86 protein-coding genes and 2 tRNA genes (2 of these 88 only partly in view) are annotated in these 115,343 nt (G+C 35.2%); 45 read left to right on the top strand and 43 right to left on the bottom strand.

The genetic code is table 11. The annotated features are described in order from the left end of the window. From mnmG to ACFO5O_RS10970, 3 genes are all read right to left on the bottom strand, one after another. A protein-coding gene (mnmG, locus tag ACFO5O_RS10980) for a tRNA uridine-5-carboxymethylaminomethyl(34) synthesis enzyme MnmG (RefSeq protein ID WP_387963712.1) crosses the window boundary here: on the bottom strand, positions 1-962 show its 5' portion. 910 nt of this gene lie to the left of the window's left edge; only the first 962 of its 1,872 coding nucleotides appear in the window; its start codon is at positions 960-962; its stop codon lies off the left edge, out of view. A gap of 106 nt (positions 963-1,068) precedes the next feature. Further along, positions 1,069-1,485: an rRNA maturation RNase YbeY gene (ybeY, locus tag ACFO5O_RS10975; RefSeq protein WP_387963710.1), complete on the bottom strand. Its 417-nt coding sequence runs from the start codon at positions 1,483-1,485 to the stop codon at positions 1,069-1,071. Further along, positions 1,472-4,828 (bottom strand): hypothetical protein, encoded by a 3,357-nt coding sequence (locus ACFO5O_RS10970; RefSeq protein WP_387963709.1) that lies wholly within the window; start codon positions 4,826-4,828, stop codon positions 1,472-1,474. The genes ybeY and ACFO5O_RS10970 overlap by 14 nt, the downstream gene beginning before the upstream one ends. A 146-nt stretch (positions 4,829-4,974) precedes the next feature. Here ACFO5O_RS10970 and ACFO5O_RS10965 point away from each other — a divergent pair, with 146 nt between their 5' ends. Together ACFO5O_RS10965 and gltX are read left to right on the top strand one after the other, a co-directional pair. Beyond that, complete coding sequence (locus ACFO5O_RS10965; RefSeq protein ID WP_387963708.1) at positions 4,975-6,027, top strand: alkane 1-monooxygenase; 1,053 nt, start codon at positions 4,975-4,977, stop codon at positions 6,025-6,027. 101 nt (positions 6,028-6,128) lie between these two features. Continuing rightward, entirely contained in the window at positions 6,129-7,652 is a 1,524-nt protein-coding gene (gltX, locus tag ACFO5O_RS10960) for a glutamate--tRNA ligase (RefSeq protein ID WP_387963706.1), read from the top strand. On the opposite strand, the gene ACFO5O_RS10955 is transcribed toward gltX, so the two are convergent. Continuing rightward, positions 7,649-8,335 carry a hypothetical protein gene (locus tag ACFO5O_RS10955; protein WP_387963703.1) on the bottom strand — a complete coding sequence of 229 codons (687 nt, stop codon included), beginning with the start codon at positions 8,333-8,335 and terminating at the stop codon, positions 7,649-7,651. The two genes, gltX and ACFO5O_RS10955, sit on opposite strands and share 4 nt — an antisense overlap. A gap of 161 nt (positions 8,336-8,496) precedes the next feature. Here ACFO5O_RS10955 and ACFO5O_RS10950 point away from each other — a divergent pair, with 161 nt between their 5' ends. Next, complete coding sequence (locus tag ACFO5O_RS10950; RefSeq protein ID WP_387963702.1) at positions 8,497-9,423, top strand: SPFH domain-containing protein; 927 nt, start codon at positions 8,497-8,499, stop codon at positions 9,421-9,423. Positions 9,424-9,466: 43 nt separating this feature from the next. Here ACFO5O_RS10950 and ACFO5O_RS10945 read toward each other — a convergent pair whose 3' ends face one another. From ACFO5O_RS10945 to ACFO5O_RS10930, 4 genes are all read right to left on the bottom strand, one after another. Continuing rightward, on the bottom strand, positions 9,467-9,676 hold the full coding sequence (locus ACFO5O_RS10945; protein WP_387963700.1) for a hypothetical protein: 210 nt from the start codon (positions 9,674-9,676) through the stop codon (positions 9,467-9,469). A 68-nt stretch (positions 9,677-9,744) separates the two neighbouring features. Next, positions 9,745-10,899: a GNAT family N-acetyltransferase gene (locus ACFO5O_RS10940; RefSeq protein WP_387963699.1), complete on the bottom strand. Its 1,155-nt coding sequence runs from the start codon at positions 10,897-10,899 to the stop codon at positions 9,745-9,747. Positions 10,900-10,963: 64 nt separating this feature from the next. Further along, positions 10,964-11,446: a DUF1761 domain-containing protein gene (locus tag ACFO5O_RS10935; RefSeq protein WP_387963697.1), complete on the bottom strand. Its 483-nt coding sequence runs from the start codon at positions 11,444-11,446 to the stop codon at positions 10,964-10,966. Positions 11,447-11,530: 84 nt separating this feature from the next. Next, the gene (locus ACFO5O_RS10930; RefSeq protein ID WP_387963695.1) at positions 11,531-13,528 is read right to left on the bottom strand and encodes a glutamine--tRNA ligase/YqeY domain fusion protein; all 1,998 of its coding nucleotides are present in this window, start codon (positions 13,526-13,528) and stop codon (positions 11,531-11,533) included. Positions 13,529-13,780: 252 nt separating this feature from the next. Here ACFO5O_RS10930 and ACFO5O_RS10925 point away from each other — a divergent pair, with 252 nt between their 5' ends. From ACFO5O_RS10925 to ACFO5O_RS10900, 6 genes are all read left to right on the top strand, one after another. Continuing rightward, on the top strand, positions 13,781-15,976 hold the full coding sequence (locus tag ACFO5O_RS10925; protein ID WP_387963693.1) for a T9SS type B sorting domain-containing protein: 2,196 nt from the start codon (positions 13,781-13,783) through the stop codon (positions 15,974-15,976). A 3-nt stretch (positions 15,977-15,979) separates the two neighbouring features. Further along, entirely contained in the window at positions 15,980-18,691 is a 2,712-nt protein-coding gene (locus tag ACFO5O_RS10920) for a PorP/SprF family type IX secretion system membrane protein (protein WP_387963691.1), read from the top strand. 5 nt (positions 18,692-18,696) lie between these two features. Then, positions 18,697-28,458, top strand: coding sequence for a T9SS type B sorting domain-containing protein (locus ACFO5O_RS10915; RefSeq protein WP_387963689.1), 9,762 nt, complete (start codon positions 18,697-18,699; stop codon positions 28,456-28,458). Positions 28,459-28,470: 12 nt separating this feature from the next. Continuing rightward, positions 28,471-29,418 carry a PorP/SprF family type IX secretion system membrane protein gene (locus ACFO5O_RS10910; protein WP_387963687.1) on the top strand — a complete coding sequence of 316 codons (948 nt, stop codon included), beginning with the start codon at positions 28,471-28,473 and terminating at the stop codon, positions 29,416-29,418. 41 nt (positions 29,419-29,459) lie between these two features. Further along, positions 29,460-29,828 carry a dihydroneopterin aldolase gene (folB, locus tag ACFO5O_RS10905; RefSeq protein WP_387963685.1) on the top strand — a complete coding sequence of 123 codons (369 nt, stop codon included), beginning with the start codon at positions 29,460-29,462 and terminating at the stop codon, positions 29,826-29,828. Between the two features lie 45 nt (positions 29,829-29,873). Further along, positions 29,874-29,944 (top strand) — tRNA-Cys (locus tag ACFO5O_RS10900). Positions 29,945-30,006: 62 nt separating this feature from the next. Here ACFO5O_RS10900 and ACFO5O_RS10895 read toward each other — a convergent pair. The 4 genes from ACFO5O_RS10895 to ACFO5O_RS10880 form a co-directional block, all read right to left on the bottom strand. After that, positions 30,007-30,684 (bottom strand): LysE family translocator, encoded by a 678-nt coding sequence (locus ACFO5O_RS10895; RefSeq protein ID WP_387963683.1) that lies wholly within the window; start codon positions 30,682-30,684, stop codon positions 30,007-30,009. 41 nt (positions 30,685-30,725) lie between these two features. Continuing rightward, entirely contained in the window at positions 30,726-31,397 is a 672-nt protein-coding gene (locus ACFO5O_RS10890) for a head GIN domain-containing protein (protein ID WP_387963681.1), read from the bottom strand. Positions 31,398-31,427: 30 nt separating this feature from the next. Beyond that, positions 31,428-33,617 (bottom strand): ribonuclease R, encoded by a 2,190-nt coding sequence (gene rnr, locus ACFO5O_RS10885; RefSeq protein ID WP_387963679.1) that lies wholly within the window; start codon positions 33,615-33,617, stop codon positions 31,428-31,430. A gap of 226 nt (positions 33,618-33,843) precedes the next feature. Next, positions 33,844-35,310 carry a T9SS type A sorting domain-containing protein gene (locus ACFO5O_RS10880; protein WP_387963677.1) on the bottom strand — a complete coding sequence of 489 codons (1,467 nt, stop codon included), beginning with the start codon at positions 35,308-35,310 and terminating at the stop codon, positions 33,844-33,846. Between the two features lie 593 nt (positions 35,311-35,903). Here ACFO5O_RS10880 and rpiB point away from each other — a divergent pair. From rpiB to ACFO5O_RS10865, 3 genes are read left to right on the top strand one after another with little or no spacing between them, the layout of a single operon-like run. Next, positions 35,904-36,338: a ribose 5-phosphate isomerase B gene (gene rpiB / locus ACFO5O_RS10875; RefSeq protein ID WP_387963675.1), complete on the top strand. Its 435-nt coding sequence runs from the start codon at positions 35,904-35,906 to the stop codon at positions 36,336-36,338. Further along, positions 36,339-37,250, top strand: coding sequence for a cation diffusion facilitator family transporter (locus ACFO5O_RS10870; RefSeq protein ID WP_387963673.1), 912 nt, complete (start codon positions 36,339-36,341; stop codon positions 37,248-37,250). It begins immediately after the preceding gene. Next, the gene (locus ACFO5O_RS10865) at positions 37,250-37,693 is read left to right on the top strand and encodes a GNAT family N-acetyltransferase (RefSeq protein WP_387963671.1); all 444 of its coding nucleotides are present in this window, start codon (positions 37,250-37,252) and stop codon (positions 37,691-37,693) included. The genes ACFO5O_RS10870 and ACFO5O_RS10865 overlap by 1 nt, the downstream gene beginning before the upstream one ends. Here ACFO5O_RS10865 and ACFO5O_RS10860 read toward each other — a convergent pair whose 3' ends face one another. The 7 genes from ACFO5O_RS10860 to ACFO5O_RS10830 form a co-directional block, all read right to left on the bottom strand. Next, positions 37,694-38,530: an OmpA family protein gene (locus ACFO5O_RS10860; RefSeq protein ID WP_387963669.1), complete on the bottom strand. Its 837-nt coding sequence runs from the start codon at positions 38,528-38,530 to the stop codon at positions 37,694-37,696. It abuts the gene before it with no gap. Positions 38,531-38,587: 57 nt separating this feature from the next. Further along, the gene (locus tag ACFO5O_RS10855) at positions 38,588-40,222 is read right to left on the bottom strand and encodes a S41 family peptidase (protein WP_387963667.1); all 1,635 of its coding nucleotides are present in this window, start codon (positions 40,220-40,222) and stop codon (positions 38,588-38,590) included. Between the two features lie 23 nt (positions 40,223-40,245). After that, the gene (locus tag ACFO5O_RS10850; RefSeq protein ID WP_387963665.1) at positions 40,246-41,073 is read right to left on the bottom strand and encodes a DUF4349 domain-containing protein; all 828 of its coding nucleotides are present in this window, start codon (positions 41,071-41,073) and stop codon (positions 40,246-40,248) included. A 4-nt stretch (positions 41,074-41,077) separates the two neighbouring features. After that, positions 41,078-41,455: a ribonuclease P protein component gene (gene rnpA, locus ACFO5O_RS10845; protein WP_387963663.1), complete on the bottom strand. Its 378-nt coding sequence runs from the start codon at positions 41,453-41,455 to the stop codon at positions 41,078-41,080. 96 nt (positions 41,456-41,551) lie between these two features. Continuing rightward, complete coding sequence (locus ACFO5O_RS10840) at positions 41,552-43,444, bottom strand: M1 family metallopeptidase (RefSeq protein WP_387963661.1); 1,893 nt, start codon at positions 43,442-43,444, stop codon at positions 41,552-41,554. A 32-nt stretch (positions 43,445-43,476) separates the two neighbouring features. Continuing rightward, positions 43,477-45,081, bottom strand: coding sequence for a S8 family peptidase (locus tag ACFO5O_RS10835; protein WP_387963659.1), 1,605 nt, complete (start codon positions 45,079-45,081; stop codon positions 43,477-43,479). Between the two features lie 14 nt (positions 45,082-45,095). Continuing rightward, the gene (locus ACFO5O_RS10830) at positions 45,096-45,959 is read right to left on the bottom strand and encodes an MBL fold metallo-hydrolase (protein ID WP_387963657.1); all 864 of its coding nucleotides are present in this window, start codon (positions 45,957-45,959) and stop codon (positions 45,096-45,098) included. A 167-nt stretch (positions 45,960-46,126) separates the two neighbouring features. Between ACFO5O_RS10830 and ACFO5O_RS10825 the strand changes: the two genes are divergently transcribed. The 4 genes from ACFO5O_RS10825 to ACFO5O_RS10810 all read left to right on the top strand — a co-directional run bounded on the left by ACFO5O_RS10825 (position 46,127) and on the right by ACFO5O_RS10810 (position 50,430). After that, positions 46,127-46,477, top strand: coding sequence for a DUF202 domain-containing protein (locus ACFO5O_RS10825; protein WP_387963655.1), 351 nt, complete (start codon positions 46,127-46,129; stop codon positions 46,475-46,477). 35 nt (positions 46,478-46,512) lie between these two features. Beyond that, on the top strand, positions 46,513-48,285 hold the full coding sequence (locus ACFO5O_RS10820; RefSeq protein ID WP_387963653.1) for a sodium:proton antiporter: 1,773 nt from the start codon (positions 46,513-46,515) through the stop codon (positions 48,283-48,285). A gap of 90 nt (positions 48,286-48,375) precedes the next feature. Next, the gene (locus tag ACFO5O_RS10815; RefSeq protein ID WP_387963651.1) at positions 48,376-50,211 is read left to right on the top strand and encodes a cation:proton antiporter; all 1,836 of its coding nucleotides are present in this window, start codon (positions 48,376-48,378) and stop codon (positions 50,209-50,211) included. Positions 50,212-50,280: 69 nt separating this feature from the next. Beyond that, positions 50,281-50,430 (top strand): hypothetical protein, encoded by a 150-nt coding sequence (locus ACFO5O_RS10810; RefSeq protein ID WP_387963649.1) that lies wholly within the window; start codon positions 50,281-50,283, stop codon positions 50,428-50,430. On the opposite strand, the gene lepA is transcribed toward ACFO5O_RS10810, so the two are convergent. Further along, positions 50,427-52,223: a translation elongation factor 4 gene (lepA, locus tag ACFO5O_RS10805; protein ID WP_387963647.1), complete on the bottom strand. Its 1,797-nt coding sequence runs from the start codon at positions 52,221-52,223 to the stop codon at positions 50,427-50,429. The genes ACFO5O_RS10810 and lepA overlap by 4 nt on opposite strands. A 158-nt stretch (positions 52,224-52,381) precedes the next feature. On the opposite strand from lepA, the gene ACFO5O_RS10800 reads away from it, so the two are divergent. Continuing rightward, entirely contained in the window at positions 52,382-54,790 is a 2,409-nt protein-coding gene (locus ACFO5O_RS10800) for a TonB-dependent receptor domain-containing protein (protein ID WP_387963645.1), read from the top strand. Between the two features lies 1 nt (position 54,791). Here ACFO5O_RS10800 and ACFO5O_RS10795 read toward each other — a convergent pair whose 3' ends face one another. Next, complete coding sequence (locus tag ACFO5O_RS10795) at positions 54,792-55,907, bottom strand: TolB family protein (RefSeq protein ID WP_387963643.1); 1,116 nt, start codon at positions 55,905-55,907, stop codon at positions 54,792-54,794. 69 nt (positions 55,908-55,976) lie between these two features. On the opposite strand from ACFO5O_RS10795, the gene ACFO5O_RS10790 reads away from it, so the two are divergent. Both ACFO5O_RS10790 and dusB read left to right on the top strand, forming a co-directional pair. Then, positions 55,977-57,203 (top strand): M20/M25/M40 family metallo-hydrolase, encoded by a 1,227-nt coding sequence (locus ACFO5O_RS10790; RefSeq protein ID WP_387963641.1) that lies wholly within the window; start codon positions 55,977-55,979, stop codon positions 57,201-57,203. 113 nt (positions 57,204-57,316) lie between these two features. Continuing rightward, positions 57,317-58,309, top strand: coding sequence for a tRNA dihydrouridine synthase DusB (dusB, locus tag ACFO5O_RS10785; protein ID WP_387963639.1), 993 nt, complete (start codon positions 57,317-57,319; stop codon positions 58,307-58,309). Between the two features lies 1 nt (position 58,310). Here the strand turns inward: dusB and ACFO5O_RS10780 are convergent, their stop codons facing one another. Continuing rightward, entirely contained in the window at positions 58,311-59,513 is a 1,203-nt protein-coding gene (locus tag ACFO5O_RS10780) for an ABC transporter permease (RefSeq protein ID WP_387963637.1), read from the bottom strand. An 82-nt stretch (positions 59,514-59,595) separates the two neighbouring features. Then, entirely contained in the window at positions 59,596-59,997 is a 402-nt protein-coding gene (rbfA, locus tag ACFO5O_RS10775) for a 30S ribosome-binding factor RbfA (protein WP_387963635.1), read from the bottom strand. 166 nt (positions 59,998-60,163) lie between these two features. On the opposite strand from rbfA, the gene mce reads away from it, so the two are divergent. After that, positions 60,164-60,568, top strand: coding sequence for a methylmalonyl-CoA epimerase (gene mce, locus ACFO5O_RS10770; RefSeq protein ID WP_387963633.1), 405 nt, complete (start codon positions 60,164-60,166; stop codon positions 60,566-60,568). Between the two features lie 47 nt (positions 60,569-60,615). Next, positions 60,616-60,689, top strand: a tRNA-Ile gene (locus ACFO5O_RS10765). A 310-nt stretch (positions 60,690-60,999) separates the two neighbouring features. On the opposite strand, the gene ACFO5O_RS10760 is transcribed toward ACFO5O_RS10765, so the two are convergent. The 4 genes from ACFO5O_RS10760 to ACFO5O_RS10745 all read right to left on the bottom strand — a co-directional run bounded on the left by ACFO5O_RS10760 (position 61,000) and on the right by ACFO5O_RS10745 (position 66,555). Then, positions 61,000-62,271: a glycosyltransferase family 4 protein gene (locus tag ACFO5O_RS10760; protein WP_387963631.1), complete on the bottom strand. Its 1,272-nt coding sequence runs from the start codon at positions 62,269-62,271 to the stop codon at positions 61,000-61,002. Between the two features lie 8 nt (positions 62,272-62,279). Further along, positions 62,280-64,121: an ABC transporter ATP-binding protein gene (locus ACFO5O_RS10755; RefSeq protein ID WP_387963629.1), complete on the bottom strand. Its 1,842-nt coding sequence runs from the start codon at positions 64,119-64,121 to the stop codon at positions 62,280-62,282. A gap of 31 nt (positions 64,122-64,152) precedes the next feature. Beyond that, positions 64,153-65,253 (bottom strand): glycosyltransferase family 4 protein, encoded by a 1,101-nt coding sequence (locus ACFO5O_RS10750; RefSeq protein ID WP_387963627.1) that lies wholly within the window; start codon positions 65,251-65,253, stop codon positions 64,153-64,155. Between the two features lie 147 nt (positions 65,254-65,400). After that, positions 65,401-66,555, bottom strand: coding sequence for a glycosyltransferase family 9 protein (locus ACFO5O_RS10745; RefSeq protein ID WP_387963625.1), 1,155 nt, complete (start codon positions 66,553-66,555; stop codon positions 65,401-65,403). 620 nt (positions 66,556-67,175) lie between these two features. On the opposite strand from ACFO5O_RS10745, the gene ACFO5O_RS10740 reads away from it, so the two are divergent. Then, on the top strand, positions 67,176-68,741 hold the full coding sequence (locus ACFO5O_RS10740; RefSeq protein WP_387963623.1) for an FG-GAP repeat domain-containing protein: 1,566 nt from the start codon (positions 67,176-67,178) through the stop codon (positions 68,739-68,741). A gap of 37 nt (positions 68,742-68,778) precedes the next feature. On the opposite strand, the gene ACFO5O_RS10735 is transcribed toward ACFO5O_RS10740, so the two are convergent. The 5 genes from ACFO5O_RS10735 to ACFO5O_RS10715 form a co-directional block, all read right to left on the bottom strand. Further along, positions 68,779-70,194: a DUF2231 domain-containing protein gene (locus tag ACFO5O_RS10735; protein ID WP_387963621.1), complete on the bottom strand. Its 1,416-nt coding sequence runs from the start codon at positions 70,192-70,194 to the stop codon at positions 68,779-68,781. Further along, positions 70,194-71,621, bottom strand: coding sequence for a DUF1501 domain-containing protein (locus ACFO5O_RS10730; protein WP_387963619.1), 1,428 nt, complete (start codon positions 71,619-71,621; stop codon positions 70,194-70,196). The genes ACFO5O_RS10735 and ACFO5O_RS10730 overlap by 1 nt, the downstream gene beginning before the upstream one ends. Before the next feature lies 1 nt (position 71,622). Then, positions 71,623-74,886 carry a DUF1553 domain-containing protein gene (locus tag ACFO5O_RS10725; protein ID WP_387963617.1) on the bottom strand — a complete coding sequence of 1,088 codons (3,264 nt, stop codon included), beginning with the start codon at positions 74,884-74,886 and terminating at the stop codon, positions 71,623-71,625. A 208-nt stretch (positions 74,887-75,094) separates the two neighbouring features. After that, the gene (locus ACFO5O_RS10720) at positions 75,095-76,432 is read right to left on the bottom strand and encodes a sensor histidine kinase (protein WP_387963615.1); all 1,338 of its coding nucleotides are present in this window, start codon (positions 76,430-76,432) and stop codon (positions 75,095-75,097) included. After that, positions 76,422-77,765, bottom strand: coding sequence for a sigma-54-dependent transcriptional regulator (locus ACFO5O_RS10715; protein ID WP_387963613.1), 1,344 nt, complete (start codon positions 77,763-77,765; stop codon positions 76,422-76,424). Before ACFO5O_RS10715 ends, ACFO5O_RS10720 begins: the two co-directional genes overlap by 11 nt. A 198-nt stretch (positions 77,766-77,963) precedes the next feature. Here ACFO5O_RS10715 and ACFO5O_RS10710 point away from each other — a divergent pair, with 198 nt between their 5' ends. The 9 genes from ACFO5O_RS10710 to ACFO5O_RS10670 are packed head-to-tail and all read left to right on the top strand — an operon-like array spanning position 77,964 to position 94,296. Further along, the gene (locus ACFO5O_RS10710; protein ID WP_387963611.1) at positions 77,964-79,217 is read left to right on the top strand and encodes an efflux RND transporter periplasmic adaptor subunit; all 1,254 of its coding nucleotides are present in this window, start codon (positions 77,964-77,966) and stop codon (positions 79,215-79,217) included. A 49-nt stretch (positions 79,218-79,266) separates the two neighbouring features. Beyond that, positions 79,267-79,944 (top strand): ABC transporter ATP-binding protein, encoded by a 678-nt coding sequence (locus tag ACFO5O_RS10705; RefSeq protein WP_387963609.1) that lies wholly within the window; start codon positions 79,267-79,269, stop codon positions 79,942-79,944. A gap of 27 nt (positions 79,945-79,971) precedes the next feature. Continuing rightward, the gene (locus tag ACFO5O_RS10700; protein WP_387963607.1) at positions 79,972-82,371 is read left to right on the top strand and encodes an ABC transporter permease; all 2,400 of its coding nucleotides are present in this window, start codon (positions 79,972-79,974) and stop codon (positions 82,369-82,371) included. A 28-nt stretch (positions 82,372-82,399) separates the two neighbouring features. Further along, positions 82,400-84,814, top strand: coding sequence for an ABC transporter permease (locus ACFO5O_RS10695; protein ID WP_387963605.1), 2,415 nt, complete (start codon positions 82,400-82,402; stop codon positions 84,812-84,814). 12 nt (positions 84,815-84,826) lie between these two features. After that, positions 84,827-87,277, top strand: a complete 2,451-nt coding sequence (locus ACFO5O_RS10690; protein ID WP_387963603.1) for an ABC transporter permease — start codon at positions 84,827-84,829, stop codon at positions 87,275-87,277. Between the two features lie 28 nt (positions 87,278-87,305). Continuing rightward, positions 87,306-89,705 (top strand): ABC transporter permease, encoded by a 2,400-nt coding sequence (locus tag ACFO5O_RS10685; RefSeq protein WP_387963601.1) that lies wholly within the window; start codon positions 87,306-87,308, stop codon positions 89,703-89,705. Between the two features lie 30 nt (positions 89,706-89,735). Then, positions 89,736-92,171, top strand: coding sequence for an ABC transporter permease (locus ACFO5O_RS10680; RefSeq protein WP_387963599.1), 2,436 nt, complete (start codon positions 89,736-89,738; stop codon positions 92,169-92,171). 24 nt (positions 92,172-92,195) lie between these two features. Then, entirely contained in the window at positions 92,196-92,867 is a 672-nt protein-coding gene (locus ACFO5O_RS10675) for an ABC transporter ATP-binding protein (RefSeq protein WP_387963597.1), read from the top strand. Between the two features lie 10 nt (positions 92,868-92,877). Then, a complete protein-coding gene (locus ACFO5O_RS10670; protein WP_387963595.1) occupies positions 92,878-94,296 on the top strand; it encodes a TolC family protein in 1,419 nt (472 codons plus the stop codon). A gap of 86 nt (positions 94,297-94,382) precedes the next feature. Here ACFO5O_RS10670 and ACFO5O_RS10665 read toward each other — a convergent pair whose 3' ends face one another. From ACFO5O_RS10665 to glgA, 4 genes are all read right to left on the bottom strand, one after another. After that, on the bottom strand, positions 94,383-94,742 hold the full coding sequence (locus tag ACFO5O_RS10665; protein WP_387963593.1) for a hypothetical protein: 360 nt from the start codon (positions 94,740-94,742) through the stop codon (positions 94,383-94,385). Positions 94,743-94,825: 83 nt separating this feature from the next. Continuing rightward, entirely contained in the window at positions 94,826-95,257 is a 432-nt protein-coding gene (locus ACFO5O_RS10660) for a hypothetical protein (RefSeq protein ID WP_387963591.1), read from the bottom strand. Positions 95,258-95,334: 77 nt separating this feature from the next. Continuing rightward, positions 95,335-96,603, bottom strand: a complete 1,269-nt coding sequence (locus ACFO5O_RS10655; protein WP_387963589.1) for a glucose-1-phosphate adenylyltransferase — start codon at positions 96,601-96,603, stop codon at positions 95,335-95,337. Between the two features lie 5 nt (positions 96,604-96,608). Beyond that, a complete protein-coding gene (gene glgA, locus ACFO5O_RS10650; protein WP_387963587.1) occupies positions 96,609-97,811 on the bottom strand; it encodes a glycogen synthase in 1,203 nt (400 codons plus the stop codon). A 698-nt stretch (positions 97,812-98,509) separates the two neighbouring features. Between glgA and ACFO5O_RS10645 the strand changes: the two genes are divergently transcribed. Next, positions 98,510-98,647, top strand: a complete 138-nt coding sequence (locus ACFO5O_RS10645) for a hypothetical protein (RefSeq protein ID WP_387963585.1) — start codon at positions 98,510-98,512, stop codon at positions 98,645-98,647. Here ACFO5O_RS10645 and ACFO5O_RS10640 read toward each other — a convergent pair. Continuing rightward, complete coding sequence (locus tag ACFO5O_RS10640; protein ID WP_387963583.1) at positions 98,644-99,234, bottom strand: riboflavin synthase; 591 nt, start codon at positions 99,232-99,234, stop codon at positions 98,644-98,646. The genes ACFO5O_RS10645 and ACFO5O_RS10640 overlap by 4 nt on opposite strands. A 117-nt stretch (positions 99,235-99,351) precedes the next feature. Between ACFO5O_RS10640 and pdxA the strand changes: the two genes are divergently transcribed. The 9 genes from pdxA to ACFO5O_RS10595 all read left to right on the top strand — a co-directional run bounded on the left by pdxA (position 99,352) and on the right by ACFO5O_RS10595 (position 106,728). Then, entirely contained in the window at positions 99,352-100,398 is a 1,047-nt protein-coding gene (gene pdxA / locus ACFO5O_RS10635; RefSeq protein WP_387963581.1) for a 4-hydroxythreonine-4-phosphate dehydrogenase PdxA, read from the top strand. 74 nt (positions 100,399-100,472) lie between these two features. After that, positions 100,473-101,015, top strand: coding sequence for a YceD family protein (locus ACFO5O_RS10630; protein WP_387963579.1), 543 nt, complete (start codon positions 100,473-100,475; stop codon positions 101,013-101,015). 9 nt (positions 101,016-101,024) lie between these two features. Next, on the top strand, positions 101,025-101,228 hold the full coding sequence (gene rpmF, locus ACFO5O_RS10625) for a 50S ribosomal protein L32 (protein ID WP_119030348.1): 204 nt from the start codon (positions 101,025-101,027) through the stop codon (positions 101,226-101,228). A gap of 177 nt (positions 101,229-101,405) precedes the next feature. Next, positions 101,406-102,401, top strand: a complete 996-nt coding sequence (locus ACFO5O_RS10620; protein WP_387963577.1) for a beta-ketoacyl-ACP synthase III — start codon at positions 101,406-101,408, stop codon at positions 102,399-102,401. Positions 102,402-102,430: 29 nt separating this feature from the next. Further along, positions 102,431-102,913: an acetyl-CoA carboxylase biotin carboxyl carrier protein gene (gene accB, locus ACFO5O_RS10615; protein ID WP_387963575.1), complete on the top strand. Its 483-nt coding sequence runs from the start codon at positions 102,431-102,433 to the stop codon at positions 102,911-102,913. A gap of 86 nt (positions 102,914-102,999) precedes the next feature. Then, complete coding sequence (gene accC, locus ACFO5O_RS10610; protein ID WP_387963573.1) at positions 103,000-104,352, top strand: acetyl-CoA carboxylase biotin carboxylase subunit; 1,353 nt, start codon at positions 103,000-103,002, stop codon at positions 104,350-104,352. 115 nt (positions 104,353-104,467) lie between these two features. After that, the gene (locus ACFO5O_RS10605) at positions 104,468-105,583 is read left to right on the top strand and encodes an NAD(P)/FAD-dependent oxidoreductase (RefSeq protein ID WP_387963571.1); all 1,116 of its coding nucleotides are present in this window, start codon (positions 104,468-104,470) and stop codon (positions 105,581-105,583) included. 1 nt (position 105,584) lies between these two features. Beyond that, the gene (gene mtgA / locus ACFO5O_RS10600; RefSeq protein WP_387963569.1) at positions 105,585-106,283 is read left to right on the top strand and encodes a monofunctional biosynthetic peptidoglycan transglycosylase; all 699 of its coding nucleotides are present in this window, start codon (positions 105,585-105,587) and stop codon (positions 106,281-106,283) included. After that, entirely contained in the window at positions 106,273-106,728 is a 456-nt protein-coding gene (locus tag ACFO5O_RS10595) for a GreA/GreB family elongation factor (RefSeq protein ID WP_387963567.1), read from the top strand. Before mtgA ends, ACFO5O_RS10595 begins: the two co-directional genes overlap by 11 nt. Here the strand turns inward: ACFO5O_RS10595 and ACFO5O_RS10590 are convergent. The 5 genes from ACFO5O_RS10590 to ACFO5O_RS10570 all read right to left on the bottom strand — a co-directional run bounded on the left by ACFO5O_RS10590 (position 106,721) and on the right by ACFO5O_RS10570 (position 111,094). Then, positions 106,721-107,632: an ABC transporter ATP-binding protein gene (locus ACFO5O_RS10590; RefSeq protein WP_387963566.1), complete on the bottom strand. Its 912-nt coding sequence runs from the start codon at positions 107,630-107,632 to the stop codon at positions 106,721-106,723. The two genes, ACFO5O_RS10595 and ACFO5O_RS10590, sit on opposite strands and share 8 nt — an antisense overlap. A gap of 73 nt (positions 107,633-107,705) precedes the next feature. Next, the gene (locus ACFO5O_RS10585) at positions 107,706-108,695 is read right to left on the bottom strand and encodes an aspartate-semialdehyde dehydrogenase (protein WP_387963564.1); all 990 of its coding nucleotides are present in this window, start codon (positions 108,693-108,695) and stop codon (positions 107,706-107,708) included. A gap of 173 nt (positions 108,696-108,868) precedes the next feature. After that, positions 108,869-109,273 (bottom strand): large conductance mechanosensitive channel protein MscL, encoded by a 405-nt coding sequence (mscL, locus tag ACFO5O_RS10580; protein WP_387963562.1) that lies wholly within the window; start codon positions 109,271-109,273, stop codon positions 108,869-108,871. A 77-nt stretch (positions 109,274-109,350) separates the two neighbouring features. Continuing rightward, positions 109,351-110,454, bottom strand: a complete 1,104-nt coding sequence (gene alr, locus ACFO5O_RS10575) for an alanine racemase (RefSeq protein WP_387963560.1) — start codon at positions 110,452-110,454, stop codon at positions 109,351-109,353. Beyond that, positions 110,447-111,094, bottom strand: coding sequence for a thymidine kinase (locus ACFO5O_RS10570; protein WP_119030331.1), 648 nt, complete (start codon positions 111,092-111,094; stop codon positions 110,447-110,449). Before ACFO5O_RS10570 ends, alr begins: the two co-directional genes overlap by 8 nt. Before the next feature lie 102 nt (positions 111,095-111,196). On the opposite strand from ACFO5O_RS10570, the gene ACFO5O_RS10565 reads away from it, so the two are divergent. The 4 genes from ACFO5O_RS10565 (at position 111,197) to ACFO5O_RS10550 (ending at position 115,008) form a co-directional block, all read left to right on the top strand. Continuing rightward, entirely contained in the window at positions 111,197-111,937 is a 741-nt protein-coding gene (locus ACFO5O_RS10565) for a hypothetical protein (RefSeq protein ID WP_387963558.1), read from the top strand. 102 nt (positions 111,938-112,039) lie between these two features. Continuing rightward, the gene (rsmI, locus tag ACFO5O_RS10560) at positions 112,040-112,711 is read left to right on the top strand and encodes a 16S rRNA (cytidine(1402)-2'-O)-methyltransferase (RefSeq protein ID WP_387963556.1); all 672 of its coding nucleotides are present in this window, start codon (positions 112,040-112,042) and stop codon (positions 112,709-112,711) included. Next, positions 112,711-113,283, top strand: coding sequence for a uracil-DNA glycosylase family protein (locus tag ACFO5O_RS10555; RefSeq protein WP_387963554.1), 573 nt, complete (start codon positions 112,711-112,713; stop codon positions 113,281-113,283). Before rsmI ends, ACFO5O_RS10555 begins: the two co-directional genes overlap by 1 nt. A gap of 6 nt (positions 113,284-113,289) precedes the next feature. Continuing rightward, positions 113,290-115,008 carry a M28 family peptidase gene (locus ACFO5O_RS10550; protein ID WP_387963552.1) on the top strand — a complete coding sequence of 573 codons (1,719 nt, stop codon included), beginning with the start codon at positions 113,290-113,292 and terminating at the stop codon, positions 115,006-115,008. Here ACFO5O_RS10550 and ACFO5O_RS10545 read toward each other — a convergent pair. Continuing rightward, positions 115,005-115,343 carry the 3' portion of a carboxymuconolactone decarboxylase family protein gene (locus tag ACFO5O_RS10545; protein ID WP_387963550.1) on the bottom strand. The gene runs 252 nt beyond the window's last position, so 339 of the gene's 591 nt are visible here — the last part of the coding sequence; its start codon lies beyond the right edge, outside the window — the gene reads right to left on this strand; it ends in the stop codon at positions 115,005-115,007. The two genes, ACFO5O_RS10550 and ACFO5O_RS10545, sit on opposite strands and share 4 nt — an antisense overlap.

Raw genomic sequence — 115,343 nt, 5'->3', positions numbered from 1 at the left:
AATTGCACATCTTCTGGAAGTGAGGTAGAAAACCCGTTTACATAAACCTCGACTGTATTCCAGCCTTCAGGCTCTACAAATAATTGATGTCTATCCTTATCTGCAAAACGATTAATCTTATCCTCAATTGAAGGACAATATCTTGGTCCAGTACTCTTAATTCGCCCATTAAACATTGGCGATCTATCAAACCCTTCTCGTAGCAAATCATGAACTTCTGGACTAGTATAACTCATGTGACAATCGCGTTGCTTTTGAAGTGGTTTCGTAACATCAGAATACGAAAACTTTTCAGGTATTTCATCACCTGGCTGAACAGTCATTTTGGTATAATCCAATGAACGCCCATCTACCCTTGGTGGTGTTCCAGTTTTCATTCTACCAGAATCAAACCCTAATTGAACTAATTGTTCGGTTATACCAGTAGCGGCCTTTTCACCCGCTCTTCCACCACCAAAATTCTTGTCACCAATATGTATGAGGCCATTTAAAAACGTGCCATTGGTTAATACAACTGTTCTAGCCTTGACTTTAACACCCAGTGAAGTTTTTACACCCACAACCTTGTGATTTTCTATAACAAGACCTGAAACCATTTCTTGATAAAAATCAAGGTTTGGTGTGTTTTCAAGCATCATCCTCCAATCTTCGGCAAACCTCATTCTGTCACTTTGAACCCTTGGGCTCCACATTGCCGGACCTTTAGATTTGTTAAGCATTTTAAATTGAATCGCTGAAGTATCACTCACAATTCCGCTATAACCTCCAAGAGCATCAATTTCTCTAACAATTTGTCCTTTCGCGATGCCACCCATTGCTGGGTTGCAGGACATTTGAGCGATGTTTTGCAAATTCATGGTAATAAGAAGTGTTTTACAACCCATATTTGCGCTGGCTGCAGCCGCTTCACTTCCAGCATGCCCAGCACCAACTACAACAACATCATAAATTTCATTAAACATATAAAACGAGTGTTATTACCTTTAATTTTTTCTCAAAAACAAATAAAATGTTTCACGTGGAACAATTTAATTGTACTTTTTGAATTTGCAAATATACGATGAAATCTTAAATGTTTGACAAGCTATCAATGTAGTAGTTTTCCTTCAATCGCATCTGTGATTCATCTTCTTTGGATTTGTCTTTATAACCACAATAATGAAGAACACCATGAACCATTACCCGACTTAATTCACTGTCAAAGTCAACTTTAAAGTCTTTAGCGTTATCCTCAACCCTTTCTACAGAAATATAGATGTCTCCACTTATTTCTTTACCCATGGTATAATCAAAACTGATGATATCAGTTAAAGTATCGTGGCTTAAAAATTCAAGATTTAATTTTAGCAAATAATCATCATCACAAAAGATATAATTAATCTCACCAAGCTTAAATCCTTCAGCAGAGATTACATCAATTATCCAATTTGAAATCTTGGTTTCATTGGTTAGTTTAAAATCTGTTTCGTAGTTAAAACTGATCATCCTCCTTTTTAAAATAATCTTGTACCTTCTTTTTGTAAATTAGTTGCAAAGGTAATGCTTGTCGATTTAAAATTTCGGTGGTATTAAAATATTCTTTGGCTTTAGGAATTTGATTGTTTGTTGTGTTTTTAAAATTATTAAAGTAAGATTCAGACTGACGTTTATTGTCCTGCCCTTGCATAAACGTTGCGTTTTCTAATTTAAGCAATTGGTATTGCAGGTCCATCATTTTTTGAAGTGTTTGATTTGTGAATCCTTTATTAATAAGATCCAATTCGATTTCCTCCATTTTCTTAATGGTCTCTTGCCCTATTCCACTCTCACCATCCTTTCCTAACTTATCTTGTAACGCCTGCCTTAACTGTTGTTGTTGTTGAAATATTCGGTACAGTTCACCATTTATTTCTTCACTATTACCTTCTCCATCACCCTGATTTTCTCCCTTCTCTTTACCGTCTTGTTTTTCATTATCGCCATCTTTTGGCTTGCCTTTCTCTCCTTTACTCAAACCCTCATTCATCTGCTTGTTAAGCTCTTCTTGACTCATAATAATATCTGGCAATTGCATTTCTTGAGACCCCTTTCCTCCCTGGCCGGGTGCATTATTCATTTGCGACTCCATATTATCTAAAACATCACTTAAAAAGCTAGCTAGCGTATTAGTTGCTGTTACGGTATATTGTTGTGCGGCGACACCTTGATATAACAAATTTTCAGAAAGCTGCTCTAAAGATTTATCTATATTAAAAAACACATTGGTAATTTGTTTATTTACCTGTTCCGATATCATAGGTTGCCTCAAAGACAGAGCAAACAAGCTATCGTCAATATGCTCAAAATGTTCACGTAAAGCACTTTGTTTGCGCAGCAACCTACCATATTGATTATTATTGATCTCAATATCCTTAAAAACGTCCATTAGAGCTTCTTGATCAAATGAAAATAATACTAGATTATCAAGAATCTGCCTCAATATTTCGGCATCTTCAACTATCTGATCACCACTACCTGCACTCATGGCCTGTTCCATGCTGGAGCTCATTTGTTTCATTTTTTTTGCGGCACTTTTTTGCTTCTGTTTTGCTTTTTCTTGGTTCTGTTTAGATTGTTCTTTGTTGCCATTCTCCTCGTTTTCTTCCTTCTTCTCTAGTTCATCGGAAGCCTCCTGTTGTTCTTCCTTAATCTCTTCTTCTGTAAGCTTGTCTTCAGGTAAGTTTAATGGATCTTTAAGTGCTTTATTTTCTTTTTGAAGTTCATTGAGTTCTTTTTGAAATTCTTCAAATTTTTTATTGAGTTTGTCTTGCTCTTCCTTTGTGTTTTTATCATCAGACTCATTTGAAAGTTTTTCTTGATCTTCTGCTGTGTTTTCAAGCTCATCTTTCAACTTTTCGGTCTTTTTAGCGACATAATAGCGTTTTGTTAGTTCGAGTAATTGCTCTAAACTTCGTTGTTTATTTTTGTTTTGTTTGGCAAGTTCTTCTAGCTTTTGGGTAAACTCTTCCTTTTGAATTTTCTCCTGTAGTTTTTCAAGTTCTTCGAGAAGTTTTTCGTCTTCTTTAAGTTGTTCTTCGTTCTCTTCAAGCCGTTGTTTTAATGCCTCTTTAAAGTCGTCTCTTTCTTCCTTGTCATCTTGAAACTGTTCAATATTCTCTTTGAGTTTTTTATTAAAATTCTGCATCAACTGTTCTTGTTCCTTTTGACGTTTCAAGAAATTCTCAAACTTTTTCTTGTCGTTGAAATTAAGCTCGCTTTTCTCCTTTTGAAGTTTAGAAAGCTCTTCTAATTGCTTATCTTGCTCTTTAAGTTTATCGACCGTTTTGCTAATATCCTTAATGGTTTCATTTTGCTCTTGCAATTGCTTTCGTTGTTCTTCTTCCTTTGTAAGCTTTCTATAGCTGTATATGGCACTTTTTACACTTTTAAAATTGTGAATGGCGTCATTATCAAATACCTGAAAAAAGAATTCATAGGTTTCGCCTTCGGTTAAATCTAATTGATTAGGAAATGCTCCCACAAACTCATCAAAATTGGTTTTTGATATGGGTATAAATTCAATTTTTTTAGCTTCTTCGTTGTTAATAGGGTAATAAACCAATTGTAATTTACTTAAACCATAATCATCACTTACTTGACCGAAATAATACAGCGTTTGGTTGTCGATACTGTCCCTTTCTACCTTTAAATTCAATTCTGGATATTCGTCTTTTACCACTTTTATAGTATACGCCAGATTTTCGTAATCCGTTAATTTACTGTTACTTGTGCTAATAGTGTAGTCAAAATTGTTAAATAAGCGCTTTTTGGCTTGAAATAAATTAGCACTACTTTTTTCAAATGGAATCGTATCTTTTGTGTAAATGGAAACCATATCGGTCGATTTCGTGTTAATTTCCCATGCCACAGTTGTCCCCTCCGGTACCACAGTACTTCCAGTGCTTTTTAAAATCTCCTCTTTTTTATTTGTATGACGAGGGAATGTTAAGGTCATTTCAAAATTTACTAAAGTAGGCACCTTGACAACCTCTAATGTGTAGGGTTTAGAATTAACATTATTCGCAGAAAGACTAAACTCAATGTCTTTAGTAGTTTGAGTAAATACATATTCAAATTGACCAGGAGCAGTTTGCTGAAGAAAATACGATTCACCATTAAAATGAATTTGAGCATTCTGTGGAATAACGTCCCCCGCTGTTGAAACTTGTATTTTAAAATCCTTGTTTTCAATAGCTTGAAGCTTTTCATTTATAACAAAAAACTGAAATGGTGCAGGTGGTTCAAATGCCGTTTTATAATTCACAACACGCTTATAACTATCACTAAACCAGTCTATTTGTCCCGTTGCATACGAAACTAAAACCACAATGACTGGAATTGCTGCATACTTTAAATATTTAAGATTTTTTTTAAAATTTACAGCTAACTTAAAAGGTATGGGATTGAGCTCGGTAGATTTTTGATCTATACTCGCTAAAAGCAGTTCAGACTCTTTTGTGTTGTTTTTTAACTGTATGATATTAAGTAACTTATCATTGACTTCAGGAAAATGATTTCCTATAATTCTGGAAGCTTCCTCATAACCAATTCCCTTTTGTAGTTTGAAAAGTTTAGCTAATGGAATTATCAAAAACTTCCAAAACAACGCCAGCTCCACTGCGACAAAACACCAAAACAGAATAGTTCTTGCTAGGGGTTTTAGCCACAGTATATATTCAATAAATAGAGTGACCAAAAAATAAAGCAATCCAATAGTAAAAAACAGTATTACCCCTTTGAGTAATTCATTGGTGTAGTAGCGCTTTATAAACTGCTCTAACTTGTTTTGTATGATAGAAAAGTTGCCCATAATAATATAACATACTAATCTACAATTTTATTTTAAGTCGTAAATATCTAAATTTGATAAGATTCTGTTAATTTCGAGTATTCGATTAATATTCAGGGTTAACGTACTACATAATTGTATTTAACAGTTTTTAGTGTTGTAATAACATGAAAGATTTAAAATATTTAGCAGCTTTCTCAATTCCCATGAGTGCCATTTTAGGCTTATGGATGAAAGACTTATGGTTATTTGCGACACCAATTTTTGCTTTTGCAGTTATTCCTTTTTTGGAAATGATGTTGCCAATTGACAACAAAAACCTAAAGCCAGGTGTTGTTGAAAGCAAGTTAAAAAACAAATTATTTGACTGGCTTCTATATTTAAACCTTCCATTAGTTTATGGAATTCTATATTATGGATTAACTCTTTCTATTTCTGAAAATTTCACGACTGTTGAATTTTTGGGTCTTATATTTTCAGTTGGTATTGTAATCGGTGTTAATGGCATTAATGTGGCCCATGAATTGGGTCATCGGCAAGGTACAAAAGAACGGTTTTGTGGTAAAGCTCTTCTACTGCCTGCCCTATATATGCATTTTTATATCGAACATAATTTTGGACATCACTTACATGCCGCAACCAAAGAGGATCCCGCAACAGCAAGATACAATCAAACGGTATATTCATTCTGGATTACTTCGGTTTTTAGGCAATATGTTAATGCTTGGAGAATTCAAAACAAATTGTTACGTATTAAGCAAAATTCATTTTTCTCTGTTAAGAATGATATGTTTTGGTATTTGGTAATTCAAACATTATTTCTATTATCCGTCCTTAATGTTTTTGGAATGATGGGTCTTTTGTTCACAATAGCATCGGCTGTTATAGGGTTTTTGCTTTTAGAAACCGTCAATTATATTGAACATTATGGCCTGTTACGTCTCAAAACTTCTTCAGGGCGTTATGAACGTGTTGGAGAAAAACATTCATGGAACTCTAATCATATAATAGGAAGAATAGTGCTCTATGAGCTCACCAGGCATAGCGACCATCACTATAAATCATCAAAAAAATATCAGGTATTGAACTGTCATGAAGAAAGTCCACAAATGCCGTTTGGCTATCCAACATCCATGGTATTGGCCTTTATACCTCCACTTTGGTTTGCTATAATGAATAAACGTATACCTACTGAAATGATAATGAATCATCACGTTTAAGCGTTGCAAGAAATTAAAGCAACCACTCAATTAGGTTCTATCCATTTTTTCTTTGTTCTCTTATCTTATCAATCTATCTTTGCGGCATCAAAAATGAAACTATGAGCGATCAAGTTCGTGTGCGTTTTGCACCTAGTCCAACAGGGCCTTTACATATTGGCGGTGTTCGTACTGCTTTATTCAATTATTTATTTGCAAAGCAACACAGCGGAACGTTTGTTTTAAGAATAGAAGATACCGATCAAACCCGTTATGTCGAAGGGGCTGAAGACTATATTGTTTCAGCTTTGAATTGGTGTAACATACCATTTGATGAAGGTCCTGGGAAAAATGAAACTTATGGACCCTATCGTCAAAGTGAACGCAAGCACTTGTATAAAGCTTTTGCCGAACAATTGATTAATTCTGGACATGCATACTATGCCTTTGACTCTTCTGAAGAGTTGGAGTTACACAGAAATGATTATGAGCAAAAAGGAAAGACATTTATTTATAACTGGCATAACCGGGGAAAACTCAAGAACTCGATTTCGTTACCAAATGATGAAGTTCAACACAAAATTGCCAATGGTGATGATTACGTAATTCGTTTTAAATCACCGCAGGGACAAACACTTCATTTAACAGATAGTATTCGCGGAAATATTACCATAGACACTAATATTTTAGATGATAAAGTGCTCTTTAAAAGTGATGGCATGCCTACCTATCATTTAGCCAATATTGTGGATGATCATTTAATGAAGATTACGCATGTTATAAGAGGTGAAGAATGGTTGCCGTCATTGGCTTTACACCAACAACTTTATGATGCCTTTGGTTGGAAAGCCCCTCAATTTGCACATTTGCCTTTAATTTTGAAGCCATCGGGGAAAGGAAAGTTAAGTAAGCGCGATGGGGACAAATTAGGGTTTCCAGTATTTCCACTACAATGGAAAGACCCAAAAACTGATGAAATTTCAAGAGGCTATAAAGAGGACGGTTATTTTCCAGAAACCATGGTGAATTTTTTAGCTTTTCTCGGCTGGAATCCTGGTACTGAACAAGAAATTTTCGATTTGGAACAACTCGTCAAAGAATTTGACTTGACAAGGGTTCATAAATCGGGCGCTCGCTTTGATCCTGAAAAAGCCAAATGGTATAATCACCATTATATGCAAGAACAAAACAACGCCGATTTAGCAGCGGATTTTAAAGCATCAAAAGCGGAACTTAAAGACATAGATGTAAATTATATCGCTCTTGTGGTTGAACTCATTAAAGAGCGTGCGACATTTTTAGATGATTTTTGGGGCTTAAGTCATTTTTTCTTCACCACACCCGCAGTTTATGAAGAAAAGGCTTTTAAAAAGGCTATAAAAGAGGATACGGCAGTTATTTTAACTGAAGTTGACAAAATTATTACTGATATTAATGATTTCTCTAAAGAAGCTATAGAAAAAACCTTAAAAACTTGGATTACCGAAAATGCTATAGGTTTTGGAAAGGTAATGATGCCTTTACGTCTTGCGCTCGTAGGTGATTTACAAGGTCCTGATGTATTTGATATCATGTTTTTAATTGGAAAGGCAGAAACTAAAAAGCGGATTGCTCTCCTATTAAACACGATAGCATCTTCAAATTAAAAGGTAAACATTACCGTGAACGCCATCATGGATTGATTTCCTTTGAATTTCGTAGTACTGCTACCTGAAGTGTCTAGGCCTTTATCATTTAGCTTATTTAGCGTGTTTGTTAGGCCGTGTATGTATTGTCCTTTAATCTTAAAACTATCAAATCCTGCTGTTATACCTACGGCGGCATTGATATTAAACTTTGAAATGTCCTGAATTTCCTCGGCTCTTAAATTGTCATAGTTCGTTAAGATATAGTTGGATTGATCCTCATTTGTTAATTCCATCTCGCTGTTGTATTGAATCATAGGTCCAGCATCAAGTGTTACATTGCTACCCACCAACTTAATATGGGCTAATAAAGCAACTTGGGCGGTAAAAATTTTATATTCTATAGGTTGATCCGACAAACTTATGCCTTCAGGTCGACCAAAAATATCTACATTGTTTTCTGATAGTTGAATGCTATAACTCACATTATACCACCGATGTGGTATATCTACAGTAGCCGACATACCTCCCATCCAGCCATCACTTCTTTGTGTTTCAAAATTGTCGGTTATGATATCGTATTTTGTGATACCGCCATAAACTCCAAACCCATTGACAATATCAAAGGTTTTATGTTGCGCATAATGCGTTGTAACAAAACCCATACAAAGGGCTACTAATACTATAAGCTGTTTGTTATTCATGAGATTTTTTGCGTGATTTAAAACAAACCTAGGCAAATTTTTACAAAAACCGATTGCTTACTTAAAATTTTGCCTACAGATTTTCTTCTTCAAGGTTATTACAATGGAGAAAATATAGCTTAAATTAGTTGTCACTATTTTTAACCATTAAAACACTTGTTATGGGTCAATTTATTTTATTACCTGTTATTTTCTTCGGAATAATTATTCTAATCTCTGCGTTTTTCATTGTAAAACAACAAACAGCCGTAATTATCGAGCGTTTTGGGCGCTTTAACAGTATACGTCATTCTGGTCTTCAGATGAAAATACCTTTAGTAGACCGAGTTGCGGGTCGCTTAAGCCTTAAAATTCAACAATTGGATGTAATTATTGAAACAAAAACGTTGGATGATGTGTTTGTTCGTCTTAAAGTTTCTGTTCAATACAAAGTAATTAGAGAGAAAGTATATGATGCATTTTATAAGTTAGATTATCCGCATGATCAGATTACATCTTACGTGTTTGATGTGGTTCGTGCTGAAGTTCCAAAGATGAAATTAGACGATGTTTTTGTAAAGAAAGATGACATAGCCATTGCAGTAAAGGCCGAGCTGAATGACGCTATGTTAGATTATGGATTTGATATAATTAAAACTTTAGTTACAGATATCGACCCTGACTCACAAGTTAAAGCGGCTATGAACAGAATTAACGCTTCTGAACGTGAAAAAATTGCTGCACAATACGAAGGTGATGCAGCTCGTATACTTATTGTAGAAAAGGCAAAAGCAGAAGCTGAGAGCAAGCGTCTACAAGGCCAGGGAATTGCAGATCAAAGGCGTGAGATTGCAAGAGGATTGGAAGAATCGGTTGAAGTATTGAATAAAGTTGGAATCAATTCACAAGAGGCTTCGGCATTAATTGTAGTGACGCAACATTATGATACGCTTCAATCTATCGGCGAACATGTAAATAGTAATCTCATCTTATTACCTAATTCTCCTCAAGCTGGAAGTGATATGCTCAACAATATGGTTGCAAGTTTTACGGCCAGCAATCAAATTGGAGAAGCAATGAAACAGGCCAAAAACAAGAAGAAAGAATAAAAATTTCAAAACAAAAAAGCCTTAGTATAAATGCTAAGGCTTTTTAATGTTGTTTTTTATAAGTTTCTACAAGCGACTTTAAACTATTCAAATAATCGCTTAAGGCTTTGTCATCCAAATTGCCTTGGCTACTTGAGTTTCCCGAAATGGTTAACGGGTTTTCCTCTAAATATTTTGTCAGTTCGGGGTAGTTTTCCTCAATGTAAATCGTTAATCTGGAAATTTCGGCTAATATGTTGTTTGATGCTTCCATATCACGCCTTAAAATACGAAAATAGCAGGTTTTTTCAAAATCAAACTATTAAAGACTAATCATTTGTTTTATGAAAACGGGTGTCGTTCTTCCCAATCATTATTTGGTTTCATAAAATTAAATATTGTTCTCAACAATTTATTTGCTAGTGTGTTAGTGTGCTTTACAAACATTACCATCGGCAGAGCTTTTGCACCGACGGAACTCTTAATTTCCATTGCTGTGCGCGCATATACTATTAATTTAAACTTATGTATTATTCCGAAATCAAGCATATCGTAGAGCATATTTAAATACAATTGATTACTATATTGATGTTCAGAATCATAACCTAAAAAATAAGTTTCAAGCGTATTGTGATTTAAAATAAGTGAGTAAAACCCTATTAATTGGCCTTCTAAATAATAGCCATATATCTTGAAATTATCTTGAAGCTCTTGCTTATATTGGTAAAAGTGTTGTTGGGGTAGATAAAACGTATTGAATTTGGCATTGTTAGACACATTGCTGTAGAGTGAGTGTAGTTGTTTTGAGTTGTTCTGTACATCATCAAGTGTTAATTCTTTGCGTTCTATCCCGTTAAATTTTTTTCTAGCACGTTTGTATCGTGTTCTATACTTCTTGTTTAAATTGGCAATATAATCCTCCATTTTCAACCAATTTGGTCTAATTTCTAAAATCATATTGGGTTGAACTGTGACTTTATAATAGCCATTGTGGTCAAAAAGATGTGCAGCCTTGTGAATTGGATCGTTCAAAAAATAGTCTTTAAACATTATTAACCGAATTTTCTTTTTCTTTTCAACCTTGATTTGTTTTTTAAGGGTATCAATAGCATCAAAAATTCCATTCAAAACTTCATTAATTTTTACAGTTGAAGAAATATAATACATCCCATGTTGGCCAGTATGAGTTAAATTACCAACCACCAGTATATTCCCTTTTAAAAAAATAGATAGTAAGTCCCTTAAAAGCGTTTTTAGCCTAGAAGTAGACGAATTCCTAAACATATCCTTTAGGTACAAACGCACATGCTGAACAAGGACCATAGCAACCAAGGAGTCTTTTTTGAAAACAGCAACATAATATAATTTAATGTTGTTGGGAGTTGCATTTTCTAAAGCCTTAAAATAGCTTCTTGAAAGCATTATATCCTTGCTTTCAATTTCGTCCCAACTTCTTGGAAGTTCCTTATACGAATTATATAGTTTGTATTGTATCAAATTAAAAAGAAAAGACTGTACAATTAAATTGACAGTCTTTATTAAATTTTAAAACTAAAGGTTTTTATCTCCAGCCACAAATAATAGCGCCCATTATTCCTAAAGTCACTATCCAATAGCCACTATTAATAAAAATGTATTTGGCGCTCTTGCGCTCAAAAAGCGCATTAGTGCCTATTATTGGTAGCGCAATAAAAATTCCCGCAAGAACCCCGTGCAAGGCGCCATGTTTAAAAGTTCTAAATGCATTTCCATAATCGTCCATAAATGCTTGATAAGATGGCAAGGCTGTGCTAGGATCGCCACCAATTAGACTAAAAGCGCCTGTTTGATGATTTGTTAAGAATTGCAATTGAAAGGCCAATAAAAAAGCAAAAAACAAGGCTAGAGCAAATATTTTACCCATGTTTCCACCTTTAACCTTTTCTTCAGTCATTTCAGCAGCTTTCATCCAAGCATTGCCAAAAACTTTTGGGTTATACCAAAAAAAACCTACCACAAGTGCTGAAACCGCGGCGGCAATAAGCGCTAAAAAATTAAATTCCATATGTTTAAAGTATTAGTTAGTGATCTAAATATAGTTGAAAATATTTATTCTATTAATTATTTTAACGTTTTTTAGAGCCCTAAACTAAATTTCTGAAGCCTCATTTCTTAATACAGCATTATCATCTTCAATGGCTTTTTCAATAAAATCTTTAATCGCTTCATTGTGCTGTAGCCCATTGTTTAAAAGCACTTTTAATGCAATAACCGTGGCTATTCTAGTGCCTGTTTTTTTAACTGCCGTACCAAAGAGCGGGCTTAACTCATCATAAGTCACTTGTTTAGCCAACTCTGCAATTTCGGCTTTTACCTTAAGCTGTTTGGCTTCTGGCAGATTAGTGTATTTCTTACCTAATTGTTGTATAACATCAATAGCTTTTCGCTGTGGTTGATTTTGTTTTTGTTGCGGTTTATTTTGATTCTTGTTAACTGGTTTTTGTTTTTCCCAAGAGTCTCTTAAACCAACCGTTTTATTGAAAACTAAATGTTCAATACTTGAATCGTCATCAACATTAAAATATCCAATACGCTGAAATTGATAACGGTCTCCTATCTTGGCGTCTTGTAAACTTGGTTCAACAAAAGCTTTTAATATTTTCAACGAATTAGGATTTATAAAATCCATAAAATCTTTATCTGGATGACTATCAGGTGCTTCGTCCATAAATAAGCGATCGTACTCTCTAACTTCAGCTTCAATTGCATGTTTTATAGAAACCCAATGTAATGTTCCTTTTACCTTTTTTGAAGTGTCTTCTGAATATGTACAATGCATTTCAATAATATCACCGTTGGCATTTTTTACAACTTTTTCTCCTTTAATGATATAAGCATTTTTGAGTCTGACTTCTTTTCCTAAAGTTAATCGGAAATATTTATTACTTGCTGATTCTTTAAAGTCTTCCTTTTCAATAAAGATCTCTTTGGAAAAAGGAACTTTTCTATATCCTGCGTTTTCATCCTCTTGATTATTTTCAGCCTCTAACCACTCTTCTTTTCCATCGGGGTAATTTGTAATTACAACTTTTAAAGGATTTAAAACCGCCATTACTCTGGGAGCTGTTTTGTTCAAATCTTCTCGAACACAAAACTCCAAAAGAGACACGTCTATAATATTATCGCGTTTTGCTACTCCTACTCGTTCAATAAAATGCCGGATTGCCATTGGTGTGTAGCCTCGACGTCGCAACCCCGAAATTGTTGGCATTCTAGGATCATCCCATCCTTTTACGATGCCCTCCTCAACTAATGTGAGAAGCTTTCGCTTGCTCATTATGGTGTAGCTTAAGTTTAATCTGGCAAATTCCCGTTGCTTTGGAAGAAGCGGGTAATCATCTTTACTGTAAGAATATACTTGCTCTTTAAACCAGTCGTATAATTCTCTGTGGGGCTTAAATTCTAACGAACATAATGAATGCGATATTTGTTCAATGTAATCACTTTCACCGTGAGTCCAATCATACATTGGATAAATACACCAATCATTGCCAGTTCTGTGATGGTGTTTTTTTAAAATTCGATACATTATTGGGTCCCGCATTAACATATTGGGATGTTGCATATCAATTTTTGCGCGTAGTATGTGTGTACCCTCCTCAAATTCTCCAAGCTTCATGCGCTCAAATAAATCTAGGTTTTCTTCAATACTTCTATTCCTAAATGGTCCGTCCACTCCTGGTTCTGTTGGAGTTCCTTTTTGTTCGGCCATGGCCTCACTAGATTGTGAATCAACATAAGCTTTACCATCCTTGATAAGCAAAATTGCCCAATCATAAAGTTGTTGAAAATAGTCTGAAGAATACAACTCATTGGCCCATTGGTAGCCTAGCCATGAAACATCCTTTTTAATAGCATCAACGTATTCTTGTTCTTCTTTGGCGGGATTTGTATCATCAAACCGTAGGTTCACAGGCGCGTTATATTTTTCGCCTAAACCAAAGCTAATCCCTATGGCTTTTGTATGGCCTATATGAAGATATCCGTTGGGTTCCGGAGGAAAACGAAAACGTAGATTATTCCTAGAGAATCCATTAGCTAAATCCTCTTCAATTATATGTTCAATAAAATTTAACGGTTTGCTCACTCTTTTATATGTTGTCAAAATTAAAAAGCAAACTTACGCAAAATTGGAGATATAAAATTGACTTCCATGCAGATATGGATTAAATTTTATTCTGTTAATAACTAACAAAAAGCTTGGAAAATTGAAAAAAAAAATTAACTTTACATCGTTAAACGGTTGATTTTATCGATAAAGCGCCTTTTTAACAATCGAGATCCCCAAATCTTGATTGTTAATAATTAACAAAAAATTAAAAACTTAACCTCAAATGTTATGGGTAGTATTGTATCATATACTGTTCAATTGACTATGTGCATTGGCCTGCTATTGTTAAGCAGCACAATGTTGGGTCAATCCCTTAAGCAACCAGAACTTCAATTTTCTGCACCTTGTGTGTCAGCATCATTTAATGAATTTCATGTCAACTTTGCTTGGGATCCACCAATGGTATATTCTGACAATAAATTTATATTAGAATTATCTGACAAAGATGGAAGTTTTGCTAATCCTAGAGAATTAGTTGCTTATGGTGATAAAAATACAATCTTTAAGTTTGAATTTGTTTTCGCATTTCCAACAGATTTACGTGGTACCAACTACAAAGTTCGCGTGAGAAGTACTAATCCACAAAAAATCAGTCCCGAATCCAATGCTTTTCCTGCCTACTACCTTGCAGTAAATCAACCTTTGGTCATAAATAATTTTGTGGGTACAATTGCTTCATGTGATGGGTCTCCAGTAACTATAAACGTAACTAATTATCCTAATCAACCGGCATACAGATGGTACAGGAATGGCACTTACCTTTCTTCACAAAATCAATCTTCAATTACAACGTCACAAGCAGGTATTTATTATGTAGAATTAGATTATGGCACTTATTGTTCAAGCGCAACACTTTCTAATGCTGTTGAGCTAGTTAACGGACAATCAACTGGAGTTAGTATTAATGGATCAAATTCAATTGAAGTGTGTGAAGGCCAATCTCATTTTTTAGTCGCCAGTTTAGATAACACCAACACATCCTATAAATGGTTTAGAAATAACCAAGCTGTATCGACTTCGGGATATCACCCTCGATTTGATATAAACACAGTAGACAATGCAGAGGGTACTTGGCACGTAGAGATTCAAAGAAACGGTGGATGTATGGAGCGTTCTGGAAATGTAACTGTTCAATATAAAAGTATTAACGCTTCGCTACAAAGTCAATCTGGCACTCTATTATTACCTGGAGATGAAATTACTCTAGAGGCTAGCACTAATGCTACTCAACCTAGTTATAGTTGGTATAGAAATGACGTTTTAATTTCTAATGCCACTGAAAAAACCTACGCAACATCGCAACCAGGTAGCTATTTTGCGAAAATAAAAGAATCAGCAGGTTGTATTTTAGAAATTGCAACCGCTAGAATAAACATAGAAATCCCTACATCAATTAGTGTTTCAATTGGAAAAAGGTCTGATTATTTAAGTTGTGAAAGCGCATCAACTGAAATTAGTTTAAGCACTATAACAGCAACTTTAAGCGATGGTAGTGAAATTGATGCTTATAATAGTTTGGTGAATCGATTTTCTTATCAATGGTATAGAAATACTGTCCTTTTAGCTAACGCAACAACAACTAGTTTGATGTTAGATGGTCCTGAAGACAATGGAATTTATAAAATTAAAGCAGCCTTAAACGATTTAAATCTTGTGTCAAACGAAGAAGATATTAAATTAGGTTTGTCAAACGATTTAACCATAACTAGTGTTGGGTCCTTATCATGTGATGGTTCAACAAGTGTAAAACTTTCTGCCAATGTTACAGATCCTAACTTTACATATCAGTGGTATAAGGATGGGCAAGTCATGGATTCAGAAAATTCCCCTTATGTTGAGACCAATGAAAGTGGTACCTTCAAGCTAGAAGTAAACGGTTTTGGATGCTCGCTAATTTCAGAGAATTTAACGATTAGCCCTTTAAACACTGATGTTGTTCAGGTAGATTCAGGAGATTTCGTAACCATAAATGAAGGAATTTCCCGAACGATTAATGCTACAGGTGCCGATAGTTATGCTTGGTACCGTGCAGAAACATTAGATTTAATTTCAAATGATTCCTATTTAACAATTTCAGAAGAAGGTCAGTATATTTTAAAGGCTTCCGTAAATGGTTGTGAAATTACAAAAACCATTACTGTTGAATATTTGGAAAGCTTTGCAATTCCAAATGTTATAACACCAAATGCAGACGGTTACAACGATAAATGGATATTACCTAATTCATATGCTAATAACAGCAATGTAGAGGTTTCCATATTTACCTTAACTGGGGAGCGTGTAATTCAAACTTATAATTATCAAAATGATTGGCCTCAAAACAACATTCCTGTAGCCAGTTCTAGTAAAAAGCCTATTTATTTTTATAAAATTACAAAGGACAATAATGTGTTGCGTAAAGGAACCATAACAGTAATAGATTAACGTATGAAAAAAATTACTTTCTTTTTTCTTCTAGTTTTTTCTGTTGGGCACCTCAGCGCTCAAGATGACCCTTATGTTTCGCTTGAAATTCCAGCTCAAAATATGCTGAAATTTAATAGGTTTATGATCAACCCAACGTTTTCAACGGTGAGAGAAAACAAATCTTATATAAATGTATACCACAGAAATCAATGGATACAATATGAAGATGCTTTCAATACTTATTTATTGAGTTATTCAGGCCGAATAGGTGACCGAACTGGATTAGGCTTAAGTTTATATCACCAGAGTTTTGGTACAATCTCAAACTTTGGGGTTCTTGCAAATTATGCTTATGGTATTCGGTTTTCTGATAACACAGTGTTTACAATGGGTTTCAACTTATCCTATTATAAAAGTGGTTTCGATCAAAATCAATCGGTGACAACTACTCCTGATCCAAGATTAGCTGAACTTGAGGGAAATTCGTTGTTGGGAGTACAGCCTGGGTTTAATCTGGCTATTGGTAATTTTGATATTGGGTTTTATGCCGAAAACCTATTTGATTACAACCTAAAAACAAGTAAATCATTGACTAGTTTTTCTGAAAAAACATTCTCTGGCCATTTGCAATACACTAAACAACTTAAAGATAGTGATGGTTTATTACAAGATGGGCGATTAATGCTTTTGGCAAGAGCTAGAAAACAGCCCGAAATAGATGTTAATTTAAGTGGAAGTTTAATTTTAGATCTTCCTAAATTAGGTTGGGTTCAAGGTGGCTTTGATGATTACTATGGTGTATCAATTGGTGTAGGGTTTAACCTTAACAGAAGAATATCTCTAGGATATACCTATGAGAGAGGTTTAAATAGTGCCACAGAAAATCTAGGGCCAACGCACGAAATCTCATTTGCTTATTCGTTTGAACCAAACTTAACCGATCAAATGGTTATAATGGATGACGGCTTTGATTCTATTGACACAATTGAAAATTCATTGGTAGATCAAAATTCTGAAGAAAAATCAAATAAAAATGATACAACCCTAACCAATGAAAAAGAAAATGCTGAAAATAAAACAACAAGCAATATTTCTATAAACCCTAATGAATACAAGGCGTTCAATAAAAAACAAAAGCCCATTTTATTGGCTAAAGATGCAGAAATTGAACAACTTAAAAAAGATCTTGAAGAGGCTAATATGCTCATTGATGAGCTATTGTTTACCCAAGATTCAATAGAAAAAGCTAGAGTTGCTGATTTAGAGCGTCGTTTTCTTCATTTAATGCAGTTGGTAAAGCGCACTTCTGAAGAGAATCCTTCACAAAACAATGCAACGTCACAGGATAATACTAATTTGAAAGGCTCATCTAAACAAATAAATGAGGAAAAATTAGCCTTAAGTACCACACCTCAACCGGTTTCACCGAAAAAAGAGATAGTAACAGAGGCTAACATTTCAAATACAACATCTGTAAGTAGCACGAAAGTTAAAGCTAGTCATGACCTGATTAAAAAGGAAATACAAAAAAACAATATTAAAAGCGAGTCATTATTTAACATTAAGGGAGTTGAAAGTGGTTATTATCTAATTGTGAACGTTTTTGGAACTGAAGCATACTTCAATAAGTTTATGAAGAGACTTTCAAATGATGGTATTGATCCAAATTCTTTTGTAAATCCGAACAACAAATGGAATTACGTTTATTTACAGCGCTACGACACTTGGCAAGATGCAGTTGCAGCACATAAATCTAAATTTAATGGTGCTTATGCTGATGATATGTGGATCATGAACGTCGATAATGGTGATGGTAATTCAGAATACGCTTACAATCAGAACAAACCAACAAGAAAGGTCGCTCAAACTTTAGTTGAGCAAAAAGGCATTCAAGAACAGAACAAAAACACCTCAAAAGAAGCAGCGTTTAATCAACCCATTGAAAAAGATGACGCAAACACAGTTATTTCTAAAAACTTAAAAACCAACATTTTAAGCAAAGAAACGATTACTACTTCTGCAAAAAAAGAAAGCGATGAGCTTTATAAAAAAGAGCTTAAGAAAAATAATATTAAAAGCGCTTCAATTAGTAATGTAAGTGGTGTAAGAAGCGGCTATTATTTAATTACCAATGTTTTCGGAACAGAACGATTCTTTAACAAGTTTGTAAAGGATTTAACTAAAAAAGGTGTGCCTGCAAATCACTTCCTAAACCCAAAAAACAACTGGAAATATGTGTATTTACAACGTTTCGATACATGGCAAGAAGCCATAAGTGCCCATAAATCCAAATTTAATGGTGTTTATCATGATGATATGTGGATTATGAATGTAGATAACGGAGACACAAGTGAGAACCAAAATAAGTCGATATCCCAATTAAATAACATTGGTTCTACCTCTGGTTTAAGTTCCGAAAACAGCACCTATGTAACTTTATCAAATAAAGGTGCAAGAGCGCCAAAAGTAGTTACTGACAAAATACATTCAATAGAACCAGGTTATTATATTATTGCTAATGTATTTTCTGAATCTGAAAACGCAGACTCTTTTATTAGCCATTTGAAAAATAAAGGTTTAGATCCTAAATCCTTTTTAAACCCAAAAAACAATTATCGTTATGTGTATCTAAAAAAAACTGAAACGTGGAATGCAGCTTTGCAGTTATACCATTCCAACCTCGAGCGTCAATATTATGAAGATATGTGGATAATGAACATTCTAGAGCCCTGATCATCATGACATCAACCTACCTACATACAGCCCAAAAACATTTACTTGTACTGCTTATTTTAATTTGTGGATCGTTTTCAGTAACAGCTCAAATAAAAGAAGCATTTGAAGTAAGATACCAAAACAATATTAGAGGGGATCTTCTTTTTATTGCAAATAATATTGTAAATAGAAATACTGTTGATCACGGGTTAAATACTCATAGTTATTGCGATCCTAATTTAAGTGATAGTGAATTACCAAATACTGAATACAATACTTTAGGAAGTACATCATTGTACAACGACTGTTTATATATGCAGTATATAGATATCGATGGAGACGCCTCAACTTTTAGTTCAAGTAGCGCATCATTAACGATACCTGATATTTCCTGTTCTAGAGTGCGATATGCCGGACTATACTGGGCTGCAAACTACCAATATAATGTTGGGGATGACAGCTCAAGTGGAAGAAATTCAGATTTTAATCAAATTAAATTTAGAGTGCCAGGTGGTAATTATGTTGATATTACTGCTGACGACCTTATCTATGATGGTTTTGGAGACGTAGATTTTGGCGCAACAAGTCCATATGCTTGTTATGCAGACGTCACAGATTTGGTTACTGCCTTGGCTAATCCTGAAGGTAATTATTTTGTAGGGAATATAAGAGCGAGTGAAGGTTATGTAGATAGCGGTGTTTCTGGCGGTTGGACTATGGTAGTCGTGTTTGAAAACCCTTCCTATCCCGGAAAATATATCACATCATTTGATGGTTTTGCAGGTGTTGCCGCAGGCAATACAACCGACATTGATTACAACGGATTTATTACACTCCCTGCTCCTTTTCCTGTAAGAGCAAAATTCTTGAGTGCAACATTAGAGGGAGATAATCGAATTACTGGTGACCAATTATCTATTAGAGCAAATAGCAATGCAGTTTTTACAACATTGGGTACAAATACGGCCACACAACCAAATTTTAGAAATAATTTTTTTGATAGCAATATCACATTTAACCATACCGTACAAACCAATCGTAACCCAAATAGTGTGAACACTCTTGGTTTTGATGTTGATCAATTTGATATACAAAACCCCTTCAATTCGGTAATTCCTAATGATGAAACAGGAGCTACTCTACGCGCAAGTAGTACAGGAGATCAATATTTTGTGTTTCTAAATGCACTTGATGTAGAAATTATTGAACCAAAAATCATTCTATATAAAAACGTAGAGGATTTGGCTGGAAATGATATTGCCAATCAAAATGTAACTTTAGGACAGCAGATTGAATATGTTTTGAATTTTGAAAACATCGGTAACGATGACGCTACTAACTATACCATTAGAGACGTTTTTCCTAACAATACTATTTTTATTGAAAGTTTATTACAGCTACCACCAGGTGTAACATATGTTTATGATCCTGTTCTGCATCAAATCACACTATCAATTCCTGATGAATTGGTTGAAGCAGGTGATCCTCTAGCCGAAATACGTATAAGGATGCAGATTGTTGAAACCTGTAGCGATTTACGAGATGCCTGTTCTAATATAATTCAAAATTTAGCGTATTCAACCTATCGTGGAGTATTAAATTCAAATCAAATTACAGATGACCCAAGTTTATCTGATTTTGATATTTGCGGATTTGGAGTGCCAGGTTCAACCAACTTTTTGATTGGTTTAGATGAATGTGACTTTGTACAAACTGTAGCTTTATGCGGAAGTGGTGCACAAATTACTGCTGGTAGCGGCTATGATACCTATGAGTGGCGAGACAGTAGCGGTAATGTTATAGGAAACACCCAAACTATTACTGTCGCTACGGCCGGAACTTATATTGTAACTAAAAGCGGCTCTGCGCCTTGTCAAAGTTTTGATGAAACTGTAGTAGTAACCAACTTTACCGATACGACTTCAAATCCTGTTATTCCATATGCCGATGAAGTTGTTATTTGTCCAAATGACGGTGACGAGCTTCCAAAAATATTCCTATGCGGTGTTAATGATAGCAGATTTATAGATACTGATATTACAAATGCCCAAAGCATTGAATGGCAAGTGCTCGATGAAAACAGCTGTGCTGCAATTGGAAATGATGATTGTGCAAATAAAGATAGTAGTTGCAGTTGGACAACACTTTCTACTTTAGATAGTTTTGATGCTACAACAGCCGGACAATATCGTATTGTGGTTTATTATCAAAATGGCTGCTTTAGTCGTTTTTATTTTAATGTTTACGAAAACTTATTAAATCCGGGTTACCAAAAAAAGGATATAGTTTGTAACTCTCCTGGAGAAATTTTAATAACAAACGTACCAACCGGTTACGAATTCCAATTGGTAAATCAAGTGACTGGGGCTATTTTGATAGACTATCAAACAAGTTCGTTCTTTACTATTCCAAATGCTGGAATTTATACTGTAAACATCAGACAAATCAATGTAGGTGCTGGGGCTTGTCAATTTTCAATTCCTGATATTGGTATTCGTGAACGAAATTTCCAAATGAATACCATTGTTACCAATCAATCGTGTAATGTATTGGGAAGCATACGTGTACAAGGTATAGATGTTCTGCCCCAATACTATTACGAAATAAGTAGAAATGGAACAACCATAGACACTTATGGCCCAACTAACAATAACGACTACACCTTTACAAATCTAACAGCAGGGATATATGATGTGACTTTAAGAACAGATGATGGTTGTATCCTTACGCGTCAAGTTGAAATTTTAAATGATTCAAACCTAGCCTTAACAGCAAGGGTTTCACAGCATATTACTTGTAGAGAGGGTAATATTTTAGTAAACCCATCGGGAGGCAAGCCTCCTTACCAATTCGCTATTTGGACTTATAATGGCGCAATTTTTCATCCAGGAGTTACTAATGTTAGTGATTTACCTGCTTCTGCTTTTCAAACGAGTTCAATTTTTGATATTTGGGATCCGGGAGATTATGTGTTTGTTGTTGTAGATCGATTTAACTGTTTTGCCTTTTCAAATGAAGTCACCATAATTTTAGAGCCTGCAGTTGAATACTCTATTTCTTCAACAGACGAAAGTTGTTTTGGTGCAAACGATGGGTCAATTACTATTAATGTTACCGATGGAAAGGGTTATAATGTTGATTTTAGTATTGATGGTGGTAATACTTATAGAAATCCAAATACATTTACTAATTTACCTCCTGGTACTTACACGGTTCTTATTAGGGCCACAAAAGCAGGTTATTCCTGTCCTTATCCAGAGACCATAACAATCGCTCCGGCACCCGAATTGTTTGGAGATGCCGAAATAACACAGCCCTATACTTGTCTTAACGATGGTGAAATACAAGTCATATCTGGATCTGTTTCTGGAGGAACACCACCTTATGAATACAGTATCGATGGTATAAACTTTTCAACAAATACCGTATTTAGCGGATTAACAAACGGTACATACACAGTAACTGTTCGCGATGCCAATGGATGCACAATTGTAACAGACCCAATGACACTGGATGCTCTTAATCCGCCAACGGATTTAACATTCAGCGCAACTCCTTTAACCTGTCCAGCATTAACCTCTGACATTACTGTTAACGTGGTTGGTGGAAACACGCCTTTCGTTTATGAGATTATTGCCCCTGCTGCCAATGCTATTAACAATGGCAATAATAATGTATTTACTAACTTGGGGCCAGGTACTTATACGTTTTTAGTCACTGACGATAAAGGTTGTAATATCACTGAAAATTACACCATAAATACGATTCCTCAAATTCGGGTAAATGGTCAATTAATAAGCAATATCACCTGTTTTGGAGATAATAATGGATCGATAAATTTTGCGGTTTCCGGCTTTGTGTCAACATACACTTATACAGTACAAAACTCGTCTAGCGCCATTGTAAATAATGGTACTATTGTTAGTGCTGCTACAATTTCATTAAACAACTTAAGCGCTGATACTTATACTATAAACGTAACAGATGATACTACCAATTGTACTGATACGGCTATAATTAGTGTTAGTGAGCCGCCAAGTGTCTTGGATTTTACCTTTACAGCTACGCTTATTGACTGTAACAGTCTTGCCAGAATAGTTGTAAATGCAACTGGAGGATGGGGTGGTTATACTTATCAATTAGAAAATGCTACAACCTCAACCATTGTTCGCCCATATCAAGGAAGCAATGTTTTTGATAATTTAAATGCTGGAGACTACATTATTTATGTTCAAGACGCCAATGGTTGTGTCGTTACAAAACCGCATACAATTGATCCCGCTATTAATCCATCAGTAACAATTGCTGCAAATTCTGTTTGTATTGATGGATCAATTATCACAATCACCGCTACAGGAAGTGGTGTGGCGCCATTGCAATATAGTTTAAACGGAAGTGCCTATCAAAACTCTAATATATTCAATATAACCGCTTCAGGAAGTTACATAGTAACCGTTTTAGATGCTAATGGATGTACAGCTACATCTAACACTATTACTATTGCAGATCAAATTAGTGCAACTGCTCAATTAGTTAAAGATTTAGACTGTTCTGCATCACCAGACGCAGAAATGAACGTAACTGTTAATGGTGGAACTGCACCTTATACATATCAAGTGTCATTTAATGGAGGCGCATTTTCGACTGTGACTTTACCATACTTTACATCAACACCCGGAAACTATCAGTTTCTGGTAACAGATGTTGAAGGATGTCAAGCTTTAACAAATGTTATTACCATCAACCCTATTACTAATCCTTCTGCTGCCGCAACTGCGACAAACGTACAGTGTAATGGTGATGCAAACGGCGTTGTAAGTATAACTATAGATCCGAATTTTGGAACACCTCCTTATCAAGTGAGTTTCAATGGAGGGTCTTATAGCTCTCAAACCACCTACGGAAACCTTACTGCTGGATCTTATAATTACACCATCAGAGATAGTAAGCTTTGTGTGTTTTCAGATACTGTAACCATTACCGAACCTAACGCCTTAACAGCTTCATTAACTGCAAACCCAACTACTTGTGGTCCTGGTGGCACAGTTGGTGGATCTATAGATGTTACCTTAACAGGTACAGGTACTGCGCCTTACAATTATTATTTATATGATAGCAGTAACATTTTAATTGATAGTTTTGGTGTGACTACAGCAACCTCACATTCATTTCTTAATCTAGGATATGGCTACTACTACGTAGTTATTATTGATAGTAATAATTGTGATTTCCGTTCTCCAAGAACACAGGTTGAGTCGCCTCCATTTTTAAATTTAACAGGGCAAGTCATAGCTTCAGATTGTATTTCAGGAGGAACCATGGAAATAACAGTAACTGGAGGAACAGCACCTTACACTTTTAGTATTTATGGTTCAGGAACCCCTCCTACTACCGTAGTTGGAAATGTAGCTACATTTACAGGGTTAACTCCCGGAATCACATATATTTTTGAAGTAATAGATGCTTCTGGATGTTCTGCCTATTTAGATAACCAATTTGTTGCTAGTCCATCTGCTATTGCAGTAACCCTAGATAGCACAACCAATGTAGATTGTAATGGCGCAAGTAACGGAAGTATTGACTTTACGGTTAGTGGTTATGATGCAACTGTAACTGATATAAATTATGATGTGCTATATGCCTCAAACAATACCATAGTTCCTGGTTTTAGCGGAACACTAACTGGTCCTTTAGGTGGTCCCGTTTCAGGTACGATAAATGGATTGCCTCCTGGTGATTATGTGCTCTTAGTTGAAGAAAATTCTGGAACAACATGTTCTGCAACAATTTCTTTTAGTATTACAGAGCCTTTACAGGTTTTAGGATTGATAGAGGTTTCAAATACCAATGCAAACTGTAATTCTGGAGCCCAAGTTGTTGTGAATGCTTTTGGTGGAACGCCGCCTTATACATTTGCTTTTGTTGAAGATAGCGTTATCCCTGTTATTGGCGATTACTCTAACAACAATTTTGCTTCGTTGGATCCGTCAATTAATACCAACTGGGACGTGTACGCTCAAGACGCTAACGGTTGTGAAACTTTTATTGATGTTACAATTGCCGCCGACACTCCGCCATCCTTAACCCTGCCTCCTTTTGCAGATGATCAGTGTAGTTCAAATGGCACATCATATACTTTTACTGTAACACCCGGCGCCGGCATGATTGCTCCTGTAAGCTATAGTATTGGCAATGGTTATCAGTCAAGCCCAACATTTACGGTTTCGGCTCCTGGTACTTATACAGTTACTATTCGTGATGGCAATGGTTGTACGGCTCAAGATACTCTGGTTATTTATCCACTATTAACTGTGCTTGCAACTGTTGCAGCGCAACCTTCATGTACCGACAATGATGGAACAATTACCGTTAATCCTTCTGGAGGAAGCGGAAGCTATACTTTTTCTCTGCTTGATAGTTCTATGAACCCTACACCTTATGTGATTTCGGGAAGTGACTTTACCGGTCTTCCTTCAGGTGATTATTTTGTTGAAATTACCGATGCTGTAAGTTCATGTACATCACTAGCCCCTATTTCATTGGAATTAGCAACACCAGTCGTGTTTACGTTAAATACTCAAGATGTTTCTTGTAATGGAGGTGGAGATGGTTATATAGAGGTTCTTTTAGATGCTTCAAATGACAATCCCCCATATACCTATATGTTAGACGATGGTTCAACAATCATAACTCAAAATAACCCATTATTCAACAACCTATCTGCTGGAAATTATACGATAACTGTCACATCTGGCAGAAACTGCATGAACTCGCAATTTATCACTATTGTGGATCCTGCTGCTGTGAACGCCACAGCAACAGTAACTCCATTTGCTTGTGCTGCTGATAATAGCGTAAACACAGCAACATTAACCATTATTGCTACTGACGGCACTCCTGGGTATTTATACAGTATAGACGGTGTTAGTTTTTTTACATCAAACACTTTTGACATTATAGATACTGGAGTTAACCAAACAATTACCTATACGGTTAGAGATTCAAACAGTTGTGAGTTTAGTGATGTAGTTACCATCAATACTTTAATTCCAATAACGACTAATATTACGGTTGATAACCCTGTAAGTTGTACAAGCGGAGAGGTTATTACTATTACTGCTAGTGGTGGTACTGGTGATTTCACTTTTGAGATTTTACCTGCAGGAAGTCAAGCCACCCAAACTGGAACTTCTGCGACATTCACATTACCACTTATTAGCGATTATACCATTAGAGTTACCGATAATACTACAGGTTGTTATGTTGATGCTAATCACACTGTAAACCCATACCCATTGATTGATGTTGTTGCAAGTGTAGCTACTCCAGTAAATTGTTTTGGTGACACAACAGGGGAAATTGCCGTAAATATCACGAACTATTCCGGACCATATACTTATGATCTAATTGATTCAAGCGGTGCAACATCAAGTTCTGGCTCAGGAGACACTTCTACGGCTCTTATAATCACAAACGTTCCGGCAGGAATTTATACCGTGAATATTACACAAACAAATTCACCTTTCTGTACAGAAAGTTCAAATGCTGTAACCGTAACTTCACCTGATAGTGCAGTGGCTGTGGCATTAAATACAGCTGCTGAAGTTACTTGTAATAATGATGGAGGCGCTTTAACGGCTATTGGTTCAGGTGGTACACTACCTTACGAATACGAATTGGTAAATACAACAACATCACAAACAATTCAATCATTTGGTAGCAATAATAGTTTTGAAAATCTTCCTTCAGGAGACTATTTAGTAACTATTCGCGATGCTAATGGATGTACATCGACGGCTAGCGCAACCTTAACTCAGCCTGTCCCTATTTCGGCATCAATTAGCGCAACACCAACAAGTCTTCTATGTTACGGAGATACCAATGCAAGTGTTTCTGCTATAAATGTTACAGGAGGACAAGGTGTTTATCTTTATATTTTAAATTATGCTGACGGAGCAACGGCTGGACCTCAACAAAGTAATGTATTCAATAACTTGGGTGCCGGAACCTATAGTATTACCATATCGGACGGATTGAATTGTGATTTCACCACTCCTACGGTAACAATTACAGAACCAACTCAAATAGTTCCTACATTAATTCAATTAAGCGGATTGACATGTACTAGTGATGGTTCATTGCAATTGTCTGCTATTGGAGGAACGCCTCCTTACCAATATAGTTCTGATGGTATTAATTATATAGGAAGTTTTAATCCTTCAATTACAATATCGCCAGTAAGTCAAGGTGCGTATCAATATTATGTTAGGGATGCTAATGGGTGTGAGGCAAGTATCTCCAATCAAGTAACAATTGATCCTGTTGATCCATTAACAATCAATATAGACCTTACAAATGCGGTTATCAACTGTACTGGAGATGCAACTGCAGTAATTGTGGCTTCTGCATCTGGTGGACTAGGCAACTACACCTATGAATTGCTAGATAGCCCAACGGCCATTACGCCTTTACAGGGGCCTCAAACTACAGGTACATTTACAGATTACCCAGCAGGAACGTATTACGTTCGAGTGGTAAGTGGCGACTGTTTAGAAGTATCAGCTCCAATAACAATAATCGACCCACAGCCATTAGTAATCGATACACAATCGGTTACAAATGTAAATTGTTTGGGGCAAGATGATGGAACAATTACGGTAGAAGCAAGTGGAGGAAATGGCATCATCAAATATGCTATTTCGCCAAACTTAGATCAATTTGATACTGTAAACACGTTTACAGATTTGGCTCCAGGTAGCTATGAGGTAATTGTTCAAGATGAGAACGGATGTTACATTGATTTAATATTTGATATAGTTGAACCGTCACCATTGAATGCTTCGGCTATCACTATCGTATCTGAAACTTGTGCAGGCGATAACGACGCCTTCATAGAGGTTGAGGTTACAGGTGGTACAGCTCCATATTTTACAAGCTTAAATACTCAAGACGACACTAATTTTGTTCAGGATCAATTTGCATTTAGCAACTTACCAGGAGGACAAACCCATGTGATTTTTGTACGTGATAGTGGTGGTTGTGATGCTTATGTAATTGTAGATGTGCCTGCCACAGCCAATGTTGATGCTGCTCTGGAAATAGAGAACCTTTGTGTTAATAACTCATCTACAAACTCTGTAACTGTAGTTTTAGATGATCCAAATTTAACTGGCGTTACCTACGCTTTAGACAACGGAACACCACAATCTCAAAATGTGTTTAACGATCTTATTTCAGGTGATCACTTTATAGAGGTTATTCATACTAGTGGTTGTAGTAAAATTTACGATTTCAACATTCAGGCCTATGAACCTCTCGTGCTTACTTTAGCTGAAACTAATATTAATGAAATTACAGCAGTAGCAACTGGTGGAGCTGGAGATTATGAATTCTTTTTCAATAATATTTCAACAGGAAGTGACAATGTTTACCGTATAGGTCAAACAGGGACTTATAATGTGCGTGTTGTTGATGCCTTAGGTTGTGAAGCAGTAGCTAGTATTTACGTTGAATTTGTTGATATTTGTATTCCTAATTTCTTTACGCCTGACGGAGATGGTAATAATGATACTTGGGCGCCTTGTAATGCGTATGGTTTCCCAAATATAATTACTAAAATTTATGATAGATACGGCAGGGTTGTAGCGCGATTAAATAGAGTTGAATCGTGGGATGGTCGCTATAACGGTAATGAGCTCCCTACAGGTGATTACTGGTATGTAATAACCTTAAACCAAAGTAACGATCGTAGAGAGTTTGTAGGACACTTTACGCTATACAGATAAACTTAACCCGACATGAAGAAGTATTTAATTATTTTATTTATAGTTTTTGGTTTCGGGGCTTCTGCTCAAGAAGTTTATCTGCCTACCCATACCCAATATTTGGCCGACAATCCTTTTGTGATTGCGCCAACTTATGCTGGTATTGGAGACTACATTAAAATTAGGTTAAATGGTCTCACCCAGTGGGTAGATATTAAAGATGCGCCAGACACACAATCGTTAGTTGCCGACACTCGATTAGGTCAGCGATCAGGTGTGGGGGTTTTGTTTTACAATGATAAAAACGGTAATACTAGACAGCAAGGTGCCCGACTATCGTTTGCTCATCACTTAATGCTTAATAAGCGAAATGACAAATTTCTTTCATTTGGAATTTCTTATAATTACAACTATTTCAGAATTGATATTGAAAACTTTGATCCCACAATTCCTGATCCTTCAATTGTTGATGACAGGGCTTTAGGGAATCATAATTTCGATGTTGGGGTATTATATAGAAAAGATGCTTTTTATTTTAGTTTTACCGCTGCCAACATTCTAAACAAAGATGCTAAAAACTTTAGTATTGAAGAGCCGAATCGCTTAAGACAATATATGTTCTACACAGGATATGTGTATAAAAACCCACGAAATAAGAATATTGAAATTGAACCCTCCATGCATTTTCAACTATTTGAAAGTGATGGCCGCTCGGTCACCGATTTAAGTATAAAATATAGAAAGCTACTTAGAAACGATGATTATTTTTGGTTTGGACTCTCATATCGTTTTTTAAACGATCAGTTCTTAAAACCGCTAAATGTGGGACCTATGTTCGGCATCTTAAAGTCTAAAGTATATTTTGCCTATTCGTATCAGGTTATTGCCAACGATCTTATCAATTACAATTCAGGGACACACATGATTACTGTTGGATTTGATTTATTCCAAGGCATTAGTAATTGCCCTTGTACAAAATAATCTAAAACTATTAATATATTTGAGGCCTAAATTTAATGGCTTTGGGAATAATAAAGGTTGAAAATATAAGAGTTTTTGCTCATCACGGTTGTTTAAAAGAAGAAACAAAAATTGGTAGTGACTATAGGGTTGATCTAGAAGTAAAAGCAAATTTACAACAATCGGCAAAGTCTGATTTGTTAAGAGATACAGTTGATTATGTACTTTTAAATAAAATTGTACGAGAAGAAATGCTTAAACCAACCCATTTGCTAGAAACCGTAGCAAAGCGTATATTACTACGTGTTTTCGATGAAGATGCGCTAGTAGATGAAGCAACGGTTTGGGTAAGTAAGTTAAATCCACCAATTGGTGGTGACGTGGAGAAAGTAACAGTTAGAATGACCGAAAGGAGAAAAAACAAACTGTAAATGGTGTAGAACATATATTTTTTTTACATTTGCTCTCCCATAAATGGCATCATGGCCGAGTGGCTAGGCAGAGGTCTGCAAAACCTTCTACAGCGGTTCGAATCCGCTTGATGCCTCAAAACCCTCAAGATTAACTTGGGGGTTTTTTTATTTGCATCATTTAGTGGTGCATTGGCGCTTAATTAGGTTTGATTTGCTCCAATTTTTCTTTAAGCCGCTCTTTTTCTTTTGGAAAAAATCCTTGTACCAATAACAAAATGCCGAAACCGAAAATTGTTAAGGCTATAATCTTTTTAGTTTTAAAAATACGTCGCGGAGTAAGTTTGCTTTTTAAGGTTTTTGCTACTACAATTTTGATTAAATCCACTAAAAAGTATACGATTAATATTGTTGACAAAAACGTAATCACCCCTTCTTGAGTGTTAGTGATTGAATTAGCAATGATTATAAAACCCAACCAACCCAACAACACGCCAATATTTATGAAATTTAAGAGAAAGCCTTTTAAAAACAGTTTACCGTAATTCTTTTTAAATTCAATTCTGTGATATTCCTTGGCAATAGATCTAAACGATTTAGAGGTTTTAATAAACGAAATCAATCCGTAAATGGCTAATAATACTCCTCCAAAGATTAAAAAATTAGGATCATCCTTAATTTTATCCATTAGCTTGTTGGTACTATAAAAAGCAACGACAATAAACAAAATGTCTGCTAAAATTACACCTAAATCGAAAATCAATGCGCTTTTAAACCCTTTTGTTGCACTAGTTTCGAGCAGCACAAAAAATACCGGACCTATGGTAAAAGCTAGAATAATACCAAAGGGAATAGCCGATAAAACATTGTCAAACATAAAAGGGGTTTATGACACAAATTTAGGAAAACTCGGCGGATTTAATTCATCCGTTTTACACGTCCTCCTAGAGCTGTGTTCTCATTAACAATTTCTGGATTACCATAAATATAAACATCACCACCAATTCTAATCTTAACGTCTACTTGTTTTGATGCGTTAATATAGGCCTCTCCGGCAGCGACAATACTAACTTCAGTTAGTTCAGTACTCACTTTTTCAGCCTTATAAATTCCGCCTGTATTAATCGTTACTTTTTGTTTTTTAGAGCTTCCAATAAGTTCAATAGTTGATCCAGTAGTTGACTTAATATCTAAAAAAGATGTTTTTATAGGTGCATTAATAATACTCCCTTCTTGCGCCTTAACTATGAGATCAAATTGTTCAATAGGCTCGTCTGAATAAATATAGGCGCCTTCATTAGCATCAAGTATGTCAACATGGGTGTAATATAATTTCACTTTAGTTTTATTACCATCAAAGCTCTCCTCAATATTCATTCTAATTTTTAAGACTCCATTTTTATTGACTGCGACAACATCACTAGCATTTCTGCCTGAAATACTCACTTTATTCTCATTTGACTTAATAAGTTGAACTTCTATTAAATCATAGGCTTTTAATTCTTTAAACTCACCAACTGTTTTTTCGATTGGGTTTTGTGCTCCCAAAATACCCGAAATAAATACGAGTAAAACAACAAATGTTCTCATGGTTATAAATTTTAAAGATTGAATCAAAAATTATTCCTCTTTCTTACCGATTAGGTTAAAATCGAGATGCTTTTTCACTAAATCGGCGTTTTTCACTTTTACAATAACTTCATCGCCTAACTGATACATAGTTTTCGTATTCTTACCAACCATGGCATACTGTTCATTATCAAATACATAGTGGTCATCTGTCATGTCTCGTACACTAACCATGCCTTCGCATTTGTTAATAATTATTTCAATATAAATACCCCAATCTGTTACTCCTGAAATTACACCAACAAACTCTTCATCATTGTGATCTTGCATAAATTTAATTTGCATGTATTTAATGGAATCCCGTTCAGCTTTTGTGGCCAGATTTTCCATATTACTTGAATGCACACATTTGTCTTCATAAATGGTTTCATTGGCTGATTTTCCACCATCAATATAATGCTGAAGTAAGCGATGTGCCATAACATCTGGATAACGACGAATTGGTGATGTAAAGTGACTGTAATAGTCAAACGCTAAACCATAATGACCAATGTTTTGTGTTGTATATTCAGCCTTACTCATACTTCGAATGGTTAAGGTGTCTACAAGATTTTGTTCTTTTTTACCATTGACTTCTTTTAGTAAGTAGTTCAAAGAACTTGTTGTAGATTTTCTATCTTTTAAATCGAGTTTATAACCAAAACGCCCTACAATATTTTGTAAAGCTGCTAATTTCGCGTCATCTGGCTCATCATGGACACGATAAATAAAAGTCTTTTTAGGTGACTGTTTTCCTATAAATTCAGCTACTTTTTTATTAGCTAATAACATAAATTCTTCTATTAATTTATTAGCGTCCTTACTGGTTTTAAAAAATACACCAACCGGATCATTATCTGAATTTAAATCAAACTTAACTTCGACTTTATCAAAGGAGAGCGCTCCATTTTTCATGCGTTCACGACGCATAATTTTAGCTAGTTCATCTAATTTTAATACAGCATCTGCAATAGGTTGAGGTGTTTGGTATGCATTTCCATTAAGAGAAACTTCAGCTGGAATGGTATTGGTTTTAGACTCAATAATGGCTTGAGCTTCTTCATAAGCAAATCTGGCATCACTATACGTAACTGTACGACCAAACCACTGTTTCTTTATCTCTGCCTTATCATTGATCTCAAAAACCGCAGAAAAGGTATATTTTTCTTCATTTGGTCTCAATGAACAAGCGTTATTAGATAAAATTTCGGGTAACATTGGTACAACTCTATCTACTAGGTACACTGACGTTGCTCTGTTATAAGCCTCATCATCTAAAACCGTCCCTTCTTGCACATAATGAGACACGTCTGCAATATGTATTCCTATTTCATATAAGCCATCTTTTAAAACTTTAAATGATAAGGCATCATCAAAATCCTTGGCATCTTTAGGATCTATGGTAAAGGTTAACACATTCCGCATATCGCGACGTTTTTGTATCTCCTCTGGGGTTATTGATGTGTCGAGCTTATTTGCAAAATCTTCAACTTCATGTGGAAATTCATATGGGAGTCCGTATTCGGCAAGAATTGCGTGTATTTCAGTATTGTGTTCGCCTGGTTTTCCTAAAACTTTAAGCACTTTTCCGCTTGGAGAATCGGCCTTTTCTGGCCATTCTTCTAGAGAAACCAATACTTTATCACCTTCTTCAGCTTTATTAATTTTGTTAATTGGTACAAAAATGTCTTTATACATTTTTGTACTATCGGCAACCACAAAAGCATAGTTTTTATGGATTTGTATAGTACCTACGTATTCACTTTTAGCGCGTTTTATAACTTGAGTGATTTCTCCTTCTAGTTTACCTCTTTTTCGGCGTGTATATGCATAAAATTCTACTTCATCACCATCTAAACCATGATTAATGTTATTAGAAGCAACAAAAACATCTTCATCAAAATCATCAGAAATAATATAGCCTGATCCTCTTGATGAGAGATCTAGAATACCTGAATGGTATTCGGTTGTTACTAAAGCTTTAAATTTGCCTCGTTCTATTTCTTCAATTTCCTTTTTTGCTTTAAGTTGCTGAAGCTTTTTAATGATTTGATTTCTGCTACTGGCATCATTTACACCAAGAATAGCCCCAATTTGTTTATAGTTAAAAGTTTTGTTTCTTTCTTTTTTTAAAATACTTAAGATTGTATTTGTAAGGTTTGAAATCTTGTTGTTTGATTTCCTTCTTTTCTTTCTAGTCATGTATATTATTAATCATTTATTCTGCTTAACTGAATTGAATTATGTATTCGGGCGAATACCTATCTACTTTTGAAGTGTCAATTATCATTATGAATTCTTTTAAATCAATTCATTAAGATGTATACAAAACTACGTTTTAAATATTAAACTAACATTTAGTTAGTATTAATTTAAGAAAAAAGACTCGCAAAATTGCGAGTCTTTTAAAATTATCATTAGCTTATTCTTATTTAATAATAACTTTTTTTGAAGCTTTTCCATCTTCAGTAATTACTTCTAAATGATATATTCCAGAGGTTAAGTCTGAAGTATTAATTTGTTTCTCTTGGGTTGAAACTAATAATTGCCCAACTTGATTATAAAGATTGATATTTTTTAGAACCTTATTATTGTTTAATTTAACATTAACCATAGTTGTTGCTGGGTTAGGGTAAACTGTAAAATTGTTTATTTCAAAGTGTTTAGTTGATAAAACCGAGTTTAAATCAAAAACTCGTACTTGTCCAGAATTACTACCATTACCATCATTATTTGGAGCCCCTATAGCTACCGTAGAACCATCAGACGCTAAACTTACAGACCACCCAGACCAATCATTAGCAGCTTCTCCAGCTATACTAGACCCAATTTGAGTCCAAGTATTAGCAATATACTTATAAACTTTAACCACACCAGAACTACTCCCGTTAATATCATTACTGTAAGCACCTACAGCTAAAATAGTGCCATCAGACGATAAACTTATTCCTTGACCTGATTGATCATTTGCTGACTCTCCATCTACATCTTGTCCAAGTTGAATCCAAATTCCAGCTTGGTTTTGATAGACTCTAACATGACCTGATTGTGGGCCAGTGCCACTATTGTTTGTTGCACCAATTGCAACTATACTCCCATCATTTGATAAACTAACACTATAACCTGATTGATCACCAGGATTTTCACCATTAATATCATCTCCAATTTGAACCCAAGTTCCAGCCTGATTTTGATATATACGCACATGACCAGAATCTGTACCAGTACCATCATTATAGGTTGCGCCAACCGCTAGAATAGAACCATCTGAAGATAAACTTGTTGACCATCCTGAAAAATCAAAATTTGCTTCACCTTGAAGATCTTGGCCAACTTGAACCCAGGTACCTGCTTGATTTTCGTAAACGCTTACACGACCTAAAAATTCTCCGGGTCCACTAAATCCAATAGCACCTATAGCTAAAAAAGAACCATCATCAGATAAACTAACAGACCATCCAGATAATGCATAACTAGCGCCACCATTAATATCCTGTCCTAATTGTACCCAAGTACCAGCTTGATTTTGATATACCCTAACATGACCTGAACCTTCACCACCACCATTATTATTTGTTGCTCCTATAGCAACAATAGAACCATCAGCTGATAAACTAACACTATAACCTGATAAATCTCCTGCAGCTTCTCCATCAATATCTTGACCAATCTGCGTCCAAGAATTAGCAATGTTTTGATACACTCTTACATGACCTGAATCATTTCCATTTCCATCATTAGCATATGCTCCAATAGCTAATACTGAACCATCAGCAGACAAACTTACACTATAACCAGAATAATCATTAATCAGTTCACCATCAATATCTTGTCCTATTTTTGTCTGACTAAAGACTAGAAAAGGCAATAAAAAAAGAAATAATATCCGTTTCATAAAAGTTTGTTTTTTAATAACATACGAAATATACTGAGTAATTACGTTATAACGTCTTTTTATTAGTTTTTATCGATGAATTTCATATTTTTTATTATATTTTAAAGTAATTTCTTACACATAAGTTATTAACCATATATATAATATCACTAAAAACTTTTTTAAAATTTAAAATTAAAATGATGATTATAATAGTATGTTAATAGTTGCAATAACTTTTTACTCTTAAATTTTGATAACTCGGTATTGACATATTACTAATAAGTAATGAACACTATATTTTTATATAAATGGTTGATTTCTATTGCTATTTTAATTGATATTAACAACTGTTAACATCGTATAACTATAAACTTTATTTAATATTTATTTTAAGATTTAGTGTTTATTTATAGGAGTTGAATAGCTTATAACTTATCTAAAAAAAGTAATTAAATGATTTGTATTTATGAAGTTAGATTTTGATTGTAATTTTTTACGAATAATAAAAATTTATTTTTGAGTTTCTAATCAATAGATATTAACAAGTAATTAGTATAGTAATTGACATTTGTAATTCGTAATTTTATAACCTTATTAAAAGAACTCATTTTATGAAAATATCTATTGGAAATGACCATGCTGGTACCGAATATAAGAACGCAATTGTAAAGCACCTTGAAGCTAAAGGTATACAAATTATAAATCATGGTACCAATACTAATGATAGTGTAGATTATCCAGATTTTGTACATCCTGTAGCTAATGATGTTGAGAATAATAATGTTGATTTCGGTATTTTAATTTGTGGGAGTGGTAATGGCGTAAGTATGACTGCTAATAAACACAATGGTGTTAGGGCTGGGCTTTGTTGGACTAAAGAAATTGCTGCATTAGCTAGACAACATAATAATGCTAATATTTTAAGTATTCCAGCTCGATTTACAGCTCCTCAACAAGCTATTGAGATGGTAGATACTTTTTTAGAAACGCCGTTTGAAGGAGGACGACATCAAAAAAGAGTAGATAAAATTCCATTGAAATGTTAAATGGGTCATTCACATCACCATAATCACTCACCAAAAGATGTTAAGGATAGAAATTTATTAATTTCTATTTTACTTAATATAGTTATAACTACTGCCCAAATTATTGGAGGCATTATTTCTGGTAGTTTATCTTTATTAAGTGACGCACTTCATAATTTTAGTGATGTACTTTCTTTAATAGTAAGTTATGTAGCTTCTAAATTAGCCAAACAAAAAGCATCAATTAACAGAACATTTGGTTACAAACGTGCAGAAATATTAGCAGCATTTATTAATGCTTCAACCTTGGTAATCGTCGCTATACTTTTAATAATTGAAGCCGTAAAACGATTTAAAAACCCACAAGAAATAGAATCAGGCTTGGTGATTTGGCTATCATTAATTGCAATTGTAGCTAATGGATTAAGTGTGTTGTTGTTAAAAAAAGACTCTACTAATAACATCAATATTAGATCGGCTTACTTACATCTACTTACAGATATGATGGCTAGTGTGGCTGTTTTAATAGGTGGCTTATTAATGAAATTCTTTCAATTATTCTGGGTTGATAGCGTACTTACGTTTTTAATAGCTCTGTATTTAATTTGGGTAGGATATGATTTATTAAAGACTTCTACGCGAGTATTAATGTTATTTACTCCAGATCATATTGATGTAAAAGAAGTAGTTAGAGCAGTACATAAACTTCCAAAAGTAAATAAACTTCACCATGTTCATATTTGGGGTTTAAATGATGATGAATTTCATTTAGAAGCACATCTGGATTTTACCGAAAATATAAGTATCTCTGAATTTGACTTAATACTAAATCAAATAGAAGCTATTTTACATGATCAATTTCAAATAAATCATGTTACCATTCAACCCGAATTTAATAAACAAGATCCAAAAGAAATTATAGTTCAAGACTAATGTTAGACTTTTCAATAAAAACGTTTCAAGATTTATCTAATCAAGACCTTTACGATATTTTACAATTACGAAGTGAAGTTTTTGTGGTTGAACAAAACTGTGTCTATCAAGATTTAGATGGAAAAGATCAGAAGGCTTTACATGTGATGGGCTATAAACAGAGAAAATTGGTTGCTTATACCAGGCTTTTTAACGCTGGCTTATATTTTGATGAAGCTAGTATAGGAAGGGTTATTGTTGCTAAAAACGAACGACAACACAGCTATGGTTATGACGTTATGAAGGTTTCTATTGAGGCTATTAAAACCTATTATAATCAGTCGAGAATTAAACTTTCAGCCCAATGTTATTTAAAAAAGTTTTATAATAATTTAGGATTTCACGAAGTGGGAGAAGAGTATTTAGAGGACGGAATTCCTCACGTGGCCATGCTTAAAAATTAACTATTCGCTTTTTCCAGCATAGGTAATCAAAATTTCTACGCGCCTATCGTATTTAGGTTCACCGCCAAGGGGAAATTTTCGACGCATTCCAACATATTTCATACGCCGTGTGTCTACCCCTTTTTTAGCCAAGTAATCATAAATAAATTTAGCTCTGGATACAGATAAATTTCTTTGATTAGTGGCACGATCTATAGCGTCTCTACTATTTTGTGTGCAGCACACATGACCCTGAATAGTAAAGTAAATATCAGATCGGGTTAACAAAACTTCGGCTAAATCCTCAAGAGTTTTTTTAGATTCTGGTAAAATAGCACTGTAGCCTGTTTGAAATAGAATATTTTCTAGCTTTATCTTATCTCCAGCTTTCAATTCACCAGTTAAAATGGTTTTGATATCTTTTTTTTCAGGTTCTACTATTTTACGTGGTGGATTGTAAGGCATTACAATAATTTCCACTTTTCTGTTTAAGCCCCGAATCTTACTAATATCAGCCTCTTTGACTAGTTTAAGCAGAATTTCCCCTTTTCCATCAACGTTGGTTATTTTAGATTCATCAAACTCATTATTCGAAAAAATTTCTTTGATTGAGTTGGCTCGATTTTGAGACAGCACCATGTTATATGAATCACTACCTCTATCATCAGTAAAACCATAAATAGCTATTTTTTCAATATCAACACCTTCTAATTGTGAAAAGAACAATAACAATCTATACTGCTCGGTTGGAGGGACTATGTATTCATCGGTTTCAAAATAAACCTCATGTCGATATTCTGCTACTTGAGCAGAAATCAACTGCGTTATTAACATTAAAATAAACGCTAGTTTTTTCATTAAAAGGGGTGCTATTACGACTTAAATATAATCCTTTTTATGCAATCCTATTTTAGGTTATTCTAAAAATGTGGCATATGAGACTGGGCTTTTTAGAATTTCAAGGCCTTTTTGGATTTCGGGATTATTCGTTATATAATACTTGTAAAGGCCTTCTCGGTAAAAATAACGCTTTATAATTTCATCAGATAGTAGTGCACTTAGTTGAGCTTTATTAGCGTCAATGGCTCTACTTTTATAAGCGTTAATGGCATTTATCAAGGTATTGTATTCTTTATCTACATTAGCCACAATTTTCTCTTCAATAGCAACATTTAAAGCATCATCAAAGGCTTTTTCGGTTTTGGTTTCAAAACTAAAATTTCTACTTTTCAAAAATGTTTTAAAATTATTAAAATCGGAATCGTTAAAATTAAATGAAGTTAAGTCTTTTACAGTATTGGAATAGTAATATTGCGTGGCATAATCGAAAATCAAATTTTCATTTAAAATAGCTTTGGTAATGGCTGTATAAACAGAACTTTCTAATTCTAAATCAGGTTGAATACCACCACCGTCATAAACATTTCTACCATTTTTTGTTTTAAAAGTGTTATAGTTTGCTTTTTTAACGCGTGTAGCATTGCCATCATTATCTCTATCCCAATAATCGAGTGCTTGAATACATCTGCCTGAAGGGGTATAATATCTAGAAATGGTAATTTTCATTTGAGTACCGTATACCAAAGGCTTGGGTCGTTGCACCAAACCTTTACCAAAACTTCTTGCTCCAACAATTACGGCGCGATCCAAATCTTGTAACGCACCAGAGACAATTTCACTTGCAGAGGCACTTCGACCATCGATGAGAACTACCAACGGAATTTCGGTGTCTAGGGGTTCTTTTTGGGTATAATAGGTTTTGTTGTATTTTTTCACTTTAGATTTAGTCGTTACCACCAATTGATTTTGTGGCACGAATATATTTACAATGTTTACAGCTTCATGTAATAAACCACCAGGATTACCCCTTAAATCCAAAATAAGACGTTGAGCACCTTCTTTTTTGAGAGACCTAATTGCATTAATAGTTTCAGTAGATGCTTTTTCGTTGAATTGACGCAATACTACATAACCCGTTTTATCATCGACCATAGAAAAATGAGGTACTGCATGAATTTCAACAGATTCTCGTTTTACGGTTGTGGTTTCTGTTTTTCCTTGACGCTTATAAGTTAAATTAACCGATGATCCAGCAGCTCCTTGAAGCAAATTCCCGGCATCATCTTTAAAATCAGCAACAACAACATTTTCAACTTTAATAATTTCGTCACCTGCTTTTAGTCCCGCCTTATCGGCTGGATATCCTTTATAAGGTTCTACAATAACAAGCTTATCTTTTAAGGTTAAAACGCTGGCGCCAATTCCTGTATAATCTCCAGTATTGTTAATACGAGCAGCTTCAATATCTTGCTCGTTCATAAAATTGGTATAAGGATCTAGGTCATTTAACATGCTTTTTATGGCAGTATCCATTAAATCACCTGGATTGGTATCATCAACATAGTTCATGTTTAACTCTTTGAACATTGTTGTGAAAATTTCTATTTGTTTGGCAACTTCAAAAAAATCACTTTTAAAAGCAGATCCCAACAGTAAGAATGATAAGGCCAAAACAGGAATTAAGATTCTATGTTGTATAAGTTTTTTCATAATTAGAAGTTTTATCAGGTTTACTACGCTTTACGGTTTGATCGTTTAATCCACTTTTTAAGTACAAAAAGAACAATGATCAGAATTATAATAAATGGCCAAATATGTAATATTCCTAGGAAAAAGAACGATAAACCATTAAATCCGGATTTTATAGCGTTCCACATTTTTTGGCCGTAAGATACAGTTATACTGCTCTCAACATTTGTTTTAAAAAACTCTATGGTTATTGTGCTTAAGGCCACCTTGTTTTGTAAATAATTTAAACGACCTTGTTTGGCTTCTATTTCTTCTCTTATTGTGGATAGTTCTTTTTCTATTTCAATCACATCTTTGACGTTATTCGCCTTGTTTAGAAGCTCTAAATAGCGCAACTCTAGAGCTTGTTTTGCTTTCAAACGAGCTTCAATATCAATAAACTCTTCTGTAACATCACTTGAGGTAATTTGTTTAACTTCAAAATACCGGACCTGAGCAGAAATGGAATCTATAATGTTAAGAAAGCGATTAGAAGGAACCCTCATAATCAACCTACGGGTTAATTGATTATACCCCTTATTTGTGGCATCATCCTGAACAAATCCATTATTATTAAGAACCAATGCCATTATTTTGTTGTAGGTTTGGTCCAAATCTTGTGTTTCAAAACGCAAAAAAGATTCTTTAATTAGTTTTTGCTCTTTGACCTTATAATTTGAAGAGCTCTCATCTAACACATCTACCTGTTGATATTTTAATGATTCAGCACCAGCAATAGACGATTCAGAAGCATATGTATGGTCTTCACTGCCACTATTTTTAGAACACATTAACGGCAGGGTTAATAATAAAACACTTATGAGAAATTTCATAATCTTAAGATTTAGGATTAGCGTCAATAAATTTTTTAAATAATTGATTCATTTTTAAACCAATTTCCTCAAAACTAATTTCCTCTTTACCAATGTACAAAATCATTAACGCATAAGATGTTGTAATGTTGTTAAAATATTGGTGTTTTTGAAGCCTGTATGTTTCTCTTAACAGGCGCTTTATACGGTTTCGATCTACGGCACTTTTAAAATTGCGTTTACTCACAGATACTCCTGCCTTTATTACCGAATTGTCTTCATGATTAGTTTGAAGATATACAAGCCTTAATGGATAGGCCGAAACCGACTTTCCCTCTAGAAACAGGCGCTCTATAAGTTTTTGACTTTTGAGCTTATCTTTTTTTCTGAACGTAAATTTCATACTTCCTCAAAGGTAATGAGGATTTACAAATTAGAGCCAATAAATTAAACAATTCAAAATAGTAAACTAATGTTCATGGGAAGCAAAATACTCCAGCTATTCCATCAATAGCATTTGATTGTTTTCTACATTAATATCGGCCATTAAGCCCTTTGGATCTATTGATATCGATTTTATTTGTTTTTTTTGAACATCAACTGTAAAGCTGTAAGTTGGAATCGTCCAGGCCCAATCATCTAGAACTAAAGTTTCGCTCGAAACAGGCTTTTTACCCCGCATGTCCCTTAGGGGGATATAAATATTTTGCTTGGTTCCATCTACAAATTCAACCTCGAGATCAATTGGCATCGGCATTAAACCTTTGCGTTCCAGTACTATTTTGGTTGAATTACCTTGATCATTGACAGATTCAATACCGTAATCAATAGTGTTTGTAGTTTGAGTCCAATTCATGAGATACCAATCTAACTCTAGGCCAGAGGTTTTTTCAGCTACCCTTATAAAATCATTTGGATTAGGGTGTTTAAACTTCCATTCTGAAAAGTAATTTTTTAAAGTGTTATCCAAATTGGTTTCACCCATAATATAGCTCAATTGTGTTAAAAATAGAGCCCCTTTATAATATGATGCCACAGAATAGGAAACATTATAATTGTAGGCGTCGGCATGAGTTGTTTGTGCTTGTTCTAATCCTGATTTTACAATATAATAGTAGGCGTTATATGATTTTTCCCACGGATTTTCGGCTGTTTCATTAAACAATTCATTCAAAGCTTTGTACTCTATATAAGTTGCAAAACCTTCGTCCATCCAAGGATGTTTAGATTCGTTGTTGGCCAAGATAAATTGAAACCAGACATGAGCCATTTCGTGAGCGATAATACCATGTAACAATCCTTTAAATGTCCCTTCACCATTAACGAATGTACACATATTGTATTCCATTCCACCATCACCAGCTTGTATTACGGAATATTGTTGATAAGGGTATTCTCCAACAAGATTGCTGAAATATTGCATTAATTCGGCGGTTTTAGGTTGTATGTTTTTCCAGTTTTCTAATTTCTCTGCGGGCATGGTTTTTTTATACAAAAAGTGTAATAAAGGACCATTTGGAACCTGAAAGGTTTCATGATGATAGTCAGGATCAGCAGCCCATGAAAAATCATTTACATTTGGTGCCTTAAAATGCCAAGTTAGTTTGTTTCCTTTAGGACGATTTACCACCCCTGTTTCATAACCGTATCCTATTTCATTTGGGTTCTGTAAATACCCTGTTCCTCCTAAAATATAGCTTTTGTCGATAGAAATTTTAACATCAAAATTTCCCCAAACACTATGAAATTCCCTTGCTATATAGGGGTTAGTGTGCCAGCCTTCAGCATCGTATTCGGCCATTTTGGGATACCACTGCGCCATCGATAAGGCAACCCCCTCTTTATTGTTTCTGCCAGATCGCCTAATTTGTATGGGCACTTGAGCACTAAAGACCATGTCAAATGTAGATTGTTCACCGGGTTTAATAGGGGATTCGAGTTCAACTTCTAAAATAGTCCCTACGGTTTTATGGTAGAGTTCGGCACCGTCTTGCTTCAAAGTAGTGACATGTATATATCCAACCTCATGAGGTTTTAATTTAGATATTCTGCTTTCATAAATTGGATTTTCTCTTGTGCCAACATTATTTACCATTCTCCTATCAGGGTCTGGTATAGTATGCAATCGTGCATCCATTTCGCTACCGGGTTGAAACGCATTTGGATATAAGTGATAAAAAACGCGATAGAGGGTATCAGGAGAGTTATTGGTGTAAACCAATTTTTGGGTACCACTATATTGATAGGTGTTTACATCCATATCAATTTCCATTGTATAGTCAACATGTTGTTGCCAATAACAAGAAGTTTTTACAGTTGAATTTGTTTCTGAATTTTGAGCATTGAGCAAAAACGACATCACATAAGTAATAGCGAAAACTGTTTTTTTCATAATTAGTAAATTAAACAAAAAAGTATTAAAAATTATTGTTTAGAAGCCATGATCAAGGCGTTGTAAGCATTTACAATTTTACCTGATTTTGAAAGCTCATTTAATGGTTTTACTTCATTAGAATTACCGCCAACAATGACTTTGGTTGTTAATGTTAACCCTGAAGACATAATAATGTGCTTCACTTGTGAAGCGGTTAAATGAGGATATTGTGATCTTATTAAGGCAGCAACCCCGGCAACTCCTGGACAAGCCATAGAAGTACCACTAATACTTTCATAATTGTTGTTTGGAAATGTAGAGTAGATGTTTGACCCAGGAGCGAACACATCGACATTTATTTTTCCATAATTAGAATAATCAGCCACCATTTCGGCTCCATATTTTGGATTAAGGGCTCCAACCGATAAGTAATTATCAGAGATTTCAGGACCATTATTTATTTGATCGTTTGGAAAATTTGATTTTATATCTAAATCGAGACTTTCATTCCCAGCTCCTGTGACTAGCAGTACGTCTTTTTTAGCAGCGTAAACTATAGCGTCTCTGACCCACTCGCTATGCGGCGAATAGTATTTACCAAAACTCATGTTTACAACTTTAGCACCATTATCGGCTGCGTAACGTATAGCCAGAGCCACATCTTTATCGTATTCATCACCGTTAGAAACCACTCTTAAACTCATAATTTTAACGTTATTTGCAACACCTTTAGCGCCAATGTTATTGTCCCTTTGGGCGGCAATTATTCCAGCAACGTGTGTGCCATGAGTCTCACCTTCTCCAGTGGGTTTTACATTATTGTTACCGTAATTTGTATCAGCAATATTATTAACATCGTCCCCTGTGGTTCGACCATTGAAGTCTTTGTTTAGATTGTAATTAAGTGTTTTATTTAATTCGTTTAAATCTGATTTAATTGCCTCTAAAGCTTCAGTAACCGATTCAACACCAAACGCAAATGTTTGTTGAACCATATAAACACTTTGTGACATAGCTTGGGTTTTTGGTACTATAGCATCTACCTCTTCTTTGGTATAGATTTTTTTGCCTAAATGTTTTGAAATTTCTTCATCAGCATTTTTAATGACTTGATAAATTTGTTCAAATTGGGTTTTAAGATTAAGGTTTTTTTGATACTCTTGTTCATACTCTGCTTGTGCCTCTTTATATCTGGGGTTTGCAGTATCTCCACTAGCTAGCAGCCTAACGTATTCAAGTTGTTCTTCATAGGCATCACCCAGAAAATTCCAACCATGAATGTCGTCAACATAGCCATTTTGATCATCATCCTTACCGTTATTAGGTATTTCTCCTTGATTAGTCCAAATAACTTCATTTAGGTCCTCATGGTCAATATCTATTCCGGTATCAATAACCGCCACAATAGTTGTTTCTCCCTTTTTGTTTTTTATAATGTCATTATAGGCTTTGTCTAAACTCATACCAGGAATGGTGTCCTTGGCCAGGTCTAAATGACCCCAAACTTTCAGTTCATCTTCAGTTAATTCAGAAACTTTAAGGGGGATATTATCAATAGCTTCAATAGGTGTAGAAATAACACTAGTACTTTTACAAGAGTCAAGGGTTAATAAAGCAATACACAGAAAAACAATAGGTTTTAAAATAATTTTCATAATAGAATTTGGGATTATTTGCTAAAAATTTCATTGCAGCTATAGACGTCTTTTAGCCTTACGCCTTTTTCGGTATGTTGAACAGTTATAATTTCATTGTGGGCATCATGTTCCAAAAATAAATAAAAGTTATTATCGGCAGCTAAATTTAAAAAACGTTCTTTTTCGGTCAATGTTAACAGCGGCCTAGTATCGTAACCCATCACAAAGGGAATTGGTAAATGTCCAACCGTAGGAAGCAGGTCGGCCATAAAGCAAATGGTTTTTCCTTTATAGTTGAGCATAGGTATCATTTGCTTGTCGGTATGCCCATCGGCAAAAAACACATCAAATCCCAATTCACTGTTTTGTAAAATATCTGTTTTTGGAAGTTCAATAAAATTTAATTGACCACTTTCCTCCATTGGTAAAATGTTTTCTTTTAAAAACGACGCTTTCTCTCTATTATTGGGTTGGATTGCCCATTTCCAATGGTCTTTATTGCTCCAAAAACGTGCGTTTTTAAAAGCTGGTTCATAGCCAGTTTTGTTCTTGTTACATTGAATACTTCCGCCACAATGATCAAAATGCAGATGAGTCATAAATACATCAGTAACATCATCACGATGAAATCCATGATGTTTTAACGATTTGTCAATGGTATCATCGCCCCATAAAAAGTAGTATCCAAAAAACTTGTCACTTTGTTTATCACCCATACCAGTATCAATTAAAATTAAACGATTACTGTCTTCAATTAACAAACATCGGGCCGCTATGTCAATCATATTATTAGCATCGGCGGGATTGGTTTTTTGCCAAAGTGATTTAGGAACCACACCAAACATGGCGCCGCCATCGAGTTTGAAATTTCCAGAATTAATGGGATATAATTGCATTAGTGCGATTTTAAGTAACAAATGTCTCGCAAATTACTAAAAGGAATAAAAACATAATTAGTAGGCGCCTTTTTATTAGTTGTTTTTTAACATTTAATATAAGTATACATACAGAATTAAAGTTTGTAAGCGCAAAAAAATTGAACTAAATTTATAAAAAAACGATCATGAAGAAGCTAGTAAAAGGACCTTTAAAAATAAAAAAAATGAAGCTATTAAGGTTTGGACGTGATTTTAAACCTGATGAAGAAGTAATTTTAAGAGACTATCTTGCCATTGAACGCACCCGGTTAGCAAATGAACGCACCTTGCTTTCTTATATCAGGTCATCTTTGTATTTGCTTTTAGGAGGAATAGCATTTTTTCAATTGAAGGACTTTCCTAATTTCCAATATTTAGGAATACTGTCTTTAGTGTTTAGTAGCATATTTTTTGTGATAGGAGTGTACCGCTTTATGTTGTTAAAGAAAAGCTTGAAAAAACTTTATTATAACACCGAAGCACAAAATAATGAATAATGCAAAAGTCATTTTCAATCTAAAACACTTGCTTGATGAACATTGATCTCATTATTACATTTTGTATCATAGGTGTTGGGGTTTTTCTGTTTGTAAGAGACTACTTTTCAATTGATACCACTTCTATACTTATTATGGCCATGTTTATTGTTGCGGGTGTTTTAAATCCAGAAGAAGGTTTTTCGGGGTTTAATCATCCAGCAACCTTAACTTTAGGATGTATTTTTGTAGTAAGCGGAGGTATTTTTAATTCAGGACTTTTGGATGGATTGAGCGACAGAATTATAAAACTAGCCAAGATCCATTATGTAGTTGCGCTTGTTGTATTTTGTGTTATCTCTGGCGTGTTTTCTGCCTTTATAAACGACACCGCAGTTGTTGCACTATTGCTTCCTATTGCTCTCACAGTTTGCCGCGAAACCAATATTAACCCCGGCCGTTTACTTATGCCTATTTCATTTGCGGCCTTATTTGGGGGCACTTGTACTCTAATAGGAACTTCTACAAATATACTTATAAGCAGCTATGCCGAAGAATACGGCCTTGAACCTTTTGGCATGTTTGAATTTAGTGGTGCCGCACTGTGTTTGTTGATTATTGGTTTTGCGTTTATGTTTGTGTTGGGCCCCATATTACTTCCAAAGCGGCAAAACTCTAATGAACTTACAAAAAAAACTGAAGAGTATGTAGCCGAACTCACCATTCAGGAAGACTGTTCTGATATTAATAAACCTGTTTTAAGATCTAAATTAGTAGAGAACTATCGTATTCACATTCTTTCTATTTTAAGAGAGGGAGTGATTGATCATCAGGTTGGTCCTGACACCATCTTGCACAAAGGCGACGTACTTAAAGTGATTGTGCCACCTATTGCGTTTAATAAATTATTAGATTTAAAAGGGTATAAAGTAAAAGGAAATAAGCAAGTTAAACTAAACAACAAAGAGGACGAAAGTTATAAAATTTACGAGGTTATAATTCCTTTTGGGTCTTCACTAACCGAAAACTCTTTGAAATCGTTACGCTTTAACCGAAGTTTCAATATGTCAGTACTTGCTATAAGGCAACGTAGTGAAATCATTCTAGATAAACTTGCTAAAGTAAAGCTCAAAGAAGGCGACATGCTGCTGGTTTTAGGAAAAAAGGAAGAAATAGATAATCTCGAGGCTCTAAAACTTATTGTTACACTTTCAGAATACAAAAAGAAAATAACCAATTACAAAAAAGCTATCCCGGCAATTCTCATAGGTATAGGAGTGGTATTGGTTGCCTCACTAAATATCACATCTATTTTAATAAGTGCAATGATTGGTGCGTTGCTAATGGTTTTGACAGGAGTTTTAAAACCCGTTGAGGCCTACAATGCTGTTGAGTGGAAAGTCATTTTTATGATGGCCGGCGTGCTTTCCATGGGGACGGCATTAGAAAAAACAGGAGGTGCTACTATGGCGGCAAATTTTATTGAAAGTACGCTAGGACAATACGATGCTCATATTACCTTAAGCCTTCTTTATTTGGTGACTTTTGTTTCAACAAATCTTATTTCTAGTAAAGCAACGGCAGCCCTAATGGCGCCAATAGTAATAAGTCTAGCATCATTAATGGGTGTTAGCGACCGTCCTTTTTTGATTGCGGTAATGTTTGCCTGTTCATTAACATTTATGACCCCTATGAGTTATCCAACTAATACCATGGTATACGCACCAGGTAATTATAAGTTCAATGATTTTTTAAGATTTGGTGCGCCAATAAATTTAATTATTTGGATTGCTGCCACGTTTATTATTCCTTACTTTTTCCCTTTTTGATTATTGGAGCACAATAATTTAATTAGAGATAATTTTCATAAAAAATATCTTTACTATCTTTCCAAAGTATAAACTAATTAACAGAAAACTATGATAGAACTTGCTGGGATTATAATTTTAGGCATTTTAGCCCAATGGATGGCTTGGAAATTTAAAATCCCCGCCATTTTACCTCTTATTTTAATTGGATTGTTAGTTGGACCAATTGCTGCCGAATTTTTAAGCGAAGAAAATGTAAAATGGATCCAACCGGTTTATGAAAATGGTCGTGGACTTTTTCCTGGAGAAAGCCTTTTCTATTTTGTATCTCTTGCCATTAGTATTATACTTTTTGAAGGCGGTTTAACATTGCGCATGGGTGAAATAAAAAATGTAGGTCCGGCAATTACCAAACTAATAACCATTGGATCACTTGTAACATTTTTCGGTGCCGCTATTGCAGCGCATTACGTGTTTTATTTAAGTTGGGAAATATCCTTCTTGTTTTCCGCTTTGATAATCGTAACGGGACCGACCGTTATAACGCCTATTTTAAGAAATATTCCACTTAAAAAAGACGTGTCGGCGGTACTTAAATGGGAAGGTATTCTTATTGATCCCATTGGCGCGCTAGTGGCAGTTTTGGTTTTTGAGTTTATAAGTGTAGATGCTGGTGGAGAATATACTAAAACTGCATTTATTGAATTTGGAAAGATTGTATTGTTTGGATTCACCTTTGGGTTTACCTTCGCACATGCATTAAATTTTATTATCAACAGAAAATGGGTGCCACACTATTTACTTAACGTATTTGCTCTAGCCGCAGTGTTGGGTGTTTTTGTGCTTTCAGATGTGTTTGCTCATGAATCAGGATTACTGGCTGTTGTGGTTATGGGTATGGTGCTTGGAAACTCTAAATCTCCATATCTCAAGGAACTGCTTTATTTCAAAGAATCATTGAGTGTTCTATTAATCTCTATCCTATTTATTTTGTTGGCTGCCAATATCAATTTTGAGGATTTGTTATTGATTTATAATTGGAATACCGCAGTGTTATTTGCTATAGTGGTATTTGTGTTAAGACCAATAGGCGTGTTTTTAAGCACCCATGGCTCCAATTTAAAAATCAATGAAAAGCTTTTCATTAGTTGGGTTGGGCCTCGGGGAATCGTGGCGGCAGGTATTGCCTCATTATTTGGATTAAAATTGGCCAAAGATGGTGTGGAAGGTGCCGAATTTATTACACCTTTAGTATTTATGATTGTTCTAGGCACAGTTTTGCTTAACGCAACCACAGCACGACTTTTTGCAAAGTTAGCAGGAGTATTTTTAAAGTCGTCCAATGGTATTTTAATTGTAGGAGCCTCTAAAGTGTCGCGTTTGTTAGGTCACTACCTAGAATCTAACGGAAGACATGTTGTACTTATTGACAGTAACCAAAGTAATATTAAAAAGGCGCAGGATTTAGAATTGGAAGCCATAAACACCAATATTTATTCAGATACTTTATTGGACAATATTGAGCTTAGTGATGTTGGTTACTTAATGGCTCTAACCGGGAATCCAGATATTAACAAATACGCTATCAATAAATTTGGAGCACAGTTTGGAGAAAACGGATCATTCAGGTTGGTATCAAAAGAAGAAATAAAAGATCCAGAAAACACCCCAAAAGAAGGTCTTTTTTCACATACTGATGACTACGTGACCCTAGCTGAAGTGACAAGTAAATATCCTTCTATTCAGGAAATAGACCTGCAAGACAGGGAGGAATATGAATCTTTGATTGAAATAACCAATAAGGATAAGGACATCATACCGTTATTTTTAAAGGATGCTGATGGGGAACTTCACATTATTTCTAACAACAATACAATGGTCGATAAAATTAAAGACGGTTGGCAACTAGTATATCTGGGTAAACCTATTGATGTTGAAAAGGTTTAAAATTGGATATTAAATCGTTATCAATTAAATAATTAGTAAATTAGAGGTGATAAGTATACCAGGACCATAATGAAACAGATTTTACTAATTCTACTGGTTGTAGTTGCTATTATAATGATTTATCTTGGGGTCAACGCAGGAATGAAACCACCAATTTATACAGGCGTAGGTTTTATAATTATCACCTTCCTGTTTCTTGATAAACCAAAAAAAGATTAATCATTTAGCTTTAGTACTGCCATAAAAGCCTGTTGTGGAATTTCCACATTTCCAACCTGGCGCATACGTTTTTTACCTTTTTTCTGCTTTTCTAGAAGTTTTCGTTTACGTGAAATATCACCACCATAACATTTAGCAGTAACATCTTTACGCAGCGCTTTAATGGTTTCACGAGAAATAATTTTTGCGCCTATGGCAGCCTGAATAGGAATATCAAATTGCTGTCTTGGTATAAGTTCTTTTAACTTTTCACACATTTTTTTACCAATATTCTGTGCATTGTCAGCATGAATTAATGCAGAAAGTGCATCAACAGGTTGTGAGTTCAACAAAATATCAACGCGAACCAATTTAGAAACGCGCATGCCAATAGGGGAGTAATCAAACGAAGCATAACCTTTAGACACGGTTTTTAATCGATCGTAAAAATCGAATACAATTTCAGCCAGCGGCATATCAAAATTGAGTTCAACTCGTTCGGTGGTTAAATAGGTTTGATTGGTAATCATACCTCGTTTTTCAATACATAGCGACATTACATTGCCAACAAAATCAGATTTTGTGATAATGGTCGCTTTTATATAAGGCTCTTCTACCCGGTTTAAAGTTGAAGGGTCAGGAAGGTCAGATGGGTTATTTACAATAACTATGGCATCTGGATTTTTATTGGTGAACGCATGGTAACTAACGTTGGGCACGGTAGTAATCACGGTCATATCAAACTCGCGCTCTAAACGCTCCTGAATGATTTCCATGTGCAGCATCCCTAAAAACCCACAGCGAAACCCAAAACCAAGAGCAGCCGAACTTTCAGGAACAAATACTAAAGATGCATCATTGAGTTGAAGTTTTTCCATTGAAGCACGTAACTCTTCATAATCTTCAGTGTCTACGGGATAAATCCCTGCAAATACCATAGGCTTTACATCTTCAAAACCAGAAATAGGGTTTTTTGTTGGGTCTTTAGCATCAGTGATAGTGTCTCCAACCTTTACTTCTTTTGCCTCTTTGATACCGGTAATTAAATAACCTACATCACCTGCTTTTATTTCGGTTCTCGGAAATTGTTTTAGTCTTAAAGTACCAACTTCATCGGCATTATAGGTTTTTCCGGTGGCAATAAATTTTATTTGTTGATTTTTCTTAATACTTCCATTGATAACTCTAAAATAGGTTTCAACGCCCCTAAATGGATTGTATACCGAATCAAAAATTAGAGCTTGAAGAGGTTCATCAACATTGCCTTTAGGTGGCGGAATACGTTCAATCACAGCCGCCAAAATATTTTCAACTCCAAAACCGGTTTTTCCACTGGCATGAATAACTTCGGAAGGATCACAACCTAATAAATCAACAATATCATCTGTTACTTCTTCAGGACTTGCACTTGGTAAATCTACTTTGTTGAGTACAGGAATAATCTCTAAATCGTTCTCTAAAGCTAAATATAAGTTTGAAATGGTTTGCGCTTGAATACTTTGTGCCGCATCAACAATCAATAAAGCGCCTTCGCAGGCTGCAATAGATCGGGATACTTCATACGAAAAATCAACGTGTCCTGGAGTATCAATAAGGTTAAGCACATATTGTACGCCATTATAGTTATAGTCCATTTGAATGGCGTGAGATTTTATGGTAATACCACGCTCGCGTTCCAAATCCATACTGTCCAACAATTGATCTTGCTTTTCTCTATCGGTTACAGAGCCAGTAAAATCTAATAGCCTATCGGCAAGCGTACTTTTCCCGTGATCGATATGTGCAATAATGCAAAAATTTCTGATGTGCTTCATTTCGCTAATTCTTCAAGCTGAATATTTTGCAAATATAATTGATTTATTAAGCTTTAAGCGTTTTATTTTGAGCAAACGAATTTTCAAGATTTGAGGAAAAACCATAAATAAAATTCTAAAACAAATAGTATATTGCATCACATCTAAACAAACTAAACTTGAAATTTAATTCATTTTTACCCCTATTTTTTTTATTATCTAACCTTGGTTTAGCCCAATCTTTTTCGGTCTCCGGTAAAGTGATTGACGACAATCAACATCCTGTTGCTTTTGCGAATGTTATAGTAATGACCCAACAAGATTCAACAATAGTTAAAGGAGTTTCAACTGATGATAGCGGATTGTTTAATTTAACCAATCTTGAAATGAATACCTATATCTTTAAAATTAGCTTTATAGGGTTTCAAGAGTATTTTAAGGTCATAGAAACCAATCGAGATATTGATTTAGGCACCATTGTATTAGAAGAAGAAACACAAAGTTTAGATGAGGTGAATATTGTGTTTAAAAAACCGACCTTCAAGCGAGAGGCCGATCGTATGGTGTTTAATGTTGAAAGCACCGCACTAACCGAAGGCAACATGCTTCAGGTGTTAAAAAGCACACCAGGAGTCCTGGTAATTAACAACAATATAGTCGTTAAGAATTCAGCACCGACGGTTTATATAAATAACAGAAAAGTAAATCTTACAGCTTCAGAATTAACACAACTGCTTGAAAGTTCTTCGGCAAACGCTATAAAATCTATTGAAGTGATTACCAATCCATCAGCCAAATATGATGCTTCAAGCGGAGTTGTGCTCAATATCGTTATGAGCAAGAATTTGGTAACAGGCTATAGAGGAAATGTTTTCGGGAATTATACGCAAGGGGTGTTTCCTATTTATAATGTAGGAACTAGTCACTTTTTTAAATCTGAAAAAATCAACTTCTATGGTAGTTATAGTTTTACGGATAGTAAGGAAAATAGAGAAGATCAAGAAGACGTAAACTATTTTGATTCAAATCAGAATATTAATGAATATTGGCGATCTAAACTAAACAGAAACAAATGGACTAAAACTCATAATTTCAACATCAATTTTGACTACCATTTTGATGATAAAAACACCTTGAGTTTGTCTTCAAACATGTTGTTCCTGCCGTATTTCAAATACAAAATATCAAATACAACTAATGTGTTTGACGCTTCTCAAAATTTAGATTTTTACTTTGATTCCAATAACTTATTGAGGGATACAAAACATAATTTAGCCTTTGATCTTGATTACACTCACGATTTTAAGAAAGGGAAATTATCGGTAAGTGCTCACTATACAGACTACGATCACCAACGTGATCAAGGTGTTATTAGTCACTATTTTGATGAAGATGATACCCCAACAGGTACGTCTGAATTTCGTACGGATAATAATCAAAGCACCAAAATAGCCACAGGCCAAACAGATTATAGCCTACCCATCAATGAATCCACTTCTTTTGAGACAGGATTTAAAGTTTCACATATCACAACCGACAGTAATATTACTCAATACGACATTGTTAATGGTCAAGAGGTGTTAGACGCAAACAACACAGACGTTTTTGCTTACCAGGAAGACATTTTGGCGGCTTATATGAATTACTCAAAAGATTGGGCTAAATGGAGTGTTATTCTAGGCTTAAGAACAGAGCAAACAAAAGTAGAAGGAGTGTCGTTGTTAAATAATACCACTAATCAACAAGATTATTTTAATTGGTTTCCAAATGCGAGCTTAACTTTTAACGCTTTTGAGAAGATGAGCATGTACTCGAGTTATAAACGAAGCATCCAAAGACCAGACTATCAACGATTAAATCCGTTTCGGTTTTTTTATAATAGCAATACAGTTGAACAAGGAAATCCAGATTTACAACCAGAAATTCAAGATCATTTCGTAGTTGGAACATCTTTTTTAGACCATTTTACAGTAGAGGCTTACTACAAAAATTCTAAAAACAACATCGTAATTTTGCCTCGACAAGACAATGACACCAATATTATATCCTACACCCCTTTAAATCTAAACAAGACCATTGAATATGGTTTTGACTTTGTGTTTAATAGCTATCTTACCGAACGTTGGGCTATTTATTTTGTCACCTCATTTTATAATATTGAAGATCAAGAAAGCTTTGGAAACACTCCAATTAAACAAGACCAATGGTCAAACTACAGTGTGCTACAAAATGATTTCACATTTTTGGAAGACCGAAGTTTAAACATGAATTTTACCTTATATTATGTGGGTAAAAATCTTCAGGGATTTAGAACTGTTGAAGAGCGCTGGGTTTCAAGCCTGTCGTTAACCAAATCTATTTTTAATAAAAGAGCGGTTATTTCGCTTTCAGCGGAAGACTTGTTTAATTTACAAGATTTTGAATCCTCAACGCACTATCTTAACCAATCGAGCTCTTCTAAAGTCAATCTAGACAATAGAAACATCAAAATAGGATTTAGATATAATTTTGGAAACACCAATTTAAAAACCAACTCGCGAACAAAAGATTTAAAAGAGCGAGATCGATTAAAGGATAATCATAATTAAATCAATCCTGCCACTCAGCGATAAATAAGTTGGTATCACGACCACCGCCATTGTTGCGGTTAGATGAAAAGATCAAATATTTTCCATCGTTTGAAAACACGGGAAAAGCATCAAAGGTTTCGCCATGTGTTACGCGTTCAAGATTTTTCCCGTCAATATCAATCATATAAAGATTAAATGGAAAACCACGCTCTGCTTCAAAATTAGATGAGAACAGTATTTTCTTTCCAGAAGGATGAAAAAACGGACTCCAATTGGCATTACCTAGAAAAGTTAACTGTCTTAAATCACTTCCATCGGCATTACAAATAAACAGCTCCATTTCTGTTGGCTGTACCAATCCTTGATTTAATAGGTCCTTATATTCTTTTATCGCTTCATCGGTTTTTGGACGTGATGATCGAAAGATAATTTTTGTGCCATCTGGCGAAAAGAATGCTCCACCATCATAACCTAATTCAAAGGTTATTTGTTTAACATCACTTCCGTCCAAATTCATGGTATAGAGGTCTATGTCACCGTTACGGGTTGATGTAAATACAATTTTATCGCCTTTTGGAGATACTGTTGCTTCGGCATCATAACCTAGTTCTTTGGTGAGTTGATTAACAATATTACCTTCTAAATCAGCAACAAAAATATCGTAGCTATCATAAATTGGCCACACATACTTTCCGTTGAGACGTAATGGAGTTTCGGGACACTCTTCGCCTCCTAAATGCGTAGAGGCATAAACAAAATGTTTATTATCAGGCAGGAAATAAGCACAGGTTGTTCGTCCTTTTCCGGTGCTAATCATAGGTGGTTTACTGGTTTTAAAGGTTTGATCGGCGTTCATTAAAAACATCTGGTCACACGCAACACCCCAAGCGGTATTATTAGATTGAAAAACGATTTGCTTGTCATCAAAACTCCAGTAGGCTTCTGCATTGTCGCCTCCAAAAGTAATTTGACGAATGGATTTAAAATGCACTTCTTCAGGATATATTAAGGTGTCTGCTTGTGTGCTGTTGGAAACCGTATCATTTTCAGAAGCTTTATCTTTAGAAGATTTGTCTGTTTTACAAGATATACTAAAAACCAAAACAACAAATGTCAATAAATATCTATGCATCATGTGTTAATTATAAAGGTTTAATAAAGTGGCAATTATTACCTAATTTTGCCCAAAAATAAGATTTATAATATGAACAGAATATGGTCCATTCTTTTTTTTGTAATCCTTTTGGGTTGTAAAAATGAATATATCCCTGAAAATAAGATCAAGCAAGACGTTGAATTTTTGTCAAGTGACGAATTAGAAGGTCGCCAAACAGGAACAGATGCCGAAATAAAAGCCGCCAACTATATTGCAAAACGATTTGATGCTCTTGGCTTAACGCCTAAAGGTACCGATGGTTATCTACAGCAGTTTTCGTTTAAACCAAAAACAGACCCACACCAAGAGGTAAATTATACCATTATCGGCAACGACAGCACTATTACAGGAACTAATGTGATTGGGTTTTTGGACAACAAGGCCAAAAATACCATAGTCATAGGTGCGCACTATGATCATTTGGGTTATGGGGCAGAAGGATCCTTATATAGAGGCCAGGAAAAGGCTATACATAATGGTGCCGATGATAATGCGAGCGGCGTGGCCGTGATGCTTAATTTGGCAGGGAAATTAAAAAACGCCAATAAGGGCAACAATTATTTGTTTATGGCATTTTCAGGGGAAGAAATGGGATTGTTGGGCTCTAATTATTTTACTAAAAATCCAACACTAGATATCGAGTCCATTAATTATATGTTGAATATGGACATGGTTGGACGATTGAAAGAAGATCAGACCCTTGCTGTTTATGGGGTTGGAACTTCACCAATCTTAAAACAAGTAATTAATGCGAACAGCAAAACACTTAAAATTGTAGAAAATGAATCGGGAGTAGGGCCAAGCGATCATACGTCATTTTATAATGCAGAGATTCCTGTTTTGCATTTTTTTACAGGGCAACATGAAGATTATCATAAGCCTTCAGATGATTTTGAACACCTCAATTATGAAGGGATGGAATTGATTTCAACTTATATTTTTGATATCATTTCTGATTTAAACGACAACGGTAAATTGCCATTCAGAAAAACAAAAAATGAAAGTGAAGATGTGCCCCGATTTAAAGTAGGTTTGGGCGTTATTCCAGATTATTTGTTTGACGGAAAAGGGATGCGAATAGATGGAATAAGCGAAGGAAAACCTGCCGAAAAAGCGGGACTTCTAAAAGGAGATATTGTTGTTAAATTAGGTGACAGTTTAGTGACCGATATGATGAGCTATATGCGAGCGCTTTCGTCTTTTAAAGAAGGCGATAAAGTAAATGTTGTTGTGAAACGTAACAATAAAGACATTGAAGCTGAAATAGAGTTTTGATGAGAATTACAAGCTAATGATCATTGATATTTAGCTTGTTATGAATAGGAACTGTAAATAGAAATTCTGTAAAACTTAAAAAAAGCATTAGTTTTGCACAAAATTTAAATCACTTGATAAAAATAGGCGACATAGAATTACCTGATTTTCCGCTATTACTAGCACCAATGGAAGATGTAAGTGACCCTCCATTTAGAGCACTTTGTAAAGAGCAAGGTGCCGATGTGGTGTACACCGAGTTTGTATCTAGTGAAGGCTTGATTAGAAATGCGGCCAAAAGCGTTATGAAATTGGATATTTACGAAAAAGAGCGTCCTGTTGGGATTCAAATTTTTGGAGCCAATTTAGATAGCATGCTGCAAACCATCGATATCGTTGAAAAGTCCAACCCAGATATCATTGACATCAATTTCGGGTGCCCGGTGAAAAAAGTGGTGAGTAAAGGTGCTGGCGCTGGGATTTTAAAGGACGTTTGCCTGATGGAAACCCTAACGGCCGAAATGGTTAAACGCACTAACATTCCAATTACGGTAAAAACACGATTGGGCTGGGATCATGATTCCATAAAAATTGTAGAGGTTGCAGAGCGTTTACAAGATGTGGGCTGTAAAGCCATAGCGATTCACGGCAGAACACGCGCACAAATGTATAAAGGCGAGGCCGATTGGAAACCCATTGCTGAAGTAAAAAACAATCCAAGAATGCATATCCCTGTTTTTGGAAATGGTGACGTAGATACACCAGAAAAAGCAATGTTAATGCGCGATAGTTATGGTTTAGATGGCGCAATGATTGGAAGAGCAAGCATTGGCAATCCTTGGTTTTTTAAGCAGGTGAAACACTTTTTTAAAACAGGTGAACATTTGGGTCCAATTTCGTTGGAAGAACGCGTTGATGCCGCACGAAGACACCTTCAAATGTCCATAGACTGGAAAGGGGAAAAGCTTGGTGTTTTTGAAACCAGACGTCATTATACCAACTATTTCAAAGGCATTCCTAATTTTAAAGAATATCGTATGAAAATGGTAACCAGTGATGATGCCATTGATGTTTTTAATGCATTTGATGAAGTCCTTGAAAATTTTTCAGATTTTCAATTTGCTTAAATTAAGGTTTTACCAAGGTTTTGGTAATTCTGCCTGAAGCAATTTTAGAAGCTAGCACCCCTAAAACTCCAATAGTTAGTAATACAATTAAGAAATTAATGGCTTTAATTGTTACTGGATAAGGCAACGAAGGCGTTATCATGACCAGTGCAAATTGTTGCTGTAAAAACACAATTATAAATCCTATACAAAGTCCAATGACTCCGCCAATACTAGTCATAAGGCTTCCTTGAAGAAAGAAGATGCGTTTAATATCCTTAGTTGAAGTTCCTAAATTAAAAAGAGTATGGAGGGAATCTTTTTTATCCAAAATCATCATAATGAGCGCTCCAATGACATTGAACAATGCAATGATAATAACCAATGTGAAGATTAAATACACCGCTACATTTTCGGTATTTAGCATTTTATAAAGCGTATCATTAAGCTGTGTCCTGTTTTTGATTTCGATCTTATCACCCAACTTGCTAATAATACGACTTCGCACCAGAGTTTCATCAGAGCCTTCAGATAATTTTAGTTCAATAGCACTAATTTGTTCTGGATTGTAATTAAGTAAATAGCGAGCGGTTTCAATATCGGCATAGATGTATTCATTGTTTAATTCTTCATTAATATCAAAAACACCAACATTATAGGCTTCTACGCTATTAAATATGCTTTTTATTGAATTGATTTGGCCCTTACCTGGTTTAGGCACATAAATCATTAGGTTTTTTGCATAATCCAAAACCCCAAACGACAAGCTATAAGCAATTCCGCCTCCGGAAACCACTTGATTTGTCCCAGACTCAAACCAATTCCCCTGGATAATCATGGAATCAATCGCGGTAACCTTCACATAATTTTCATCAACCCCTTTAATAGTGGCGAGCTTCTTTTTCCCATCAAATTCAATGACCACACGTTCCTCGACAATTTTAGTCAAAGAGGATACGCCTTCAGTCGATTTTAGGGCATTGACGTCATCATTGGAGAGCAAAAAGGATTTACCTTCTGAAGGTACAATTTTTAAGTCGGGATCCACAAATGATGAAAACTCCAAGCTAAAATCTTTTAGCCCAGCAAACCCTGATAAAACGATAAATAATGCAGCCGACGCAATGACCACGCCAGATGCGGCAATAATAGTCATAATATTTATGGCATTATTACTGCTTTTGGTAAAGAGATAGCGTTTTGCAATGTAAAGGGCAACATTCATAAGCTATAATATTATAAAAAATAAACGAACAAGTAAGTGTTTATGCTTATTCATTTTGAAGGCCAGAACACCACTATTTAGATCAGGATTTTTTTCGTTTATCCAGTAAGTTAGGATCAATAATTGGGTTATCATCACCCTTCAAAGATTTTTCTATTCGGTCAATATATTCTAAAGAGTCGTCAATAAAAAATTCCAAATTAGGCATTCTGCGCAACTGATTTTTTGTGCGTTGTGCCAGTTCGTGCCGAATTAATGGTGTGTTAGAACGAATACCCTTAAGCAATTCTTTAGCTTCTTTATTAGGAAACACACTTAAATAAACCTTTGCAATGGATAGGTCAACGGTAACATTAACTTTGGTTACCGAAATTATAATTCCCTTCAATCCACCTCGTGTAGCAGCACCTTGCAACACTTCGGCAAGATCTTTTTGTAAAATACCGCCAATTCTTTTTTGTCTGTGACTCTCTTCCAAAACCATTCAATTTATAAGTTGTGACTATTTAATAGTACCATATTTTGGTTCAACATTTAGTTTATCACGAACTTGTTGGGTACAAAAATAGAGGATATTTAAAGATTATCTTATTTTTGAAGGTATAAAATCAGCTTTAGCAGAAGGAATATAAGTCTTAAAGACAGACATAATGAACAAAATAGAGCATATAGGTATTGCCGTAAAGGATATAGAACAATCAAACAAGGTTTTTGAAGCGCTTTTTGGTACCGCGCCCTATAAACAGGAAATGGTGGAATCAGAAAAGGTATTGACGTCTTTTTTTAAAACAGGACCTAATAAGATTGAACTCCTGCAAGCCACAGATGACGACAGCCCAATAGCAAAGTTCATTGAAAAAAAAGGAGAAGGGATTCATCATATTGCTTTTGAGGTAGACAATATTGTAGAAGCTCTTGAGCGCTTATCAAATGAAGGCTTTGAGTTGATTCACAAAACCCCTAAAAAGGGAGCCGATAATAAGCTCATCGCATTTTTACACCCCAAGTCAACAAATGGCGTTCTCATTGAGTTGTGTCAAGATATAAAGGGCTAAAAATTCTTGTAGAGTTTTAAAATAAGTAGTAATATTGCACACTTTTTGGTCCCATAGCTCAGTTGGTTAGAGCACCTGACTCATAATCAGGTGGTCCTTGGTTCGAGCCCAAGTGGGACCACTGATTAAGAGCCAGCCACGTTATAGTGGCTGGTTTTTTTATTCAGAAACCCCGCAAAGCGCAAATCTAAACGCATCTTTTACTTTATTTTTAGAAATTAACTTGTTAACTTTTTAGTAAAAAAGGAATACAATTCGGTGTATCGTCATACCTAAAAAGGAACGCCATAATCTTAACTAATAAAATTTGAAAATCATGAAACTAAACCTATTGTGCTAATTATACAAATCGAAAGCGAATCTTATGGGAGAGTCCACTTAGGTGTAGAATAGTATTCCCTTAACAACGCAAAGAATGTTTTACTGAATTATTAGGTAGCCAAAAGAAATTTTGCTTTTAATTTTCTTGTAACATTTTTGAGAATTACAACCAAATAAATGACCTTATTTTTATTCATTTTTCTAATTTCTCTTTTAAGTTGTGCAATTTCAATCCTTGTAAATTGTAATTGATTTAGAAGGTAAGTATTTTGGCATTGGGTCGCAACTAAATCGTCAAAATTGATATATATAAAATTTAATCGATTTTTTATCATTGTGCCTATAGTATAGAAAGATAATTTTTCTTTAACAAAAATTTCAGCATTCATCGCTTTTCTAACCCTTAAACTTGAATCTTCGTAAACACTTCTCAATTTTTTAACTGCATCACTAAATAATGGGTTGGCCCATAATGTTTCAGAACAAAAGTTGTTATCAAAATTCTCAATATAACTAAGTTTATAATCTATGAGGAAGCTGTTTTCAATATTCATGAATTCGGTGTTTCCAGAGTAATTGGTTGCCACACTTGGTTTACCTAAATACATGGCTTCGGCTAGAGTTAATCCAAATCCTTCTGAATGATGCATAGACACATAAGCATCACAAGTATTTATTAAATGGTTAACACTGTTTTTATCAAGTTCTACGTCGTAAATCTTTATGTTTTTTGAAATAAAACGCTTCAAACGTTGCATTTGTTTCTTGTGTTGTTTCCCCCCAACAGTTTTAATCACCAATTCGACATTATCATTATTATCAAAAGCTGCTTTAAAAGCCTCAATCAAAAAAAACGGGTTTTTCCTTTCTATAGAGCTATGATAGCTAAATATAAATAGAAAACTAAATTTGTTATCATCAAAAAATTGGATTGCTTTTTGATTTGAAACAGGTTTAAGGTGCACCTCAACAGGGTGTGGGATTATTGTAATCGGATTTTTGAATGTTTTTTCAAATATTTTTTTGCAATATTCAGAAGGGGTCCAAATTTCATTAAATAAATTTAAGTTTTCAGCTAATTCAGGAGGAATATATTCTGATTCCCAAACTAAAAAAAGAATAGAGTATTTTTTTTTAAATAAATTGGAATCAATAATTGCAATAAATGATTCGAGATCCTTTAGGGATAATTGAACTAAATTAACAGAGTAGGTAAATGAATACTGATAATTTATGTTTTGTTTTACCTTCTCATAGTTTATTAAATTAATAGGAATATCAAGTTTTTTAGCTGCATTTATATTTAAGCGAATTGCTTCTCCTAAACCAAACTCGCCTTCGGTATATCCAATGACGTTAAGTCCTTCTGAATAGGTTTTCATTTACTTTATTATATAAGCTGATATAACTCCAGTGATTGAAGAGAAACTAAATTATAGTAAGTTCCATGCATTTTTAACAACTCTTCGTGCGTTCCTTGTTCTATGATTGAACCATCTTTCATTACTACGATAAGATCTGCATTTTGAATGGTGGATAGCCTATGTGCTATAACTATTGAGGTTCGATCTTCCATCATATTTTCAAGGGCGTTTTGAACCAGTTTTTCAGATTCAGTATCTAAAGCGGAGGTTGCTTCATCAAGAATCATAATTGGCGGGTTTTTCATGACCGCTCGGGCTATAGCAATACGTTGTCGTTGACCTCCAGAAAGCAGACCGCCTCCGTCTCCTACGTTGGTTTGATATTTTTTCGGGAAATTTGAGATAAAATTGTGAGCATTGGCAATTTTTGCTGCCTCTTTAATTTTTTCTTCATTAATTTCTTGAATACCTAGAGAAATGTTGTTTGCGATTGTATCATTAAATAATATAGAGTCTTGAGCCACTATACCCATTTGTTCTCTTAAAGATTTGGTAGTCACATTTTTAATATCATTACCATCAAAAGTTATACTGCCCTCATTTACATCGTAAAAACGTGTGATCAAATTGGCAATTGTAGATTTACCACTGCCAGATTCTCCAACCAGAGCCACTATTTTACCTTTAGGGATCGTAAGGTTAAAGTTTTTTAGGACATAGTCATTTTTGTATTTAAAAGACACGTTATTAAATTTTATTTCATGCTTAAATTCAGTGATTACTTTAGCATTAGGAATATCTTTTAATGGATTTTCTGCGTCCAAAATGAAAGCGACCCTCTCATAAGCAGCATTACCTCCTTGAAGTGCATGATGGGCTTTTGTAATGGCTTTTGCGGGCGTTAAAATTTGATATGCTAATCCCATATAGGCCATAAAGGCGCCGCCACTTATAGACTGATCAATTAATACTAAAGAACCACCATAAATGAGTAATATAGAAATAACAAAAATCCCCACAAATTCACTAGTTGGTGCTGACAAGCTAATGACTTTGCCAATTGAATTGTTGAGATCATTTATATGCTTTGTGAAATCTTGGAACTTTTTAGAAAAATAGTTTTCTGCAGTAAAGTTTTTAATAATTTTTATGCCACCAAGTGTTTCTTCTATATTAGATAATAAATGACCTTCTAATGTAAAAATATCACCAGATTGACTTTTGATGCCCTTGCTAAGCTTTGAAATTAAAATTCCAGAAACAGGAATAAAGAAAAACACAAAAATGGTCAATTTCCAACTTATAGCAATCATTGCAATTAATGTAAAAAGAATTGTTAAAGGCTCTCTAATCATCATTAAAACACTCATGAACGATACTTTGATGGTATTGATGTCTGATGTCATTCTAGCAATAAGGTCACCTTTTCTTTCATTAGAAAAAAAGCCTACATTTAGGCTTAGGACCTTATTGTAAACATCTTGTCTTAAGTCTTTTAAAATGCCATTGTTTAAATAGGTCATGTATAAAATAGATAGATAGTTAAATACGTTTTTAAGCAAAAATGTGCTTAAAACAAAACCTACAATAGTTATTAATGTGATTAAAGGCCCCTTGGAAGAGTTCATTGTAGAAATAAAATAATTTAGATAGTTTTCAATATAGTTTAAGTCAAAATCTTTAAAACCACGGAAAACTGGTTTTACTTTTAATTTTTCTCCTTCATTAAATAGTACTTTTATCATAGGTAAAAGTGAAAGCATGGATAATGAGGAAAACAGAGCATACAAAATGTTGAACAATATGCTTAACATTTGATATTTTCTATATGGGATAAGATATTTAAGAAACCTTTTAAAGTTTTTCATTTAGTGGATAATTATTATTAGTGATGAGATGTTAATTTTCTAATAGGCTTTTATAAACATTTATATAATCTTTAGCCGCTTTTTCCCAGGTAAACTGTTGTGAGTGATTTTCATAGGCAGATTTGAATATATTCTTATTGGCTTCAAATTTGGACATTCCTGTTTCAAAAACATTTGCCATTTCTTCCGCATCGAAACTATTCCAGTAAAATGAATGTGCTCCTCCTATTTCTGGCAAAGATGTTTTGTTTGAAAGGAATACAGGCTTACCAAAAGTCATTGCTTCAAGCACAGGAAGTCCAAAGCCCTCTCGTAAAGAAGGAAAGGCAAAAGCCAGACAGTTTTTATAGTAATAGATTTTATCTGATTCGTTAATATTACCTAATAAAAAAACCCTGTTCTCAAACTTATAATTTTGTATTGCTTCTTTTAAAATCTCTGCATAAGCGGTCTTTAATCCTCCAGCTATAACCAAAACTACATCGCTTAAAAACCTTAACATTTCAATTAACGTATGGAAATTCTTTTTTTCAACCACCTGTCCAATTGAAAAAATAAATGGCTTGTTGGGGATGTATTTAGCGCGACTAACCTCTATGCTATTCACCGAACTATTGTTAAAATTATTCCCATTATAAATAACGTATTCAGGTATGTTTGGAATATTAAAACTAGCCTTGGTGCTTTGCTTGGTAAATTCAGAAATATATACTATTGCCGAGCTTCTATTGATTTTGTTTTTGAGTTGATTGATTCTAAAATCTAAACGCTTTCCTTTTTCTTCTTCTAAAAAATTTACATCATGAATGGTTAATAAATAGGGTATATTTTGAGAAGCAGGTTCTATTTTTGTGTTTTGGTTAACCGAATGCCAAAGGCCAAAATTATTCTTAATCCTAAAGAGCGGATATCTCGATAATGGGAAATATTTATTATATAAGATATTGTTTCCTATCTCTTTTTTTACAGTTTTATTATTACAATTAATAATTATGTTGTGATGGTCTAGAAAATCGGTTTCCTTGCTTAAAGCTTTAGCCAAATTATAATTGAATTGCCCGAAACCGCTATGCAGTTTTCTTATATTGTGGGTTTCTAGAAAAATATTTTTAGAATGATATGAATGATTCATAATTATGATTTGAGACTTTTAAATAAACTAATGCCTAGTGAATATTTTCAAATTATATTAAGGTTGTTTTAAATTGCTTAAGATGATAAAACAAAGAAAAGGTTGCGTTAAAACAAGATTGGAATTTTTTATAAAATCAACCAACGACTAATGTTGCAAAACGCTATTGAAAACTTTATACTTAACCCGGTCTGTAGTTGTTTCGATGTTTTTATAGGAACTATATCTTTTTTTTATCAGGACTTCAGACTCTAGAAAATGATTGATTTTTTCTTTAAAAAGAATGGGTTTGAATTTGCAATACAAATCGGGAGCGTTCTTTTTTAATTTCTTTCTTGATTTACCGGTAAAAAGTTTAGGTTTATAATCATTTAAATGCACCGCAACATGACTCTTAATATGTTTAAAAGTTTCCCAAGTTGCTTTATCAATCCAGGGAGAGAAAATACTAAAGGTTGGTATATTGAGTGCTTTAGCCATATTGACTGCGCCTCCTTCATTACCTATAAGTGCATTGCAATGGTACAAAACACCTAAAAATGAACGCAATGAAGAGGTATAAACATCAAACTTAATTTTAGATCTGGATTTGAGAGAGCATAAATTATAAAGCTCTTTTGCCTGATTTAATTGTGATGGTATATAATTAAATAGCAAAGTAAATTCGCCCTTACTCACTATATAATCAATAATTTGTGCCATATATGTAAGTGGATATGTTTTCTGTATGGCACTTCCCAGAATATTGATCATAAGAATTGGATTGGAAAAATCAATATTGCTATTTTCTAAAAATAACCTAGCCTTTAAAATTTCATTCTCAGTTAAATATACTTTTGGTTGACTAACAACTTTAGCTTTATCATTAAGGAGTGGTTTGAGTAATTTTAATCTGTTTTCAACAGCTAAACCCAAATTAGAATTGTTGACTTTTGTGTATTTACAGGTCTCGGTATATATAGATTTAGAGTACCATTTGTCGATAGAAATTTTAACTTTCGCCTTTGAAAACAAAGTAACTAACATGCTTTCCAATTTGCAGTAGGCATCTATAACTACATCATAATTCTCTTGATTTAGCCCATTTAAAAACTTGTAGAATGACCACTTGCTTTTTCGATATTCTTCTGTAAAAAAAATAATCTGGTCTATATATGGATTGTTCATTACAATAGCCTCCGTGTTTGTGTTTACTAGGTAATGTACACAAGAGGTCGGAATGTTTTTTTTTATTTGTTCACAAAGCATGGAACTTAAAAGTACATCGCCCACCCTTCTTTGTTGAATAACTAAAATTTTCATAGTTGAAGAAGTCTGAAATTAGGCGTTAATCTTGTGTAATGAGTAGTTCAATAAACAGCTGCTTTTTGATGCTTTTCTTTTCATAATTTGGTTTTATTTTAAAAGATTATTTTGGGGAATAAAAACGCCTTAATCTTTTCTTTGAAAAAGGTCAAAGTATTGTCATAGATGCTATAAGGTCGGATAGGTTGCTTTAGATTAAGGTTAAAATTTAATTTCTATAGCTTTATTATTAACCAGATGATTTAGCTGATTATAAGATTGTGAGGTGGTATGAGGGACATAAGCGCTTTCATTCAGACTATAAGTGTCCTGAAACTCATTCAAGACAACTAAGTTGTGATGCCAATTAATTGCGGTAACCTAATAAGAGGCTTCAAAATAGATGCTTAAGCCCAAGTATAAATGAGTGTCACTTACCATTACTAAAAAATGTCGTTTTAGTCTACTTATCAACGTCAACTATTTGAAACATTGGACCATCACCCTTAACAATTACTTGTGGCCCTACTAACGAAAATCATGATACTTTCCTTATATTGCTATATATCTCTAGGGGAATTTAAAAAAACAACTTTTCCACAGTCCTTAAAAAAGGATTTCAATATAATTATTAGTATATGACTCCATTTAAAACAATGCTTTTTGTGTGTTTGGTTGTTAACTTTTATTCCTGTAAAGATCAAGCCAACCATCCAACCTCATCAAAATCCGAATTGAGCCATGAGTTTTGGGTTGATGAGACCTCAACCTATTTGCCAATAACAAAAGAATGGACCAATAGAGTAGAAGTTGCCGATATTAATGGCGACGGAATGCTGGACCTGATTTTTGCAAATGGTGGAAATTATTCCGAGCCGGGTGAACCAGAGTCGAGCCGAATATTTATCAATAAAGGGCCTAACACAAAATTTCAGGAGGTTACAGATGAAGTTTTCAAAAATGAAAAGTATATATCAAGGGTTATAAAAGTTAGGGATATTAATAATGATGGAATCCCAGATATTATTGTTGGAACAACCTATCAAACTCAAAGCCAACTTTATATTGGACTTGGAATGGGAAAGTTTAAAAATGTCACTCTAGAACAATTTCCTAACATTAAAGCGAGTATTGGCGATCTTGAACTTGGCGACGTTGATGACGATGGTGATCTCGATATAGTACTAGCAGATTGGGGTCCGGGTTCCAATATGAATAATAACGGAGGAAGAACCATGCTTTGGCTTAACGATGGTAACGGCTATTTTAAAGATGTTACCGAAACGCAAATGCCAGATTTGTTAATTCAGTTTTCATGGGATCTCGAATTTTTTGATTTTGATAATGATTTTGACTTAGATATGGCCATATCATGTAAAAGATGTGCCACTAGCCGAATTTTTGTAAATGATGGGCGTGGTTTTTTTGAAGACAAAAGGCTTCTACCTGCCTATACCAATAACTACGAATTAGAGCCAATGGATATAAACGGAGATGGCTTTTTAGATTTAATTACCGTGAATGATGGTGAAATTGTTAATGGCGAATCTTTTTCTCGAAGAGAGCATATTTTTTTAAATCAAGAAGGAAAACGATTTATCGATGCAACTGACAGTCTTTGGTCCGATTCAGAGAATATAGGGGAAGACGACAACAACATTGTGTTTTTAGACTATGATTCAGATAATGACCCTGATTTTTTGATTAGCTCATTAACTGGTGAAGACCGTTTGCTGGAAAATGACAGTTCGGGTAAATTCAAACTTATTCAACCTGTTCTAAAAGGTGCGCCCACACCACTTACACTTTCAATGGTTTTGGGTGACATTAATAATGACAAAAAATTAGATATCATAATGGGTCAGGGAGAAGGAGAAGAGGGAATTGAAGAGCGCATTTTTATAGGTAAAGATATTAGCCCCGATACCGCTTCTCCTAAAATTACCCACTATTTGGTCACTAATAATGAAACCGATGGCACCACTTCAATTAAGGCAAGAATTCATGACAATAAAAGTCCAAATATGCCTCAAGATTGGTCTTCTGTTGAAGTATTAAGTAGCGACGGATCCAATACAACAAAAATGACCTGGTACGGAGAAAATTTGTGGATTGCAACCGTACCTCTGGTTCTATATAATCAGGGTATTGAAATCTGTGCAATTGATTATGCTGGAAACAAGGCCTGTTTGAAGCTTAAGTAGTTTAAACTAGAAGCTTTAAAATGTATTAAATCTCGTGTTAACGATCTGAATTTTCCTCGGTGAAAACCGATTTAGGCTCTTGTACTTCCTTAAACTTAAAATCAGATATAATAGCTTTATTCTTATAATTTGCTAATAACGAAGAAATTTGATCTTTGGTAACTTTCGTATTTAACACATATACCCTTAATAATTTGGATTTAGATAGTAAGTTCTGAAGTGATTCGTTTGTAAGATCGGTTTCATTTAAATTGGCAGATTCTATATGTTGATGCTTAGCAAGGTAAGACGATAAATTGTGGTCAAGCCTATTTTTACTAAAATTGATTCTGTTGAGGTGCGGTATTTCAACAAGCTCATTCAAAAGTTCTTCCGTTAAGTTGCTATTTGATAAATTAAGAAATGTAATGTGGCTTGCAGCACGATTTAGAATTTGAATCTGATCCTTGCTAATTGTATCACCAATAAAAGAAACATCTAACAAAAAGTTGTTTTCGCTTAAATAATTAGCTCTAAATCTAGAATTTCTTAATTCAGCTAGGATCTCATTATCCAGACTATCAACCTTTACTTTTTCGTAATAGGGCCTTGGTTTGTAATCCAATCCGTAATCACGATTAATAAGCGCAATCAATTCACTGCTCATCGCTTCTGAATTAAAGCTGGCCAAACTATCAGCTCCATTTGAGATCCAATACCTTAAGATTTCAATATCAGTGTATCCAAATCCAGGACCTCTTGGAGGCATAGCTTTATCATGGTCGGCCGGCAAGCTTACACGAACAAACAATTCGCTTTTGTCTGGGTTTTTGGGTAAAACAGGAATAGCATAGTCTGCATCTTTAAAAAGATTGTTGTACTTCGCCAAACTCAATCCGCCCATTGCATTTTCAGTATTGTGACAGGAGATACAATTGTTTTGGATTATAGGGTAAATGATATCAGAGTAGATCTTTACAGAATCTGGATGCTTTCCTTTTAATTTATCTCTTAAAGTAACATCTTCATAGTTTTTTATAAAGCCAGGACCGTATTTGACAAGATAATCTGGGCCATGAGTAAGATTGCCTCCAAAATGACCTGTTAATCCTATCAAAATAATGACAAGGGTTGAAGCAGCTATTTTTGATTTGCCCTTGGCCTCTTGAGCTTTAACCTGATAAATGATGACAAGGAGCATTACCAATAATGTTGCAATGCCAAGTTGCTTATGATTGTCTAAAGCGTTAATACCATAATCATTGCTAAAGGACAATAGCCAGCCGGTTAGTGCAGCCAAAATACCCGATAAAAGGCCTAATGCATAAATGAAAATAATAAGCTTGCGCGAATTAATAAATTTGCGATAACCAAATTGAAATTGTAGTTCTAAAATAAATCCTAGAATGAAGATACCAATGGGTAAATGAACCAACAATGGGTGAAAACGGCCAATAAATAGATCCCACTCCATTAACTTAAGATATCTTTTACCACATTTCCATGAACATCAGTCAATCTGAATCTGCGCCCCTGATACTTATAATTTAATTTTTCATGATCTAATCCTAAAAGGTGAAGTATGGTTGCATTGAGATCGTGAACATGCACTTTGTTTTCTGTAATATGATAACCAAAATCATCTGTGGCTCCGTAAGTCAAGCCCTTTTTAACACCAGCACCGGCCATTAGCATTGTATAGGCGTCGGGATGGTGGTCGCGCCCAAAATTATCTTTTGTAAGCTGGCCCTGTGAAAAACTTGTCCTGCCAAATTCACCGCCCCAAACCACTAAAGTATCTTCGAGCAGTCCGCGCTGTTTTAGATCCATGATTAAAGCTGCTGATGCCTGATCAACTTCTTTACATCGTTTAGGAATTTGTCTAGGTAAATTACTGTGGTGATCCCAATCGCCATGATAAATCTGAATAAAACGAACGCCACGTTCGGCAAGGCGTCTAGCCAACAAGCAGTTGCTTGCAAATGTGCCCGGTTTCTTACTGTCCTCTCCATACAGGGTATAAACATGTTCTGGTTCTCCGTCTGTATTCATAACTTCCGGGACAGACGTTTGCATCCTGAAAGCCATTTCATATTGTGACATTTTTGCTTTAATAGCTGGATCATCCCAAGTGTTTAAGTTCTGCTCTTGCAGCTTTTGAAGATGGTTGAGCTGCTCTCTTCTTATCTCTTCAGTAACTCCAGGCGGGTTGTTTAAAAACAACACCGGATTTTTACCGCTTCTAAACTGAACACCTTGATATTCGGCAGGCAGAAACCCACTAGATAACAATCGCGATGAACCGCCTTCGTTACCTTTAGTCATCAAGGCAATATAATTGGGAAGATTTTCATTTTCTGATCCTAATCCATAACTAATCCAAGCACCCATTGTTGGTCTTCCAGGAATTTCAGAGCCTGTATGTGTGAACATTTGTGCTGGTTCATGCTGAACAGATTCAGTGTGCATGGAATTAATCATACACAATTCATCAGTAATTTGCGACATATATGGCATAAGATCACTCATCCACATTCCACTATTGCCATGTTGCTTAAAATTATATATTGGCCGTACAATTGGCTTACTCGCTTGTGCGGCAACAGTAGCAGTCACCCTATCTCCCATTACACTATCTGGCAATTCAACACCATGCATTTTGGTAAGAATAGGTTTGTAATCAAACAAATCCAACTGCGAAGGCGCCCCAATCATGTTTAAGAAAATCACACGTTTTGCTTTAGGTGCAAAATGAGGCCCTTGTCCGATGTAGGAATTAAATGAATTTCCAAAAGCGTGCATTGGATTTATGAGTGAAGCCAAAGAAATAGCCCCAAGTCCAAGTGTCGCTTTACTTAAGAAATCCTTTCTACTAATGGGGTTGTGATGATGATCGTCCATGTTATCTCTTCATATAAGATTCGTCAAAATTAAATATCGTACTTACCACCAAAGTCATTGCCGCCGTTTTATCTTTAGGTAAAACCTTGTCAAAAGGCATTTCACCTACCGATAAAATAGAATCGATGAGGGTTGGCGTATTAACAAACTGCTCTAAAGATGTTTGATATTGATCTTTTAAAATATTGAGTTGTTCATTTGTAGGCTTTAAACCTGTAGATCTCCTAAACGCTAGTTGTATTTGCTGATCGATGTTTTCAGGATGTTCCTTTTGAACACGTTCTGACAATACACGAGATGCCTCTACAAACTGTGGATCATTGAGTAGTGTTAATGCCTGAAGAGGCGTACTGGTCACATTACGTCGTATGGTGCATATTTCCCTTGGGGTACCGTCAAAATTAATCATAAACGGGTTAGGGGCAAAGCGCCTTGAAAACGTGTAAAGACTTCTTCTGTATAATCCTTTACCCGAATCGGGCACATATTTTTTTAACTTATTAGAGGCCATAAGTACTTCTTTCCAAAGTCCTTCCGGCTGATATGGTTTTACACTAGGCCCACCAATATCTGATACTAAAAGCCCACTGGCTTTTAAAACATTGTCTCTAATCATTTCTGCTGGCCATCGATATGATGGGCTACGTGCAAGAAACTTGTTTTCTGGGTCTGTTTTTCGAAGCTCTTCAGGACAATGAGAAGATTGTTGATAGGTGTAAGACATTACCATTTGCTTAATAGCATGTTTTATATTCCAATCATGTTTAACCAAATCTTGGGCCAACCAGTCTAACAATTCTGGATGACTAGGACGCTCTCCTTGACTACCGAAATCTTCGGCCGTTTTGACCAAACCTTTACCAAATATCATCTGCCAATATCGGTTTATAGCAACTCTTGGCACAAGTGCATTGTTGGGATCAAACAACCATTTAGCCAGTCCTAACCTGTTTTTTGGTAAATCCTTGCTGTAAGGAAGCACCTTATTAATACCGCCTGGCTCAACTTCTTCTCCAGGTTGATTATAAAGACCTTTTTCTAAAATGTAGGTCTTTCTGGGTGTCTTCATGTCTTTCATGACCATTACTTGGTCTGCACTGTCTAGAATCGCTCCCAATTCTTTTCTTAAAGTTTTTATCTTGTTACGTTGAGCTAATAGATTTTTATCATGTAAAAACCAATACTCTTGTCTGATGTCTTTTGAATTTGCATCTAAACTAGCTTCACCTAATTGCGCCATTTCCCATTGGGAAAGTTGTCGGTCATAAACCTTGATGTCATCTATTTTTCCCCTGAACAATCCAAGATCATTCATCCAAAGTCGGTTACTTCTTCCAACTATCAAAGGAATAGTGTCGGGTTTCATGGTATCCATATTTATAGGAACCATGGACCGCTTTAAATTATCAAAGTTCGTTTTTGTTCTTGCCTTTTTCCCGTTTATGAATACAGTAACACCTTTTGCAGATTTACTACCATCGTAGGTAAATCCAACATGTTGCCACTTATTAGGAGGGATCTCGTCAATTGAAGTCACCGAAATAACCTCATCAGGTAAACGATGTATTAGGCGCACTCTAACGTGATTGGTGGAATCTAGTGCAATTTCCCAACCGCGATGGAACTGAAAAACATGACCTGTATTGCCAATTATAGTTTGAGACGAGCCAATGGAGTCTTTTTCCGTAGAAATCCAGGTGCTGATACTAAAGGGGTCATAATGCTCAAATTCTCCAATTTTTCGAAGCGTGACAATATCATACTCCTCATTAAAATAGGCGGCTTTTCCATATTTCCCTTCAGCTAAAGTTATTTTTAAATTTGCCTCTGCTTCCTTGTTGCCGTCCAGCATCTGCATATCCAGAAAGATTTTCTTTTTTGGTTCAGCCTTCTTTTTCTCTTCTTTTTTCTTTTTGTCCTTATCTTTCTTTTTGTCTTCCTCCATAGGTTTACGAGGTTTAAGCTCCTTTTTATAGGACGCAATGGAGTTGAACTTATAATGGGCAAGCGGACGCACTTCCGAAATTGTTGGCAAAGCTTTGTCGTAGATTGCCAACTGCTTTTGTTTTAAAAGCGCGAGTGCTTTTTCATCTGCCTCCAAAGATTTAACATAGGTATTTATTTGTGACTTTTCCTCATCGCTAAGTAAAGTCAAAGTTGGAGGCCTGTCAGAATCGGTTGGAGCAAGACCATATTCTTCGGTGCTATTGAAAAAAGCAGATACCTGAAAAAATTCTCTTTGGGTGATGGGATCAAACTTGTGGTCATGACATTTGGCACATTCAACGGTCAAGCCGAGCAAAGCGGTGCCTGTTAGGCCAGCACGCTCATTAACATACTCCAATCGAAATTCTTCAGGAATGGAGCCTCCTGAAGCCTCTAATGGATTCATCCTTAAAAATGAGGTTGCAAGGATAGATTGATCATTAGCATTTGGAATTAAATCTCCGGCTATTTGGTGGGTTATAAATTCATCATAAGGCATATTCTTTTTGAATGCCTCAATAAGCCAATCCCGATAAGGCCAAGATGTACGGTAACCATCAAAAGAAACACCATGTGAGTCAGAATATCTTGCTACATCCATCCATTCTTGTGTCATGCGTTCGGCATAGGCATCTGATTGTAAAAGGCGATCTACAACCTTTTCATAGGCATTATTTGAAGTGTCATTCAAAAAAGCATCAATTTCTTCTACAGATGGAGGCAAACCAGTAAGATCCATTGTAACGCGCTTAATAAGGCGCTCCTTGTCGGCCAGGGCGGCAGGTGCCATTCCTTGTTGAAGTAGCTGGTTTTGAATGTAATGATCTATATTGTTTTGACGGGTCCAGTTATTGTTAAGTGTAGGAACTTTAGGAGCATTTAAGGCAAGAAAAGACCAATGCTCTTTCCAATTAGACCCTTGATCAATCCATTTGGCAATCATAGCTATTTCACGCGCAGATATAGTAAGTTCAGAATCAGGAGGCGGCATCATAAATTCTGGGTCATTGCTTAACAATCTGTGAATAACCTCACTTTTTCCTATTTTTCTTTTGACAAAAGCATAATTACCTGATTGAAGCTGTTTAAAAGCTTCTGCCTCAATATCAAGCCTTAACCCTGCTTTACGTGTTTGAGGATCTGGACCGTGACAGGTGTAACACCTATCGGAGAGGATGGGTTTAATATGGAAATTGTAATCAACATATTCTGGCAAAGCTTCATAAGCAAGCTCAACCTCATTAGAAAGCGGACCAGAGCAGTTTAAGCTTAAAAGCAAAAAGATGCCAATTAGGCAACAATGTATATGCAGCCTAAAAAAAGTTGAAGGTTGGATAAAAGCTTTCAAGTTAAAAAGGGTTGGTTGTCTGATATTCTGAAAGATACGAATAAATTCAGATATTTTATAAAATATTTGAAGGCTTAGTTTTTAAGGAATTTACAAAATGAGTATTACCTTATAACAGATATAATAGTTTGATTCTATTTTAAAATATCAACCCAATTGCCGTTCCCGTACCCTCTTCACTTTGTATTTGAATACGCCCTTTGTGCAGCATCATAATTTGTTTTGAAAGGCTCAAGCCTATACCACTTCCTGTTTTTTTAGTACTAAAAAAGGGCACAAAAATAGTATCTAAAAGTTCGGAGGGAATCCCAATTCCATTATCGATCACTTTAATTTGAACGGTGTCTCGCAATTTTTCTGCAGTAATTATTATTTTAGGATTTTCTTGTTCTAAACAGGCGTCTCTGGCATTTAGAATAAGGTTGATTAACACCTGTTCAATGAGATGCACATCAATGTTAAGCTCTAATTTAGGATTAGTATTTATAAATTCAACAGAAATGCTCTGCTGCAATGACGGAAGCATCAGATCCCCGATAGTTTTGAATAGCTCATCCACAAAAATTCTAGACTTATTTACCTGACTCACTTTGTTAAGTGTACGATAGGTTTTGGCAAATTTCATCAACCCTTCGCTACGTTTTTTTATGCTTAAAATTCCGGCATTGATGTCTTCTAAATTTAAATCATAATTGGTTTTATCGTCTAGTTTATGTTGAATTTCACTTTGAAGTGTTTCAGAGAGCGAAGAAATAGGCGCAATACTATTCATGATTTCGTGGGTCATCACACTTAATAATTTTTTCCAGGCTTCAGATTCATTTTTGTTAAGGGTATCTTCAATATTTTGAACAACAATTAGTTTAAATGAATTGTCTTCAACTTCAAAAACCGTATCCGAAACTAATACTTTTAGAGATTCATCCCGCAACTCTAAAGTGACCGATTGGTGATTGGCATAATAGGTTTCAAACAGATCGTTATAAATTTTTGGACGGCGCTTTTTAACAAATCGAATATTCTTGAATGATGGGAGATCCATAATGTCTAAAATAGAATCATTAACCCAAAGCACATCTCCACTTTCCACATTAAAGGCAACAATTCCCACATCAACCATTTCTAGGATTTTTTTGAGATATAGAAATTGCGCTTGACGTTCTTTGTTAATGGTTCTAAACGTTTTATTGACAAGATTAAAACCCTTATGAAGCTGACGAATGTCTCTAGGCCCGTGTTCTTCACCAAACCATCTCGAGAAATCGCGGTATTTCACAGATTCAAAAAAGTCGTCCATTTCTATGAAACGTTTGGTCACAAATACATAAAGGTTATACAATAAAATTATGGTCACTAATAGGCCACCATATAATGCATAATTATTTTGAAACGCCAGCCCATAGGCAATACTAGACATGGCTGCCAAAAGAATGAAAACCCTAAAGAGTAAAATGAAAAAATAAGATTTATAAATCATATTTATTAAGCCTGCGGTATAATGCAGTTCGTGTTATTCCCAACTCTTTTGCCGATTTAGAAATATTACCATTATTTTTTTCGATGACATTAAGTATGGCAGTTTTTTCAAGAATTTCAAGGTTTACAATTTTAGAAGTTTGAGGTTTTTGAGCACTTTCAATCGCCGAGAATACCAAATCGTTTGCCTTTAATGTATTACCTTCGGCCATAATTACAGACCGTTCTAAAGTATATTGAAGCTCACGAACATTTCCAGGAAAAGTATGATCTTTCAGTTTTTTTATAAACTCGGGATCAAGTTTAAATGGTTCTTTAAAATATTTTTCAGCATAGTTAGAAATAAAATGATGACACAATAGGGTAATATCAGAACCTCTATCGCGTAATGGTGGTACAATAATATCTACGGTATTAATGCGGTAAATCAAATCTTTCCTAAATTTAGATTCATCGGCAAGATCGTTGATACTTAAATTCGTAGCACAAATTAGTCTGATATCTAAATCTATGGCATCGTTAGAGCCTAAAGGGGTGACGGTTCTATTTTGTAATACACTCAAAAGTCGAACTTGCTGCCCTAAGGTAATATTTCCAATTTCATCTAAAAAAAGTGTGCCACCGCTTGCGGCTTCAAATCGTCCCATCCGGTTTTCATTTGCACCTGTAAAAGCACCTTTTTTATAACCAAATAATTCACTTTCAAAAAGGGTTGAGGTTAAAGCGCCAACATCCACTTTAACAAAGGGCTTATTTTTTCTATTAGAATTGTCATGAATGGCGCGAGCTATTAAATCTTTACCCGTACCATTTTCACCTAATATCAAAATATTGGCTTCAGTAGGTGCCACTTTACTAATCTTCAAAAAAACATCTTGCATTACGGCACTATCACCCACAATCTTTTCTCCCGAAAGGGATTCTAAACGTGGAGCCTTGACAGTCTTTTTCTGAAGAAGAATTTGTTTTATAGAGTCAACAAGTTTTTCATTTTTCCAGGGTTTTACAATAAAATCAGAAGCGCCATTCTTTAAACTTTTGATAGCCAAATCAATATCGCCATAAGCCGTAATTAGGATTACATCTATTTTAGAGTTGAAGCTTTTAATTTTATTCAGCCAATAAATCCCTTCGTTACCAGTATGAACTACTCCGTTAAAATTCATGTCTAAAATCACAATATCAATTTGATGTTGTTCTAATAACGACTGAATAGTGTTTGGGTTTTTGTTTACTTGTACAGATTTTACCATAGATTTTAGTAAAAGCCGTAACGCAGTAAGGACATCTTCGTCGTCATCAATTACAAGTATGTTGGCATCTTTTAGAAGCATATTTCAAATTTAATAATTTATAACGCCAATTAAATAGTTATGAACAAGTTATTTATCTAGCTATAAAAGTGTATTGTTTTCGAACAATACCTGTATCAAAATCGAACACTTTAAAATCGAAATAAATTTTAATTAATTGATATTCAGTAGAATACAAATTCGGCAAGATTATTTATATACTAACCTAAAAATTTATCCATGGACATACCAATTGAAAAAAAACGATTTACAAAGTCTAAACTCATAATGATAGGATTGGGGGCGCTCATTCTATTTTTAATCGTTTATGTTTTTATTTTTTCTTCAGGTAACTCAAAGCTCAACGTAGAGCGCGAACGCTTAAGTATAAATACGGCGCAAACAGGTGTTTTTCAAGAAAACATTCCTGTTAATGGTATTGTATTACCTATAACTACAATTTATTTAGACGCTATTGAAGGCGGTCGCGTAGATGAAAAGTATGTTGAGGATGGTGCTATTATGAAAAAAGGCGATCCAATTTTAAGGTTATCTAACACCGACTTAGAATTAAGTCTAGTCAATCAAGAAACTTCAGTTTATAATTTATTAACCCAGATGCAAATTTCGCAAAATGCGGCGAGACAAAACACCATCAATAAACTTAATCAATTTACTGATGTGGAGAACAGTCTTATTGAAGCCGAAAGAATTTACAATCTAAACAAACGTCTTTTTGAAAAAGATGCCATTGGCAGACAGGAACTTATTAAATCACAAAATGATTACAACTACCAAAAAGAACGCATGCAGTTAGCGAAGCAAATATTGCAGCAAGATTCTGTTGCTACTAAGCAAGAGCAAAATCAAATCCAGAGCTCTTATCAACGCACACAAAACGCTTTAGAGTTAATGCGAAGAAAGGTTGCCGATTTAGTAGTAAAAGCTCCTGTTGATGGTCAGCTAACCTCTCTAGATGCCGAAATAGGTCAATCTAAAAACAAGGGAGAGCGCTTGGGTCAAATAGATGTATTAAGTGGGTTTAAAGTACGAGTTGATATAGACGAGCATTATATAAGTAGAATTTATGCCGGACAAAGAGGGTCGTTTGTATTTAACAACAAACAATATTTCCTCATCATTAAAAAGGTATACACACAAGTAAGTAATGGACGTTTTCAGGTGGATATGGAGTTTGAATCCGAAGTCCCAGAAGGTATTAGGCGTGGGCAAACATTACAAATTCGAGTAGCGTTAAGCGAAGAAAAACAAGCCCTGCTCATCCCAAAAGGAGGATTCTTTCAGCAAACCGGGGGCAATTGGATTTTTAAGGTGAGTGAAGATGGCTCGTATGCCTACAAAATTGACATTTCATTAGGTAGTCAAAATACAGAGTTCTATGAAGTGTTGAGCGGTTTAGAACAGGGAGATAAAGTTATTACTTCTGGTTATGACAATTACGGCGACGTACAAGAATTAATATTAAAAGACTAATTACAAATAAATTATAAAATAACACTTAACAGTATAAAATTAATTAGAAATGATAACAATCAATGAACTAGAGAAATTTTACAGCACCGACGAAGTGCGTACAATAGCATTAAATAAGCTTTCCTTTAAAGTAAATAAAGGTGAATTTGTTGCTATTATGGGGCCATCGGGATGCGGAAAATCCACTTTGCTTAATATTATTGGTCTGCTTGATGACGCCGATGGCGGCAGTTTTATTTTTGACGGATCAGAAGTTTCAAAATACAATGAACGTAAACGCGCTAACTTACGAAAGCACAATATTGGCTTCGTGTTTCAAAGCTTTAATCTTATTGATGAGCTTACCGTTTTTGAAAATGTTGAGCTTCCACTTATTTATACAGGAGTTAAACCTGCAGAACGTAAGAAACGTGTTGAAGAAGTACTTGAAAAAATGCAAATCATGCACCGTCGCAAACACTTTCCACAACAATTATCTGGTGGTCAGCAACAACGTGTCGCGGTTGCAAGAGCAGTAGTTAATAATCCAAAATTAATTTTGGCGGATGAGCCTACAGGAAACCTGGATAGTAGCAATGGAAATGAAGTGATGGATCTGCTAACAGAATTAAATGAAGCAGGAACCACTATCATCATGGTTACACATAGCGAACACGATGCCAAATACAGCCATCGTATTATTAGAATGTTAGATGGCCAAAAGGTAACCGAAAACATTCTCGTCTAATCAATCCCAATCAAAAAACGAACAATCATGATCAAGAATTATTTCAAAATAGCCTGGAGAAACCTTTTAAAGAACAAGGTGTATTCCTTCATCAATATTTTTGGGTTGGCTATTGGTATGGCAGTTACAATTACTATCGGACTTTGGATTGCCGACGAATTGAGCTATAATTCTAATTTTAAAAATTATGATCACATAGCTCAAGTCTATCAAAGCCAAACCTTTAATGGGAAAGTTGGAACCGGACAAGCCATTCCTCGACCTTTAGAGATGACTTTAAGAGAAAGCTACGGAAGTAATTTTAAGCACATTTCCATGTCATCATGGACCCAATCCAGATATTTAAAATATCAGGACAAAAGCATTTCAAGACAGGGTAATTTCATTCAGGAATCAGGTCTTGAGATTTTCGATTTCAAAGTTATAAAAGGTGAAAAAAACGGTTTAAAAGAAACCAATTCAATAATGTTATCGGAGTCAACAGCTAAAGCATTATTTGGAGACGAAGAACCCATTGGAAAAATCATTAAAGTCAATAGTAATAACGACATGATGGTCACAAGTGTTTTTGAGGATATTCCTTTAAATAGCACACTTTCAGAAGTTACTTTCTTAATTCCATGGAAATTTTATGCAAATAGTCAAGAATGGATTAAAAATTCTATAGATAGTTGGGGTAATAATTCGTTTCAAATGTTTGTACAAATAGCAGATAACGCCACTATGAAAGGCGTGACTCAAAAAATTATTGATTCAAAAAAGAAGGCTAATGAAGATACTGTTGAATTCAATCCACAGATTTTTTTATTGCCAATGAGTGATTGGCACCTTCGATCTAGCTTTGAGAATGGCGTACAAACGGGTGGACGAATAGAAAGTGTTTGGTTGTTTGGAATTATTGGAATGTTTGTACTGTTTCTGGCCTGTATCAACTTCATGAATTTAAGTACAGCCAGATCAGAAAAACGTGCCATGGAAGTAGGTATTCGCAAAGCCATTGGCTCTAGTAGAGAGCAACTCATCAAACAATTTTTAAGTGAATCGTTATTGGTGGTTCTATTTGCATTTATTGTAGCAATACTACTTGTTTTATTGTGTTTGAACGGATTTAATACATTAGCAAGTAAGCAAATGACTTTTCCTTGGAGCAATTTAAACTTCTGGAGCGTCTCTTTGATTTTTGTGTTATTTACAGCCTTAATATCAGGAAGTTACCCTGCGTTATACTTGTCATCATTTAACCCAGTAAAGGTATTAAAAGGCACTTTTAAAGCAGGTCGTTTTGCAGCATTACCTAGAAAAGTATTGGTCGTTGTTCAGTTTACCGTATCAGTGGCTTTAATCATTGGCACTTTAGTGGTCATGCAACAAATAGAGTATAGTAAAAGCAGACCGGTGGGTTATGATAAAGGCGGATTGATTCAAATACCTACCATGAGTATAGATTTTATGGGGAAGTATGATTTTATGAGAAATCAATTTATAGCCTCAGGCGGTGCCATTGAGATGTCTTCATCGAGCAGCCCAACCACCCAAATTTGGTCTAATCGTGGAGGATATACCTGGGAAGGAAAACCAGAAGGGTTTCAGGAAGATTTTGCTTGGACTGAAGTATCTTATGAATATGTGAAGTCGTTAGGAATGAAAATTGTAGAAGGGCGAGACTTTTCAAGAGAATTCCCAACAGACTCCAATGCTATATTAATAAATAAAACCGCCGTCCAGTACATGGGCTTAACAGACCCTGTTGGTAAGTTATTGAGAAATGACGACTCTGATGACAATAATCCTCCATTGAAAATTATTGGGGTGGTTGAAGACGTTATTTCTCAATCGCCTTATCGTCCAGTAAAACAAGGGCTATATGTTTTTGATCGATATGAGAATGCGAGCTATTATAATCTGCGTTTGAATCCAAATAATAGTGTTTCCGAAAATCTAAAGATTATCGAAAAAACATTTAAACAGCATTTTCCCAATTTACCATTTCAATATGAATTTATTGACGAACAGTACGCTCTTAAATTTGCGCAAGAAGAGCGTATCGCAAGCTTGGCAAGAGTGTTTACCATATTAGCAATTTTAATTAGCTGCCTTGGATTATTTGGATTGGCAAGTTTTGTGGCCGAACAGCGCACAAAAGAAATAGGCGTTAGAAAAGTATTAGGAGCAACGGTAACTAATCTTTGGACCTTGCTTTCTAAAGACTTTGTATTGTTGGTAGTGATTTCATTACTAATCGCAACGCCAATTGCTTATTATGCGATGCAACAATGGTTACAGAAGTTTGCCTATCGCGCCGATATTTCATGGTGGATATTTTTAGCCGCGGCTTTGGGAGCACTTACAATTACCCTCATCACGGTGAGTTTTCAATCTATAAAAGCAGCAACCTCAAACCCAGTAAAAAGCTTAAGAACAGAATGATGATATAACAATCAAAAAACGAACAGTCATGATCAGAAATTATTTCAAAATAGCCCTTCGAAACCTAATGCATAACAAAGGTTATACTGCTATAAAAATAGCAGGATTAGCAGTAGGTGTTATGTGTTGTATACTAATCATGCTTTTTGTTAATAGTGAATGGAGTTTTGATAAATTCCACAGCAAATCAGATCGACTTTATAGAGTATGGCAAGATGAAAAGTACGAAGATCAAAACTTTATTAATACCATAACCCCTATAATTATGGGACCAACACTTGAGGCCAATATTCCTGAAGTGGAGGGGATGTGCAGGGTTTTAAGTGTTAACCCAACGATTACCTATAGTCAAAAGGATTTTACTGATCAGGCCTTAATGGTCGACACCAGCTTTTTTAGGTTATTCGATTTTAAATTGCTTGAAGGAAATAGAGCAAATCTTTTTCCGCAGACTAACACCGTTGTTTTGTCTAAAACAACCGCCAAAAAATACTTTGGTAATACATCAGCAGTTGGACAATACCTAGAAATGCAATTGGGGAATGAAAAAGAACAATTTATTGTTACAGGTATTATCGAAGACGCTCCAGAACCTTCAAGTATCCAATATAATATGTTAATATCCTTCGCCAATGTTGGCAAACTATTTAGTGAAGGTTTGCAAAAAAGTTGGTTCAATATTTTTGGAGAAACTTATGTCATGTTGCGAGAAGGAGTATCACCTGAACAATTATACCCTAAATTTCCAGATATGATGAAGCAGGCACTTGGCGAGAATTATCAGCCGGGTGGTTTTGAGGTTTATTTACAACCCATTACAGAGATTCATTTAGATACTAGCTTACCTCAAGGAATCCAACCAATTAGCAATCCAAAATACTCCTACATTTTAGCAACAATTGGTATTTTAATCTTATTAGTTGCTTGTGCCAACTTTGTCATTCTCGCTATTGGTCATTCTAGCAGTAGAGCTAGGGAAGTTGGGGTGCGTAAAGTAATGGGTGCAGAAAAGCATCAGTTAATTTATCAATTTATGGGTGAGGCGTTGATTGTTACCTGTGTATCAATGATTTTAGGTCTAGGTTTTTCTTTAGCCCTACTAAATCCTTTTAACACGATTATCAACCGTGAACTGGCATTTCCATTAGATATTTCTTTTATTCTTTTTTGTTTGCTTCTGGTTTTAGTCATTGCCTTTATTTCTGGGTTTTATCCAGCCATTTTTCTGTCAAAATTTAATCCTGTAGTTGTATTAAAGGGTAAACTATCCTCAAAAAAAGGTTCGGGCCTTTTGCGTCAAAGCTTGGTTATAGGCCAGTTTGCTGCTTCAATAGCAATGATTATTTGTACCATTGTAATTGGTCAGCAAATCGATTATTTTAAAAGTAAAGACTTAGGTTATAACAAAGAGCAGATTATTGTTGTTTCTACCAATTTAAACAGAAAAGATGGAACAGTATTGGCCGAACGCTATAGAACCGAGCTACTAAAGCACCCTGAAGTTGCAGAGGCCACCGTATCGCTATACAGTTTTGCCGAATCGCCCTGGATTACACTTGGCTTCACAAATGAAATGAACGCCTACAGAAGCTTTCAATATAATACAGTTGATGCTAATTTTATTGAATCCATGGATATTAAAATTAAAGAAGGGCGAGCATTTAACCACCAAATTACATCTGATATAACCAATGCTGCGGTTGTTAACGAAGCTTTTGCGTCACTGTTTGGATTGGACGAACCTATAGGGAAAAAACTACCAGGACCATTTCAGCAAGAAATTATTGGTGTTGTGAAAAATTTCAATTTTCAGTCGCTTCATACGCCCGTAGCACCCTTATTGATGACCATGAGGTCAGATTCTATATTTAGTAAAACAGAGAATATTGGTATGGCATTTTCGCCACAACCCAGAATATCGGTGCGTATGAAGGCAGGAAATCTTTCAGACAATGTTAAGATTCTAGAAGAAGCATGGAAGCAAGTAGCGCCCAATCAAGATTTTGTGAACACATTCCTGGATGCTTCAATTGAAGCCCAATATAAGGCCGAAGCTAGAACAAGCACAATTGTAAAAATTGCTTCAGGATTGTCAATATTTATTGCAAGCATGGGATTGTTTGGACTGGTAACTCTTATTCTGTCCCGTCGAAAAAAAGAAATAGGAATTCGCAAAGTTCTTGGAGCTAAAGTCATAAGCATTATTAAATTAATCTCAATAGATTTCGCTGTGTTGATAATTGTTGCATCAATCATAGCATTTCCGTTGGCTTGGTGGTTTATGAAAGATTGGCTTCAGGAGTTTGCTTATAAGGTGGATATGCAATGGTGGGTATTTGCTTTGGCAAGTTTAGCAGCAATTGTTATAGCCCTTATTACGATAAGCCTACAAACCATTAAAACAGCACTATCAAACCCAGTACATAGTTTAAGAACAGAATAAAAAATCAAAATTATGCTGACACATTACTTCAAAATAGCACTCCGTAATCTTAAAAGACAGAAAGTATTGTCCTTAATAAATATTCTTGGACTTTCTATAGGACTGGCATGTTTCTCATTGTTTTTGCTGTATTCTGTAAACGAATTTAGTTTTGACCGGTTTCATAAAAATGCCGATACTGTTTATCGCGTTTACCGCTGGACAGAATCTATGAATGGAGAGAATGCCCAAGGCGATATTTATATGCCATCTCCATTGGGGCCAGCATTAAAAATGGATATTCCAGATGTTAAAGAATTTGTTAGATTTCGTGAAGATTGGGGCGACGAGTTTGTGAAAATAGACAACCAAGTGAGTAAATGTCCTTTGGCTTATACCGACCCTTCATTTTTTACGGTATTTACGTTTCCTTTAAAATATGGAAACCCTAAAACAGCATTAAATGATTTGCAAAATGTTGTGATTACTCAAAAAAAGGCTAAAGAACTTTTTGGAATGGAGAATGTTGTTGGGCGTACCATTGAAATAAAAATCGACCAAGAATTTGTGCCCTTCACTATTAGCGCCGTAGCAGAGGATATTCCTGCCAATTCCTCAATTGTGTTTGAGCTTCTTGGGAATTTCAGCTTTATGGAAACCACAAACAACGGTAAAAGAGGCGTAAATAATTGGAATAGATCAGGATATATTACGTATGTAGAACTAAATGATGGAAGCGGACTTCCAAATGATATTCAAAAACTAGCCTCATTTCGACACAAATATTATCCTGAAGAGGAGAAAAGGTTAAAAGCCGCAGGCTATACTTGGGAAGCTAACACACCACCTATTCGATTTGGTATGCAACCGCTTAAAGAAGGACATACCAGTACGATAATTCAGGGAGGAACTGTAGACCAAGTAAACCCTAAATCCATTTGGATCCTTTTGAGCATAGCCGCTGGAGTTTTGTTGATAGCATGCATTAATTTCACAACATTAGCCATAGGTAGATCTGCAAGAAGATCTAAAGAAGTAGGCTTACGAAAAGTTATTGGAGGGCAGAGAAAGCAGCTGATTTTACAATTTCTTTCAGAGTCCATAATATTAAGTGTTGTTTCAGCCATCATTGGATTTTTACTGGCAAAGCTAATGTTGCCATATTTCAATAGCCTTTCAGGAAGAGAGCTGTCTTTTTCGTTTTCTTCATACCCCGAAATGGTTTGGATGTTAATAGGTTTGGTTTTACTTGTTGGGTTGTTGGCAGGAAGTTATCCAGCCCTTATTCTCTCTAGCTTCAATCCGGTAGAAGCCTTAAAGAGCAAAATCAAAATAAATGGTTCTAATTTATTTACGAAGTCTTTGGTTACCGTTCAGTTTGCTTTATCGGTAGGCCTAATTATCTGTACTATGATAATTCTGAAACAAACAAAATATATGAGTTCTAAACATCCAGGTTTTAACAAAGAAAATATTGTTGTTGTTGATGCCGATGGTACCAATTCTAATGAGATATATCCCTTATTTAAACAAGCCTTATTGGCACGGGCAGACATTTCTATGGTGGCTGGTGCCGAGCTTGGTTTAGGAGAAGGCACAGGATGGAGTCTTTCTGGCTTTGAATATAAAGGAAATCCAAAAAGTGTTTTTGAATACTATGTTGATGCTGATTATATCCCTTTGATGGAAATGCAGCTCATTGACGGTCGCAATTTTGATCCAACAATTGCATCTGATACAATCAATTCTGTTATTGTAAATGAAGCCATGGTAAAAGATTTTGGTTGGACACTAGACAATGCTGTTGGGCAAGTATTGACAGGTTACCATAGAAACTTGGGTCCAGATAAATCACCAACTGTAATTGGGGTAATCAAAGATTTTAATTTTCGTCCTTTTAAAGAAGAAGTAAAACCTCAAATGTTCCATCAGTTTGCAGATTATGCACCCTACAAGTATTTTGTAAAAATACAACCAGGCAATCCAACTCCTGCACTTGAAGCTATGCAAAGAGAGTGGCAAATATTAGCAGGAAACCTCCCATTTAATTACAATTTCCTAGATGAAAATCTAAACAATTTTTACAGAGCAGAACGAAGATTGAGCAGTATTATAGGATGGGCTGGTGGAATATCAGTGTTTTTAGCTTGCTTAGGCTTGTTTGGGTTAGTAGCGCTTGCCGCTGTGAACCGAACAAAGGAAATAGGCATTAGGAAAGTACTTGGCGCTTCGGTAGCTAACATTGTAGGGCTGCTATCAAAGGATTTTATCAAATTGGTAGTTATTGCCTTATTCATTGCAGCGCCGCTTGCCTTTTATTTTATGGATAAGTGGCTACAAGATTTTGCCTATCGCATCTCAATAGGATGGTGGGTATTTATAATAAGTGGTGTTTTGGCTATTACCATTGCATTTATAACGATTGGATTTCAAGCGGTAAAAGCTGGAATTTCGAATCCAGTGAATAGCTTAAGAACAGAATGATGGTTGAATAATCAAAAATTGTACAGACATGATTAAAAATTATTTAAAAATAGCATTTCGCAATATCCGCAAAAACAAACTATATGCGTTTATAAATATTTTTGGCTTAGCTATTGGCTTGGCGTCCTGTCTATTGATTGGCTTGTATATCAATAACGAATTGAGTTACGACACATTTAATTCCAATGCCGACAGAATTGTAAGGGTTACGATGGAGTATAAATTGTCAGACAAGGTGAATTATACGGCGACATCTGGATCAAAAGTTGGACCCGAATTTAACAGAACCTTTCCAGAAGTTGAAGATTATGTACGAACTTTTATAAGCAGCAGTAATGTAAAGTATGGCGATAAACTGTTCAATGAAGATCGCATTTTATTTGCCGATCCGTCATTTTTTGAAATATTTTCTTTTAATCTTTTATCAGGAAATGCTGAAACAGTATTGGATGCTCCAAATAAAATAGTACTTACTCAATCTATGGCAAAAAAGTACTTTGGCAATGAGTCACCAATCAATAAAACCATTACGGTTATTGGGAAAGAAATGACCGTGGCTGGAGTTTGTGAAGACACTCCTAAAAACTCACAGTTAAAATTCGATTTTGTAACACAGTTTTTTAATCTTGGCAATTACGTCAAAGAAGAACAATGGTATACTGCCAATTGGATAACTTATCTCATATTAAATGAAGGGACAAATGCAATTCATCTAGAAAAAAAGATCAATGATTACATGAACTCTGAGGCCATCAGAAAACAGACAGGAGCCGAAGGGAATAATTATCTAAATTATCATCTTGAACCACTTCTTGATGTACATCTTAAATCTGACCTAGCGGGCTTTGAACCTAATGGAAGCATAACTTATATCTACATCTTTGTAATTATAGCCTTGTTAATACTATTAATTGCAAGCGCTAATTATACAAATCTAGCCACCGCGCAATCTACACAGCGTAGTGGAGAAATTGGTATGCGCAAAGTTATGGGAGCCAGTAAACGCCAAGTATTTATTCAGTTTATTAGTGAATCTACAATTATTACATGTTTAGCAACAGCCTTGGCATTGCTTTTAAGTGTTATCGTTATACCATACTTTAACCAGATTACTGATCAATCCTTTGAAAGGTTTGAATTGATTCAACCACTACCACTAATTTTATTAGGAACCTTTTGTGTATTGGTGAGTTTTTTAGCAGGCCTATATCCTGCATTGATTTTATCTGGAGCTCAAGTTATCGGCATTTTGAAAAAGGGATTTAGCTCAACGGGAAGACATACCTTATTAAGAAAGTCACTAATTGTTGGGCAATTTGCCGTTTCCGTTTTCCTTATTATTTACACGTTGATTATTCTGCAACAAATGGATTTTATTAAAAACAAAAATCTTGGATATGATAAAGACCATGTTGTTGTGCTTCCAATAGGCGGAAATATGCTTTCTAATTTTCAACTCATTAAAGATGCATTGACAAATGTGAATGGAGTAATATCAGTAACCGCAGCCTACGAAACACCTGAATTTGTACAATGGGGCGATGGATTAACAGTAAATGATGAAAAAGGGAAACACGATATTTCGTTGAATGCCATGCCAGTAGATCTAGATTTTACAAAAACTTTAGATATGAAAATGGCTGCAGGTAGAGACTTTGTGCAATCAGATTTTAGTTTGATGGACACAACTAATAACAGAGCCAACTATCAACAACCATATATAATTAATGAAACATTAGCTAGACAAATAGGTTGGACCCCTGAAGAATCTATTGGAAGACTTATTGAAAATCGTGCTATTGGGCCAGTAGTAGGAGTTGTAAAAGACTTTAACTTTAGTAGTCTGCACGAACCCATTGGGCCGCTTTTGATGTTTTTGGGTCGCGATTTTTCTAGAACCTATATGGTTCGAATTAACAATAATGATGTTAAGGGCTCTTTAGCAAGAATCGAAGCGGTATGGAATGAACGCACCAATGGTAGGCCCTTCAATTATCACTTTCTAGATGAAGATTATAATGCACTCTATAAGGCTGAACAGCGAAGTTCTTTACTGTTTGGTGTTGCTGCTGGCTTGGCTATAATTTTGGCTTGCCTTGGCTTGTTTGGCTTGGCTGCTTTTACAACCGTACAGCGCACTAAAGAAATAGGAATCCGTAAAACACTTGGGGCAAGTTTAACCCATATAGTATTACTAATCAGTAAGAATTTTTTAGTATTGGTTTCCGTTTCAATTGTTATTGCAGCTCCAATTGCATTGTTGGCTGCTCAAAATTGGCTACAGAATTTCACCTATAAAATTGAACCAAATATAGGGGTCTTCTTTGTTGCCGCTAGTATAACACTGGTTATAACATTGGTAACAGTTGGATTCCATTCTTTAAAAGCTGCTATGTCGAATCCGGTTAAAAGTTTAAGGACTGAATGATGTTGAACCATCAATTAAAAAACAATTGTCATGATAAAAAATTATTTCAAAATAGCATTAAGAAACCTTTTTAAGAATAAAGGGTTTACAGCCATAAACATTATTGGATTGGCCCTAGGTCTTGGATGTTTTATCGTTATTGCTATGTATGTAGCCGATGAATTAAGCTATGACCGATACCACGACAAAGCAGATAGAATTTATCGTATTCATTCTGATATTAGGTTTGGTGGTACCGACCTGATCATGGCCGTTAGCTCTGATCCAATTGGAGCAACATTAAAACAAGATTACCCCGAAGTTGAAGAATCCACTAGACTTTACAGTTCAAGTGGTTCTAAACTAATTAAAAAAGGGGATGAATACATAAACGAGTTGAGAGTAACACATGCTGATTCAACCTTGTTTAATGTTTTTACCCTACCATCAATTGTAGGCAATACCAAAGACGCACTAAAAGAACCTAACTCTGTTGTAATTACAGAATCTGCTGCAAGACGATATTTTGGCAGCCCTGACAATGCTATAGGTAAAACACTAGAAACAGATGATAATCGCAGTACACTCTACAATGTAACTGCCGTTATTCAGGACATGCCTAAAAACTCACATTTTAATTATGAGTTCTTCTTTTCCATGGCCAATATAAGTTACGACATGGGTAATTATTTGAGTCATAATTTTCACACTTATATAGTGTTACAACCTGGTGTTGATTATAAAGAATTCAATAAAAACTTCCCTAAAGTTATTGCGAAGTATGTTTTACCTCAAGCCTCTCATTTCATGAAAGTAGAAAGTATGGAGGCCTTTGAAAAAAGTGGTAATAAACTAGAATACGCCTTATTCCCCTTAACAGATATACACCTAAAGTCTTCAAGAGGAGTAGAATTGGGAGCTAATGGAAATATACAATATGTCTATATTTTTTCGGCGGCGGCACTTTTTATTCTGCTTATAGCGTGCATAAATTTCATGAATTTAACTACGGCCCGATCGTCAGGAAGAGCTAAAGAAGTGGGGATTAGAAAAGTACTTGGTTCTGAAAAAAAAGCCTTGATTTGGCAATTTTTGACAGAATCAACCCTAATTGCTTTTATTGCTTTAATTTGTGCAATAGGGTTTGCGTGGATGTCTTTAGATTGGTTTAATTCTATCTCCAATAAAGAGATGTTGATTTCTAGCCTGTTTAAGCCTGAATACCTGGTTGTGTTGTTAGCGTTGCCATTTGTAGTTGGTATCATGGCCGGTGTTTATCCAGCGTTCTTCTTATCTTCATTTCAGCCTGTAAAAGTTTTAAAAGGAAAAATAAGCTCTGGAGCCAGTAAGAATAACTTAAGAAGCTTCTTGGTGGTGTTTCAATTTTCAACATCCATTATCCTCATTATTGGTACAATCGTTATTTATCAGCAACTGAACCATATTCAGAACACCCAAATTGGGTTTGATAAGGAGCAGGTTTTAGTGGTGGAAAATTCTGGGTTACCACGACAAGCCCGAGAGTCTTTGAAGTCTGAAATAGCCCAGTTGACCGATGTTAAATCGGCGTCTTTTGGAGGCTACCTCCCTGTTGGGGACTCCTCAAGGTCTGATAATACATTTTCAACCGAAACGGTTATGACCGAGTCAAACGGATTCAATATGCAATTTTGGAATATTGACTATGATTACATCCCAACTATGGGAATGGAAATCATAGAAGGTAGAAATTTTTCGAGAGCATTTGGTTCAGATTCATTAGGCATCATACTTAATGAAAGTGCCGTAAAGTCTGCCGGTTTTAAAAACCCTATCGGTAAAAAATTATATACTTCATTTACTACTAATGAGCCTTTGATACCTTACACAGTTATAGGCGTCGTTAAGAACTTCAATTATGAATCGCTTCGTGAAAACGTAGGGCCATTAAGCTTCATATTAGGAAATAATAGTTGGGTTTCGGTTTTTCGGTTTCAAACAGCTGATATTAGCGGATTAGTGGATGTGATTGAGAACAAGTATAAAGCAATGGCTCCAGGTATGCCATTTAATTATCGTTTTATGGATGAGTCATTCGATAATATGTATCGACAAGAACAGCGCGTTGGAAGAGTAGCATTAACATTCTCAATTTTGGCAATTATAATTGCGTGTTTAGGATTGTTTGGTTTGGCCACCTATATTGCAGAGCAGCGCACTAAAGAAATAGGGATACGCAAGGTGTTAGGAGCATCGGTTTCTGGAATTGTAACGATGCTTTCAAAAGATTTTATAAAGCTTGTGCTTATTTCATTTGTGATTGCTACACCAATTGCTTACTGGTTTATGAATAAGTGGTTGCAGGATTTTGCTTTTAAAATAGACATCAATTTGTGGGTTTTTATTTTAACAGGGCTTATAGCGCTACTTATTGCATTGATAACCTTAAGTTTTCAGGCTATTAGGGCTGCTATTTCTAATCCAGTGAAAAGCTTGAGAACAGAATAATTAACCGACCTAAAAACTTAAAGAATGTTATTAGAACTTAAGAATATTTATAAATGGGTGAACTCGGGAAGTAGACGGGTTTTTCTTCTTAAAGACATTAATCTCGAAGTAAAAGAAGGAGAGTTTATTTCAATCATGGGACCTTCAGGGTCTGGGAAATCAACACTACTCAATGTTATTGGGATGTTAGACACCTTTAATGAAGGGACCTATGACTTTCTAAATGAACCCGTACATGAACTAAAGGAAAAACATCGTGCAAATCTTTATAAAGAATATATTGGCTTTGTATTTCAGGCTTATCATTTAATTGATGAGTTAACCGTTTACGAAAACATAGAAACGCCGTTGTTGTACAAAAACATAAAATCCTCTGAACGCAAAGCACTTGTTGCCGATATGTTGGACAGATTTAATATTGTTGGCAAAAAAGATCTTTTTCCTCAACAATTAAGTGGTGGACAACAACAGCTTGTTGGCATTGCACGCGCTTTGATTTCCAAACCAAAATTGATTTTGGCCGATGAACCCACAGGAAACCTCAACTCCAAGCAAAGTGAGGAAATAATGGATTTGTTTAAAGAACTCAATAACGACGGTGTTACAATCATTCAAGCAACGCACTCTGATATAAATGCTAGCTATGGCTCAAAAATTATCCACTTGCTAGATGGCATGCGTAATCGAATTAACTAAAATAAAAACAATGTGTCATAAATTTATCTTTTCAATACTAGTAATACTAAATACTACGCTTGCTTTGGGTCAAGCTGAAAATAAAGCGACCGTAAGCCTACAAGACTGTATTGAAATCGCCTTAAATAATAATCTTGATCTAAAATCTTCAACCTTACGAACCGAATCAGCCGACATCAATTTTAGACAAAGCAAGAATGCGCTTTTGCCATCATTAAACGGGAATTATAATATTGGAAAATCTACTGGTAGAAGTATAGATCCGTTTACGAATAGTTACATCAATGAAGAGCTTACCTTTTCTAATGCAGGCTTGTCGTTAGACGCTGTTGTGTTTAATGGTTTTAGACTTATAAATTCGTGGAAACAGCAAAAATTTAATTTGTTAGCTTCTGAAATGGAGCAAGAAGAAGCCAGACAAAACCTGATTTTGAATGTGACATTGACCTATTTACAGGTGATGAATACCCGCGATCTGCTCAATTTAGCCGAAAACAGAATTGAAAGCACCGAAAAACAACTCGAGCGTTTAAAAACACTTTATGATGCCGAGATGGGAAATCCGGCAGAGTATAGAGATTTTCAAGGGCAAATGGCCAATGATAAAGCCAATTTAATGGCGGCAAAAAACAATTATCAGGATGCTAAATTAAATTTAAAGCAGCTACTCAACACCAAAATAGACCTAGAAATAGCAACCCTAGACATGCCTTTGGAGTTTAATGTTTATAGTGAATCTTTTGAACAAGTTTACGATTTGGCCGTTAAAAATTTAGCTCGTGTGAAAGCAGATGAATACCGACTGAATGCCGCTCATAAAGGTGTGGCTGTGGCAAGATCGCAGTATGTGCCACAAGTGTCGTTCTTTGCTAATCTAGGGACCAATTACTCTAGTGCGGCCAAAGTGTTTAATCAGGGCGGAACAATAATTGAGGATACTGGAGACTTTGTAACGGTGAACGGACAGGATTATTCAGTATTTACTGAAAAAAACCTATTCACTCCTGAAGATATTTCATATAGAGATCAATTTGATAATAACTTAAATACCGTAGTTGGGCTTGCCGTATCTATTCCTGTTTTTAACGGTTTTAGAGCGAAGAACAATGTGGCTTTAGAAAAAATAAAAGAAGATCAGGCGTCTGTAGAATTAGACCGAACCAAATTAGAACTGCATACCATAATTGAGCAAACATACAATGACATGATTACGGCCTATGAACGTTTTAAGGTTTTGGAAGAACAAGTTGTAGCCTATCAAGAATCTTTACGTATTAATGAAATACGATTTAATAATGGCGCAAACACCAGTGTAGATTATATTATAAGTAAAAACAACCACGAAAACGCCCAAATTAGCCTTAACAATGTAAAATATGAATATATTCTTCGGGTAAAATTATTGGAATACTATAAAGGGAATATTTAAGTGCCAAACAAGTCAAAGTTAAAGATTCTTGGTTTAGCTTTTTGTGAGTAATGGATTATAATTGGTGTTGTGCAACATGTTTTTTGTCAAATGTTATGGATTCGGCCTTTTAACTTACTTCTGTTAAAGGAATTTACTCTGTCTCGGTCTTGTTTTTTAATAACTCCGTAAACTATAACAGGAATCAGTAAAAATCCACTAACAACATAAATCACATAATGCGCTCTACTTTCCGAAAAAATGGGACTAACAAAAAGTAACATAATCGGCGTTCCGATTAAAAATATCAATCCAGCTCCAATTTGAGCAATTTTAGATTCTTTGGCGTAAAGTTCATCTACTATAAACTCTATTTTGATTCCGCAATTTTTGCAAGTCAGGGTTTTATTTTCTCCGTCTTGCATAGCAAACTCGACACGAGTATTCGCATTAGTAGAATATCCCATTTCGCCTTTACAATTTTTGCATTTTCCGTAAACTTTCATTGGATTTTCAGAAGCTTTATATGTTGTACTGCGTTTTTATTTTATTACTCAATAAGTTTTTTAATTTCTGCATTGTTTTTAGAAATCCATTTCCCCTTTATTTTTTCATCCCATTTACTCAAATTCGGAAATGAGTCTTTCAAAATTCCCTCAAACACATAACAATCCAAAAAGAAAACACTGTCATTTCTTATAATAAGGCATTTGTTCGAATATGGTTTTTTCTTTAATGAATCCCAAAGTCGGACTAATTCATAAAATCTTTTGTCAAAAGCTCCCGAGTTTTTTCCAGTATTATTTCTAACAGTTAGGATAGTATTTCTGCCTTTGTAGTGGTCAATATCAATTATTTTTCCATTTAATTCTAGTGGAATATTTTCGTTTTTAAAAACGTCATACATTGTTGTATTTCCGCAACCAAATATTAGGATTGTCATTAAAAACATAAGAGTTTTTCCAAAAAATAAATTTTTCATAGGACGTTTTTCAAATGCAGGACGTTCTAGCGAAGCCGAATGCATTCGCTAGAACTAGTTATAAACAAAAGCAACGCTTAATTTATAATAAACCCACTCTTAATCACCGCACCTTTTTTGATGACCACGATGCCTTCCCTGACTGCATAAGTGTCGGTTTCGGTGTCTTTTAGATGAGGCCCGCCATTAATGCGTACATCATCACCAATGCGACAGTTTTTATCAATAATGGTGTTTTTGATAAAGCAGCGCTCACCAATACCCATTAAAATGCTAATCTTATAGTTTTCAATCTCTTCTAGGGTTTCATAATAATCACAACCCATCATATAAGTATTTATGACGGTTGACTCCTTGCCAATTCTGGAGCGAACACCAATAACTGATTTTTCAATTTTGGCGGCATGAATAATGCAACCTTCGGCAACTACGGCTTTATCGAGATGTGTCCCCGATATTTTTGAAGTTGGCAACATACGAGCTCTAGTGTAAATGCGTCTCGACTTATCATATAGATTGAACTTTGGGATATTATCTGTTAGCCCCAAGTTGGCTTCAAAAAAGGAGTCGATATTACCAATATCGGTCCAGTAGCCTTCAAACTGATAACTTAAGGTTTTATGTTTTTCGATACTTTGCGGGATAATTTCCTTACCAAAATCATTGGTGCTTTTATCCTTCATAAGCTCAACAAGCAAATCTTTATTAAAAATATAAATACCCATGGAGGCCAAATATTCACGACCACTAGATTTCATGTCATCGCTCACTCCCGAAACCCAATCTGGTAAAAGCTCTGCTGCGGGCTTTTCAATAAATGAGGTAATAATACTTTCTTCATTGGCTTTTAAAATTCCGAAGGACGTTGCTTCTTTTGCATTTACAGGAATTGTGGCAATGGAGATTTCAGCACCGCTAGCAATATGTTTATTGAGCATATGGTTAAAATCCATTTGGTACAATTGGTCGCCAGAGAGGATGAGAGCATATTCAAAATCATGATTTAAAAAATGATGCATACTTTGTCTAACCGCATCAGCTGTGCCTTGAAACCAATCGCCACTAGTCATGGTTTGTTCGGCAGCCAAGACATCAACAAACGCCGAACTGAAAAAGCTAAAATGATAGGTGTTTTTGATATGTTTATTTAAGGACGCCGAATTAAACTGCGTCAATACAAACATGCGTTTAATATCTGAATTTATGCAATTTGATATAGGGATATCAACCAAACGATACTTACCCGCAATTGGTACTGCTGGTTTCGATCTCGATTCGGTTAATGGGTACAATCTAGACCCTTGTCCTCCACCTAATATGATACTTATAACTTTGTCGTTAATCATTGTTCTTAAATTAATGAGTTATATAATTCTTCTACTTGTTTAGCAATTGCAGCCCAATCAAAATAGTCCTCAACACGTTTACGGCCATTATTGGCCATTTTTTCTTTGAGTGCAGGATTATTTATAATACTGTTGATGCCTTGGGCCAAATCTTTAGAAAATTGTTCAGGGTTTACCGGTTCAAATGGCGCAACAGTTTGTTGTTCTAAGGGTACCAAAATACCAGTTTCACCATCTACAACCACTTCTTTAATGCCTCCAACAGCACTCGCTACCACAGCTGTTTTACAGGCCATAGCTTCTATGTTTATAATACCAAAGGGCTCATAAATGGAAGGGCAACAAAACACATCGGCATGAGAGTATAATTGGATTACGTCTTGTTTGGGTAACATATCGGCAATCCAAATCACATTATCCCGCTCTTTTTTGACAGCATTAACGCTTTGCTCCATTTCTAGACCAATTTCTTTAGTGTCTGGAGCTCCAGCACATAACACGATTTGAGTTTCTGGATCTATATATTTAATTGCATTTACTAAATGAATAATGCCTTTTTGACGTGTGATGCGACCAACAAATAATACATACGGTTTATTTTTGTCGATACCATAAGCCTCCAAAGTTGAGGTTTTTTCGGTAACGGCATACTCCTGCAGATTAATACCGTTATAAATCACTTTGATTTTATCTTCGCTTACATTAAAATGGGTAAGTACATCTTGTTTGGTTTCTTTTGAAACCGCAATCACGGCATCGGCCATTTCAATAGCTGTTTTTTCAATCCACGAAGAGGCATCATAGCCTTTGCCAAGCTGTTCCCGCTTCCACGGTCGCAAGGGTTCAAGTGAATGTGTCGTAACAACTAAAGGGATGCCATAACATAATTTGGCAATAATGCCTGCAAATTGTGCATACCAAGTATGGCAATGTACAATATCGGCATCAATATCATCAGCATTCATATAAATTGAAGTGCTTAAAGTTTGCATAATGGCCTTAAGTTTTTCATTGGTATGATCAAATGCCGGGTTATTATAAGGAAATCCTTTTACGTTTAGGTTTCCTTTCTGAACATCTTGATCTCCAAAACAGCGCACTTCAACGTCTATTAATTTTGATAATTCATCGGCTAAATATTCAACATGCACACCTGCTCCGCCATAAACATAAGGTGGAAATTCTCTTGTATATAAAAGAGCTTTCATAGAATTTGATTTCTTAAATAAGGGATTAGAATTGTGATTTTACATAAAGTTAAAACCTTTTTATTAAAAACTATATGTATTGCATAATAAAATTTAAATAAAATTTAATAGTTAACTAGATGTTAATAAACAGTCAATAACTATTGGTCACATAAGATATAAATTAAAATCAATTAGGGTTTTAATTATTATAAGAAAAAGACTACAAAGCGCTAATTAATTTAAGATTTTAAATTGCAGGAAAACTATAAATGTTTTTTTTGCGTATGCAATATGACGAGATAATTTGCTTGCTAACAATTATTTAACCTAAATTAGAAAATGTACAAACAAAAGAATGTATATTTGAAGGACGAATGAATCATCGATAATCGACAACAATATTAACGCTTTGTCGATGATTTTTGCATTTTATGGATGTTTTTTAGCGTTTTAATTTTGTAAGCTCGCTTTTTTTTATAATTTTACGGACAGGATTCAATGGTTAATTTAAAATAATTTAGCTAGAAAACCGATTATTTTAAATGTGTTGAAGTTTTATAGGAGAAGGATTTAAAATTTTTGTTGACACTACAATTTTAAATTTCTCTATTAATAACATAAGATGCCTATAGTTTTTATGCGATAGATATTAAATGAGAATACAAAACAAGAAATTATTTGCCTCAATCTTATTTGTATTAATAAGTTTTGTATGCATGGCCCAAAGACCCAGTGAAGGGTTACCTACTCCGCCATCACCACCACCACCGCCAGGGCTTCCTATCGATGGCGCTATACCTGTGGTTCTAATCGCAGCCTTGGTTTACGGTATCAAGAGCAAACAAGGCACTTAGACTCTACTCTCATAAAGCTTCTGAATATATTTACCTAAAACGTCAAATTCGAGATTTACCAACTCATCTATTTTCAAATACTGAAATGTTGTATTTTCATAAGTATATGGAATAATAGCAACACGAAATGAATTTATACCAGAATCGACCACGGTTAAACTAACACCGTTTATGGTGATTGAGCCCTTCTCAATTGTTGTGTATTTAGAATCGGAGCCATATTCAAAACTAATTAACCAACTTCCTTGCTGTTCTTTAATAGAAGTGCATGTCCCAACTAGATCAACATGGCCCTGAACGATGTGTCCGTCGAGCCGATCAACTAATTTCATGGCGCGTTCAAGATTAACAGCATCTCCAATCTTTAATTTAGAGAGGTTAGTTTTTAGTAAAGTTTCCTTGATTGCAGTAACGGTATATTCGTCTTCATTTATAGCAACTACAGTTAAACAAACGCCATTATGTGCAACGCTTTGATCTATTTTAAATTCTGGTGTTAGTTTGCTTTTTAAGGTAATATGCAAGTTTTCGCGTTCCTGCTCTAATGCAGTAACAAGCCCTAAATCTTCAATAATTCCTGTAAACATAATGTCGAATAATTGGTTAAATTTGTAACGTTAAATGTTGCATCAAAGATAAGGTATAAAAAAAGTTTTATGCACGACTTGGCCAAGCTTTTGAATTAAAAAGGAACTATAAAGCAAATGAAAAAAGAAGAAAAGATAAAAGTAGGGATTTCTGTAGGTGATTTAAATGGGATAGGGTCCGAAATTATTTTAAAAACCTTTGAAGACTCTCGAATGCTTGAGTTCTGCACTCCAGTTATATTTGCTTCAATTAAAACGATGTCATTTTTTAAAAAACATTTTAATAGTGAGGTAAATTTACATGGCATTAACGAAGGAGATCCTATAGTTGAAGGTAAAATCAATGTTTTTAATGTTTGGAAGGAGAATGTCACTATTGAATTTGGGAAGGAAGACCAAAATATTGGCACCTATGCGATAAAGTCACTTGAAAAAGCCACGCAAAAGCTAAAAGATGACAATATTGATGTTTTAATTACCGCACCAATAAATAAGCATAACATTCAATCAGAAACGTTTAATTTTCCGGGGCATACTAATTATTTAGAAAAGGTATTAGGAGGGAATAGTTTGATGTTTATGGTTACCGATCATTTAAAAGTAGGCCTTTTAACAGACCATGTTCCAGTTAAAGATGTTCCAGCTCACATCACCGAGCAACTTATCACCACCAAAGTTGACACTATTTATCGTTCGCTTGTAAAAGACTTTAAAATAAACAAGCCTAGAATTGCCGTGCTAGGTATTAACCCTCACGCAGGAGATAATGGGGTTATTGGAAATGAAGATGATACTGTTTTACGCCCAACACTATTAAAAATTAAAGAATCAGGTAAATTAGTCTACGGGCCTTATTCGGCTGATAGTTTTTTTGGTTCAAATAATTACAAAAACTTTGATGCTGTAGTTGCTTCCTATCACGATCAAGGATTGATTCCGTTTAAAACCATAACTTTTGGTCAAGGGGTCAATTATACGGCTGGTCTTCATAAAGTTAGAACTTCTCCAGATCATGGTACCGCCTATGAAATTGCCGGTAAAGGAGAGGCCGATGAGAGTTCATTTAAAGAAGCCGTTTTTACTGCAATTCAAATTTTTAGAAATCGGAATGAATATGCTGATATCTCAAAAAATCCCCTCAAAAAAGCATCTAGAAAGGCTTAAACATTTTTTTGCGAATAACACTGCTATATAAATATAAAATTTATATATTTGCAGGCTCAAAATGAATGCGAGTTATGAAGCCGCTTAAGGAGTTTACAATACCGTTTATAGGTTTAAAATTAGACAAGCACCATTTTGATTATCAAATTGATAAAACGTTCTTTGAACATTTTGAGTATGATGATTTTAATGATGTAAGCGTAAAAACAGAGTTGGTTTTTGAAAAAAAAACCACGCTTTTAGAGCTACATTTTAAAATTTCAGGAAGCGTGAATGTTAATTGTGATATTTCAAACGAACCGTATAATCAAAACGTAATTGGAACTTTTGATTTGGTGGTTAAGTTTGGTGATAGCTACAATGATGAGCATGACGATATCCTGATTGTTCCGCATGGTGAATACGAAATTAATATAGCACAATACATTTATGAGCTAATCATATTATCTGTTCCAGCTAAACGTATACATCCAGGTGTTGAAAACGGAACGTTAAAATCAGAAATACTTCAAAAGTTAGAAGAATTGAGTCCTAAAGACTTAGAAGAAAAAGAGAAATCATCAGAGGACATAGATCCTCGTTGGAATACATTAAAGAAACTATTAACGGATAAATAATCATATAAAATGGCACATCCTAAAAGAAAAACGTCAAAAACAAGAAGAGATAAAAGAAGAACGCACTATAAAGCGTCGGTTCCGCAAATCGCTACTTGCCCAACTACAGGAGAAGCACATCTTTACCATAGAGCACATTGGCATGAAGGTAAATTGTACTACAGAGGACAAGTATTGATTGATAATTCTGAAAAAGAAGAAAATTTAGCATAATTATTATGCATGCATATATTAAAACGCTCATTTATGGGCGTTTTTTTTATGATTAATTTCTCAATCTCTCAAAAACAACTTAATTTGCACATTATCTAACCAAAATTTAGTAAATTCATTAAAATTTGCTGTTTTTTGACGTTTTTTCGTCTATTTTGGTAAAACTAAACGCACACAATGAGTAAAATCACAGCTGCAATCACCGCAACCGGGGCTTATTTACCTGATTTTGTATTGACAAATCAGATTTTAGAAACCATGGTAGATACCAATGATGAGTGGATAACAACCCGAACTGGTATCAAAGAGCGCAGAATTTTAAAGGAAGAGGGAAAAGGGACTTCCTTTTTGGCAATTAATGCTGCTCAAGACCTTATAAATAAAAAAGGAATTGACCCAAAATCTATTGAATTAGTAATTGTTGCAACCGCAACACCCGATATGAAAGCTGCCTCTACCGCAGCTTTTACTGCTTCTAATATTGGGGCTGTAAATGCATTTTCGTTTGATTTAGAAGCTGCTTGCTCTAGTTTTTTATACGGAATGTCAGTAGCAGCTCGGTATATTGAATCGGGCAAATATAAAAACGTACTGCTCATAGGTGCCGACAAAAACTCATCTATGATAAACTACGAAGATCGAGCCACTTGCATAATTTTTGGCGATGGGGCTGGTGCTGTTTTGTTTGAAGCAAGTCAGGAAGGCTACGGATTGCATGATGAATATTTAAGAAGTGATGGATCTGGGCGAGAATTTTTACAAGCTACCTATGGTGGATCTTCATATCCATCCACCCCAGAGGCAGTTGCTCAAGGCAAGCATTATGTTTTTCAAGAAGGAAAAACAGTGTTTAAAAATGCTGTTTTCAATATGGCAGACGTGACTGAAAAAATATTGGAACGAAATAACTTAACCAAACAAGACATTTCATGGTTGGTAGCACATCAAGCTAATAAGCGTATAATTGAAGCCACGGCTAATAGAGTTCAATTAGAAGAAGAAAAAGTAATGATGAATATTCAAAAATATGGCAATACTACATCTGCTACTTTACCGTTACTATTAAACGACTACGAGAATCAACTTAAAAAAGGAGATAAACTTATTTTTGCTGCCTTTGGCGGTGGATTTGCCTGGGGGTCGATCTATCTAACTTGGGCTTATAATTCCTAAACAATAAACTAACTAATAAATAATTTAATATGGATATTAAGGAAATTCAAAACTTAATCAAATTTGTCGCAAAATCAGGGGCCAGTGAGGTTAAATTGGAAATGGACGACATTAAAATCACCATTAGAACAGGGAGTGACGATCGTGGAGAAAGCACAACCTATGTGCAACAAATTCCTGTCAATGCACCAGTAGCAGCGCAAGCCCCTGTACAACAAGCCCAACAAGCACCAGCAGCAAGTCCTGAACCTGCGTCAGATGAAAATTCAAAATATATTACCATAAAATCTCCAATCATTGGTACATTTTATCGCAAACCTGCTCCAGACAAACCAATGTTTGTTGAAGTAGGCAGTTCTATTAAAGCGGGAGATGTGCTTTGTGTCATTGAAGCTATGAAGCTATTTAATGAAATAGAATCAGAGGTTTCAGGTAAAATTGTGAAGATTTTAGTTGATGATTCTTCCCCAGTAGAATTTGATCAACCACTATTTTTAGTAGATCCATCATAACAATTTAAAAATTCCAATACACAAATCTCAAAATCCAGTCTTTGGAATTTGGAGCTTGGAATTTGAAATTTTTAAAACATTGAGTTATGTTCAAAAAAATATTAATTGCCAATAGAGGAGAAATAGCACTTCGTGTTATTAGAACCTGCAAAGAAATGGGCATTAAAACGGTTGCAGTCTATTCAACAGTAGATGCCGATAGCCTTCATGTTAAATTTGCTGATGAAGCCGTTTGTATAGGACCGCCACCAAGTAGTGAGTCTTATTTAAAAATGTCTAATATTATAGCAGCTGCTGAAATCACCAATGCAGACGCTATTCACCCAGGATATGGTTTCCTGTCTGAAAATGCAAAATTTTCAAAAATATGTGAAGAACACAATATAAAATTTATAGGAGCTTCACCAGAGATGATTTCTAAAATGGGAGATAAGGCAACCGCCAAAGCTACCATGAAAGCTGCTGGTGTTCCTTGTGTTCCTGGAAGTGATGGTATCATAAAAGATTTTGAAGATTGTGAAAAAATAGCCAAAGAAACAGGATATCCTGTTATGCTTAAAGCAACTGCCGGAGGTGGAGGAAAAGGAATGCGTGCCGTATGGAAACCTGAAAACCTTAAGGCGGCTTGGGATTCGGCTAGACAAGAATCAAAAGCTGCATTCGGGAATGACGATATGTACATGGAGAAGCTTATTGAAGAACCACGACATATCGAAATTCAGATTGTTGGAGATTCAACGGGTAAAGCATGTCACCTTTCAGAGCGTGATTGTTCAATACAACGTCGCCATCAAAAATTAACAGAGGAAACGCCCTCTCCATTTATGACGGATGAATTACGAGAAGAAATGGGACTTGCCGCAGTAAAGGCAGCAGAATTCATTAAATATGAAGGGGCAGGTACCATTGAGTTTCTAGTTGATAAACACCGTAATTTCTATTTTATGGAAATGAATACACGTATTCAGGTTGAGCACCCAATTACCGAACAGGTGATTGATTTCGACTTGATTCGTGAGCAGATCTTGGTTGCCGCAGGAGTGCCAATTTCAGGTAAAAACTATACACCTAATTTACATTCTATAGAGTGTAGAATCAATGCCGAAGATCCGTTTAACGATTTTCGTCCTTCACCTGGAAGAATCACCACACTACATGCACCAGGTGGACACGGTGTTCGTTTAGATACTCATGTTTACGCAGGATACGCAATTCCACCCAATTACGATTCAATGATTGCCAAATTAATTACCACGGCCCAAACAAGGGAAGAGGCTATTAATAAAATGAAACGCGCTTTAGATGAGTTCGTCATTGAAGGTATTAAAACAACAATTCCGTTCCATAGACAACTTATGGAGCATCCAGATTATTTGGCAGGTAACTATACCACCAAGTTTATGGAAGGGTTTAAAATACAACCCTTATCAGAAGAATAATTAAAAAAGCTCCGAAAGTAATTTCGGAGTTTTTTATTAGAATTTGTTTTATTTTATCCTATTATTGAACACAAAATAAATTCCTACTTTTACCAATAACTAACAACCAAAAAGCGTGAACCTGTCCTATTGGGAAATTAAATCATGGTGTTCTAACATTGACTATACCGTAATTGGAAGCGGTATTGTAGGTTTAAATTGTGCGCTACAATTAAAGGAACAATTCCCTAAAGCCAATATTTTAGTCTTAGAAAAGGGCATGCTTCCTCAAGGAGCGAGCACCAAAAATGCTGGTTTCGCCTGTTTTGGTAGTTTAAGCGAAATTTTAGAGGATTTAAATTCACATTCTGAAGAAGAAGTTTTTGACCTAGTTCATAAAAGAGTAAAGGGACTTGAGGTGTTAAAGCAGACCCTTGGAGAAAGTACTATAGATTATCAACAACATGGCGGTTATGAACTTTTTAGAGATGAGGACAGTCCAGTATTCGAAGATTGCATTGCGAGAAAGCAAATCGTAAATCAGCTTTTAAAACCTATTTTTAGAGCAGAGGTTTTTACCCTTAAAAACAATAGTTTCAATTTTAAGAATATAAAAGAGCAGTATATTTTTACCCCGTTTGAAGGCCAGATTGATACAGGAAAAATGATGGAGGCTTTAGTACTTAAAGCACAATCTAATGGGATAAAAATTCTTAACAATTGTCATGTTGAAGCAATTTCAGAAAAGTTGGATAGTGTAAGCGTCAAAACAAATGCCTTTGAATTTTCTACTTCAAAATTGTTTATAGCTACTAATGGATTTGCACGACAATTATTAGATGTTCCCGTAAAACCAGCAAGAGCGCAAGTTCTCATAACCAAGCCCATAAAAAACCTTCATATTAAAGGGACATTTCATTTGGATAAAGGGTTCTATTATTTCAGAAATATTGATAATAGAATATTGTTTGGAGGCGGTCGCAACCTTGATTTTAAAACCGAAGAAACTACAGAGTTTGGAGAGACTCAAATGATTCAAAACAAGTTAGAAGAACTTCTTAAAACAACCATATTGCCTGAAGCAAAATTTGAAATTGATTATAGATGGAGTGGTATTATGGGAGTAGGCGATCAAAAAAGACCCATCATAAAGCAACTTTCTAATCATGTGTATTGTGGTGTTAGATTAGGGGGAATGGGAGTGGCAATAGGAAGCCTTATTGGTAAAGAACTAGCGCAATTACTAGAATAAAATGATAAAAAGGGTCTTTAAATTTATTTTTAAAACGTTGTTATGGTTATTCATCATCTCCATAGTATTGGTGGTGGTATATAAATGGGTGCCAGTACCAATTACACCCTTAATGGTGATTAGAAATATTGAACAATCCCAAGAAAATAAAGCCGTGGTTTGGAAGCATGACTGGGTATCTATAGATGATATTTCAATCAATTTACAACGAGCCGTAATCGCTAGTGAGGATCAAAATTTCTTAAATCATCATGGGTTTGATTTTGAAGCTATTAAAAAGGCAATGGAGAACAACCAAAAGGGAAGACGTATAAAAGGAGCAAGTACAATAAGTCAACAAACGGCTAAAAATGTTTTTCTATGGCCACATAGAAGCTGGCTTCGAAAAGGACTGGAAGCTTATTTCACATTTTTAATAGAATTAGTTTGGTCAAAAGAACGAATAATGGAAGTGTATTTGAACAGCATTGAAATGGGAAATGGCATTTACGGTGCAGAGGCTGCTTCAACTTATTGGTTTAGAAAATCGGCAAACAGATTAACACAGCAAGAGGCGGCCGCCATTGCTGCCATATTGCCTAATCCCAGAACATATAAAGCTAATCCTGCATCAGCTTATATACAAAGTAGAAAAAACTGGATTGTTCGTCAAATGGGGTATTTAGGCCCCATTGATTACTACAAAAAAGATGGTAAATAATATTAAAACATCCCTTCTCAAATTATGCTTTCAAAAAGTAGAAGAGCGGCAAATTAACCTACAAAAGGTCTTTGATGAATTACAAGAAGCTTTGCAAAATGAAACCAAAAGCAGCGCAGGAGATAAACATGAGACCACAAGAGCAATGTTGCAGTTGGAGCGGGAAAAATTGGGTCAGCAACTGGCAGAAGTTGATAATTTAGCATCTACGCTTTCAAAAATAGATGTGAATCGAGTCACAACTCAAGTGGCTTTTGGAAGTGTTGTGTTCACTTCAAGTACTAATTATTTCATAGCTGTTAGTTTGGGGCAACTAAATACTCATAAACAAGATTTTTTTGCCATTTCTTCAACTACTCCAATTGGTCAACAGTTACTTGGCAAAGGTGTAGGAGATCACATTGAATTTAGAGATCAAGTATTTAAAATCACCAAAATTATTTAGTTATTTCCAAATAAGCGCTTTGACCTACATCTAATTTTAACCTGTGTTCAAAAAAAAGCGTTTTACCCTTAAAATCTGCTTCAATTAAGTAAAAGGAACCTTTAAAGTAGCATTGTTTAACAATGGCATTTAAATTAGATTTGGCAACAACTTTTAATTGGTGAGCATAAATAAAATCATCATTTATGACATTGAATTCTCCAAAGAATGAAGCAATTAAAGGCGTTTCAGGATGGCGATATAGTTGTTCTGGGGAGTTTTTGGCAATAATATTAGCCTGGTGTAAAACAATCATTTCATCAGCATAGCCCAAAACGTCTTCACTATCATGGGTTGCGACAATGCAGGCTATATTTTTGTCTTTCAAATACTTAAAAAGCCGTCGTCTTAATGATTGTTTTTTAAAATTATCAATATGACTAAACGGTTCATCCAAAAGTAAAAGTTCAGGTTGTTTGGCTAATGCTCTTGCTAACGCTACACGCTGTTTTTGTCCGCCACTTAAGGTTTTGACCTTGGTTTTTGCAAAATTGGAAAGCTCAACAACTTCTAAAAGTTCGTTGGTACGTTCTATTTTTTCTTTCGGAAAAAAATTAGAAAGATATTTCCCAACGTTTTCTTCAACAGAAATAAAAGGCATTAAATCAAATTCTTGAGCGACATATTTTATGAAGTCATAGCCTACAACCAAGTTAAACTTTGGCCCTAAGATTTCAGTAGATTTCCAAAAAACACGACCTTCGGTTACATCATATTCACCATAAAGTAATTTTAGCAGGGTGGATTTTCCTGAACCACTTTCGCCAATTATGGCTAAATGTTCTCCAGCGTTTACCGAAAAATTTATATCCTTCAGTATCGGCGTTTGATCATAACTAAAGTTAAGCTGCTTTACATTTAACATGCTGTAAAAATAAGACAAAAAAACCGCCGCTTAATAGCGGCGGTTTTTATTATGAATTAAATAAACATAAATCTTATACAAGGTTATTCTCAACAAGATATTCGGCAATTTGCACCGTATTTGTTGCGGCCCCTTTTCTTAAGTTATCTGCAACAATCCACATGTTTAATGTATTTGGTTGTGAACCATCTCGCCTAATACGACCTACAAAAACATCATCTTTATCATGAGCGTAGATTGGCATAGGATATACATTAACATCTATATTATCTTGTACCACTACACCCGGAGTTTGACTTAAAATCTGACGCACTTCGGCTAGATCAAAATCGTTTTCAAAAGCAACATTTACAGCCTCGCTGTGCCCTCCTGATGTTGGGATACGGACAGCAGTTGCAGTAACTGCAATAGTATTGTCATTAAGAATTTTTTGAGTTTCTCTTACCAACTTCATTTCTTCTTTGGTATAGCCATTTTCTTCGAAAACATCACAATGTGGAATGGCATTTCTATGTATTGGATAATGATAAGCCATTTCACCTTCAACGCCAGCAAGTTCGTTTTCAAGTTGTTTAACTGCCTTCACACCTGTACCTGAAATAGATTGATAGGTTGAAACTACGATGCGTTTTATTTTATATTTACTATGAAGAGGCGCTAAAGCCATTACCATTTGTATAGTTGAGCAGTTTGGATTTGCAATGATTTTGTCAGATTTGGTTAATCCTTTAGCATTGATTTCTGGCACCACCAATTTCTTGTCAGCATCCATTCTCCAAGCTGAAGAATTGTCGATAACGGTTGTACCTGCTGCAGCAAATTTTGGAGCCCATTCAATTGAAGTGCTTCCACCAGCAGAAAATAATGCAATTTCCGGCTTCATGTTTACTGCATCTTCCAAACCAACAATACTGTATTCCTTATTTTTAAAAGTGATCTTCTTTCCAATTGATCTTTCTGAAGCGACCGGAATCAATTCAGTGAGTGGAAAATTACGTTCTTCAAGAACTTTAAGCATCACATTGCCAACTAATCCTGTGGCACCAACAACGGCTATTTTCATGGTTTAAAATTTTAGGTGACAAAATTATGTCATTTTTAAGCGTGTTGTATGAAAAAACGCGAGATTTTTTGTTAAAAATTAGGGCATAAAAAAACCGGTAATGTAAAAAATTGCCGGTTTTTTTGAAAATTGTATAATATTAAAACTGAAAGTTTTAGATCAATTTTACTATACTATTTTTTTAATGCATCTCTAATCTCTTTTAAAAGGTCAATTTCAGATGGTCCTGCAGGTGCTGGTTCTGGAGCTGGCTCTTCTTTTTTCTTCATTTTATTGATTCCTTTTATAATCATAAACATTACAAAAGCTACGATTATAAAATCGATTAAACTCGTTAAAAAGTCACCATACATTACTGCAACCTCACCTGTAATTTCACCAGCATCATTCGCAGCTCCTTCTGAGATAACATATTTAAGATCTTTAAAGTCTGATTTAAATATCAAACCTATCAAAGGAGATATAATGCCACCAGTAAAAGAGGCTACAACCTTGTTAAAAGCTGCACCCATAACAAAGGCAACTGCAATGTCAACCAAATTGCCTTTCATGGCAAAATCTTTAAATTCTTTTAGCATAATAAATTGATTTAAGTTAGTTATTAAGTCTCTAATTTAAAGAAAATTGTTAAAACCTCTAAAAATGTGGTAGTTAATTATAGAATTACACGCTTAATACGTTGCGACATGGCGGTTATAATCTCATACGAAATAGTATTTGCCGATTTTGAAAAGACCTCTGCGGTTGGATGTTGTCCAAAAATAATGACTTCATCACCTTCTTGACATTCAATATCAGTTATGTTTACCATAATCATATCCATACACACATTTCCAACGATTGGTGCTCTTTTTCCATTAATGGTAACAAATCCTTTTCCATTACCATATTGCCTTCCTATACCATCTGCATGACCTATTGGTATCGTAGCTGTTTTTTGAAAGGTATCGCTTTTGTAGGCTCTATTATAGCCAACGGTCTCCCCCTTTTTTATTAAATGAATTTGTGAAATCACCGATTTCAAAGTAGCTATAGGTTTTAAATCTTGGCTTTCCTTTTCAGAGTTACCAAAGCCATACAAACCTATTCCACTTCGTACCATATCAAAATGTGCTTCTGGGTAATTCAAAATCCCCGAAGTGTTACACATGTGTTGCATGGGTAGATAACCAAATAGTTTTGAAATTTTATCGCAAATAGTCTTGAAAGATGCTATTTGGCTAAGGGTAAAATCCTTTTCGTTTAGATCTTCACTTGCCGCCATATGTGAGAAAATGGATTTTATACGAACAGATTTCACATTAATTAAACTCGTGTGAATATTGTCTATATCATTTTCTCCAAATCCTATCCGATTTAATCCTGTATTAAATTTAATATGAACAGGGTAATCCTTTTGTTTTTCGTCTTTAGCAGCATCAATAAATGCCCTTAAAACTTTGGCATTATATAAACTGGGTTCTAAACAACGTTCAATTAAAGTTTTAAAATTAACGGGTTGGGGATGTAACACTAAAATTGGCAAAGTAATACCAGCATCTCTTAAGGCAACACCTTCTTTAACATATGCTACAGCAAAATAATCTACCCCAAGTTCTTGCAAATGCAGCGCAATTTCACAAGCGTCACTACCATAGCCATAAGCTTTAACTACGGCCAAAAATTTGGTGTTTGCGTTGAGTTTTGATTTTAGGTGATTGAAATTATGACTTAAAGCCTTTAAATCAATCTCTAGAATAGTTTCTTGGGCTTTAGGCATTTGATGACTTCTGTTTTAAAGAAATGTCTTCGGGGTCGTTGACCTTCATGTTTCGAACCTTGTCCCGAAGCATTGATTTATAAAATGCCGCCCTGCTTAAGGGCTCATATTCTTCAACTTCGCCTAACAGTACAATAGCATCGCTTTTCGCTTTTCGATAACTATATTGGGCCAAATTTCCCGTTTTAGTACAAATAGCATGCACTTTAGTAACATATTCAGCGGTCGCCATTAAATTAGGCATTGGGCCAAACGGATTGCCTTTAAAATCCATATCTAAACCGGCAACAATTACCCGAACCCCTTTGTTGGCCAAATCGTTACAAACCCTTACAATTTCATCATCAAAAAACTGGGCCTCGTCAATACCAACCACATCACAGCCGTCGGCTAAAATAGGAATGTTAGCAGCAGCAGGGACTGGAGTTGATCTAATTTCATTGGAGTCATGTGATATAACTTTTTCTTCATCATAACGTACATCAATGGCAGGTTTAAAGATTTCCACCTTCTGTCTTGCAAATTGTGCACGTTTAAGCCGGCGAATCAGTTCTTCGGTTTTACCCGAGAACATCGAGCCACAAATAACTTCAATCCAACCAAATTGTTCTTTATGATTAACAGTATTTTCGAGAAACATTTTGTAATTTTAACACTAAAACAAAGCTTATTTTCGTTTTGTATAAAGGTGACGTAAATTTATTAAAAATCAAAAACCTAAATAGCATTAAATTTAAAAGTTATGAAGAAGAAGTTGGAATCAGAATTGGTAAGTATTGCGCATAGGATTCTTAAACTAAAAGGGAAAGAAGATGTTATTAAAATGCATGCCGAAGTAGCATTGCTATATGAAAAACTCTCGGTTTTAAAATTTGCACATGATAATTTTGAAGACGAATTACCAACTATAGGCAATGACTCCTCATTTTTTGACATGTTGGATACCGCTTTTAATAATAAAGTAAGTGACAATATCGAAATAGAGGATAAAATTTATATCAACCTAGATGACGTTGAAGATGATGATATTATGGAACCTGTAATGGAAAAAATCAAGGATATGGTCGCTCAAATGCCACATGAAGCTGATGAAATTGATGCCATTTTTGAAGAAGCCATACCACAAAAGCAAGTTCATAAAAAAAACCTAGAAGATATTACCGCGGGGTTTCAAGATATTCCTGAATTTGAACCCGTCACTGATGCAAAAATACGAGAGAACTTTAAAAAATCTCTAAATGACAAACTCAAAAACGGAGGGTTAAATATAGGTCTCAATGATAAATTGGCCTTTATTAAACACTTATTCAACGGTAAAATAGAAGATTACGAACGCGTATTGTCACAGATTAACACAGCAATTTCCTATAAAGAAGCCTCCAACCTCATTCAAAATATTGTGAAACCAGACTATAACAACTGGGCAGGAAAGGAAGAAATCGAGGAGCGTTTTTTACAAATCGTTGAAAGTAAGTTCGATTAGATCTGTGGTGTTTCCGCTCCAAAGTCACGGTCGCGCTTTCACTACTCGCTTCCAAACGGATTCCGTTCGGAGAGCTCAAACAAACCGTTCAATCGCTAACACATGAGCAAACTTTACATTGTACCAACACCTATTGGTAATTTAAAAGATATCACGTTAAGGGCTATAGAAGTTTTAAAAGAGGCCGATTTAATCTTGGCCGAAGATACCCGCACTTCTGGAAAACTACTCAAACATTTTGAAATCAGTACGCCCGCACAGTCCCATCACATGCATAACGAGCATAAAACCGTTGAAAGCTTAATTACCAAGTTAAAAAGCGGAACAACTATAGCATTAATTAGTGATGCTGGTACACCTGCAATTTCAGACCCCGGATTTTTGTTAACACGAGCCTGTATAGAACACGGTATTGAAGTAGATTGCCTTCCAGGCGCAACAGCATTTGTTCCCGCTTTAGTTAATAGTGGTTTGCCAAACGATAAATTTGTGTTTGAAGGGTTTCTACCAGTAAAAAAGGGAAGACAAACTAGACTAACGCTACTCTCAGAAGAAACTCGCACCATTATTTTTTACGAATCGCCTCATAAACTTCTCAAAACACTTAGCAATTTTTGTGAGTATTTTGGTGAAGACAGACCAATTTCAGTGTCTCGTGAATTGACTAAATTATATGAAGAAACTATTAGGGGCACCGTAAAAGAAGTTTTAGAACATTACACCAAAAAACCACCCAAAGGCGAAATCGTGATTGTGGTTGCAGGCAAAAAATAATGGAGGTATTACTGAATGACATAAGGCAATGCTCAATTTGTGCTAAACATTTACCACTCGGGCCACGACCTGTTGCCGAAGCCCATACAGAATCAAAAATTGTTATCATTGGTCAAGCTCCAGGAACTAAAGTTCATGCTTCTGGAGTCCCTTGGGATGATGCTAGTGGTAAGCAGCTTCGTAATTGGCTCAATGTTTCGGATGAGGTTTTTTATGACAGCACAAAATTCGCCATTATACCAATGGGGTTTTGCTACCCTGGCAAAGGCAAATCAGGAGATTTACCACCGCGACCAGAATGTGCGCCACAATGGCATCAGCCTCTTTTTGAGCACATGCCAAAAGTAAAACTGATATTACTCATTGGCACATATGCTCAAAATTATTATTTAAAGGAAAAAGCTAAAGACACCTTAACCGAAACAGTTGCCAATTTTAAAACCTATTTGCCAGATTATTTCCCTTTACCTCATCCGTCACCACGAAATAGGTTTTGGTTGTCAAAAAACCCGTGGTTTGACAAAGAGGTGTTGCCAGTTTTAAAAACAAAAGTTCACGCCCTTATTTCTTAATTTTTCATGTATAGCTTACGTATTATATTTGTTGTTGTTTTATTCCTATGTCTATCGTGTAAGACTGAAAGACCAAAGGATTTTCAACAAAACTATTCAGCATCAGTTGCTTCAGAATTCACAGGAGATCTCGCTTATGAGACTACGGCATTCGTAGAACAGTATTGGCGGGTTGTTGGTAATACAGGCTTCAACAACTCTATTTTCAAAATAGAAGAGCAGTTAAAAAAAGCTGGATTTGTGAACGAAGCAAATGCTAAACCAATCGATTTATTGACCTACAGAATTGAAAAACGACCTCTTGAGCGTCCAACATGGGAACCTGTCAACGCCATTGTTAAAATTAAAAATGAAGAGTTTCCATTGTTGGAGTTTTCATCCAACCGAAATATGATTGCACTCAACTCTTTTAGTACTCCAGAGAAAGGTGTTTTGGCCGAAGTGATTTACATTGAGGATCTAAAGACGCTTAAAGACTTTGATGTTCACGGTAAAATTGTGTTTGCCGAGGCAAGTCCGGCACTACTGATTAGAAACGGCGTTTTGGATGCCGGAGCACTTGGTATAGTAACTTACAACAATCCTGATTATTTACAGCCTGAAAAGAATACGACCTCCATTCAATTTCGCTCTATTCCATACAACGCGCGACAAGAATCCTGGGCCATTGCCTTATCATATCAAGCTAAAGAACGACTTAAAACTAAGTTAGCTCAAGGTAAAGTTGAGTTATTTGTAAACATTCAAACAAAATTCTATCCTTCAGAAGAGCTTACAATTGTGGCTGATATCAAAGGTGCAAAGCATCCAAATGAACGGTTAGTTTTTAGTGCACATGTACAAGAGCCGGGAGCTAATGATAATGCCACCGGAGTAGGTTTGGCACTTGAAATGGCAAGTTTAACAGCTCAATTGATAAAAACCAAGCGGTTAAAGCTTGACAGAACCTTAACCTTTTTATGGGGTGATGAAATTGTGTCTACTCAACGTTATGTAGAAGAAGATTCTGTGAGAGCTAAAAGCATAAAATATGGTATAAGCTTAGACATGGTAGGAGAAAATACCGAGATCACAGGAGGCACGTTCTTAATTGAAAAAATGCCCGATCCAAGTGCTATATGGACGCGAGGTAAGGACCAGCATACCGATTGGGGAGGGCAAAAGCTTACTCTGGAAGACATGAGACCGCATTATTTAAACGATTTTTTGATTTCGCAATTTGAGGCCCAAGGTAAACGAGCCAATTGGAAGGTAAAAACCAACCCTTATGAAGGCGGCAGTGACCACGTGCCATTTTTAAAAAATAATATTCCAAGTGTGTTGTTTTGGCATTTTACCGATCAGTTTTACCATACCGATAACGACCGATTGGATAAGGTTGCAAAAAGTACCTTAAAAAATGTTGGTACAGCCGCATTAATTTCGGCTTATACCTTATTAAACGCTGATGAACACACTGCAAAAAATATTATTGAAATTTTAGAAACTGCCGCGTTAAATAGGCTAAACGATGAATTGATACAAAGTCAAATTGCCATTGAAAATGGAGCAACTCTTGACTCTCAATTAGAAATTATACAGGCTTGGGAAGATTGGTGTCTAAAAGCGATTGAATCTACAGCTGATATGATTTCCCAAAAAGTATTTCTAAAACAAAATATATCAGAATCAAAAAAACGTATTAAATCAATTTCGGATAATATAATCGAAAAACTGAAAAATTAAATATGCTTCCCTTTGTTCCAGCCATGTTTACCTAAATATTGGGAGCCACTTTCAACAGCGCCATCTTCAATACTGGTTCCCATACTATCATTCCAACGGTTCAGATATCCAAAGAGAGAAATAACACCTAACATTTCAACAATTTCACCTTCATCCCAATGCGCATATAAACGTGATTTAATATTCTCATCTACTGCGTTAGGAACCTGCGATGCCGCTAGACTGAAATCTAAAGCAGCACGTTCAGCATCATTAAATGCGGGATGCGTTCGGTATTCCCAAATATTGTCTAACTGCTCCTGTTCGGCACCGTAACGTTCTGCTGCCCTTATGGC

The sequence above is a fragment of the Geojedonia litorea genome (assembly GCF_042654525.1).
GTDB classification, from domain to species: domain Bacteria; phylum Bacteroidota; class Bacteroidia; order Flavobacteriales; family Flavobacteriaceae; genus Geojedonia; species Geojedonia litorea.
This window is presented reverse-complemented; position numbering and strand designations above follow the sequence as displayed.

What these genes read in the sequence shown, in the direction of transcription:
- ACFO5O_RS10705 (WP_387963609.1), top strand. Translation starts at nt 79,267, where the DNA reads ATGATAACAATCAATGAACTAGAGAAATTTTACAGCACCGACGAAGTG.
- alr (WP_387963560.1), bottom strand. Translation starts at nt 110,454, where the DNA reads ATGCCTAAAGCCCAAGAAACTATTCTAGAGATTGATTTAAAGGCTTTA.
- ACFO5O_RS10710 (WP_387963611.1), top strand. Translation starts at nt 77,964, where the DNA reads ATGGACATACCAATTGAAAAAAAACGATTTACAAAGTCTAAACTCATA.
- ACFO5O_RS10890 (WP_387963681.1), bottom strand. Translation starts at nt 31,397, where the DNA reads ATGAGAACATTTGTTGTTTTACTCGTATTTATTTCGGGTATTTTGGGA.
- ACFO5O_RS10590 (WP_387963566.1), bottom strand. Translation starts at nt 107,632, where the DNA reads ATGTTAAATGTAAAGCAGCTTAACTTTAGTTATGATCAAACGCCGATA.
- ACFO5O_RS10640 (WP_387963583.1), bottom strand. Translation starts at nt 99,234, where the DNA reads ATGTTTACAGGAATTATTGAAGATTTAGGGCTTGTTACTGCATTAGAG.
- glgA (WP_387963587.1), bottom strand. Translation starts at nt 97,811, where the DNA reads ATGAAAGCTCTTTTATATACAAGAGAATTTCCACCTTATGTTTATGGC.
- rnpA (WP_387963663.1), bottom strand. Translation starts at nt 41,455, where the DNA reads ATGAAATTTACGTTCAGAAAAAAAGATAAGCTCAAAAGTCAAAAACTT.
- ACFO5O_RS10695 (WP_387963605.1), top strand. Translation starts at nt 82,400, where the DNA reads ATGATCAGAAATTATTTCAAAATAGCCCTTCGAAACCTAATGCATAAC.
- ACFO5O_RS10570 (WP_119030331.1), bottom strand. Translation starts at nt 111,094, where the DNA reads ATGTTTCTCGAAAATACTGTTAATCATAAAGAACAATTTGGTTGGATT.
- ACFO5O_RS10865 (WP_387963671.1), top strand. Translation starts at nt 37,250, where the DNA reads ATGTTAGACTTTTCAATAAAAACGTTTCAAGATTTATCTAATCAAGAC.
- ACFO5O_RS10820 (WP_387963653.1), top strand. Translation starts at nt 46,513, where the DNA reads ATGAACATTGATCTCATTATTACATTTTGTATCATAGGTGTTGGGGTT.
- ACFO5O_RS10750 (WP_387963627.1), bottom strand. Translation starts at nt 65,253, where the DNA reads ATGAATCATTCATATCATTCTAAAAATATTTTTCTAGAAACCCACAAT.
- ACFO5O_RS10880 (WP_387963677.1), bottom strand. Translation starts at nt 35,310, where the DNA reads ATGAAACGGATATTATTTCTTTTTTTATTGCCTTTTCTAGTCTTTAGT.
- ACFO5O_RS10935 (WP_387963697.1), bottom strand. Translation starts at nt 11,446, where the DNA reads ATGGAATTTAATTTTTTAGCGCTTATTGCCGCCGCGGTTTCAGCACTT.
- ACFO5O_RS10835 (WP_387963659.1), bottom strand. Translation starts at nt 45,081, where the DNA reads ATGAAAATTATTTTAAAACCTATTGTTTTTCTGTGTATTGCTTTATTA.
- rnr (WP_387963679.1), bottom strand. Translation starts at nt 33,617, where the DNA reads ATGACTAGAAAGAAAAGAAGGAAATCAAACAACAAGATTTCAAACCTT.
- ACFO5O_RS10910 (WP_387963687.1), top strand. Translation starts at nt 28,471, where the DNA reads ATGAAGAAGTATTTAATTATTTTATTTATAGTTTTTGGTTTCGGGGCT.
- ACFO5O_RS10760 (WP_387963631.1), bottom strand. Translation starts at nt 62,271, where the DNA reads ATGAAAACCTATTCAGAAGGACTTAACGTCATTGGATATACCGAAGGC.
- rsmI (WP_387963556.1), top strand. Translation starts at nt 112,040, where the DNA reads ATGAGCAAACTTTACATTGTACCAACACCTATTGGTAATTTAAAAGAT.
- ACFO5O_RS10790 (WP_387963641.1), top strand. Translation starts at nt 55,977, where the DNA reads ATGAACAGAATATGGTCCATTCTTTTTTTTGTAATCCTTTTGGGTTGT.
- ACFO5O_RS10730 (WP_387963619.1), bottom strand. Translation starts at nt 71,621, where the DNA reads ATGGACGATCATCATCACAACCCCATTAGTAGAAAGGATTTCTTAAGT.
- ACFO5O_RS10620 (WP_387963577.1), top strand. Translation starts at nt 101,406, where the DNA reads ATGAGTAAAATCACAGCTGCAATCACCGCAACCGGGGCTTATTTACCT.
- ACFO5O_RS10740 (WP_387963623.1), top strand. Translation starts at nt 67,176, where the DNA reads ATGACTCCATTTAAAACAATGCTTTTTGTGTGTTTGGTTGTTAACTTT.
- rbfA (WP_387963635.1), bottom strand. Translation starts at nt 59,997, where the DNA reads ATGGTTTTGGAAGAGAGTCACAGACAAAAAAGAATTGGCGGTATTTTA.
- ACFO5O_RS10685 (WP_387963601.1), top strand. Translation starts at nt 87,306, where the DNA reads ATGATTAAAAATTATTTAAAAATAGCATTTCGCAATATCCGCAAAAAC.
- mce (WP_387963633.1), top strand. Translation starts at nt 60,164, where the DNA reads ATGAACAAAATAGAGCATATAGGTATTGCCGTAAAGGATATAGAACAA.
- ACFO5O_RS10555 (WP_387963554.1), top strand. Translation starts at nt 112,711, where the DNA reads ATGGAGGTATTACTGAATGACATAAGGCAATGCTCAATTTGTGCTAAA.
- pdxA (WP_387963581.1), top strand. Translation starts at nt 99,352, where the DNA reads ATGAAAAAAGAAGAAAAGATAAAAGTAGGGATTTCTGTAGGTGATTTA.
- ACFO5O_RS10720 (WP_387963615.1), bottom strand. Translation starts at nt 76,432, where the DNA reads ATGATTTATAAATCTTATTTTTTCATTTTACTCTTTAGGGTTTTCATT.
- ACFO5O_RS10860 (WP_387963669.1), bottom strand. Translation starts at nt 38,530, where the DNA reads ATGAAAAAACTAGCGTTTATTTTAATGTTAATAACGCAGTTGATTTCT.
- ACFO5O_RS10690 (WP_387963603.1), top strand. Translation starts at nt 84,827, where the DNA reads ATGCTGACACATTACTTCAAAATAGCACTCCGTAATCTTAAAAGACAG.
- ACFO5O_RS10830 (WP_387963657.1), bottom strand. Translation starts at nt 45,959, where the DNA reads ATGCAATTATATCCCATTAATTCTGGAAATTTCAAACTCGATGGCGGC.
- ACFO5O_RS10630 (WP_387963579.1), top strand. Translation starts at nt 100,473, where the DNA reads ATGAAGCCGCTTAAGGAGTTTACAATACCGTTTATAGGTTTAAAATTA.
- rpmF (WP_119030348.1), top strand. Translation starts at nt 101,025, where the DNA reads ATGGCACATCCTAAAAGAAAAACGTCAAAAACAAGAAGAGATAAAAGA.
- ACFO5O_RS10550 (WP_387963552.1), top strand. Translation starts at nt 113,290, where the DNA reads ATGTATAGCTTACGTATTATATTTGTTGTTGTTTTATTCCTATGTCTA.
- ACFO5O_RS10920 (WP_387963691.1), top strand. Translation starts at nt 15,980, where the DNA reads ATGAAAAAAATTACTTTCTTTTTTCTTCTAGTTTTTTCTGTTGGGCAC.
- mtgA (WP_387963569.1), top strand. Translation starts at nt 105,585, where the DNA reads ATGATAAAAAGGGTCTTTAAATTTATTTTTAAAACGTTGTTATGGTTA.
- ACFO5O_RS10735 (WP_387963621.1), bottom strand. Translation starts at nt 70,194, where the DNA reads ATGGAGTGGGATCTATTTATTGGCCGTTTTCACCCATTGTTGGTTCAT.
- ACFO5O_RS10965 (WP_387963708.1), top strand. Translation starts at nt 4,975, where the DNA reads ATGAAAGATTTAAAATATTTAGCAGCTTTCTCAATTCCCATGAGTGCC.
- ACFO5O_RS10680 (WP_387963599.1), top strand. Translation starts at nt 89,736, where the DNA reads ATGATAAAAAATTATTTCAAAATAGCATTAAGAAACCTTTTTAAGAAT.
- ACFO5O_RS10665 (WP_387963593.1), bottom strand. Translation starts at nt 94,742, where the DNA reads ATGGGATATTCTACTAATGCGAATACTCGTGTCGAGTTTGCTATGCAA.
- ACFO5O_RS10915 (WP_387963689.1), top strand. Translation starts at nt 18,697, where the DNA reads ATGACATCAACCTACCTACATACAGCCCAAAAACATTTACTTGTACTG.
- ACFO5O_RS10780 (WP_387963637.1), bottom strand. Translation starts at nt 59,513, where the DNA reads ATGAATGTTGCCCTTTACATTGCAAAACGCTATCTCTTTACCAAAAGC.
- ACFO5O_RS10950 (WP_387963702.1), top strand. Translation starts at nt 8,497, where the DNA reads ATGGGTCAATTTATTTTATTACCTGTTATTTTCTTCGGAATAATTATT.
- ACFO5O_RS10855 (WP_387963667.1), bottom strand. Translation starts at nt 40,222, where the DNA reads ATGAAAAAACTTATACAACATAGAATCTTAATTCCTGTTTTGGCCTTA.
- mscL (WP_387963562.1), bottom strand. Translation starts at nt 109,273, where the DNA reads ATGCTAAAAGAATTTAAAGATTTTGCCATGAAAGGCAATTTGGTTGAC.
- lepA (WP_387963647.1), bottom strand. Translation starts at nt 52,223, where the DNA reads ATGAAGCACATCAGAAATTTTTGCATTATTGCACATATCGATCACGGG.
- ACFO5O_RS10700 (WP_387963607.1), top strand. Translation starts at nt 79,972, where the DNA reads ATGATCAAGAATTATTTCAAAATAGCCTGGAGAAACCTTTTAAAGAAC.
- ACFO5O_RS10755 (WP_387963629.1), bottom strand. Translation starts at nt 64,121, where the DNA reads ATGAAAAACTTTAAAAGGTTTCTTAAATATCTTATCCCATATAGAAAA.
- ACFO5O_RS10955 (WP_387963703.1), bottom strand. Translation starts at nt 8,335, where the DNA reads ATGAATAACAAACAGCTTATAGTATTAGTAGCCCTTTGTATGGGTTTT.
- ACFO5O_RS10840 (WP_387963661.1), bottom strand. Translation starts at nt 43,444, where the DNA reads ATGAAAAAAACAGTTTTCGCTATTACTTATGTGATGTCGTTTTTGCTC.
- ACFO5O_RS10895 (WP_387963683.1), bottom strand. Translation starts at nt 30,684, where the DNA reads ATGTTTGACAATGTTTTATCGGCTATTCCCTTTGGTATTATTCTAGCT.
- rpiB (WP_387963675.1), top strand. Translation starts at nt 35,904, where the DNA reads ATGAAAATATCTATTGGAAATGACCATGCTGGTACCGAATATAAGAAC.
- accB (WP_387963575.1), top strand. Translation starts at nt 102,431, where the DNA reads ATGGATATTAAGGAAATTCAAAACTTAATCAAATTTGTCGCAAAATCA.
- accC (WP_387963573.1), top strand. Translation starts at nt 103,000, where the DNA reads ATGTTCAAAAAAATATTAATTGCCAATAGAGGAGAAATAGCACTTCGT.
- ACFO5O_RS10815 (WP_387963651.1), top strand. Translation starts at nt 48,376, where the DNA reads ATGATAGAACTTGCTGGGATTATAATTTTAGGCATTTTAGCCCAATGG.
- ACFO5O_RS10670 (WP_387963595.1), top strand. Translation starts at nt 92,878, where the DNA reads ATGTGTCATAAATTTATCTTTTCAATACTAGTAATACTAAATACTACG.
- ACFO5O_RS10655 (WP_387963589.1), bottom strand. Translation starts at nt 96,603, where the DNA reads ATGATTAACGACAAAGTTATAAGTATCATATTAGGTGGAGGACAAGGG.
- ACFO5O_RS10945 (WP_387963700.1), bottom strand. Translation starts at nt 9,676, where the DNA reads ATGGAAGCATCAAACAACATATTAGCCGAAATTTCCAGATTAACGATT.
- ACFO5O_RS10795 (WP_387963643.1), bottom strand. Translation starts at nt 55,907, where the DNA reads ATGATGCATAGATATTTATTGACATTTGTTGTTTTGGTTTTTAGTATA.
- ACFO5O_RS10810 (WP_387963649.1), top strand. Translation starts at nt 50,281, where the DNA reads ATGAAACAGATTTTACTAATTCTACTGGTTGTAGTTGCTATTATAATG.
- ACFO5O_RS10595 (WP_387963567.1), top strand. Translation starts at nt 106,273, where the DNA reads ATGGTAAATAATATTAAAACATCCCTTCTCAAATTATGCTTTCAAAAA.
- ACFO5O_RS10970 (WP_387963709.1), bottom strand. Translation starts at nt 4,828, where the DNA reads ATGGGCAACTTTTCTATCATACAAAACAAGTTAGAGCAGTTTATAAAG.
- ACFO5O_RS10675 (WP_387963597.1), top strand. Translation starts at nt 92,196, where the DNA reads ATGTTATTAGAACTTAAGAATATTTATAAATGGGTGAACTCGGGAAGT.
- gltX (WP_387963706.1), top strand. Translation starts at nt 6,129, where the DNA reads ATGAGCGATCAAGTTCGTGTGCGTTTTGCACCTAGTCCAACAGGGCCT.
- ACFO5O_RS10870 (WP_387963673.1), top strand. Translation starts at nt 36,339, where the DNA reads ATGGGTCATTCACATCACCATAATCACTCACCAAAAGATGTTAAGGAT.
- ACFO5O_RS10925 (WP_387963693.1), top strand. Translation starts at nt 13,781, where the DNA reads ATGGGTAGTATTGTATCATATACTGTTCAATTGACTATGTGCATTGGC.
- ACFO5O_RS10745 (WP_387963625.1), bottom strand. Translation starts at nt 66,555, where the DNA reads ATGAAAATTTTAGTTATTCAACAAAGAAGGGTGGGCGATGTACTTTTA.
- ACFO5O_RS10825 (WP_387963655.1), top strand. Translation starts at nt 46,127, where the DNA reads ATGAAGAAGCTAGTAAAAGGACCTTTAAAAATAAAAAAAATGAAGCTA.
- ybeY (WP_387963710.1), bottom strand. Translation starts at nt 1,485, where the DNA reads ATGATCAGTTTTAACTACGAAACAGATTTTAAACTAACCAATGAAACC.
- ACFO5O_RS10850 (WP_387963665.1), bottom strand. Translation starts at nt 41,073, where the DNA reads ATGAAATTTCTCATAAGTGTTTTATTATTAACCCTGCCGTTAATGTGT.
- ACFO5O_RS10645 (WP_387963585.1), top strand. Translation starts at nt 98,510, where the DNA reads ATGGCCCAAAGACCCAGTGAAGGGTTACCTACTCCGCCATCACCACCA.
- ACFO5O_RS10585 (WP_387963564.1), bottom strand. Translation starts at nt 108,695, where the DNA reads ATGAAAATAGCCGTTGTTGGTGCCACAGGATTAGTTGGCAATGTGATG.
- ACFO5O_RS10565 (WP_387963558.1), top strand. Translation starts at nt 111,197, where the DNA reads ATGAAGAAGAAGTTGGAATCAGAATTGGTAAGTATTGCGCATAGGATT.
- ACFO5O_RS10715 (WP_387963613.1), bottom strand. Translation starts at nt 77,765, where the DNA reads ATGCTTCTAAAAGATGCCAACATACTTGTAATTGATGACGACGAAGAT.
- ACFO5O_RS10660 (WP_387963591.1), bottom strand. Translation starts at nt 95,257, where the DNA reads ATGAAAAATTTATTTTTTGGAAAAACTCTTATGTTTTTAATGACAATC.